Below are 111,210 nucleotides of genomic sequence, written 5' to 3'. Positions count from 1 at the left end.
CGCCAGTGGCAGGCGCGCGCACAGCTCGATCAGTGCGTCGGTCTCTTCGGGTTCCGCCGCCACTCGTTCCTCGCCGATCCTCGCCGCGAGCAGAGCCCGCGCCTCCTCGAGAGTGAGCAGTCCCAAAACCAGCCTCCGTGCCCCCTCCCGTGCGACGAGACCGTCCAGCCGGCTCCGGCTGGTCACGATCACCATGCAGGACGTGCCGCCGGGCAAGAGCGGCCGCACCTGGCCACTGTCGCGGCAGTTGTCCAGCACGACCAGCATTCGCCGTCCGGCCACCAGGCTGCGGTAGAGCGCCGCCTGTGCGTCGAGGTTCGCGGGAATGCGCGAGGGCGGCACCTCGAAGGCGTCCAGAAATCCACGCACCACGACCGCTGGATCCAGCGGTTCGCCCGCGGGGTCGAAACCGAACAGGTTCGCATAGAGCTGACCGTCCGGAAAGCGGTCCCTCGCTCGATGCGCCCAATAGATCGCCAGGGTGGTCTTCCCGATTCCCGCGGAGCCCTCCACGGCCGACACCACCACCATGCCGGTGACGGCCGCCTCGTCCAGCATCGCGGTCAGCGCGTCCAGTTCGGCTTGCCTGCCGATGAAATCCCGCACCGCGACCGGTAGCTGGCGCGGAACGACTGCCTTGCGCTCGGGCACTTTGATAGTGACGTCGCCCTCGATGACCCTCGCTTGCACAAGAACCCCGTCGACGTCGCCGACGACCACGTTCCGCGCACCGTCACGGTCTCCGTCGAGCATGTCTGCTGGTTGATCGGCACTCACCGCTCGTGGTCCTTCTTCCGACTCGGCGGGATATCACGTAGCTGGGGGAAACACGCGAAGCCGCACCTTCTCAGAAGGAAATACCGCCCTGGACGTCACGCGCTTGGACGACCTTGCCGGAGACATCACCCGTCACGGTGTTGACAACGCCACCTGTTTCGGCCTGATGCACGCTGCCGGTCTTCTCCCATTCAGACCGTAAGCGCTGCGCGAAGTCAGGATCATCGGCTTCGGCCGCGGCGAGCCGATCCCGCAGATTTTCGACTTCGGCCGAGTCCTCCGCCGCCCCCTCCGCGGCCTCGAGTACCGCTGTCGCGTCCGGATCCTCCGCGAACTTGCGCTTCACCAGCTCGTACAAGCCGACCATCGTCCGGCCGGCAAGCGCGGCGGCAAGGGAAATGAGAACCGGCTCGGGCATCGACGGCACTCCCGTCCTGTCGGCGTACGCGGCCAGCTCGCCACGCTATCAGCCTGAAGACGGCTTCGACGGGGCCTGCGTTACATCCGGCGCAAGGCGACCCGTCCGGACCAGCGCTCTCCGCTCCTGTTACGTACTCGCCACTGCGAGAGGAAAGCACGTAAGGGTGAAGGAACTTCGGATACTGTGACTTTCCGCTTCTTTCGAATCCCGGCATCTCTTTGTCGAGTTCCGGGTTCACTATTCAGTTCGGCTGATCAAACCCGGATGACCTTGGCCCGGCCCGGCCAGTAGTCTCTAGCGGACCAGGGAACAGGGGGAAGCCAGCGTGTCCAGCCACTTCGGGGCGATCGGGATCGACGTCACGAGCGAGGAAGAGTTCGGGGAACGGGTGGTTTCCCTGATCAGCGCGGGCAGCGCCCGGCGGATCACCAAGAAGATCAGCGAGCATGTCTGGACCGATCCGTCCGGCGCCCGGCTGGTCGCGCAGGTCCACCACGGTGAGATCGAGTTTCTTCTGCCGTGCCTGGCAGGCGCGGCTCCCGCGGTGCCCGTGGGCGACGTTCGCCTCGTCGACGACGAGACCGCGATGCTCGACCTCCTGGACGGGGTCGACGGAGAGCTGATCTGCCCCATCGCGATCGAACTGGAAGACCGAGCGACCCTCTCCCACTCCGGCGGGCGGCTCGCGTCCGGCTCCCTGACGCTGGCGGCTCTGGCCGAAGAAATCACCGTGCACGCCGACGCCGACGCGTACTCGGCCGCACAGGACGGTGAACTGCAATTCGCCGCCGACCACTTCATCCCGTCCGGCACCTTCTCGCCCGAAGAACCCGCGCCCGGCTGGACGCCCTCCGCCCACGCGCTGTTCGCCGGCGAGGTCGTCGACGTCGAAACTCCCGTGAACACCGTCACCGGCACGGCATTCCACCGGATCCGGGTCCGCACCATCGCGGCGATCGAACTCGACGTCGCCGTCGCGGCCACCGAGCTCGAACGGCCACCCGTGCGCGGCAACATCGTGACCGGAACCTTCTTCCTGACCGGAAGTCTGGGACTACAGCCGGAAACCCCGGTGAAACGGCGGCGCTGGTTCCGGCGGTGAGGTTCAGGACCGGTGCCGGCAGGCCGACACTAGGCCGAACGTTCGCGGTGATAGTGACGAGCGGCTTTCGCCCGGTTGCCGCAGGTTTCCATGGAGCACCATCGCCTGGTGCCGTTTCGGGTCGTGTCGTCGAAGTACAGCGTGCACACCGGGTATGCCGAGCATCGCTTGATCCGGTCCGGACGCGTGCGAAGCAGGCTCAGGTAGCCGTACGCCGCGAGCCACGCCGGTCGCCAGGCCGCGTCGTCGACCTCGATCACCTCTTCGGCGCCGCCCTCTCGCAGTTCCGGCCGTAAACGCCCGCGGGCCAGCACCTCGTTCAGCGCACGTTCGGTGAAGGCACCGGGGCTTTCGAGCACTTCGCGCAGGACGGAACGCGTGTGGCGCAAGGGTTCCTCCGCGCCCGGCGTATCCGGCAAGCCTCGCTCGGCCAGCCAGGCGTCGACTCCCCCGGGCTCGTCGAAGACGTCACGGCGCTCACCACGGTCGGGCCACGTGGTGTTCAGCAGGTCCAGAGCGAGGGGTTCACCGGACAGAGGACGTTGCAACACACCGGCCATCCTACCCTCCGTCGACCGCTTGACAGGTTAGGTCGCCTCATGCTTGTCTCTAACCGTTCAAATGTACTTAGACGGTTAGAACAAGGAGCACCTGTCATGTCCGAAGCCACCCGGTCCGCCGGCGAGGTTTTTCACCGCACCGCGACCATCGACGGCCGGAGCGTGTTCTATCGGGAAGCCGGCGACCCCACCGCGCCGACAGTGGTGCTGCTGCACGGTTTCCCCACGTCGTCGCAGATGTTCCGCACGCTCATCCCCGCGCTGGCCGACCGCTATCACGTCATCGCCCCCGACCACGTCGGCTTCGGCCACTCCGACGCCCCGCCCGCCGACCGGTTCGACTACTCGTTCGAGAACCTGACCGCGATCACCCTCGGACTCCTCGACGCGCTCGGCCTGGACCGCTTCGCCCTCTACATCCAGGATTACGGCGCACCCATCGGGCTCCGCATCGCGAGCAGACACCCGGAGCGGGTCAGCGCACTTCTGGTGCAATCCGGCAACGCCTACGTCGACGGCTTCACGCCGTTCTGGGACGTCCTGTTCGCACACGCCAAGGACCGCGAAAGCCACGAGGAAGCCGTGCGCGAACTCCTGGAGCCCGCGGCGACCCGCTGGCAGTACACCCACGGCGTCCCCGCCGACCGGCTGGACCGGCTCTCCCCCGACACCTGGACCCTCGACCAGGCCCTGCTGGACCGCCCAGGGAACAAGGAGGTGCAACTACAGTTGTTCTGGGACTACCAGTTCAACCTCGACGTCTACCCGGCCTTCCAGGAGTACTTCCGCGAGCACCGTCCGCCGACGCTCATCACCTGGGGCGAGCACGACGAGATCTTCGGCGCCGACGGAGCCCGTGCCTTCCTCCGCGACCTGCCCGACGCCGAATTGCACCTCCTCGACGCGGGTCACTTCGCCCTCGAGACGCACGGCCCGGAGATCGCCGCCCTCATCCGGGACTTCCTCGGCCGCGTCCTGCCCTGATCACGGCCGCCGTATCCTCGCAGTGAGGCGGAGGTGCGGAATGACGGACGAACAACTGCTCATCGAATTCGCACTGACCCGCATGGACCACCCCGACCTCGATCTCGAGGAAGTGGCCACACTGACCGTCCGGCGGCTCGGCGAAGACCGGATGCTGGACTTCGCCGGGCTCACCCTCGCCAGCCGGGGCGAACTACGCGGAGCCGTGTTCCCCGCCGCGGTGGAACACGTGCTCCGCGTCGTCCTGACGTTGCGCGGTCCGGACGACTGAGCACCTTCCGGCTCGACAAGCCGCCACTCATCGCCGAACTCGTGATCGTCCACACCGGACTCGGCGACCAGCCGGTAATCGCCGAGACACTCTCCGCTCCGCGCCGGCCGCGCGAAGAGCGCACCACACGCCCCCGGCGGGAACCGAACTCGGCGGCATGAAAAGGATTCACACTGCAGCGACTCCGGCCGACGCGCTTGCCCCGCGCCACCGGTTGAGGTAGCCCATGTGAGTGAGCGTCCGCCCCCGCAACCGCCATTTGCAGGCTCTTTTGCTCCCAACGTCAAACCGTTACCCCAGTTTGCCTAACGCCGTCGTATCTTTCGGACCAGCAACTCTGACGGTTATCACGTAACGGAAGAGGGCAGGACAGGAGCCCCGCACCCTTCCCGCGATCGACGCGGTCGCGGAGTCACCCAAAGGTGCGGGCGAGGCGACTCCGGAGTACCCGGCTTCGCCAAGGCGCGTCATCCGCGGGCCCGGACGTTTTCCGGGAGAGCGTACATCGTGAAAATTCGCTTGCCTGGCAAGGCTGCCGGTCGTCCGTTGTGCGATGTGGACACAGGCGCACGCGACGTCTTCGCGCCCATCGACGGAGATCCCGGCTTGCTTGGCTGCTGACGTCAGTCCGTCGGCCGATCGACTCAGGAGAGGACGTGGCGATGAATGCCGCCGTCAAACGACTATCCACAGTGGACTCCGAGGACACCTTCGGTCCGGGGTTTCTGTGTTTTCCTCCGGCCGGCGCAACGGTTCTCAGCCTGCGCGGGTTCGCCAAGGGCGCGGCGGGAATCGAAATGTGGGGCGTGGAGTATCCCGGCCATGGCGAACGTCTCGCCGAACCGCGCGCGGCGTCGTTCGCGAGCCTTGCCGAGGGGATCGCGAGGGAGACCATCGACCGTTTCGGAGCTGAAAGGTTCTCGCGAATCACGCTGATCGGGTTCAGTATGGGCGCGTTCGCCGCATTCGAAGTGGCCCAGCGCATCCGCGGCCGGGGCCTGCCGGGTCCGGCGGCACTGGTCGTCGTGGGTGCGTGCGCGCCGCAGTCGCGAGTGCCGGGGAGGTTCGCGAAAGCCGACGCCACCGACGCCGGACGGCTGCTCGATCAGAACGCACTGGCTCCAGTGGCGGGTTACGGCGCCTCCCCCGAACTCCGGGAGTACGCACTGGATCTGCTGCTCGGTGATCTGCTGCTGACCGATTCCTATGCCGGCCCCGCGCAACTGCGGCTGGCCTGTCCGATCGTCGCGATCCGGGGTGAGGACGACCCCGTGTTCGCGGCCGATGGCGACACGCTCCGGGCGTGGGGCGCCTGGACGTCCGGGCGGTTCACCGACGCTGTCGTACCCGGCGGTCATTTGGGCATGCTCGCACCTGACCGGGCTCCTGATCTCCGGGAGCTGATCCACCGGTCCACGTTCGACGCCGAGCCCGTGCGATGAGTGGCTCGGCCCCGTCCGTGGTACGCGGCGTGCCACGACGGCTACCCCACGTCACCTGGTGCGACTTGTTCGAGAGCCAGGCCCTGCGGTCACCCGCCCGGATCTGCCTGGTCGCCGACGAGGTCGCTTGGACGTTCCACGACCTCGACCTCTGGGGCAACCGGCTCGCGCGCCTCCTGCGAGACGCGGGCGCGGCACCGGGAACGGTAGTGGCGTGCGCGATGACGAGGTCCGTGCGGGCGGTGCTGGGCATGCTCGCGACGGCGAAGGCGGGCGCGGTCCATCTCCCGATCGATCCGTCCCTGCCCGCCGCACGCCTTGACGCGATTCTCGCCGACGCCCGCCCCTCCTTGGTGCTGACGGACGCCCCGGGCCTCGCGGACCGCGCGGATCTGCTGCTGTCCGATGAGGACTGGACGACGGAACTCGCGAGGCAAGACGGGCGACCTGTGCCGCGGGCCGGCGCGGCCGAGTCGTACGTCATCTACACCTCCGGTTCTACGGGCCTGCCCAAAGGCGTGGTGGTGGGTCACCGGAGCCTGGTCAACCTGTACGGCGAACTGGCGAGCCGGTTCTTCCCGGCGGGCCGTGGTCCGCAGCGGGTGGCGCACGGTTTGCCGCTGGTCTTCGACGCGTCGTGGAATCCGCTGCTGTGGATGGTGGGCGGACACGAACTGCATCTGGTCCCCGACCCGGTACGGGCGGATCCAGGGTCCTATGTGGACTTCGTGCGGGAGCACCGGTTGTCGGTCGTGGAAGCGGTGCCCGCACAGATGACGGCGCTGCTTCAAGCCGGGCTGCTCGACGGCCGGAGCCGTCCGCGGACCCTGCTGATGGGTGGGGAGGCCATCGGCCGGGACCTCTGGTCGCATCTGCGCGGAGCCCCGGAGGTCACCGCGGTGAACCTCTACGGCCCGACCGAGTGCACCGTGTTCACGACGGCCTGCCGGCTCGGTGACCGCGCGACGCCGTCGATCGGGCAGCCCATCGGCAACACCGCGGCCCGGATCGTCGACGAGGACCTGCGGCCCGTCCCGATCGGAGCGCCTGGCGAGCTCCTGATCAGCGGTTCCAGCCTCGCCCTCGGCTATCTCGGCCGGCCGGAGCTGACCGCGGACCGGTTCGTCACCGCGGGCGAACGCCGGTACCGGACCGGCGACCGGTGCCGCCTCCTTCCCGACGGCCACCTGGAATGGCTGGGCAGGCTCGACGACCAGGTCAAGATCCGGGGTCATCGGGTCGAGCCGGGCGAGGTGGAGCAGGCTCTGCTGGCGCTGCCCGGCGTCCGGCAGGCCGTCGTCCGGGCCGAAGGCACCGAGCCGCGGCTGGTCGCCTACGTCGTGCTCGGCGACGACACCGTCGGCCAAGTACGGGAACGGCTGCGGACGGTGCTGCCGTCGTATCTGCTGCCCTCCGCCGTGATCCCGCTCGAGACGATGCCGCTCGGGTCGACCGGGAAGATCGACCGGACCGCTCTCGCGCCGCCGGTCCCGGCGGTGCGGGTGAGCGTGCTGACCCCCACGCAGGAACTCGTCGCGTCCGCGTTCCGTGTCCAGCTGGAGATTCCGGCGGTCGACGCGGACAGCGACTTCTTCGACCTCGGCGGGCACAGCCTGTCCGCCGCGGCGCTCGCCGTCCGGCTGCGGGCGTTGGGCGTGCCGTGTTCGCTACGGGACGTCCTGCTCCGGCGCACGGTCGCACGGCTCGCCGAACTCGTTCCCATCACTGCGAAAGGAGCGGCACGTCATGCATGACTACGACGTGATCGTCGTGGGCGGCGGGCCGGGCGGCGCCACCGTCGCCGGGCTCACCGCCGCGGAAGGCCACCGGGTACTGCTGCTGGACAAGGACCGTTTCCCCCGCTATCAGATCGGGGAGTCCCTGCTGCCGGCAACGATCCACGGGATCTGCGCGATGCTCGGCGTGCGCGACGAGATCGAGCGGGCCGGCTTCGTCCGCAAACGCGGCGGGACCTTCAGATGGGGTACCAAGCCGGAGCCGTGGACGTTCTCCTTCGCCGCGTCCGACCGCATGGCCGGGCCGACGTCGTATGCCTACCAGGTCGAGCGTGCCCGCTTCGACGCGCTCCTGCTCGACGGCGCCCGCCGGCTCGGCGCCGAGGTCCGGCAGGAACATCGGGCGCTCGGCACGATCCGGTCCGGCGAACGGATCGGCGGCGTCCGCTACCTCGACGACAAGGGACGGGAGCGGCGCGCGACCGCCCGGTTCGTCGTGGACGCCTCCGGGCACGGCAGCAGGCTCCACCACGATGTCGGCGGCACCCGCGAGTACTCGCCGCATTTCCGCAACCTGGCGCTGTTCGGCTATTTCGAAGGCGGCCACCGGATGCCCGCGCCCAACGCCGGGAACATCCTGTGCGTCTCGTTCACCGACGGCTGGTTCTGGTACATCCCGCTGTCGGACACGTTGACCAGCGTCGGTGCCGTCGTCAAACACGAATCGGCGAACAAGGTGCAGGGCGACCCCGCGGCGGCCTACGCCTCGCTGATCGAGGAGTGCCCGCTCGTCAGCGAGTTCCTCCACGACGCCCGCCGCGCGACCGAACCACCCTACGACCGGATCCGCGTGCGGAAGGACTATTCGTACGACCGGACGGCCCTGTGGGCCCCGGGGATGGTGCTCGTCGGGGACGCCGCGTGCTTCATCGACCCGGTGTTCTCCTCGGGAGTGCACCTGGCCACCTACAGCGCGCTGCTGGCCGCCCGGTCGATCAACAGCGTCTTGGCCGGTTTCACGGACGAGAAGCGGTGTTTCGCCGAGTTCGAAGCCCGCTACCGCCGGGAGTTCGCGCTGTTCCGGGATTTCCTCATCACCTTCTACGAGCTGGACGCCGACGAGGAGGACTACTTCGCGCACGCGCGACGGCTCACCGATCATCACGGGAGCGCCGGCGAAGCCTTCGTCGATCTCGTCGGCGGAGTGTCCTCACAGGACTTCTCCCGCACGTTGTTCGGCGACGTGCTCTCCGAAGGTGTCCAGCTGCAGTTGCGCGGTCTGCTCGGCGAAGCCGCGGGCGACGAGCCGCCGATGTTCCCCGGCGGGCTCGTCCCCACCGCCGACGGCAGGCGATGGCGGGTGCCCGATGCCTGACCTCGCCCTCCTGCTCGTGGCGCTCGCCGTGCTGTTGCCGCTGGCCCGCTGCTTCGGCTGGGCGTTCACCCGGATCCGGCAGCCGGCCGTCCTCGGGGAGATCACCTGCGGACTCTTTGTCGGCATCGCCCTGCAAGCGGGTCCGGGCCTGCCTGGCAGCGTCGAGACAACGCTGGACGCGCTCGCTCAGCTCGGCCTGATCCTGTTCCTGTTCGGGGTCGGTGCCCGCCTCGCGCCGTCGATCACCACGGCGCGGATCACGACGGCGTTCGTCCCCGCGCTGGGCGCGACCATCGTCCCGGTGGTCCTCGGCGCGCTGCTCGCACTCTGGCTCGCCGCACGCCACGCCCCCGCCGGTGTCACGCCGTTCGTCCTCTTCGCCGCGGCGGCCATGGCGGTCACCGCCTTTCCCGTCCTGGCGAGGATCCTGGCCGAACGACACATGCTGGACGACCCACGCGGACGTTGCGCGCTCACCGCAGCGGCGATCACCGACGCCACCGCGTGGGCGGCGCTCGCCTTCGTCGCCGCGTCCGTCCACAGTGGAACCCAGATCTGGTCGCTACTGGGCGTGGTCCCGTTCCTGCTGGGCCTTTTCGTCCTCGCCCGCCCGTGGTTCGGCAGGGCGATGGATCGGCTGTCCCCCACGGCGGCAGCCGTGGCCATGGTCGTCGTCGCCTGCGCCGGGGCCGCGACGACCGACACCATCGGCCTGCACGCCGCGGTCGGCGCGTTCCTCATCGGCGCCGCCGCCGGCCGCCCCGTGTCCCGTCACGACCCCGCCGCGGTGACCGCGCCCGTCGCGTCCCTGCTCGTCCCGCTGTACTTCGTCCTCATCGGACGGAAGGTCGACCTCGGTGAGCTGGACACCACCCTGGTCGTCGAAGCCGTCGTGATCATCGCGGTCGCCGTCGTCGCCAAGGGCGGCGGCGCGTACCTCGGTGCCCGCCTCGCCGGACAGGAACCCCGTCCCGCCGCGGTCTTCGCGACCCTGATGAACACCCGTGGCGTCACCGAGCTCGTCTTCCTCAGCATCGGGCTCGGCCTCGGCGTCATCGACAGCGCCTTCTACACCGTGATGGTCGCCATGGCCCTCGTCACGACCGCCATGACCGGACCGCTCCTCAACCGCCTCGAACGAGACAAGGTGACCCGAGATGCCTGATCACCCCGCCGAACCGTGGCGGATCAAAATGGTCGAACCGATCCGCACCACCACCCGCGAACACCGTGAACGGGCGCTCCGGGCCGCCGGCTGGAATCCCTGCCTGCTCCGCTCCGAAGACGTCTACATCGACCTGTTCACCGACTCCGGCACCAACGCGATGTCCGACCGGCAGTGGTCGGCCCTCATGCGCGGCGACGAAGCCTACGCCGGCGCTCGCAGCTTCTACCTCTTCGAACAAGCCGTCCGCGCACACTACGGCTACGAACACGTCATCCCCGTCCATCAAGGACGAGGCGGTGAGAACATCCTCTCGCGCTGCCTCATCCGCCCTGGCACCCATGTCCCCGGCAACATGTACTTCCCCAGCACCCGCGCCCACCAGGAACTCAACGGCGCCACCTTCCACGACGTCATCATCGACGAAGCACACGACCCCGCCGGCGAGTATCCGTTCAAAGGCAACGTCGACCTCGCCAAACTGCGGGCCGTCATCGCCGAACACGGCGGCGACATCCCGTACGTCTCGCTCGCCGCGACCGTGAACATGGCGGGCGGGCAGCCCATCAGCGTCGCCAACCTCACCGCCGCCTGCGACCTCGCCCACGCGCACGGCATCCCCGTCTTCCTCGACACCGCGCGCGCCGTGGAAAACGCCTGGTTCGTCAAACAACGCGAACCCGGCTGGGCACACCGCTCGATCGCGGACATCCTGCTCGCCCTCTGCTCCCCCACCGACGGCGCCGTCATGTCGGCCAAGAAGGACTGTCTCGCCAACATCGGCGGCTGGATCGCCCTGCGCGACCCCGATCTCGCCGAACAAGCGCGCGGGCTCGTCCTGCTCTACGAAGGACTTCACACCTACGGCGGCATGGCGGGCCGCGACATGGAGGCCATCGCCCAAGGCATCACCGAATCCGTCGACGAACGGCACATCCGCGCCCGCGTCGCCCAGATCGAGTACCTCGGCCACCGGCTCCACACCGCGGGCGTCCCGATCGTCCGGCCCCTCGGCGGCCACTGCGTCTGTGTCGACGCCACCGCCGTCCTCGGTCATCTCCCCCGCACCGAACTCCCCGGCCAGACCCTCGCCGCCGCCGTCTACCTCGAAGGCGGCGTCCGCGGCGTCGAACGCGGCACCGTCTCAGCCGGACGCGATCCGGCCACCGGCGAAAACCGTTACCCGCCCTTGGAATTCCTCCGGCTCGCCATTCCCCGCCGCGTCTACACCCAGAGCCATATCGACCACGTCGCCGACACGCTCATCCGCGTCCACAAAGACCGGCACCACATCACCCACGGCCTCACCTTCACCCACGAACCGCCCCACCTCCGCTTCTTCCAAGCCCGCTTCGCCCCCACCGCGGGCGCCGGCATCCACGCCACGTGAGCGAGCCGTTCAGACCACGGATGCCGAGCCCCGCCGGGCGTTGCGTTTGCTTCCGTTGACGAAATCGTTGAAGCGATCGACAGCCCAGATGGCGCGCAGCCCCAAGGGACCCATCATCATCGGGCGTGGGAACTCGGGCTCCTCCACCCACAATTCGTCCAGGTCTTCGTGTCGCGCACCGTCGACGATCAGGTCGGCGATGCGGGCCCCGACATAGGGCGCTTGGGCCAGACCGTGGCCGTTGCAGGCGATCGAGTAGTAGGTGGCGTCGTCGATCTGCCCGGCGACCGGCAGCCAGGAAGGAGTGATCGCGATCCAGCCTCCCCAGGCCCGATCGATCGCGACGTCGGACAGGGCCGGAAACCGTCTCGCGAAGGCTTCCGCGAGTTCTTCGACGAGCGCCGGGTCCGGCTTCCTTTGCGGGAGCGGGTAGGTCCGGCCGCGTTCGAGCCGCCGGACGCCGAAAACGATGGTGCCGCGCGACGTGAGGCGGTAGTTCTCCATGATGTTGTGCTGGGTGACGAGCCCCGATCGGCTGGTCCACCCCAGTGCCGCCAACCGGGCGGGATCGATGGGCTCGGTCTCCACCTCGATGACCCAGATGGGCACGGAGAGCCGTGGAGGGGTGATGTCCCACTCTCCCGCGTACGCGTTCGTCGCCAGAACCACCTTGTCCGCCCGCACTTCACCGTGAGCGGTGGTGATGACCACGTGGTCGCGGTCGCGCGCGACGTCGGTGACCTTCGTCCGCTCGAAGACCCGCGCGGGCGTGCGGAGCAGCACACTTCGCAGCCCCAAGGTGAAGCGGCCGGGATTCATGATCCCGCCGACCTTTTCGCGCATCCCGCCGAGGAATCCGGAGGGGATTCCGAGCTCTTCGCTCGTGCCCAGTTCCACCTTGGCGCCGACGCGCCGGAGGATCTTGGCCACCCGGCGCACCCGGCCCATCTGCCCACGGGACACCGCCGCGAAGACGTTGCCCGTCCGTTCGTAGTCGCAGTCGATGTCGTGCTTCTCGATGAGCTCCTCGACGTGGTGCGCGGCATGCTCGGCAAGCCGGATCATGCCGGGCATCTTCTTCCGGTGCAACAGATCGAGAAGCTGGAGGTCCCCGCCCGGAGCACCGGCCAGTTGACCGGCGTTGCGGGAACTGGCGCCGTGTCCGCAGAATTCCGCCTCCAGCAACACCACGTCCTGGCCGCGTTCGGCCAGCCGCAGCGCCGTCGACATGCCCCCGATACCGCCGCCTACGACCGCGACGTCGCAGGTGAGGTCACCGGCCAGGGAAGGCCGCACATCCGAGGGCGGATCGACCCAGCCGCTGAAGCTCGTGTACTCGACGTTGTCGGTCCTCATCGTTCTCTCCCGTCCTGGGTTCGGGGTCGTGAGTGCCGAATAGGGTTCTACTGAGGGGTGAGGCAAATGTGGCGTAGAGGGTCGCCGCGCTCTGCCGGTCGGACGTGTCGCGAAAGTGGCTTTCGCGACACGGGTGCCGACCGCGAGGTGGTCGGCGCGGGTGAGTGGCCGGGGCGAAGGGAGCCTTCACCCCACCACCCGGATATTCAGTCACCGAAGAGTGACCTTTGTGGACAGTCGAGAGAGTGTCAGGCCGCTGGCGACGAGCCCCTCCGCCGCCCACTTGACGAGTGGCTGGACGACATTGCCGGAACCCTGCTCGAAGCCGGTTCGACGCCGGTCGTCACGTTGTGGTCGTGCAGAGCGCGATAGGCGAAGTAGTACACGAACATCTGGAATCCCCAGGTGGCCAGCGCCGCGCTGTAGAAAAGCGTCCGGTGCGCGTCGTCGCCCGGGATCGGGAAGAAGTCGTACGTGATCGCGATGACGGATCCCGCGATGGTGACCAGTGCCGCGCCCATGGCCTGCCTCTTGGCGCCGATGCGCCAGAGCCTCCAGACGAAGTAGGCGAGGAAGACCGTCGTGAGCACGTTGACCACGACGAAGAACGTCGCCGGACCGACATGCAGTTTGTCGGCGCGGAACTGCTGGAGGTACAGCCCGGCGGCCGCAGCGAACGCGAACACGCCGACATCGACCGCGACAGAGGGCTTGTACCGGTGCGTCACGCGCATCAGGCCCAGGACGAGAATGAGCGTGATGCCGACAGAGCGCGAAAAGGCGTCGAAGAAATACGCGATGCTGTACAGCGGGCTGCTTTCGTCTCCGCCCAGAAGTGCCCAGAGGAGAAAGTTCGAGCCCGACGTGGCGACGATCATCCATTCGAGTCCGAGCAGATAATTGTGGTAGCGCCGGATGAACTTCCATCCGAAGCAGAAGCCGGCGAAGATCATCCACAGATCGGCCAGCATGAAGAGCAGATCCTTCATGTCCTTGATTCCTTCGAGTCATGCCTTCGTCTCTGCACCGAAGGCTGTGCGTGGGGATGGCGAGCCGACTTGTGATCCGGCTCATAGACTACGGCAGAGTTAGCCATCCGATCAAGTCGTTTGACCAAGTCGGTCGCGAGCCGGGAGACATGGCCGCCGACCTGCCCTCCGCTGCTAGGCTTGCGTTGACTTAATCAAACGTCCAACTACGTGCACCGGGAGGATTTCGTGCCACGGATCTCCGCCGCCCAACGGCGCAGCGACTTCATCAAGGCCGCGGTGGAGGTCATCGCGAGCTACGGCATCGAGGGCGCGACGACCAGGCGGATCGCCGAGCAGGCGCAGGCGAATCTGGCGATGCTGCACTACTGCTATGACTCCAAAGAGGATCTCTTCGCCGATGTCTACGAGTTCGTGGCGGGCCGCTACCTCGAGGTGATCAAGGACAACGACGCCCAAGGTGACTTGAGGGAGACGGCACGAGCGCTGCTGCGCGGAGTCATGGAGTGCTATCTGGAATCGACCAGTTTCACCGCGGCGACGGTGGAACTCATCAGCTGGGCACGACGTCAGCACGCGGACCGCGGTATCGCGGTGTACGACAAGGCCCTCGAGAGGGTGCGCGCCACACTGCGCGACGCCGGCTCGGACCGGCCGATCGGACCGGAGGTCGTCGACGAGGTCGCGTTCGTCATCGCCGCCTTGGCCGACGGGTTCGCCGCGAACTGGCTGACCTACGGGGATCGGGCCGCGGCGTTGGGACAGATGGAGATCGCCGTTTCGGTACTCGACAGCTGGCTCGCGGCCCGGCTCGGATCCACGCCCGTGTCGTCCTGAACGGAGGACGGCGTCACAACGGCAGCTCGGGTGAATCGACGCCGACGACCCGATCGCCGCAGAAGACGCGCACCGACTCCGCCGGTCCGTGGCCGCCGATACCCGCCGGGCCCCAGAAACTCTGTGCCGAGTCGTCACCGAGATCGGCGACCTTGGCGCCGTTGACGCGGACTTCGCCGGCCAGGATGCGGGAGCCGACGTCGATCGCGCGGTCGGTGTCGCCGCCGAACACGTAGGCATCGAGCCCTGAGGGGTGGGCGTTGGCGACGCGCAGCGCCTGTTCGTCGGAGTCCACGGCGTGCAGGGAGACGACCGGGCCGAACAGCTCGGCGGTGGCCCGGGCGGGGTCCGCGCCGACGGCGACGGTCGGCGACAGGAAGTAGCCGCCGAGCTCGGGCAGCCGAGCGGGTCCGTGCAGGGTCGCCCCGAGGTCTCGCAGCCTTTCGATCCTGCTCCGCAGGGTCTGGAAGTGCGGACCATTGGAGATCGGGCCGATCTGGACGTCCTCGTCGAGCGAGTGGCCGACGACGAGTTTGGAGATCCGCTCGGTCAACGCTTCGAGCAGCGGCTCGACCAGACTGCGGTGGGCGAGGATCTTGCCAGGTCCCTCACACCATTGACCGTTGAGTTTGGTCATGCCGTCGAGGATGCCGTCGGCGGTGACGTCGAGATCGGCGTCGTCCAGCACGAGCACAGGATTGTTCCCGCCGAGTTCCAGCTGCAGGACCTTGAAGTCTTCCGTGGCCGCCCGCGCGATGGCGCGTCCGGCGCCGGGTCCGCCGGTGAACGAGACGATCTTGACGCGGGGGTCGGCGGTCAGCCGGGCGCCGACCTCGCCGTCACCGTGTACCAGTTGCAGCGCGCCGCTGGGCAGACCGGCCTCGACGAAGCACTCGGCGATGATCTGCGCGCTGCCGGGCGCGTGTTCCGAAGGTTTGAGGATGACCGGGCACCCCGCGGCCACCGCGCTGGCGACCTTGGCCGCCGGGATGAAACTCGGGCCGTTCCACGGCGTGAGGATCGCGGCCGGTCCCCACGGCACCTTGTAGAGGCGGACGTCCCGGCCGCCCGCCGCCAGCGGGGTGACGCGCGGGATGTTCACCAGATCCGCCGCCGCGGCCCGGATCCGCATCGGCAGGAAGGCGGCGACCTTGCGCGTGACGCTGATCGGTGTGCCACTGGTCAGCGAATCCGTGCGCGCGATGTCCTCGGCGCGGGCCGCGACGATGTCGGCGACGCGTTCGAGCAGGCCGGCGCGCTCGCGGCGCGCGTCCTCGTCCCAGCGCCCGGCGTCGTACCCGCGTTCCGCGTGCCGCAGCGCGCGTTCGACGTCGTCGGGTGCCGTCGTGACGGAGCGGTGGACGGGTTCGCGTGTGTTGGGGTCGACGTTCCACGCGTCGTGGACCGTCTCGCATTCACTCCAGGCGTCGGCGATGTAGTTCACCGGGCGGGGAATCTCGATCTCGTTGCTCATCTTCAGGTTTCCTTCGCCGGTCAGGACTGGAGATCGACGACGATGCGGGTCACGTCGCCGGACTTCATCGCCTCGAAGCCTTCGTTGATCTCGCCGAACGGGAGCACGCGCGTCACCATCTCGTCGAGCAGCAGACGTCCCTGCTGGTACAGGCGCGCGAACTGGAGGATGTCCTCCCGCGCCTGCCCCGAGCCCATGTAGGAACCGATGAGCCGCTTCTCCTCGAAGAAGAAATCCGACGCCGGGACACTGAGTTCGGTGCCTCCTGGCGCGATCCCGACCAGACAGGCCGTACCCGTCGGCCGCACGAGGGCCAGTGCCGTCGCCGCGGTGCGAGCCGATCCGACCGCTTCGAAGGCGTAGTCCACGCCGCCGCCCAGCTGTCGGTGGAGTTCCGCGACCGGGTCTTCGTCGCCACCCTTGATGACGTGGGTGGCGCCGTAGCCGCGCGCGGCCTTGAGACGGGCGTCGTCCAGGTCGATCGCGACGATGGCCGAGGCTCCGGCGAGCCTGGCGCCTTGGATGATGGCCGATCCGACGCCGCCGCAGCCGACGACCGCGACCGTGCTGCCCGGTCGCACCTTGGCGCCGCGGAAAACGGCACCGACGCCGGTGATGACGCAGCAGGCCAGGAGGCAGCCGACGTGCAGTGGAACGTCGTCGGGCAGCTTCACCAGCGAGTTCTCGCGGATGAGGACGTGCCGGGAGAACGCGCCGATGTCGCCGAGCCGCTCGATCGGCTCGCCGTCCGTGGTCTGGAACGCGGGCCGGGGGCGGCGGCGGATCTCCTCCAGCCGCTGGCACTGCGTCGACCGACCGGCTTCGCAGTTCGTGCAGCGGCCGCAGGACGGGGTCAGCGCGCCGACCACGCGGTCCCCGGGGTGCAGCCCGGACACCTGCGAGCCGACCGCCTCGACCACGCCCGCCACCTCGTGGCCGACCACGACCGGCAGGCCGGTCGGCACCGTTCCGGTCATGTAGTGCAGGTCGCTGTGACACAGCCCCACGTTCGTGACCGCGACCCGCACCTCGTGCGGCTCCGGGTCGTCGACCCGGATGACGGTCAGTTCGAGTGGCGCGCCGACCGCGGTCAGCACCGCGGCCTGGGTGTCGATCATGTCGACGTCTCCTCTTTGGATCCTCTGTCGGTGGACAAAAAGCCCTCGATACCCGCGGTCAGGAGCCCGCTCTCCCACGCCTGGGCGGCGGCGAGGTCTTCGCGGGCGAACGCCGCTTCGACGTCCTCGGTCCGCGGGCGCAGGAGGGCGAGATGCAGGGCCGTCGTGTTGCCTTCGGGGGTCCACTCGATGACGGTGTCGATGGCGCGATCGATCAGGGCGCCGGGTTCGACGATCTCGTCGAGAAGGCCGATCCGCAGGGCTTCGTCGGCCCGGACGCGCGGGGAGCCGAGCACCAGCCGGGTCGCGTGGTTCCCGATGAGCCGTCTCAGCAGCACGCTGGAGGCGTTCGAGATCGTGATGCCCCGCCCGTTCTCCGGCTGGAAGTACTCCGTCGCCGGGGTGCCGATCCGGGCGTCGCAGCACAAGGTGATCTCCGAGGCTCCCCCGACCGCGAGTCCGTTCACGGCCGCGATCACGGGCACCCGGGTCTCCAGAACGGCACGGGTGATGTCGTGGAAACTCGCGAACGCCTCACGCATCCCCTCGTCCGTGGTCGGCGCGCTCCGGAGGTCCTCACCGGCGGAGAACGCTCTTCCCTCGCCGGTGAGCACGATCCCGCGCACGCTCTCGCCGGTGCCGTATTCGCGAAGGGCGGCCGCCAGCCGTCGCCGGGTGGCGACGTCCATGGCGTTGAGCTTCTCCGGCCGACGGAGGGTCAGCACCGCCACGTCCCGGACGACGCCGACGTCGAGGAATCCCCCACGTGTCCGTCGTGCGCCGAGGTCGTAGGTCACGCCGGGGTCGTCCGCGGCACGGGCCTTCAGCGCCGGTTTGGAAACGCGTTCGGAGGGGGTGCGGGGGAAGCCGGTCACGAATTCGACATAGCGCGGCACCTTGAAGCGCGCGAGTTCCTTACCTGCCCGCTCGACGATCCGTTCGGCGGTCGCACGACCGGCGGGCACGCCGGCCGCCAGCTGGACGAAGGCCTTGACCTCTTCGCCGAGGGTCTCGTCGGGTTCGGCGACGACGGCGGCAGAGACCACGAGATCGTCCCGCTCCAGGGCTGCTTCGACCTCGACGCTCGCGACGTTCTCCCCGCCGCGCCGCACCATGTCCTTGATCCGGCCGACGAGCCGGATGCCGGTGTCCGGGTGGCGGACGACGACGTCGCCGGTGTGGAGCCTGCCGTCCCGCATCACCCGGGCGGTGTCCTCCGGGCGGTTCCAATAGCCGTTCATCATCGGTGTACCCGCGATGGTCAGTTCACCGGCTTCGCCGTCGGGTACCTCGACGCCGTCGGGATCGACGACGCGGACCTGTTTCGTCGGTACCGGCTGTCCAAGGCTCCCGCTTCCCACGGCGCCGGTGTCACCGAAGGAGCTGAACAGGTCGATCCCGGACTCCGTCATCCCGTAGACCTCGCGCCACGGCACGCCCCAGCGCTCCTCCAGCCGGGCGTGCAGACCGGCCGGGATTCCCGAGCAGAAGACGAGGCGGAGGTCGTTGTCGCGGTCTTCGGGGGAAGCCGGTTGTTTGAACAGCAGCGTCGGCATGGACCCGAGGACGTAGAAGAAGGTCGCCCGGTGCCGTCGCACGTCCGTCATGAAGGTCGACGCGGAGAATCGGGGCAGGACGACCAGCGGGGCGCCGACGGTCAGTGCCAGTGCGGTGTTCCACTGTGGATCCATGTAGGAGAACGGCTGCGCGGTCAGGAGAACGTCCTCGGGGCCGAGCCCGGTCGCCGACGCGCAGATCCAGCCCAGCCGGACCCAGTAGTCGTGGGTGAGCATGCACGCCTTGGGGAAACCGGTCGTGCCCGAGGTGTACTGCAGGTTCGCCAGTGTCCCGCCCTCGATCGTCACCGTCGGCAGGGTCGCCGGGAACGGCTCCGCACCGTCGTCCGCGACATCGACGACGCGGACATCGGCGAGCTCGTCCTCATCGGCGACGACACCGGCGATCAGGTCCCGGCGAAGGGCGTCGGTGAATACGACGCGTGCCCCCGAGTCCCGAAGAACGAAGGCGAGGTCGGCCCGCTGATAGGAACAGTTGACGGGAACGGCGACCGCGCCCGCTTTCAGCACGGCGAGCCACACCACGGGCCAGTGCACGACGTTCGGGAGCATGATCGCGACCCGGTCGCCCGGCCGCACGCCGTCGGCTTCGATCAGCCGGCGCGCCAGCCGGGAGGTCCAGTCGTCGATCTCGGCGAAGGTCCAGGACCACTCCCCGAAACGCAGGAACTCCCGTTCCGGGGAGTCCCGCACGCGCTGCGCCAGCAGCCCGGTCAGTGTCGGGATGGCGGGATCGTCGCCCGCCTGTCCGGCTTTCACTTTCGCCGTCATCGCGAACTCCTCGGTATCTCTTCGCCGCGGTCCGCCCGCAGCTTCGCCGCGGCTTCGACGATCCACGTCATCGTCGGGTCGGCGCTCTTCATCCATTCCGGATGCCACTGGACCCCGAGCACGGGGGCTCCCGGGAGTTCGACCGACTCGATCACGCCGTCACTCGCCCGCCCGGTCACGACGAGACCGGTGCCGCACCGGTCGACGGCCTGGTGGTGCCAGGAGTTGGTCGTCGCCTGGTCGCCGAACAGCCCGGCGGCGATCGAGCCTTTCTCGAAGGACACGAGGTGGTCCGCGGTGCCGTCGGTGGGCGCGGCCTCCGCCGACAGGTGACGCACTGGACCGGGTGGGAGATCAGGGACGAGTGTTCCGCCCAGGGCGACGTTGAGCACCTGCATGCCGCGGCACACCCCCAGCACGGGGATCCCCCGCTCCAGCGCGGCCCGGGCGAGCCCGAGCTCGTACTCGTCCCGCGCCTTGTCGTGGACCATCGGATCCGTCCGCGGATCGATGTCGCGGACCACCGCCGTGTCGCCACCCCACCAGGCCGGATGAACGTCCTGCCCGCCGGTGATCACGACCCCGGACAGCCATTGGCTGACGGCCGTCGCGTTGGTGTCGTAGGACAGCTGCACCGGAAGTCCGCCCGCCTCCGCGATCCGGCTCGCGAAGTCCGACATGGAGCTGTCGACACAACGGTCGCCGTACCGCTCGTCGGCTCCGGTGAGCAGGCTCAGCCGGAATCTCCGGCCGGTGATACCGATCAAGGGACGGAGCACCACGGCCTCCTCGGGCGCGTTCACGGGAACTCGAAGTAGCGGGTGGACTCCCACTGGGAGAGTTCGGCGAACGGATCTCCGCCCTTGGTGTGGAACTCCATCCACTCCCATCGCCGCGACGCGACCCAGAAATCCACGAATTCGTCACCGAGGTACTCGCGCAGCAGAGGATCGGCGTCCAGGGCCGCACTCGCTTTCGACATCGTGTCGGGAATCCGGGGCATCTCGGGGCTGTCGGGCAGGCACCACGCCATGTCGGTGACCTGCTCCGGTGGCTCGATCGCCCGCTCGATGCCTGCCAGTACGCCGGCCAGTACCCCGGCCACCGCGAGGTAAGGATTGACGTCGGCGCCGGGAAGCCGGTATTCGAGACGCGAGTACCGGGGATGGCCGGCGATGGCGCGCACGGCGGCCGTCTTGTTGTTGACGCCCCAGCTCACGACGGTGGGCGGGCCGGTGAAGTCCACCAGCCGCCGGTAGGACGTGATCTGTGGCAGCGCGAGCGAGGTGTTGCCCTCCATCGTGGCCAGCAGGCCCCCGACCGCGTGCCGCATCAGCGGGGACGGGCCGTCCTCGGCGAAGAACCGGTTCACTCCGTCGCTCTGGAGCGACAGGTTGATGTGGGCACCTTGTCCATAGCCCGCTGTCGGCTTGGCCATGAAGGTCACCGTGTGGTCCTGCTCGAACGCGACTTCACGCATGGCCTGCCGGGTCCGCGCCCAGGAATCGGCCAGCGTGATCGGATCCGCCGGCGCCAGATTCAGCTCCGTCTGCCCGGCGGCGGCCTCGTCGGTCCATGCCTCCCACGCGATGCCGACGCGATCGAGGCGCTCGACGACCGCTTCCATGTAATCGACCCAGTCCTTGGACCTCGCCAAGTGGTACGTGGCTCCCGTGCCACCACCCAACGGCGTCAGCCCCCGATACGCGCTTTTTCGCGCCTCCTGAACGGATTCCTCGAACAGCGTCGCCTCGATCTCCACGGCGATCGTCGCGGTGTACCCGAGGACCGCGAGCCGGGCGACCAGTTTCCGCACGAGGTTCCGCGGGCAGATCGGCACCGGTGTGCCGTCCTTCAGCCAGTAATCGCCGATGACCGAATCCAGGCCCGGCTTCCATTCGACGAGGGTCGACAGGTCGGGAACCATCTGGATGTCGTAGAGGTTGCCGCGCCAGTCCGGAAAAGCGTCACCCAGAACGATCTCGTTGCCGAGGTCGATCGCGAACAGGATGTCGGCGAAGGCGAAGCCGGTGTCCTTGCCCGAGGCGAACTTCGTGATCGACACGTTCTTGCCGAGAAAGCTGCCGTCGTGGTTCGTCGCTTCGAGGCGCACGGCGCACGGAGCGGTCTTCGTGAGGTCAGACATCGAACCGGACCCTCCAGGAAGCGGCCGTCATGACCGACAGTTGCGAAAGCGTGCCCTTGACCCGCAATCCGGCCGCCAGGGCGGCGGCGAGATCGTCCGCCCCGCTGAGGACACCGGCGAGAAGGTCGGGCGGCCCCGCCATCAGGTACTCGGTCGCCCCGTCGCCCGACCGAAGCCGCTCCGAGCCGCCGGGGCCCTCGGCGTCGACGATCAACACCTCGGGGATGCCTGGGATTTCCCTTGTCACCGCCCAGAAATGCCGGGCCGCGTCGCGCCAGTGCGGTAGCGGCGGCGTCAACGCCCGCAAGATGCCGGCGGCCAGGACGACGTCACCGGCGGGCTCTCGCACGGACACGAAACGTGCCTTGAGATCGACGACCACCGTCGCGTCGGGTTCGATCACGACCCCGCTGGTGACCGTGATCGTCCTGGCACCGAAGGAAATCGTCGCGGCCTGCGGTGTGTCGTGGGAGCGGACCGCCACGGTGCCGGCGGACCGGCCCAAGACGTCGTGCGCGTGACCGATCCGCCAGGAGTCACCCAAGGTGCGGCTGATCAGCCGGACGACCGGACTCGCGTCGTCCTCGATCGTGATGGGAAAAGCCGACCCCTCCCTCGCGGGCGCTTCGGGCAACGTCATGCTCTCGGCCATCTGTCGGCCCTTTCGATCTTGGCGGGGATTCACGCCGTAGTTAGTCAAATGACTCGATCAATTGACGAAGATGATGGGCGCCGTATCCCGCCTTGTCAACAGACCCGTTCGGGCGAGCACCCACATCGCCTCTTGACGATCGCGGGAACTTGTCACACACTCGGCCATCCGACTTAATCAGATGACCTACTAGGCCTCCGGACAGGAGCTCTCATGCACGTCATCCACCGGCGTTACGTCGCCTGCTCCGAAGCTCACTACGCCGGCGACCTCGTCGACGGAGCGTTCGGCCTTGCGCCGGTGCGCGGTGGCGACGTCGAGGTCGAGACCGGCGTCGTCCCCGCCCTCCCCCAGGACCGGAACGAAGAAGGAAGTGCAGCATGAAGAACGCAGACGCGACGGAGGCCGCCGACATCGTCGTCATCGGCGCCGGCATCTCCGGTATCGGGGCGGCCCGGCACCTGATGGCCGACTTCCCCGGCAAGAAGGTCCTCCTGCTGGAGTCCCGCGACTCGATCGGCGGCACCTGGGACCTGTTCCGCTATCCGGGTGTCCGGTCCGACTCCGACCTGCACACCTATGCCTATGAATTCAAGCCGTGGCGGCATCGGAGCGCGATCGCCGAAGCGCCGCTGATCCGTGAATACCTCGGCGAGACGGTGAGCGAGTTCGGTCTGGACGACGTCCTCCGGCTCGGGCACAAGGTGACCTCCGCCGACTGGTCGAGCGCCGACGCGCGGTGGACGCTCCGGGTGAGCACGACCGACCGCACCGGCACCGAACACACGAAGACCATCAAGACCCGCTTCGTCTTCAGCGCGACCGGCTACTACCGCTACGACAAGGGATACACACCCCACTTCGAGGGGCGCGACGACTTCCGGGGCGACGTCCTGCATCCCCAGCACTGGCCCGCGGACTACGACCACCGCGGCAAACGCGTCGTGATCATCGGTAGTGGCGCGACGGCGGTGACGATGCTCCCCGCCATGCTGATGGGTGACGGCGCCGCGGCACACGTGACCATGCTCCAGCGCACCCCCAGCTACATCGCCTCCCAGCCGCGGTTCGACAACATCGCCGTCAAGCTCACCAAGCTGCTCGGGGCCAAGCGCGGCTACGCGGCCACACGCCTGAAGAACATCTGGATCGACTTCCTGCTTGTCAGCACCCTGCGCAAATTCCCCGATTTCGGGCGGAAAGCGCTGCGCAAGTGGACGCTCAAGGAACTTCCGCCGGACGTCGACGTGGACACCCATTTCAACCCGCCGTACGCCCCTTGGGACGAGCGCCTCTGCGTCACCCCGGACGGAGAGTTCTTCAAGGCACTCCGCGACGGCGACGCCGACGTGGTCACCGACCGGATCGACCGCTTCACCGAGAACGGCATCCTGCTGGAGTCGGGCAAGACACTGGAAGCCGACCTCATCGTCACCGCGACCGGCCTCGTCATGCAGCTGCTCGGCGGTATCCAGCCCACAGTGGACGGTCACCCGGTGAAGATGTCGGACGCCGTCCTCTATCGCGGCGCACTCATCTCCGGAATGCCGAACTGGGCCATGATGCTCGGCTACACGAAGGCGTCTTGGACTCTCCGCTTGAGCAACGTGTGCCGCCTGGTCGGCGACGTGCTCCGCCGCATGGACGCGAACGGGTACGACATCGCGGTCCCGGTCGTACCGGACGGCCTCGCCACCACGGATCTCCTCGACCTCACCGCGGGCTACATGCAGCGGGCGAAACCCGAACTCCCCCGCCAGGGCACCGAACTGCCGTGGCGGATGCACACGACGTTCGTCAAGGACAACCGGCTCTTCAAGGGGCGGCTGGTCGACCAGAACATCCGTTTCTCCGTCCGGACCCCCGCGGCCGCCGATCTCACCGGTGCGGCGGCGGACTCATGACCGCGGCCCCCCTCACCCTGAGCCGGCGTCTCCAGCGGGCCTTCGTCATCGCACTGGGCCGCACCCCGGCCCCGTTGCTCAGGTCGCTGGTACGCCCGCCGGTCAACAGCGCCGGCGATCGCATGGCCGCCGACGTCGCTCTCCTGATGAAGCTCACCGAAGCCGGTGGAGACTACAGCGACCTGCCAGTGGCGGCCGCCCGGGAGGTGACCGAGCGCGACGCGGCGTTGTTCGCCGACCGGATCGCCCCGTGCGCGGTCGAGCAGGAACTGGATCTCGGCGATGGGCTGCAGGCGACCCGCTACAGCTCCGGGACGCCGTCGCGAGGGTTGATCCTTTTCTTCCACGGCGGCGGTTTCGTACTGGGGAGCCGCGCCATTTATGCCGCGCCGGCGCGAATGCTCGCACAGGGCACCGGCGCCGACGTCCTGTCCGTCGGGTACCGGCTCGCCCCCGAGCACTCGTTCCCGGCGGTGCACGACGACGCGCTCACCGCGTGGCAGTACGCCGTCGAGCACGCGTCCGGCTGGGGCGCCGATCCACACCGGATCGTCGTGGCCGGCGAAAGCGCCGGAGGCAACATCGCCGCCGTGCTCTGCCAGCGGCTTCGTGGTGCTCCCGTCCAGCCGACGTTGCAGGTGCTCGTCCAGCCGGTCACCGACATCTCGCAGCGGCGTCCCTCCCAGCACGAGTTCACCGAGTCCCCCGCGTTGTCGGCCAAGCAGATCGCGTGGTTCATGGGGCATTACCTCCCCGACGGAACAGACCATCGCGACCCACGGGTTTCCCCGTTGCTGGCCGATGACCTGACCGGTCTTCCCCGCGCCATCGTGACGGTCGCCGGATTCGACCCGCTCCGCGACGACGGACTCGCTTACGCGGCCGCGTTGGCGGCACACGGCGTATCCGCCGACGTGATCCACGAACGCGAGCTCGTGCACGGATACATCGCCTTCACGGCGATCAGCCCGAGCAGCAGGACAGCCACGAGACGACTGGTGCGGGCCATCTCCGCGGCGCTGACATCGACACCGGAACGGAGCGCGTCATGACCGAAGCCACCCACGAGCACACGGCGGACGTCGTCGTGATCGGTGCCGGTATCGCCGGGCTGATGGCGGCGACCACGCTGTCCGATCGGGACGTCGTCGTACTCGAGGCCACCGGCCGGGCCGGAGGACGCGTCGAATCGGTCCGGCGCGGCGACTACTGGATCAACCTCGGAACCCAGTTCACCGAGGGCACCGGGACACTGATCGAAGCCCTCGAACGCCACCGGGTCACCATGGGAACGCTGGCGGGCAAGAAGGTGGCCCTCGCACTCCACGGAAAACAGGTCGACACCTCGAATCCGTTCGGCCTGATGTTCCGCTCCCGGATGACCTTCAAGGACCGGGTCGGGCTGGCGGTCGTCGGTGCTCGCATCCTGGCGGCGGCACCGTTCCTGCAGCTGAACCCGGACAACCCCCTCGCGAAGCGGGTCCGGGCGAAGCTCGACAGCCTCTCCGCGTCGTACGTGCTCCGCGGGGTCGGCTCCGAGGTCGCACGGGACATGGTCCGGTCCTGGTCGGGTCAATGGATGGGCTGTGAGCCCGAAGAGACCGCCGCGACCCAGTTCGTCTTCTCGATGGGCATTCTCCTGACCGACCCGGCGAAGGTGCCCAACTTCTCCCTGCCGGAAGGAGGAAACCAGACCCTCACCGACATCCTGGCCGCCGACCTCGGCGATCGGCTGCGGCTGAACTCCCCGGTGAGGTCGGTGGAACGAACCGAGGACGGCGTCGTCGTCGACTACGACGACGAGAACGGACCCGCGCGGATACGCGCCCGCCGTGCGATCGTCGCCGTTCCCAGCGACGTGGCCGTGAAGATCATGCCCGACCTCCCGGCCGCGTACCGGGCGGCGTTCGACGACATCCACTACGGCCGGTACGTGGTGGTCGGCTACTTCACCCGCGAGGAGGGCCCGCAGCGGTGGGACGACCACATCGCCGTGTCGACACCCCAGTTGTCGTTCCAGGCGATGTTCAACCACGCCGCGGCTCTGCGCGTCCCCGGCCCGCGGAAACCGGGCGGCGCACTGGCCTGCTTCGCGGGCGGCGCCGTGGCAGACAGCCTGTTCGAACTCACCGACGAGGAGATCGTTGCCCGATTCACCGCGGACCTCCTCTCGCTCTATCCCGAACTCGAAGGAAAACTCGACGAGGGGATCGTCCGGCGTCACCACCGGGTCGTGCCGTTCTGGGGACCCGGCGGACGAGCCTCGCTGCCGACGCTGCGCCGGCACCTCGGTCCCATCCACCTGGCCGGTGACTACCAGCTCGACATGCCCTCACTCGCCGACGCCGCCTCATCGGGCGAGCGGGCCGCGGAACAGGTTCTGGCGGACCTGTCCCGCTTGGCGCACTGACACCAGGAAACCGGCTGACGGTGGTCCGTGAAGGCCTCCTTGAGGGACGCTGGGTCCCTCAAGGAGGCCTTCACTACCTTCAGGGACGCTGATTCGCGCGACGTCGTTGCCGCGCCTTGTCGAGTTCGACGAGGACGTAGGTGAGAGCGGCCAGCACAGGCACCGGCAGCCAAGCGTGCCAGGGCATCGGCGCGGTGTGGAAGAGCGAGTTCATGAACGGGACGTAGGTCAGCACGAGCTGGAGCAGCACGGTCACCGTGACACCCACGAGCAGCCATCGGTTGCGGAAGAGACCGACCCTCGGGCGAAGATCCACCAGGGACCGGCAGTTGACCAGGTAAGCGATCTCGCCTCCGACGAAGACGTTCATCGCGACCGTCCTGGCGAGCTCGACGGGCGCTCCGGCGCCGAGCTGCCATTGGAAAGCACCGAAGGAACACCCCAGCAGGATGACCGAGACGAACACCGTCCGGCCGGCCAGCGCTCCGGTCAGCAGTGGCAGCGAGGGCGGCAGTGGCGGGCGGCGCATCACGTCGGGCTCGCGCGGTTCGAACGCCAGCGTGAGACCGAGCGCGACCGCCGTGGTCATGTTGATCCAGAGGATCTGCACCGGAAGGATCGGCAACGCGGTACCGGCCAGGATCGCGGCGAGGATCACGAGTCCCTCGGCCATGTTCGTCGGCAAGGTCCAGATGATGAACTTGCGCAGGTTGTCGAAGACCGCGCGGCCTTCTTCGACCGCGGCCGTGATGGACGCGAAGTTGTCGTCGGTGAGCACCATGTCGGCCGCCTGCTTAGCGACTTCGGTTCCTCCCTTTCCCATGGCCACACCGATATCCGCGCGGCGCAACGCGGGAGCGTCGTTCACCCCGTCGCCCGTCATCGCCACGACCTCACCGTTCCGCTGGATTTCGCCGACGAGCCGGAGTTTCTCCTCCGGAGACACCCTCGCGTGCACCGAGGTGATGCCGAACTCACCGGCGATCGAGTGCGCCGTGGCCGGGTGATCGCCGGTGATCATGGTGACTTCGATGCCCGCTTCCCGGCAGGCGCGCACCGCTTCGATCGCTTCAGGACGCGGCGGATCCTGCATGCCGACGAAGCCGAGCAGGACGACATTTCCGCGTAGACCTTCCTCGGTCAGCGCGACGTCGACGGCACGACCGATCGCCAGCACGCGAAGGCCTTCCGCCGCCATCGCTTCGGCCTCCGCGCAACGGGAGACGCCGGCCAGCGACAGCATGCGTTCCACCGCGCCTTTCACATACACGACACCACCGGCATGCGCGGTCGCCATGAACCGGCGTTCGGAGCTGAACGGGAGCACTCCGACACGTTCCGGGACGTCTTCCGAGCCGAGGCCCGCCTTCTTCGCGACGGTCACCAGGGCCGCCTCGGTCGGGTCGCCGACCGGCGTCCAGCGGCCGTCTTCCTCGGCGATCCGCGCGTCGTTGCACGCCAGTCCCGCGAGCAGGCATTCCCGTACCGCGCTCGTGGGTTCCGGCCGTATGTCGCCATCGGGTGTGTAGCCGATACCCGAGACGGCATAGCGCCGATCGCCGACCACCATCGCCCGGACGGTCATCGCGTTCGCGGTGAGGGTCCCGGTCTTGTCGGTGCAGATCACCGTCGTGCTGCCGAGGGTTTCGACGGCGGGCAACCGCCGGATGATCGCGTGACGCCGCGCCATCCGCGCCACCCCGATGGCGAGCGTCACGGTGACGGCGGCGGGGAGCCCTTCGGGGATGGCGCCGACCGCGAGCGCCACCGCCGCGGTCACCATCTCCGCGACTGTTTCCCCGCGGACGAGGCCGACGACGATGCCCAGCGCCGCGAGCCCCAGGATCACGATCGTCAGGACCCGACTGAATCCGGCGAGTTTGCGCGTCAACGGCGTCTGCGTCGAGACGGTCGTGCCGACGAGGCGGTGCACCCGGCCGATCTCCGTGGCGGCACCGGTGGTCACCACGACCCCGCGGCCCGTTCCCGTGGTCACCAGCGTTCCCGAGTAGGCCATGTTCGCGCGATCGGCCAGCGCGGTGTCCGGCGGAAGCACCACCGAGTCCTTCGACGACGGCACGGACTCGCCGGTCAGCGCGGACTCGTCGATCTTGAGTTCGTCGGTGGCCACGAGCCGCAGGTCGGCCCCGACCTGATCGCCCGCCTCGAGCAGCACCACGTCCCCCGGCACGAGCCCGGCCGACGGCACCCGCGCGGCGACACCTCCCCGGACGACGGTCACCTCGGTCCGCACCATCGACACCAAGGCGTCCAGCGCGCGTTCCGCGCGTGCCTCCTGCAGGAACCCGATGACGGCGTTGACGACGACCACTCCGAGTACCACCGAGGCGTCGACGAGTTCGCCGAGTGCCGCGGTGACGGCCGCCGCCGTCAGCAGGACGTAGATGAGCGGATGACGTAGCTGCCCGGCCAGGCGGACCAGCCAGTTCGGACCACGCCGGGCCGGTAGTTCGTTCGGCCCGACGTCCGCCAGCCGCTGCCGCCACACCTCGGGAGAAAGCCCGGTTTCGGCGTCCGTTTCCGCGAGCAGGACGACCTCTGGCACCGGCAGCCCGTGATGGGCGACCTCCTCGGCCACGATCCCCTGCGTCATCCGGCCCGGCCTGCCGCGCGGACGACCATGACCGGGCACTTCGCGTGGTGGATCAGGGCATGGCTCGTCGATCCGAGAGCCAAGCCGGCGAAACCGCCTCGGCCACGGCTGCCCACGACCATCAGCTGGGCCTTCTCGCTCTGTTCGAGCAGACGCTGCCGCGGCTTGTCGTGGGCGACCACCTGCTCGACCGCCACCAGCGGATACTTCTTGCGCCACCCTGCGAGCCGCTGTCCCAGGAGCCGGTTTTCGGTCTCACGTACCGATTCGCCGGGGAACGGCAACGCACCCTCACCGCTGAAGAGCCCCGCGACGTCGCCGTCGTGCCACGCGTGCAAGGCGACCAAAGGGGCCTCCCTGATCGCGGCTTCCTCGAACGCCCAGGCGAGCACCTCCTCGCTCGACGGGCTTCCGTCCACGCCGACCACCACCGGGCCGGACCGGCGAGCTCCTCGGACGACGACGACCGGGCAGACGGCGCCCGAGGACAGGCGGGACGCGGAAACCCCGCCGAACAGGCCGGCGACCTCACCGGCCGGGGCTCCGATCGCCACTAGCCGTGCGGTCGCCGATATCTCGGTCAGGGCGGCGATCGGACCCGAGTCGACGGCCGCGGTCGCCGGTTTCACGTCGGGGACCATCGACTCGCACTCCGCGCGAAACTCGCGAAGCACCTCTTCGGTGATGGCTTCCTTCGCCTTGAACCAGGCGTCGGGAGGGAACGAGCGATTCCCGAAGGGCGCGCCGTCGACTCCGTAGGCCATCAGCAGAAGCAGATCCGCCTTGCGCAGGACCGCTTCGTTCGCGGCCCACAGCGCGGCCGCCATCGAATGCGCCGAACCGTTCACCGCCGCGACGACCGGCGGTGCTCCGAATACCGTCATGAAAACGCGCCTCCAGCTCAGGAAGTGGACCGGGCACCGGCTTCGCCGACGCTAGGCGGTCGCGGGTGGGCACGATGCGGCCGGACGTCTCGGCGCGCAGGGGCTTTCGGCTCTGTGCAGGGTGAAGGCACGGCGACAGGCTCGTACCGGCAAGCCCCCTCATCTCGCGCGGTCAGACGCGAATTACGGCACTGGGAGAACGCATGAAGGCACTGGTTTACGACGGGCCGGGGCGGCGGGCTTGGACCGACCGGCCTCGGCCGGAGCTCGCCGCGGCGACCGACGCGATCGTCCGCGTCGACGCGGTCACCATCTGCGGCACCGATCTGCACATCCTCAACGGCGATGTCCCGGCCGTGGAGCACGGCAGGATCCTCGGCCACGAGGCCGTCGGCACGATCATGGAGGTCGGCCAGGCGGTGACGGCCCTGAAGCCGGGCGAGCGGGTGCTCGTCTCCTGTATCACCGCGTGCGGGCGGTGCGAGTACTGCCGGAAAGCCGTCTACGGGCAGTGTCTCGGCGGTGGCGGCTGGGTACTGGGTCACCGGATCGACGGCGTACAGGCGGAGTTCGTCCGCGTTCCGTTCGCCGAGACCTCCACCTATCCGCTGCCGAAAGGCGTCGCGGACGAGGCCGCACTGATGCTGGCCGACATCATGCCGACCTCCTACGAAGTCGGCGCCCGCAACGGGAAGGTCCAGCCCGGCGACTGTGTCGCGATCGTCGGGGCCGGCCCGATCGGGCTCGCCGCGATCACCACGGCGCAGCTGTTCGGCCCGAGTTCGATCGTGGTGATCGACAAGGAACCGAGCAGGCTCGCCGCCGCGAAGACCTTCGGCGCGGACGTCCTCCTCCATCCGGGCGAGAATCCGGCCGCGGCGATCGCCGAGCTCACCGGCGGCCTCGGGGCGGACGTCGCGATCGAAGCGGTCGGTGTGCCCGAGACGTTCGAACTGTGCACGGAACTGGTCCGTCCCGGCGGACACGTCGCGAACGTCGGAGTCCACGGCGCGCCCGCCACCTTGCACCTGGAGGATCTCTGGATCCGTGACATCACCATCACCACGGGCCTGGTCGACACCTCGAGCACCCCGATGCTGCTGCGGATGCTCGCGGCGGGACGGCTCGACACGTCCCGGTTCATCACCCACCGGTTCGGACTCGACGAGATGGACGAGGCGTACGACGTCTTCGCCCGGCCTCAGGAGAGCGACGCGCTCAAGGTCGCCCTCTTCCGCAGCTGACCGCACACGGCCCGCTTCCATCCACAAAGGACGGAAGCGGGCCACGTTCCGCACATCAATGATGCCTGAACGCCTCGATGACACCGGTGTTGACCGGTTCCTCGATCGGCAGGTGGCCGTCGTCCAGCTCGGCCGTGAGATATTCGCGGACGTCCACCACGCCGTCGAGGCGCCGGATGAGTGCCACGATCACGGGGATCATGCCCGTGCGTTCCACTTGGCCTCTCAGCGTGACGACGCCGTTGTGCACGGCCACCGACAGCGTGTCGGGATCGATCGCCATCGCGCGTTTGAAGACCTCGTCACGGATTTCATCGCGCAACCCCGAGTCCGACCGGAGAAAGCCGCGCAGCAGATCGGATCTTCCGACGATACCCACCAGTTTCGCGTCGTCGTCGAGAACCGGCAGCCGGTGCACCTCGTGGTCCTCCATCAGCCGGATCGCTTCGTCCACACCGGCGTCCTGTGGCACGGTGATCGCGGGTGCGGTCATCAGCTCGTCCGCACGGCTTCCCCGCACCTTGCGCCGCAATCGGGGGCGGAACCGCAGCAAGCGGTGCCGGATCTCGCGTTCCAGCAGATCGCGCTGCGACACGACGCCGACCACCCGGCCGTCGTCGTCCACCACGGGCACCCCGCTCACTCCCCAGGACGTGAGAAGGACCGTGATCCCCTTGAACGGGGTCTCCGGCCGTACCGTCAGCACCTGGCCGCGCATCACCTCGCGCACTCGGCGGCGTTTGCTCATCTCGATCTCCTTTCCGAAGGTGTCAAGCCGCGATGTCCCGGCGCCGGAAGCCCGCCACACCGGCCGCGAGCAAGGCGCAGGCGACCAGGACGAGCCAGGGAATGGACGTCATGCCCTCCGTCGAACCCGGCAGTCCCGGCAGATGGGTGAACGGCGAAAGGTTCAGGATCACTTGCGGAACGCCGAAGAGCACACCGAACTCACCGATCACGACGACCGCCGCCAGCACCGCCCAGACCAGGCCGAGCAGGCGCGGGAGCAACCCGAACAAGGCACACGCCGCTCCGGCGAGCACCCATACCGCGGGCAGTTGCACCAGCGCGGCGGCGGTCAGCCTGCCGATCTCCGTACCGGGGCTCCCGCCCTGCAGACCACTCGCGAGTCCCGCGCCCAGCCCCGCCGCGAGCAACGGGATGGCGCTGCCGGCGGTCGCCAGCACCAGATAGCCGGCCAGCAGCCGGGTACGCGAGACGGACGTCGCGAGCAGAGGCTCGGTCCGGAGCGCTTCTTCCTCGGCGTGCAGGTGGGTCAGCGCGGATATCGCGTAAACCGCCGCGATGACGCCCGCGACGCCGAACTCCAGCGCGAAGAACGCGTCCGACAGGGCCTTCTGCCCGCCGAGGGTGAGAATCAGTTGTTCGGCTCTGGGATTGTCGAGGAACTTGCCGATGCCGTTGGCCAGATTGCCGACGACGAGACCCAGGACCAGGTAGACCACCGTCCAGGCGAGCAGACCGGCCCGGTTGAGCCGCCAGAGCAGCCCGGCGGTGCTCCGCAGGCCACGCCCCGCGTGGGCGGGGCCCGCACGGTCGGCCAGCAGGCCCGCGCCGAGGTCACGCCGATCGCTCAACCTGACCGCGACCAGCACCAGCACGGCCGCGAGCACCACGGGGAGCGCCACGACCCACCAGCGCTCCCCGGCGAACGGCCGGATCTGCTGCGCCCAGCCGATCGGGGACAGCCAGGAGAGCCATTCCGGCCCGGAGTCCCCGATGGCACGCAGAAGATAGGCGAGCCCGAGGACACCGCCGGCGATCCCGGTCGCCAGCCGTGCGGAACGGCACAACTGGGCGGTGACCGCCGCGATGGCGCCGAAGGCCCAGCCCGCCGTCATCCAGCCGGCGCCCAACGCCACCGAGCCCGCCACGGGCAGCCCCGCGGCGGCCAGTCCCCCGGCGGTCAGGATCCCGACGGCCAGCCCGGTGACGACCGTGGTCGCGAGCGCCGCGGCGAGCGGCGCGTGCCTGCCCAGGACGCCGGAGCCGAGCAGATCGAGCCTGCCGGACTCCTCCTCCGCCCTGGTGTGGCGGATCATCGTGGTGATGAGCAGCAACGCGACCAGCGCGGCGCCGAAACCGGTCAGCTTGAGCACCGCCGCGGCACCGAGCGAGGTGGGGTCGTAGATGCGGCCGTAGAAGGCGACCAGCGCGGGAACCGCGTTGACGGCCTCGGCGAACACGGTCAGTTCCCGTTGCGAAGGATAGAGATCCGCGGTGGCGGCGGCCGCTCCGGCGGTGGTCGCCGCGCAGGCGAGTGTCCACAAAGGAACGCGCAGTCGCTCGCGGCGCAGGGCGAGGCGGAACAGGGCGCCGCTCCCGGTCATCGTGCTCATCGGGAGTCCAGGACCGGCTCGCGATAGTGGCGCAGGAAGAGTTCCTCGAGGGTCGGCGCCTGGCTCGTCAGGCCCAGGACCCCGACGCGGCCGAGCGTGGCCAGAACAGCGCTGAGTTCCGCGTTGTCGACGGTCAACCGGACGGTGTCGGAGTCCTGGCTGAAATCGTGGACGCCCGGCAGTGCCGCGAGCCCGTCCGGTGCTCCGGTCAGCCGCGCGGTGAGCGACGTCCGCGTCAAATGCCGGAGTTCGTCGAGGCTGCCGGTGTCGACCACGCGCCCGTTCCGGATGATGCTGACGCGGTCGGACAACGCCTCGGCCTCGGCGAGGATGTGGCTGGACAGCAGCACGGTCCGGCCGCGGTCGCGCTCCTCCCGGACGCAACCGCGGAAGGCGTCTTCCATCAGCGGGTCGAGTCCCGCGGTCGGCTCGTCGAGCAGGAGCAGTTCCGCGTCGGAGGCCAGTGCCGCCACGACGGCCACCTTCTGGCGGTTGCCCTTGGAATACGCGCGTCCTTTGCGGGTCGGGTCGAGGTCGAACAGGTCCAGATAGCGGTCGCGGCGGCGCACGTCGAGGCCGCCGCGGAGCCTGCCGAGCAGGTCGATCACCTCTCCCCCGGTGAGGGTCGGCCAGAGCGACACCTCGCCGGGCACGTAGGCGAGACGCCGGTGAAGCGACACCGCGTCACGCCAGGGATCCCCGCCCAGCACCCGCATCCGCCCGTCGTCGGCGCGCAGCAGTCCCAGCAGAAGCCTCAGGGTCGTCGTCTTGCCCGCGCCGTTCGGGCCCAGGAAGCCGTGGACCTCACCGGTCCGGACGATGAGATCCAGGCCGTCCAGCGCCTTGGTGTGGCCGAAGCTCTTCCGCACGCCGCGGATCTCGATCGCGTTCACCGGGCACCGTCCAGCAGGACCCGGCGTTCCGCCGCCGCGATGGCGCGCCGGGACGCGTCGACCGCGTCGGGGTTGACGGAGATCGACGTGATCCCGAACCGCACGAGATGTTCCGCGAAGCCCGGCTTCACCGAGGGCGCCTGCCCGCACAACGAGGAGGTGATCCCGGCGGCTCGCGCCGCGCCGACGATACGTCCGATGGTGTCGAGCACGGCGGGGTCGGCTTCGTCGAACAGCTCCGCGCAGACCGCCGAGTCCCGGTCCACTCCGAGGACCAGCTGCGTGAGGTCGTTGCTCCCGATGGACACGCCGTCGATGCCCATCCCGGCGTACTCGGGAAGCCAGTGCACCACGGACGGGACCTCCGCCATGATCCACCGGTGCAGCCCGCGCTGCCGTCCGAGCGGGCTCGCGTCGATCAGCTCGAGACAGGCCTCCAGCTCCCACTTCGTGCGGACGAACGGGATCATGACGTGCAGGTTCGGCGTCTGCTCCCGGACACGGGCGAGCGTGCGGAGTTCGAGGTCGAACAGGTCCTTTTCCCGTACGTAGCGGAAACAGCCGCGGTAGCCGATCATCGGATTGCTCTCGACGGGTTCGTAGGCCTCGCCTCCGGTGAGACCGCGGAACTCGTTGCTGCGCAGGTCGGTCGTGCGGTAGACGACCGGGCGGGTGCCGAAGGGACGGGTGATCCGCAGCAGTGACTCGGCCATCGAGTCCACAAAGGATTCCTGTTCGCCCTTGGCGATGAGGTCACGGGGATGCCGCCCGCCGAGCGCCTCGGTCAGCAGGAACTCCGCCCGGAGCAACCCGACCCCGTCGACCTGCCGCGCGGCGACCTCGTCGGCGTGTTCGGGCATGGCGAGGTTGACGTAGAGCCTGGTTCCGGTCGTCTCGGCCGCGGCGGGCGCGGCGATCGGTTCGGTACGCGCCGGGGATCCGGTGTACCCGGCGCGCACTTCGCCGGTGGTCCCGTCGACGGTGACGGGACCACGTCCCGCGAGTACCCGCGTCGCGTCGCCGGTGCCGACGACGCAGGGAACCCGCAGCTCCCGCGCGACGACGGCGGCGTGGCAGGTCATCCCGCCGCCGTCGGTCACCAGCGCGGAAGCCCGCCGGATGGCGGGGACCCAGTCCGGGTTGGTCATCGGCGCGACCAGCACCTCGCCGTCCCGCAACCGCCTGCCTTCGGCCGGGTCGTGTAACACCCGTACGGCCCCGCCGGCGACGCCCGGAGACGCTGGCAGCCCCGTGACAAGGACGTCCTGAGCCTGCTCGCGGTCCTCTGGCAGCGTGGTGACCGGGCGGGACTGGACGACCCAGATCTCCTTGCCCGCCAAGGCGAATTCGATGTCTTGCGGGATACCGTAGTGGTCTTCGATCCTGGTCGCGAGCCGCGCCAGTTCGAGTACGGCCGAGTCGTCGAGGACGCGGCGGCCCGCCGCCTGCGCGGGAAGGGCGACCTTGACGTCTCCCCCGCCGACCTCGGCGATGATCTTGTGGGACTTGCTGCCGACCCTGGCCGAAACCAGCCGCAGGTCTTCTTTCGCGACCAGGTAGGTGTCGGGTTCGACCGCCCCGGAGACGATCGCTTCGCCTTGGCCGAAGACCGCTTCGACGACCAGGCGGTCACGGTCCCCGGAACGCGGGTCCGCGGTGAAGATGACGCCGGAGCGATCGGCGGCGATCATCTTCTGCACCACCACCGCGATGGCGGGCTCCCCGGTGAAGCCACGTCCGGCGCGGTACCCGATCACCCGGGGCGAGAACAACGACGCCCAGCAGTCGACGATCCGCTCCCGGACGGCGTTGTCCCCCCACACGTTGGTGAAACTGGCGTTCATCCCGGCGAACGAGGCCTCCGCGCCGTCCTCTCCCGTCGCCGAGGACCGGACCGCGATCGGTGTCGACTGCCCGATCCCGTGGTAGGCCTCGATCACGTCCGTCAGGACGCCGGCCGTCATCCCCGCCCGGTGCACCAATGCGCGCAGCTCGTCGCACAACCCGGACAGCTGCTCCGGCTCGTCCGCCGACGCGAGCGCTTTTTCGTGCAGCTCCGCGATCTCGCCGCGCACACCCGCTTCTTCGAGCGAGGCCAGGTACGCCTCGCGGAGCACGACGAACCCCGGAGGGACGGAGAATCCCGCGGTGATCAGCTCACCGAGATTCGCGCCTTTGCCACCCGCCGATTCGGCGTCGGCGAGGCTGACCGTCGACAAGTCGCGTACGTAGCTCATCGCTTTCCCTCCGGACGTTGGCCTTTACGGGGTCCATGCTCACCGGAGGCGCGAGTGCCGCTCTGCTGCCCAAGGTCCCGGCACGCCGGGACTTCGTCCCTCCGTGTCCGCGCTACCGGCTTCCCAGGCTCAACTACCGAGATGGACCGGTTTCTCGGTGACGCCTTCGATATCCGCCGCGGCCGCGTCGAGCAACCGGTGCGCGAGGTCGCTCAACGCCCGGGACGCGGCCAGTTCGTCGCCGATCTCGGGCACGTTCGCGTCGGCCGGGTTGAGTCGCGCGATCCCCACCCCCGTCAGGCCGGTGTCGTCACGATTCACCAACCGCGCGGTCGCCCGCGTCCGCGCCTCGTGCTCGTCGATGAAGATCTCCACGGTCCAGTGTTTTTCCTGCATCCGGGCCTCCTTGAGCCGATGTCCTTTCGAGGGATCCACCGTGTTCCGGCCGCGGTACCACTCGAAAGTGCCGAAGGTCCCGGCTCGGCGGACGGCCCGGCGATCGAGGCTGTTCGGCCCTAGTCGCCCGTCCGCGTCCCGGGAACCGTTGAGCGGGTCCGTTCCGCGAGACACCGGTCAGCGACGCCCGGGGAAGGGAACCCGATGTTCCGCACTGCCATCCCGCTCGGCCGGTGGGCCGGTGTCGTCGTCCGAGCCCACTGGTCGGTACTCGTCGTGCTCCTGCTGATCACCGACCTCCTCGCCGCGTCCGTCCTGCCTCAAGCGGTGCCCGGCGCGAACACCACGTGGTACTGGATCACCGGCGGGCTCACCGCGGCGGGCTTCCTCGCTTCGCTTCTCATCCACGAGCTTTCGCACGCCGTCGTCGCCCGGCATCACGGCGTGGGGGTCAAGCGGATCACGCTGTGGATGCTCGGCGGCGCGGCCGAGCTCGAGGGCGAACCGCCGACGCCGAAGGCCGATCTCCGGATCGCGGTGGCGGGCCCGCTCGCCAGTCTGCTGATCGGGGCCACCGCACTCGGCGGCGCCGTCTTGGCCGCGGGAGCCCTGCCGGCGCTGGCGGTCGGTGGCCTGGCTTGGCTAGGGGTCAGCAATCTCCTGCTCGCGGTGCTCAACCTGCTGCCGGGCGCGCCGCTGGACGGCGGCAGGATCCTGAGGGCGGCCATCTGGTGGCGGCGGGGAGACCGCGCCAGGGCGGGCGCCATCGCCGACAGATCCGGTCAGGTACTGGGCGCCGCTCTGGCCATGGCGGGGTTCGCGCAGCTGCTCTTCCTTCGGCAGTTCACCGGGCTTTGGCTCGTCCTGCTCGGCTGGTTCCTGATCTTCGCGGCACAGGCCGAGTTCACCGCGGGCCCGTTGCGCGAACGGCTCGGCGAGCTCCGGGTGGGCGACATCATGAACCCGTCACCGGTGATCGCCCCCGGCTGGTGGACGGTGGACGCCTTCGCCGAGTACGCCGCGGGCGCGGGTCACGATCGCGTCTTCCCGGTGCTGTCGTTCGACGGCGTCCCGCTCGGCATCGTCAGCCTCGGCGATCTGGTCAAGGTGCCCGCCGACGCCCGGCGCGCCACCAGGGTCACCGACGTCGCGCGGAAGGATCGGGCGGTCACTGTCGTCGGCGCCGACACGGAAGTGACCGCACTGATGGAACGCGGCTTCCCTCGGGCCGGCCGCGACCTCGTCTTGGTCACCCGGGCCGGCGGTCTGGCCGGAGTGGTCGGAGCCGACGACCTGGCGAGAGCCTTCGAGCTGACCGCGCTGGACCATCGTCCCCGGCTCGCCGGTGGTCAAGTGTCGAAGTCGACCACCGATCATTGACCTGGCGCTCCGTGCTCCCTCCCGAGCGGCGGAACTGCGGCCGAGGCTGATCGCGGGTCAGGTCCGTGAAGGCCTCCTTGCCTACCCTGAAGGTAGTGAAGGAGGCCTTCACGGATTACCGGCTCGCCACGTTTGCCCCAGGTACGCCAGCAGCCACAGCAGACACATGTGCCGCGTGTGAAGGCCCCCTTCCCTCGGCTGAGCCGAGGGAAGGGGGCCATCACGTCCTTGCAGTGCCTCGCGAGTGCGGGTCGGATCCTCCCCAACCACGACGGCAGCAGAGTCCTCAAAGCGTGAAGTAGGCCTCTTCCTCTTGCGCGAAGTGCAGCGTCAGAATCGCGTCGAGGCCATAGAGAGTCGCCCTGAGGTCGTCGACCTGGTCCGCTCGGATACCGTCCGGCGCTTCGTCGAGGTGCCTGCGCAGCCGGCGGACCAGCCGCTCGATCTCGGCGTGCTCCCGGCTCATCGTGACCGTGCTGTCAGGACCACCCAGCACTTCGGCCAGTGCCGGATACAGCTGTTTCTCCTCGGCCCGTTCATGCGGCAGAAGCCGCTCCGTGAGCAACTGGATGACGTGCCGGAGCGCCATGTCCGCGTCGTGTCCCGCGCCCTCGGCCAGTGCGTCCGCGGCCAGGCGTACCGCGGAACGGACCGGCAGCAGGGATTCGTGCTCGACGGCGAATCGCCGGACCAGCCCTTCCGGCGCGCGCCGTCGGGATGATCGCGGAGCGAGGAGCGCCCGCAGCGAATTCCCGATGACGGCGATGTCGATCCCCTCCTGCACCAGCGCTCCCAGCACCGGGACCAGCCAGCCGCCCGCGGCCGCGAGCATCGCGAGCACGGACAAGCCGGTGCCGATACCGGCGCTTTCCACCGCGAGCCGCCTCGCCCGGCGCGCGATGTCCACCGCGTCGGCGAGGCGGTCGATACGGTCGTCCAAGATCACCGCGTCGGCGGCCTGGACCGCGGCCGTCGAACCGCGCGAACCCAGCGCGATGCCGACACCCGCGGCCGCCAGCGCGGGAGCGTCGTTGATCCCGTCCCCGGCCATGGCGGTGACCGCGCGCTCGTTTTCGCCACGCACGAACGAGATCTTGTCCGCCGGGGAGCATTCGGCGTGCAGGTCGTCGAGACCGAGCAACGCCGCCACCTCCTCCGCGTTGCCGACGCGATCACCGGTGAGCAGGACGATCCTCGTCAGCCCCGCGGACCGAAGACGGCGGAGCGTCCGGGCCGCGTCCGGCCTGAGCCGGTCCCGCACCAGCAGCGCGGCGACCGGCTTCCCGTCTTCCTCGACCCAGATCACGGAGGCCAGGTCGAGTCTCCCCCGCCGTTCGACTCCCCGTGCCCAGCCGGGAAGCACGCTCCCGGACCGTCTGCCGACCCGGACCTTCTTGCCGTTCACCGTCCCCTCGACCCCGCGCCCCGGCGTCTCGGACACGACCTCCGCGGGCGGGACCGCGACCCCGGCGGACCTCGCCGCTCTCAGGACGCAGCCGGCGAGCACATGTGGCGAGAACTCCTCCACCGCCGCGGCGAGCCCGAGGACACGGTCGGCGGAGTCGTCCGGCGCGCAGACCACGGCGGTGATCTCCGGGCGGCCCGCGGTCACCGTGCCGGTCTTGTCCATCGCGAGGGTGCGGACGCGGCCGAGCAGCTCCAGCGCGGCGCCGTCCTTGACGACCACCCCCGACCGCGCCATCCGGGACATCCCGCCGGTCACCGCGACCGGTACGGCGAGCAGCAGCGGGCAGGGCGTGGCGGTGACGAGCACCGCCACCGCGCGCGCCGGATCGGCGCTGAGCACCCAGGCGATAGCGGCGATGGCGAGCGCCGTCGGCAGGAACCAGACCGCCACCCGGTCCGCCAGCCGCGCGATCGGCGCGGTGGCCTCGGCGGCCTGCTCCGCGAGCCGGACGACTCCGGCGTAGGTGCTGGCGTCGGCGGTCGCGGTGGCCAGCACCTCGGCGACGGCGCCGGCGTTGACGACACCACTTCGGACCTCTTCGCCCGAGCGCTCGGCGGGCTCGGCTTCTCCGGTCAGGGCGGACTCGTCGAAGATCCCTTCACCACGGACCAGCCCGTCCACCGGAACGACCTCGCCGGGCAGAACGACGACCACGTCGCCGGGGAGCACGGAAGTGACCGGAACGACCTCGACGAGATCGCCCCGGCGCATATGGGCCGTGGTCGGCGCCCGTGCCAGCAACGCGGAGAGGTCGCGTCCGGCGCGGCGGCGCGCCGCCGCTTCGAGCACGCGGCCGGTCGCGACCATCGCCGCGATGATCGCGCCGGCGAGGTACTCCCCGACCGCGACGGTGCCGCCCAGCGCGAGCACCGCGAGCACGTCCGCTCCCCACCTGCCCGCCCGCAGGTCGGCAAGGACCCAGAGCGTCGCGGGTACGAACATCACCGCGGTGGCGCCCGCCCACAGCACCGAAGCCGTCACCGGGCTCGCGATGCGGGCGATCCCGCCCGCGGCGAGCATCGTCAGCACCCCGGCCAGGAGCAGCGTTTCGCGCGACGGAGACCTCTCGGTCATCCGGTCGGCCTGTTCGCCTCGTCGTCCCATCCGAACCGGACGCGGTCGACGACCTCGATCACGCCCGGGATCCGGCGCACCAGTGCCACCAGCAGGACCGCCTGGCTCCGCCGTTCGACCTCGCCTCCCAGGGTCACGATCCCGTTCTCCACCTCCGCCCGCACCTCACCCCGCGACGGGCGACGGACCAGCTCCGAGATGTCCCGCAGGACCTCCTCCCGGATCTCCGCATCCGTCCGGACGAAGGCGTGCACGAGGTCGGCCCGGCTGACGATCCCGGTCAGCTTGCCGTAGCGGTCGACCACCGGCAGCCGTTTGACCCGATTGCCCACCATCAACCGAGCCGCCTCCGCGACCGGGAGGTCGGCTTCGACGGTGACCGCGGGACTGCTCATCACGTCCGCCGCCGTACGTCCGTCCGCTTTGGACCGGATACCCGGCACCCTCGGCCGCGAGGCGGTGATCGACTCGATCTGCCTGAGCAGCAGATCGGCTTCCGAGACGACGCCGACGACATCGCGGTCGTCGTCCACGACGGGTACGGCGCTGATCCCCCGGCCCGAGAGGATCTCCGCGATATCCGCGATCGGGGTGCCCTTCCGCACCGAGTAGACCTCCCGGGTCATGACGTCGCGGACGGCCGTTCCGGTCATGACGAACGCTCTTCGTCCTCTTCGGACAGTTCCTCGCTCTTCTTCGCGCGATAGGTTTCCGCGGCGAAGTACTTCCGCATCGCCGCCTCCGCCAGCTCTCCCGAAGAGCGGGACGGGCCGGCTCCGGCGGCGATCGCGTCCCGTGCTTCCTTGGCCGCGCGCGCGTTCTCGATGTCGTTCATGTTCTGCTTCCTTTCGTTGGAGTGCGGCCGGGGAATCCCGGTATCCGCACGGACGACGGCGATCGGGCACGGCGCCCGGGCGGCCAGTCCCTGGCTCACCGAACCGAGAAGCATTCCGGCGAAGCCGCTCCGGCCACGGGTTCCGACGACGATCAGCCCCGCTCGCTCGCCGTATTCCCGGAGGGCTTTGCCCGGTCGGCCGCGGACGACAAGGCAGCCGAAAGGAACGTCGGGATACTCGCGCGCCACCGACGACACTTCGACGGCCAACGCACGTCGCTCCGAGTCGTGAACGACTCTCGAACCGCCGAGACGCCGTACCCCTGGCTGAACCGGCCCCAGTTCGCTCCACGTCCTGAGCGCGGTCACCGAGGTTCCCAGTTCCGACGCCTCCTGGAAGGCGAACCGCACGGCGGCCGCGGACGCGGGCCAGCCGTCGACACCGACGAGCACCGGTCCGGGGCGGCTGTCGCCGTCCTGGACGATCACGAGCGGGCACTGCCCGTGTGCTGCCACCGCGAGTCCGCAAGAGCCGAGCAGGAACCTCCCGACGCTTCCGAGCCCGCGAGAACCCAGTACCACCAGTGTGGCCTGGCGCGACTCCTTGACGAGCACCGCTTTCGGGTCTCCCTCCACGACCTCCGTCGTGATGTCCAGCCCGGGGGCGATCTCCGCGGCGGTCTTCCCGGCGACGCTCAAGCGCCGGACGCCGGTCTCCCGCATGGCTTCACGGACTTCCGCCGCGGTGACCTCCAGGGTGGGATAGTCACGTCCGGACGATTCGTACGCGTACACGAGCCGCAGCGGGACTCCGCGCCTGCGGGCGTCCGCGGCGGCCCATCTCGCCGCCTCTACCGCGGACCGCGAACCGTCGATCCCGGCCACCACCGGATTCGACCGGCTGACGCCGCACCCTTCCGCCATCTCTCGACCGCCTTCCACGGAGCGCTAGGCCAAGCCTGCCTCCGTCGCGGCGGACAGGTCAGTGCCCGGCGCCCCGACCTGCCGGGCCGTTGGCCTGCCCGGTGCGGGACGTTCGGCCCTGACGACGGGCACCGATTCGGGAGAACCCTTTGTCTTTCCGGAGAGGAGACCTCGCGATGCCCATCAGCGGAACGCATTCGTCATCGACTGCCACCGCGGAACTGCTGGCCGACCGGTTCGCGCCGGACCCCGCCTTTTCCGTGCTCCGGCACCGGGTGGTCGACGCCGACCCGGCCACGACCTACGCCGCGGTGCGCGGATTCGACTTCATGAAGGTGGGTGGCCCGCTCGTTCGCGCCGCGGGCTGGGTCCGCGGCCTGCCCGAGCGATTCCGGCGCGGGCACGGCCCGTCGGTACCCACCCGGCTCACGTTCGACGACATGGCGACGGATTCCGACTGGGTCATCCTCGGTGAACTGCCCGGTATCGAATTGGTGGCGGGCGTCGCGGGCAAGTTCTGGCAACCGGTGATCGAGTGGCGGCGGCTGGAGCCCGGCGAGTTCGCCGGCTTCCTAGAACCGGGTTACGGCAAGATCGTCCTGTCGTTGTCCGTCCGCCGATACGGCGAACAGCGCTCGCTGTTGTCCTATGACATCCGGGTGACCCTCACGGACTCCGCGAGCCTCTCCCGATTCCGGCTGTACTGGGCCGTGGCCTCGCCGTTCATCAAGGCCATTCACGCCGCGACGTTGCGGACGATCGCCCGGGACGCCGAGACCGCGAAACCCGCGGCGCGGTGAGTACCGCCCTGCTCGACGCTTTCGCACCGCGTCCGGACTTCGTGCTCGTGGAGACCTCCGTGGTGGACGTGCCGCCCGACGCGCTGTACCGGGCGGTCGGTGAACTCCGGGCAGCGGACGTCCGTTCGCCGTTGGTCCGGGCGCTCGTCCATGCTCGAAGCCTGCCCGAAACGCTCCGCGGGCACCGACACATCCCCGACCTCGGCGAGACCATGCTCGGCGAACGATGCGCTTTTCTCGGCGAGCGGCCCGGACAGGAGATGGTCCTGGGCGCGGCGGGCCGGTTCTGGGCCGCCATTCCCGAATGGTACGACGTCACGGCGGACTCCTTCCGCGATTTCGCCCATCCCGGCAGCGGCACCATCGCCGTGGGATTCTCCGTGACACCAGGGGAGAAAACCGGGTGCCGGTTGACCATCGAGACCAGGATCACCGTCGCCGACCCGGCGGCCCGGCACGCGATAGCGCTCTACTGGCACGCGATCCGGCCCGCCGCCTGGATCGTCACCCGGGTGCTGCTCGGCACCATCGCCACGCGCGCCGCCGCGCTCACTCGTTCGTGAGCGTGGCGGCGTCGTTCACCGCGTCGTCCAGCGCGGCGACCAGCCGTCCCGGGTCGGGTACGAGCGACCGATCGGTCCCGAAGCCGAACCGGACGGATCCCGCGTAGCTGAACACGCATACCGTGACGGCCTGTTTCCCGCTGCACGGTGCCCAACCCACGACCCCTTCGACCCGGGCGCCGACGAGTTCGCCCGGACTGCGCGGCCCTGGGACATTGGTCAGCACCCCGATCGCCTTGGCCGCGAAGAACCGTGTCACGGGTTCCGAAATCACCTCCGGCGCCTTGCCTGCCAGCCACTGCACGCCGAAGGTGAGGACCGGCTCCAGCGACTCACGAATACCGGACACACGGCGATGCACGTTGTCCAACCGCTCTCGGAAGTTCCGTTGCCGCAAGGGGAAACCCGCCAGGATCAGCGCGAAGTCGTTGCCCAGGTCCTCGGGGAGCGAATCATCGAAGCTCGAACGGCTCACCGGGATGAGCCACTTCAGCTCCACCCCGTCCGTTCCCGGAGCGACCTCCCGGGCATATCGCTCGAAGGCAGCCATGATCAGGGCGACGCACACGTCGTTCACGCTCGTTCCGGTGCTATGCCCCACAGCGGCGAGGAGTTCCAACGGCACCGCGTCTCCCCAGGCCGCGGTCTTCTCCTGGCCGGGGTCACCCGGCCAGAACGCGCCGGACGCGGCGGGCGCCAGGAGCCCGAGTACACCGTCGACGGTGTTGCGGGCGGTGAACCCCTGGGCCATCAGCCACCTCACCACGGAGTCCGGACGCGACGGCAAGGCATCGGTCACGACCTCGGCCACCGCGCCGGAAAGGCCCGCGGCCGTGCTCAAGCCGAGCAACGGCCAGCCCAGGACCGCCCGGGCGATCGGTCCCTCCAGCCGCTCACCGAACTCGTTGAGCGCCTTCACCACCTTCGCCGCGGCTCTCGATGGCGCACGGGAAGAATCCGGCCCACGTGGCCCCACCCCACCGACCTTCACGGGTCTCTTGTCCTCTTCGGCCGGGTCGAACAGTCCGAAAAGGACCTGGGCCAAGCGGATACCGTCCGCCATGGCATGGTGCGAACACAGGACCACCGCGCTGCCGGGACCGTAACCACGATAGAGCTCCATTGTCCACAAAGGATGCTCCGGATCGAGGGGCCGCCCCCTCCGCGCCGCGACCAGATCCTGCAGGACCTCTTTGGTCCCCGGCGCGGGCAGGTCGGCCACGGTCAGATGCCGGTCGAGACTGAACTCCAGGTCGTCCTCCCAGAACCAGGTACCGCCGTCGCGGACCGGCCGCCGGGTGAACACCGGATAGCGGCCGACCAGCCGGTCGGCCACCACTCGTTTCAGCCGCTCCGGATCCACCTCGCTCGCTGTCCACAGCACCGCCGTGACGAGCATCCGGTTGGCGGGCTCGTCCAGCTTCAGCCACAACCTGTCCTGCGCGCTGATCGGGTGTCGTGGCCGACGGTCACCGGTCACGACCAGTGCCGGGTGAAAATGGCCTCCTGAACGGCCTCGAGCCGGGCGCGCTCCGCCTCTTCCGCCGCGCTCTGCTCCGCCTCGGTGACGATCACGGCGTCGGGCCCGGGAAAGACCGTGGACACATGGTCGTCCTGAGGCCACCGCACGACGTACGGCGGCGCCCCGTCCGGATCACGGACTTCGATGATCAGGCCACGCTGATCCGGCTTTCCGACGACCGGCCCTTTGATGACGAGCCAATCCCCTGTTTGTGCACGCATGGGTTCCGCCTTTCCGCCACGCCGCGCCGCGTGGCCACTCATGAGCCCTTGGCCGCACGTCGTTCACCGTCCTCTTCGCGCCGCCCGCGGTGGAGGGCCGAAGGTCCTCACGTCTCGCGCCACGAGTCCGTCTTCCGCCGAAGAGCACCAGGAACGGAAGCGTGCACGCCAACGAACCGAGCACGGCGATCGGCCGTTGCAGCCACCAGATCAGATCAGGCGGCCGGTCATCGGAAACGCCGTCCCCGAAGACGAAATAGACGCAGGCCTTCGCCAGCGCCATCCCGGTGGTGTGGAACAGGAACAGCGGCAGCGCGTAGCGGTCGAGCAGACCGATGAACCGGCGCCAGCGTGGTCTCGCGAGCCGTCGTTCGAAGAACGGCCGGGTCACCTCGGCGAATCCGATCTGGAACGTCAGCAGCGCGACGATCACGAACGTCGGCGGCCCCATATTCGACAACCTGTCCCCGGGGACGCCGACCATGGAACCCGGGTACAGGCCGGAGAACACCAAGCCCGCGAGAGCGAACAGGCCCGTCCAGAGCAACGCGTGCCCCCACCGCCGCGGTGCGTCGACGAGCCGCCGGTGGAAGAAACCGGCCTGATGGGCGAGGCCCCAGACCGCGATCATGTTCACCCAGCCCGCTTCGTCGACACCGTAGCGGAAGCGCACCACGTCGGCGCCGAGTGCGACGCCACCCAGCCAGACCAAGACCACGACGTCGAACTTCCGGTGCAGCCACAGGCTCACCGGCAGCACGGCCAGAAGAACGACGTACACCGCGAGAAACCACAACGGGCTGATGATCAACAGCACCGCACCGCGAATCCAGCGTAGATTGGACAGCGACGCCGCTGTCACGCCGAACGCGGTCCAGATCAGCACCAAGGCTCCGGCCGGCACGACGAGACGCCTGATCTGGTGCCGGACGTATCGCGCGAGTGACTCCCCGCGTGCCCGCGCCCTCCGCCAGGACACCAGGTGCACGTATCCCCCGACATAGAAGAACATCGGCATCACCTGCAGAAGCCAGGTGAAGATCCACAAACCGGAGAAGAACCCGAGCGGGCTCGTGGGCATCGGCCCGTCCGGTGACCACCGCAGGATGGTGAACGCCCAGTGCCAGAGCACCACGACGATCAAGCTGACCGAACGCAACCAATCGATATACGGCTCTCTCGCCGGATTCCGGCCGTCATCGTCTCGGTGCTGCTGCTCGCCGCCGCCACCCTGCTCGCGAACCGGGTGCTGCCCGGGTGGGCGTATCCCGTCTGCGGTGTCGTGACGGCGGCCGTGCTGATCGCCGTCGCCAGGTTCTCCGGCCTCCGGCTCGCGTCCATCGGCCTCGGCAGGCATACGCTCGGTCGCGCCGCCGTCGTCGGCCTCGCGGGCGCCGGGCTGGTCGGCCTCGTGTTCGCGGTGGCGCTGGCCGTTCCCGCGCTCCGGTCGTTCTTCGAGGACGGCCGGGTCGGGACACCGGGGATCGGCCAGCTCTTGTGGCTCGCCCTTCTCCGTATTCCGCTCGGCACCGTCCTCATCGAGGAAGTGGCCTTCCGCGGCGTTCTCCCCGCGCTGCTCGGGGCCGGCGAGCGCTGGCGCTGGGCACCGGTTCTCGGTGCCGCCGCCCTGTTCGGTCTGTGGCATTTGCTGCCCTCGCTCGCCTTGGTCCGCAACGCCGCGGTCGACGCCACCGTCGGCGGTCTCCCGCTTCCGTTGATCTCCGTGCTGGCGATGGTGGCCGCGGCCGGTGCCGGGGTCTTCCTGTACTGGTGGCGTCATTGGGGAAAGGGAGTACTGGCGCCCGCGCTCCTGCACTGCGCGACCAATTCGGGTGGCCTGCTCGTCGCCTGGTGGGTGCTTTCGCACCCGTGACTCCCGCCGGTGTCCTGAGCCAGAAGTTCGGCGGTGATGCGTGTCTGAGGGGACGACACGCGTGATTGGATGGACGACACGCGAGTCGGCCGCCTGGACACGCGTGTCGTCCGTCTGATCACGCGTGTCGTCCGTCTGATCACGCGACACCGTCACCCTCGCATCAGCAGTAGACCTAAGACACTTCAGCCGGCCGCGGTCTCCAGAAGCCGCGAGGCGAGCGTGGCGCCCCATGCCTCGGCGCGTTCCTGCTCGCCGTCGCACAGGATCGTGGCGTTCTTGCCGACGTCCACGAAGAAGCTCTCCGGTGGCGCCAACGGAACGCCGCGGCGCTTCAGCAGCAGCTTCCGCGCGCCGACCGCGGCGGAACCGGTGAGCCACCGAGCCCGGGGAAGTCTCGTGTCGAAAACCGCGACGGGGACCCGGCGCGACGCCGGCGGCAAGGCGCCCAGCCACTCCCGTAGGCCGGTCGCCGAGCGGACTCCTCCCTCGACCTCCTCGCGTGCGCTCTTGCGGGTGCCGGGTCGGGTCATGCCGTGGGCATGGGTGGGGCCGCCGACGACGAGCAGGCCGAGTCCGTCCCACTGGGCCGGGGCGTCGTCGACGTTGACGACGTCGACCTCGCAGGAGGCGGCCAGACCCTTGCCGATCGCCCTGGCGATGATCTCGGTGTTGCCGAACATCGATTCGAACACCACGAGTACCTGCATCATGATTCTCCTTACCGGGTCGGCGAAAGCTCGTTCGAGACGCGGGTGACGGCGACCGCGGCCAGTGCCACCCCGGCGGCGAGCAGCAACGCGCCCGAGAGGAGCAGGACCCAGGACAACCAGCCGAGTATCGGCAGGGTCGCGCCCGCCTCCGCCCGGACGTCCACACCGGCCGAGGCGTCGGCGTTCATCACCACGAGGGTCCAGTCGCCCGCCTGGTCGGGCCAAGTGATCGTCTGGGTGCCGGGACCGATCGCGGAAACCGTCCAGATCCCCGCCTCCCACGGGAGCACCGGCGACTCCGGGGAACGGTGCACGATCAGCTCGCCCGAGCCGAGGTCGGTGACCGTCGCGTGGTCGGTCCCGCTCAGATAGCGATCCGCCACCGACGATGGCGCGACACCCACGAAAACGTCCTTCGCGCCGAGCGGGGTCACGCGTACCCGGATGTCACCGAGCGCCCGGGTGACGGGAACCTCGCCGGCGGCGGTGGAGACGAAGGTGATCCGTTCGCTCGCCAGGGCGGCGGTATCGGTGCTGTAGGTCCCCGTGACCGTCAAGTATCCGTCGGCGTCGCGATCGGCCCTGTCCAGCCACAGCGAGGCCGCGCCTCCGCTGAGCAGACCGGTCGACACGACGGCGAGCAGTACACCGATCACGAGTGATACGACGCGGCCGGTCGTCCAGCCCGCCGGACGCGGAGGATGCCGCACCGGTTCCGCGGAACCGGCGGCAGGCGGGCCGGGTTCGCTACCGCCCGGGTCCAGCCGGAACGGCGGATAGTCGTCGGTCATCAGGGCGGCGTACGCGCCCACCCGGATGACCCACCGGTCCAGCCCGAGCACGAAATCGAAGATCGGCTTGGGATATTCCCCCCGCACCAGCAGGATGACACCGGCGATGAGCACCAGGATCCCGATCAGCCCGCCCGCTCCCCACTGGAAACCCTCGTCCGAGGTGTTCCACAGCCACAGCCCGCCCCCGGCGAAGAGAGCGACGACGAGGTAGTGCGGGATCGCGAGCAGCCACCATTTCACCAGCACGAGACCGCGGGAAAGCCGCTCCGGGTAGTCGATTTCGAGCCGGGCGGGGTAACCGGGATCGTCGGCAAGGGTGAACGGCGGATAGCGATCCGTGCCCAGCGCGGCGTAGGCGTAGTAGTGCACCCGCCACGCCCAGCGGAGAACTCCGACGTTGAACTCGAAGATCGCCCGCGGATACCGCCCGGTGAACAGGATGGCGAAGAACGCCACCGCCGTCAGCGGGACGAACGCGAGCCACAGCACCGCGAGCACGAGGTAGTGCGGGATCGCGAGCAACCATTTCACCAGCCACAGCCAGCGGGACAGGTCGGTGTCGAGCGAGGCCTCGACGCGGACTGCCGAACTCATGGGACGCCTCCTTGCGGGGAGCGGACCCTTCGACGATCCAGCGGGGCCGTGCGAGGGAACAGGATCGAACGGCCCGGCGAACCGGGCCCTCTGACCCTCCACGGCCCACGGCGTCCGGAGAACCATGAGACGCACCCCCTTCACCCGTAGAGCAGAGGCAGGTTTCCGATGGACCACGGCCTTCCCGACGAGTTCACCGTCGAATCCGCGGTGGCCCTGGCCTGCCGCGCTCCTTCCGTGCACAACTCCCAGCCGTGGCAATGGCGCGTCGGGGATCGCACCGTCCACCTCTACGCCGACCGGACCCGGCTGCTGGCCGGGACCGATCCCGACGGCCGCGACCTGATGCTCAGCTGCGGCGCGGCCCTGCACCACATCCGGGTCGGCTTCGCGGCCTTGGGCTGGCGGACCGGCGTGCACCGCTTGCCCAATCCCGCGGAGCCGGACCACCTCGCCTCTCTGGAGCTGCACCGGCACGAGCCGACCCAGGAGGAGATCGCGCTCGCCGCCGCCATCCCCCGCCGCCGGACCGACCGGCGCAGGCACAGCTCCTGGACCGTGCCCGCCGGGCACCTCGAAAACCTCGCCCGCCACGCGGGAGACGAAGGCGCGATCCTGCGCCCCGCACTCGAGGCCGCCCGGTATCACCTCGCCCTCGCCATCTCCGAAGCCGCCGAGATCCACGCGGCCGACCCGGCCTACCGGACCGAACTCGCCGCCTGGAGCGGCAGGCATACCGCTCCCGACGGCGTCCCGTCGGCGAACGCACCCGCACAGGACGACACCCCCGGCGCCCTGCCCGCGCGTGCGTTCGCCGACCCCCGGCTCGGCCAGCCCGAAGGCTCGACCGGTGAGGCGGACGAGACCGTGCTCCTCGTGCTCAGCACGGCTTCGGACGACACGATGTCCCGGCTCCGCGCGGGCGAGGCGACCAGCGCGGTCCTGCTCGCCGCGACCAGCCTCGGCCTGGCCACCTCTCCGCTGACCGAACCGCTGGAGATCGCGGACACCAGGGCGAAGGTGCGCGAACTGGTCACCGGCGGCACCTTCCCGCAGATGGTGCTGCGCACCGGCTGGGCGCCCGTCAACGCCGACCCGCTCACCGCGACCCCGCGCCGGAACCTCGACGAGGTTCTCGCGCCGCTCGGGACGCCGGTGGCGGGCGAAGTGCGCTACCAGAGCCACTGAAACGAAAGGGAAAGACCATGCCGTACTGGCACTACTCCGACGGCGGCTGGGTCGGCATGCTGCTCATGATGATCACCGTGGTCATCCTGATCGGCGGCCTCGTCACCGTCGCGGTGATCCTGTTGCGCCGCACCACCAAGACCTCGACCGGCCACGACGACGCGATCAAGATCCTGAACGAACGCTTCGCCCGCGGGGAGATCGACAAGGACGAGTACGAGACCCGGCGCGCCGTGCTGCGCGGGTGACCGAACCCGCGCACGAAGGGACGAAGTGATGTCACGGACGGCCAAACCCGGTCCGCCCTCCGATCCGATCCCGCCTTCGGGCCCGCCCGAGCCCTCACGTTGGCGTCGCTGGACGGTGCCCGCGGTCTTCCTGGTGATGCTGCTTCTGTTCTTCCTGCCTCAGCTGCTGACCGCCGAGACCCCCTCCTTCGGCTACACGGAGCTTCTGTCCAAAGTAGACGCGGGGCAGGTGCAGAAGGTCACCGTCGACGACGAAGGGGCGATCAAGGGGAACCTCCGTGACGGGACGGCTTTCACGACACAACTTCCCGTCGCCCTCACCGACGACCAGTTGCTGCCGAAACTGAAGGAGAAGGGTATCCAGGTCACCGGCGAGCAGGGAGGCTCCTCGGCCCTGCTGTCCCTGGTCGGCAGTCTGGTTCCGTTGCTCCTGCTGGTGGGATTCCTGATCTGGATGGGCAAAGGCGCCCAGCGTTCCCTCGCCGGAGCCGGTGGTTTCGGCCGGTCGAAGGCGAAGATCATCGAAGCGCAGCGGCCCACCACCCGGTTCGCGGATGTCGCGGGATACGAAGGGGTCAAGCAGGACGTCAGTGAGATCGTCGACTTCCTCCGCGATCCGGATCGCTACGCGGCGGCGGGCGCGAAAGGGCCGCGCGGCGTCATCATGGTCGGACCGCCGGGCACCGGGAAGACACTGCTGGCCCGCGCGGTGGCGGGCGAGGCCAGTGTGCCGTTCCTGTCCGTCACCGGTTCCGAGTTCGTGGAGATGTTCGTCGGTGTCGGCGCGTCGCGGGTCCGAGACCTGTTCACCGAGGCCAGGAACCGGGCGCCGTCCATCATCTTCATCGACGAGATCGACGCCGTCGGGAGCCGCCGGGGCATCGGCGGTACGGGCGGGCACGACGAACGCGAACAGACCCTGAACCAGCTTCTGGCCGAGATGGACGGTTTCGATCAGAGCAGCGGGATCGTCGTGCTCGCCGCGACCAACCGGCCGGAGTCCCTCGACCGCGCGCTGCTGCGGCCCGGCCGGTTCGACCGGCAGGTCACCGTGCCGCTGCCGAACCAGGACGAACGCGCGGCGATCCTCGTCGTCCACGTGAACGGCAAGCACCTCGGCCCCGACGTCGATCTCCGGCGCGTCGCCCGGGGCACCCCGGGCTTCTCCGGCGCGGATCTCGCGAACCTCGTCAACGAGGGAGCGATCAACGCCGTCCGCGACGGGCGGACGACCATCACGGCGGCCGATCTCGACTCCGCCCGTGACCGGGTCCTGCTCGGCCGCCGCGAAACCTCCAACGCCCTGCTGCCCGAAGAACGGCACGCCGTGGCCGTCCACGAATCCGGTCACGCGCTGATCGCCGCACTGTGCGAACACGCCGATCCGGTCGCGAAGGTCACCATCCTGCCGGCGGGGATGGCACTGGGCGCCACCGAGCAGCTTCCCGAGGCCGAACGGCACCTCTACAGCGAGGCCTACCTCACCGACCTGCTGACCGTCCGGCTAGGCGGGCGCGCCGCGGAACTCGTGGTGTTCCGCCAGGGTTCCACCGGCGCGGCCGACGACCTCGCCAGCGCCACCGCGCTGGCGGTGAAGATGGTGACGGAGTTCGGCTTGTCCACCGCGCTCGGCCCGGTCGCCTATCCGGCCGCGCACGCGCGGTTCCTCGCCGAGGACCCGTCCGAGAACAGGCACGGCGGCTTCTCGGAGCGAACACAGCAGGTTATCGACCGCGAGGTCGCGCGCCTGCTGCGCGCGGCCGAAGACCGGGCCGTCGGCGCCCTGCGCCGGCACCGGAAGGCGCTGGATCTACTGGCCGCCGAATTGATGACCAGGGAGACCGTGGACGGAAGCGTCGTCCTCGAAGTTCTCCGGCAGGAAACCGAGGAAGGCGATCTCGCGTCCTGAACGAACCAGGGAGACACCGATGGACCATCTGAGCCCGCTCGACGCGGCGTTCCTGGAACTGGAGGACGGGGATGCCAACGCCTCCCTGTCCATCGCGTCGGTGGCGGTGCTCGAAGGTCCGCCGCCGTCGCACGCGGACTTCGTCCGGTCGATCACCGGCCGGTTGCCGCTGATCCCGCGCTACCGGCAGAAGATCCACCGGGTGCCGCTCGATCTGGGGCCGCCGGTGTGGGTCGACGACGATCGGTTCGACGCGGCCCGGCACTTCCACCGAGTCGCCGTCCCGCCCCCTGGCGGGGAGAAGGAGCTGTGCGAACTGGTCGCCCTGCTGATGGGGGAACGCCTCGACCGGGACCATCCGCTGTGGGAATTCTGGGTCCTGGAAGGACTTTCCGGCGGCCGCTGGGCGGTGCTGTCGAAACTGCACCACTGCGTCGCGGACGGCGTCACCGGTAACGAACTGCTGAAAGTGCTCTTCACGGACGCGTCTGGAGACACCGCGCCTGCCGAACCGGTCCCCGACCTCGGCACGCTGGACCTGCTCAAGGACGCCGCACGCAGGCTCATGCTGATTCCCGCCAGACAGCTTCGCGCGGTGGTACGGCTGGCGCTGTCTCCGTCCCGGGCGGTGCGCGAGATCGCGGATGCCGTTTCCGGGCTGACGGCCTTCGCTTCCGCGCTCATCCCCGCCGCACGGTCGTCGCTCTCCGGCCCCATCGGCCCGGACCGGCGTTACGAGGTGGCACATTCCTCCCTCGACGAAGTGCGCGCCATCAGCCGGGCCTTCGACGTCTCGGTCAACGACGTGGCACTGGCGGCCGTCACAGGCGCGTTCCGTGCGCTGTTGCGGCGGCGAGGTGAGCGGCCGGTCCCGGACGCGATCCGTGCCCTCGTACCGGTCTCCGTCCGCGGGAGTCGCGATACCGTCGACAACGAGGTCTCGCTGATGCTGCCCCTGCTTCCCGTCGACGTCCCGGATCCCGCGGGACGGCTGGCCGCCGTTCACCGGCGCTCGGCCGCGCTGAAGGCGAGCAAAGAGGCGGAAGCGGGCGCCACGCTGACCGGTGTCGCGGCGGGCGCGCCGTTCGCGCCGATCGCGTGGGCCGTCCGGCTCGCCGCCGGTCTCCCGCAGCACAACGTCGTTTCGGTGGTCACGAACGTCCCCGGACCGCGGACAGCGCTTCGGTCTCTCGGACGCGAGGTGCTGGAGCTCTACCCCTACGTCCCGGTCGCGTTGAACCTGCGGACCGGGGTGGCCGTGCTCTCCTATCGCGACAAGCTCACCTTCGGGATCACGCTGGACTTCGCGAGCGCTCCGGACACCGGGTTCCTCGCCAAGGCCATCGAGACCGAGGTCTCGGCCTTGGCGAGGATCGCGCGCCGGTCAGCGCCGGGCGCGAACGGCCTTGTGGACCGTGTCCGCGAGCAGCACGACCGGGACGGTGACGAACGCCAGCACCCAGCCGAGCGGGCTCGGCACGGTACCGCCGAGCAGGCCGGGCAGTGGCGGCAGGAGAAGGAACGCGGCCAGCATCGCGAGCTCGAAGACGATCGCGAACCACAGCAAGGGATTTCCGCGCAAGCCGATCCTGCCGACCCAGCGTGACTCGCTCCGGCAGGCGAAGGCATTCGCGAGCTGGCCGAGCACGATCGCGGTGAACGCGGTGCCGGACGCGGTCGCGAGCAGCGCCGCACCGGGCGTCTCGCCGAACCACCATCCGCCGCCCAGCAGCACCACCAGGAACGCCGCCATGGCCATGAGCGCCTCGGCCGGGCCGAGCACACCGAAGGCACGGCGTACCAGCCTGCGGTCGATCAGGGAACCGCCCTTCGCCGGTCCCTCCATCGTGCGCCGGTTCGGCGGCTCCGCGCCGAGCGCGACGGCCGGGAGGAGGTCGGTGCCGATGTCGAGCGCCAGTACCTGGAGAACGGTGATGGCCAGCGGGATCTGCCCGCCCGCGAGCGCCCACACGACGAACGGCGTGAGCTCGGCGACGTTGTCGGTCAGGTGATAGGTGAGGAAGCGCCGGATGTTCACGAACGTCGCGCGCCCGAGCTCCACGGCGGCCACGATGGTGCCGAAATGATCGTCGAGCAGGACCAGGTCGGCCGCCTCCCTGGCGACGTCACTGCCCGAGGCGCCCATCGCGACACCGATGTCGGCCGTGCGCAGGGCCGGCCCGTCGTTGACGCCGTCTCCGGTCATCGCCACGACATGCCCCCGGGCCTGGAGGACCTTCGCGATCCGGAGCTTCTCCTCCGGGGCCACCCTGGCGACCACCACACCGTCGACGTCGAGCAGCCTGCCGAGTTCCTCGTCATCGGCGGGCAGATCCTTGCCTTCCAGCACGAGCCGGTCCGGCCCGAGCAGTCCGACCTCCTCGGCGATGGCCGCGGCCGTCCCCGGATGGTCGCCGGTCACCATCGCCAGCCGGATCCCGGCGCGGCGGCAGGACGCGATCGCCGCACCGACGTCGGGCCGGGGCGGATCTTCCAGCCCGACGAGGCCGAGCAGCGTCAGCCCGCCTTGATCCTCCTTCGTGGACGGGTTCGCGTGGTGCGCCACGGCGAGCACCCGCAGGCCCGCCCGGCTGAACGCGGCGATGGCTTCCTCCGCGCCGGGCGCCTTCCCGCACAGCGGCAGAACGGTGTCCGGCGCGCCCGAGACGTGGAGGCCGTCGACGTCCGAGACCGACGACCGCCGCCGATGCGGATCGAACGGCCTGCGGTCACGCGGCCGCGGAGGAGCGGCGACTCCGGCTCGGGCGGCGAGGACGTGCAGCGCCACCTCCATCGGGTCGCCCACCGGACGCCATCCGTTCGCCTCCTCGACGGCGTGCGCGTCCGGGGAGCACCGGGCCGCGGAATCCGCGAGCGCGGCCACCGCCCGCACCGCCGAGGGCGAGCCGGTCAGCTCACCGACCGGCCGATAGCCGGCACCGTCGACCTCGACCGTGCCGGCCGGGGTCCACACCCGGACGACGGACATCTCGTTACGGGTCAGGGTGCCGGTCTTGTCGGTGCAGATGAACGTGGTCGCCCCCAGCGTCTCCACGGATTCGAGCCTGCGCACCAAGGCCTTGCGGCCGGCCATCTTCTGCGCCGCCCGCGCCAGCGACAGCGTCACGGTGGGCAGCAGCCCCTCCGGCACAAGCGCGACCGTCACCCCGATCGCCAACAGGAAGCTTTCCGTTCCCGCCCGGCCGAGACCGAGGGCGGCGGCGAAGAACACGCAACCGACCGCGACCGCGATCAGCGCCACGATCCGCACCACGCGGTGCAGCTGCGCGGCCAACGGACTCTTCGGCCGCACGGCGTTCGCGGTCACCGCGGAAATCCCGGCGAGGCGGGAGCGGGCGCCGGTGGCCGTCACGATCGCGACCCCGTGACCTTCGGTGACATACGTCCCGGCGAAGACGGATCCGCCCGTGTCCGGCCGCACGGGTCTGCTCTCGCCGGTGAGCATCGACTCGTCGACCGAGAGCATGCCGCACTCGGCGAGTTCCCCGTCGGCGCACACCCGGTCCCCCGCTTCGAACAGGACCACGTCGCCCACGACCAGATCCGCGGCGTCCACGACGACCGCACGCCCGTCCCGGCGCACCGTCGCGCGCACCGGCAGCAGATCCCGCAGCCGTTCCGCGGCCCGGTCCGCGCGGTACTCCTGCGCGAACGAGAAAGCCCCGTTGAGCACCACGACCACGGCGATCGCGATCGACAGCGCCGGCATCCCGGCGACCAGAGCCAGCCCCGCGGCCGCCCACAGCATCAGCGCGAAGAAGTGGACCATCTGCCCGGCCAGGGTCAGCAGCGGATTCCGCCGTTTCGCGGCGGGCAGGGTGTTCGGTCCGTCACGGCGAAGGGCGGTCGCCGCTTCGGCCGTGGTGAGGCCCGTCGTTGCCCGGGCCACGGCGGAACCCGTCACCGGTCCCCTGCTTCGCGGGCCACGATCACCGGGCACAGGGCGTAGGACATCACCGCTTGGCTGGTCGAGCCGAGCAGCATCCCGGCGATCCCGCCGCGGCCGCGGCTGCCCACGACCAGCAGCTGCGCCCGGTCGGCGCGTTTGAGCAGCTCGTCCGCCGGGCGGCCCCGCACGACCTCCCGGTGGACACGCACGTCCGGATACTTCTCCCGCCAGCCCGCGAGCCGTTCGGCCAGCACCTCGTTCGCGCTCTCCTCGAACTCGGAGCGCTCCAGGCTCCAGTGCGTCTCCTCGAACACCGCCGAGAGGAAGGTGTCGTCCCAGCAGTGCAGGGCGACCAGCTCCGTCTGCCGCCAGGAAGCTTCTTCGAAGGCGAGCGCGAGAGCGGCTTCGCTGGTCCGGGTTCCGTCGATCCCGACGACGACCGGGCCGTCGTGCGGCGTGTCCTCCTCCGCGACATGCGGCCGGATCAGCGCGACCGGGCACGCCGCCTTGGCGGCCAGCGCGACGGACACCGACCCGACCAGCACCCGGCCGAGCGGGCGCAGTCCTTCCGTCCCCAGCACCAGCAGGTCCGCGTTCTCGGCCGCGTCCTTCAGCGCCTGCACCGGACGTTCGTGCTGCAACACCAGCGAGACGTGGACGTCCGGAGCGACCTCCCTGGCGGCGTCCCGCGCCTGCCGCAGGAGACGATGCCCCCGCATCCTGATCATCTTCCCGAGGTCCTCGCGCGTCGGCATCGGCCTCGGATGGCTCAGCGATTCGTCGTCGATCGCGTGCACCAGCGTGAGTTCCGCGTGGCGCCGCCGCGCCTGATCCACCGCCCAGCGGACGGCCCTGATCGCGGACTCCGAGCCGTCGACACCGACGACCACCCCGTGCCCCGGATTCTCCGGCATGGCAGCTCACCCCATCCGATTTCGGCAACTGTCACGGACGTTAGGAGCAGGAGAGCGCCACCGGCAGCGGCGTTCGTAACCAGACGACGGGACCTTCGGCCCAGTCTGTCCACAATGGATCCATCCGGCGGGCCGCGGGCCGTTCGAAGGACGAGCGGGGGACGTTCTGCCCTATCCGGCACTCCGGAGCCTCGCCGATTCTTGGAGCCTGTTCGGCGGATTCCGGAGTGGCCGGCGTGTCGCGAAAGCCACTTTCGGGACGTCAGGTGTCGCGAAAGTGGCTTTCGCGACACGCCACCACCGTTGAGGAGAGGGCCGCCCGAATCCGCCACAGGCTTTACGAAAGTCGACCATGGAGGCCTGATGCCCGGAGGGGACGTCACACAACGGTGGGAAGTGCACGGCGCCGTCCAAGGTGTCGGTTTCCGGCCCTACGTCCACCGTGTCGCGACAGCACTGGGCGTCGGCGGGGAGGTGCGCAACATCGGAGGTCATGTGGTGATCACCGCCTCCGCGCACCCCGACGTCCTCGCGCGGTTCCACCGGACCATCCTGGACCGGACGCCGCCTCCCGCAATGGTCGAGCGAATCGACGTGACGACGCTGAAGTCACCGCGGAAGTCGCGGCGATTCTCGGTGCGGGACAGCGTGTCCCGGGCCGGACCTCGAATCGTGCCCGTCGATCTCACCACCTGCGCACCGTGTCTCGAGGAGCTGTTCGATCCGGCCGACCGGCGCTACCGGTACCCGTTCCTCAACTGTTCGAGGTGTGGCCCCCGAGCCACGATCGTCGAACAGCTCCCGTACGACCGCGTCCGGACGGCCATGAACCGGTTCCCGATGTGCGACCGGTGCGCCGGCGAGTACCACGACCCCACCGACCGGCGGTTCCACGCCGAACCGATCGCCTGTCCTCGCTGCGGACCGCGTCTTTCCTGGGCGGGCCGGACCGGGGAGGAGGCGCTCGCGGCCGCTGTCACGACGATCGGCGACGGTGGCGTCGTCGCGATCAAGGGGATCGGGGGCTATCAGCTGGTCTGCGACGCGACGAACGATCAAGCGGTCGGCCGGCTGCGGGCGGTGAAACACCGGCGGGGTAAGCCCTTCGCCGTCATGGTCGCGGATCTTCGTGAGGCGGCCGGGCAGGCGGTCGTCGACGGCCCGGCGGCCCGGCGGCTGGAGTCGGTGGCGCGCCCCATCGTGCTTCTCCCGAAGCGGCCGGGCACCGCGGTGTCCGGCGCGGTGGCGCCCCGGCTGCCCGAGATCGGGCTGTTCCTGCCGAACAGCCCGCTGCATCACCTCCTGCTGCACGACCTCGGGCGTCCGCTGGTCGTCACCAGCGGGAATCTGGCGGATGAACCGATCACGGTGTCCGACGAGCATGCCCGCGCGTCGCTCGGCCCGGTGACCGACGGAATTCTCGGGCACGACAGACCCATCCTCACCCGGAACGACGACTCGGTGATGCGGGCCGGACGGCTGATCCGGCGTGCCCGCGGCTACGCACCGGACCCGCTCGCACTTCCCGTCCCTTCTCCCCGGAGCGTGCTGGCCTTGGGAGCCCACCTGAAGAACACCGTCACCCTGGCGGTCGGCGACCGCGCCGTGATCAGCCCGCATATCGGTGATCTCGCCAAGGCGGGATCGGTCGACGCCTTCGAACGAACGACCCGCCGGCTGTGCCATTGGCTGGACGTCACCCCGGAGTTCTGCGCGCACGACCTCCATCCGCGCTACCACTCGACCTCCCACGCGGCGAACTGGCCGAGTGAGCGGCGGATCGCGGTGCAGCATCACCACGCGCACGTCGCGGCCGTGGCCGCCGAGCATGGCGTCGACGAGCCGTTCATCGGAGTCGCTTACGACGGCCTTGGCCTCGGCGACGACAACACGCTGTGGGGTGGCGAGGTTCTGCTGGCCACCTACACCGGCTATCGGCGGCTGGGCCGCTTCGGCAGGGTCGCGCTGCCTGGTGGTGATGTCGCGGTGCGACGGCCGGACCGCATGGCACTGGGCTACCGATTCGGCGCGGAGGACTTCGGCGCGGATCGTCTTCCCCAGCCACCGGAGACCCGGGAGTCCGCCCTCGTCCGGCGCATGATCGAACGCCGGGTCAACAGCCCGCTCACCTCCAGCGCGGGGAGGCTTTTCGATGCCGTCGCGGCCATGCTCGGGCTTTGCGACGAGAACAGCTACGAAGGAGAGGCCGCGATCCTGCTCGAAGCGGCCGCGTCCGGCGAGCCCACGGGAGACCCGTTCACCTGGAACCTGCATCGGCGTGACGGTCTCTGGGTCTACGACCCGGTACCCACCCTGCGCGAGCTACTCGGTTCCGGCGACTCCCCCGTCCCGCGGCTCGCGGCCCGTTTCCACGCGACGATCGCGGAGGTCACCGTCGCCCTCGTGAGCGAAGCCTCGGCCACGGGCGGGAGCAGAACGGTGTGCCTCGGTGGCGGCGTCTTCCAGAACGACCGGCTCACCACTTCGGTGACGGATTCGCTGACCGGACTGGGTTTCCGGGTGCTCACCGGCGAGCGGGTGCCGGTGAACGACGGAGGAATCAGCTTCGGGCAGGCGGCCGTCGCCGCCGCGCTGTTGACGGGACGGTCGACGTCATGTGCCTAGGTATCCCCGGCCGCATCGTGCGCGTCGACGAGGAGTTCCCGCGCACCGGGATCGTCGACTTCGACGGGTTGCGGAGACCGGTCTGCCTCGCTTACACGCCGGAAGCCGAGGTCGGCGACCACGTGATCGTCCACGTCGGTTTCGCGATCAGTGTGGTGGACGAGACCGAGGCGGCACGGACGCTCGCCGTCCTGCGCGCGATGCCGGACGTGTTCGAAACGGAGCTGGGACTGTGAAGTATCTCGACGAATACCGCGATCCCGTCCTGGCCGGACGGCTGCTCGGCGAACTGAGAGCGACCGCGACCCGGCCGTGGACGATCATGGAGGTCTGCGGCGGCCAGACCAACACGATCGTCCGGCAGGGCATCGACGAGCTCCTGCCGTCGGGAATGCGCATGATCCACGGACCGGGTTGCCCGGTCTGCGTGACCCCGCTCGAAGTCATCGACAAAGCACTCGCGATGGCCGCGCGGCCGGAAGTGATCCTGACCAGCTACGGGGACATGCTCCGCGTTCCGGGAACCGGCGGAGACCTTCTCGGGCTCAAAGCGCGTGGAGCGGATGTGCGGGTGGTGTACTCGCCACTCGACGCGGTGCGGATCGCGAGGGAACACCCGGACCGCGAAGTGGTCTTCTTGGCTGTCGGCTTCGAAACGACGGCTCCCGCCAACGCGATGGCGGTGCTCCGTGCGGCGACGGCCGGAATCGGCAACTTCAGCGTTCTGGTGAGCCACGTGCTCGTACCTCCCGCGATCACGGCACTGCTGGACGCCCCGGACAACCAAGTCCGCGCCTTCCTCGCCGCCGGACATGTCTGCGCGGTGATGGGCTGGACCGAGTACGAACCCATCGCCGCCCAGTACGGCGTTCCGATCGTGGTCACCGGGTTCGAACCGCTCGACCTGCTGGAAGGCATTCTGATGGCCGTGCGGCAGCTCGAAAGCGGGCGTGCGGAGGTGGAGAACCAGTACGTGCGAGCGGTCCGCCGGACGGGTAATGCCACCGCCCGCGACACCGTCGACCGCGTCTTCCAGGTGACCGGCCGGAAATGGCGCGGCATCGGGGAGATCCCCGCGAGCGGACTCGAGCTTTCGCCCGAATTCGCCGCCTTCGACGCCGATCGGCGCTTCGCCACGACCGGCGTGGTCACTCGCGAGTCCCCGGTCTGCATCGCGGGCGAAATCCTCCGTGGGACCAGGATTCCGACCGACTGTCCCGCCTACGGGAAAGCATGCACCCCTCGGACGCCACTCGGCGCACCGATGGTTTCGAACGAAGGAACCTGCGCGGCGTTCCACAACGCCGGCCGTCGATCGGAGTACCGATGACCGGATTCGCCTGCCCCGTACCGGATACCGATACCGACCGGATCCTGCTCGGTCACGGCTCCGGCGGGCAGCTCATGACCGAGTTGCTCAATGAGGTGATCATCGCCGAACTCGGTGGTGACGAACCGCTCGAAGACGCGGCCGTGGTGGGCGTCGGTGGCGTCGACACGGTCTTCACCACCGACGGGTTCGTCGTGACACCACGGTTCTTCCCCGGCGGCGACATCGGCTCCCTCGCGGTCCACGGGACGGTCAACGACCTGGCGATGCGCGGCGCCGTACCGGTCGCGCTGAGCCTCGCGTACATCATCGAAGAGGGCTTTCCGATCGCGGACCTGCGCCGGATCACCCGCTCGGCCGCGGCCGCCGCGGCGGCGGCCGGGGTCAGGATCGTCACCGGCGACACCAAGGTGGTCGGCCGGGGCGCCGCCGACGGACTTTATGTCACGACAACAGGAATCGGCTTTCGAACCGGTGAGGCCCGCCCGTGTGCCACGGGAGGCCGCGCCGGCGACGTCGTGCTCCTGTCCGGTCCGATCGGCTTGCACGGCACCGCGATCCTGAGCGCGCGGGAGGAGCTCGGCTTCGAACCGGAGATCTCGTCGGACAGCAGGCCACTGCATCGCCTCGTGGCCGCGATGATCGAGGCGGGCGGCGACGCCGTGCACGCCCTGCGCGACCCCACCCGCGGCGGACTCGCGAGCGCGCTCAACGAACTGGCTCACTCGTCCGGCGTTCTCGTCGAGATCGACGAAGCGACCGTTCCGGTCCCCGAACATGTCGCCGCCGCGTGCGCGCTGCTCGGGCTCGACCCGATGCACGTCGCGAACGAAGGGTGCCTCGTCGCGTTCGTGGCGCCGGCGTCCGCGCCGGCGGTGCTCCGGGCCATGCGCTCGGTTCCCGAAGGCGCGAGCGCCGCCGTGATCGGCGAGGTGACCGGCGGAACACCTGGTCGCGTGATCGCGCGCACCCTGGTCGGTTCCAGCCGTGTCGTCGACGTTCTCGTCGGTGAACAGCTTCCCCGCATCTGCTGAAAGGTGAAGTCGGTGAACGCCGTCCTGGATCTGGCCGGGCTCGACGCCTTGATCGGCGTGCTGAGAACGAGTGGAAGAACGGTGATCGGCCCCGTGCTGCGGGACGGGGCGATTTCGCTCGCGGAACTGACTTCGGCCGCCGATCTCCCCTCCGGCTGGGGAGTGGACACCGGCCCCGGGCACTACCGGGTGCGACGGCGGGAGGACGCCGCGGTTTTCGGTCACTCCGCCGGACCACAGTCATGGAAGCGGTTCCTTCATCCTCCTCGCCGTGCCCTGGTCGCCAGTGGTCCCGACGGTTTCCGGCCGGTACGTGAGGAGCCGGTCGACCACGCCTTCCTCGGTGTCAGGCCATGCGACCTGGCCGCGATCGGCAAACTACGCCAGATCGTCGGCGGCCCGATGCCGTTCGTGGTCGCCGTGGAGTGCACCGAACCCGGCGATGTCTGCTTCTGCGCGTCCATGGGGTGCGGGCCCTCGGCCTCGGGTGGCTACGATCTCGCCCTCACCGAACGGATCGACACCACCGGTCATCGGTTCCTCGCCGTCGCGGGAAGCCCGGCGGGTTCGGAAATCCTCGGCCGCCTCCCCTCCAGACCCGCGAGCGAACGCGACCTGGCCCAGGCGAGGGCCGATGTCGAAGGAGCGGCGACGCGCATGGGCAGGGCGATGCCGGACACCGATCTTCGTGCCCTCCTCGCCGCCAACCGCGAGCACCCGCGGTGGGCGGACGTGGCCGGACGTTGTCTCACCTGCGGCAACTGCACCATGGTCTGCCCCACCTGTTTCTGTGTGTCCACAGAGGACACGAACGACCTCGACGGCGGAGCCCTGCGGTCACAACGGTGGGCGTCGTGTTTCGAGATCGACTTCTCCGTGCTCCACGGCGGTGCGGTACGCACGTCCGGCGCGGCTCGTTACCGGCAGTGGATGAGTCACAAACTCGGCACCTGGCACGACCAGTTCGGCACCTCCGGTTGTGTGGGCTGCGGGCGCTGCATCGCCTGGTGCCCGGCGGGGATCGACATCACGGAGGAAGCCGCCGCGCTCGCCGACGTGATCGAGCGATGACCTCGCCGCTCCTCGACGGCCTGTCGGACGCCCAGCGCGCTTCGGTGATCGCCATCGGCAGGATCGAGGACTACGCGGCCGGAACACGGCTGTTCGACGAGGACGGCGACGCGGATCGATGCTGGCTGCTCATCTCCGGACACGTCGTCGTGGACGTTCATCTCGGGACTCGCGGATCCGTGCCGCTGCAGAGTGTCGGGCCGGGCGAACCGCTCGGGTGGTCCTGGCTCATACCGCCGTACCGCTGGCACTTCGGTGCGGAGACGGCCGCTCCGACCAGGGCACTGGTACTCGACGCCGAACGTCTTCGCGCCTTGCTGGAGTCCGACGAAGCCCTCGGCTTCCGGTTCTCCCAAGGTCTCCTCGGAGCACTGGCGAATCGGTTGCTGGCCACCAGGCTCCGGCTGCTCGATCTGTACCGGGATCCGGCATGACGCCCGGCGATCTGCTTCCCCGGCCCTACCGGGTGTCCCACCGCGTCCGGGAGACGGCCGACGTGGTGACGCTGACCTTGGTCCCGGACGGCAGGCCGTTGCCCGCCTTCCTGCCCGGCCAGTTCGCGATGCTGTACGCGCCGGGGGTGGGAGAAGTCCCCATCTCCGTCAGCGCGATCCCCGGCGACGGCACGCTGGTGCACACCATCCGGGCGGTCGGCGCGGTGAGCGGCGCGCTGCACGACGCCGGTGTTGGCACCGTGCTGGGCGTGCGTGGTCCGTTCGGCACCCCATGGCGTGCCGACGGCCCCGGGGATCTCCTGCTCGTCGCGGGCGGTATCGGGCTCGCTCCGCTACGGCCGGTGGTCAGGCACGCGGTGGCCCGGCGGCCCGACCACCGCCTGATCCTGATCGCGGGGGCGCGGACACCGGCGGATCTGTTGTATCGAAGTGAACTCGATGATCTGTCCACAAGAGACGGTGTCGAGGTGGTGCTGACCGTGGACCGGTCGATCGGGGATTGGACCGGTCGCGTCGGTTTCGTCACCGAACCGCTCGCCGTGCATCCTTTCGATCCCGATCGCACCACCGCGCTGCTGTGCGGTCCCGAACCGATGATGCGGTTCTGCGCCCGCACGCTGCTCGCCCGCGGGGTGCCCGCCGAACGGATCGAGGTCTCCCTAGAGCGGAACATGCAGTGCGGCATCGGGTCTTGCGGCCACTGTCAGCTGGGTCCGCTGCTGCTGTGCCGGACCGGGCCGGTCGTCGGCTATCACGTCGCCGGGCCCTTGCTCACGGTGAAGGAGTTGTGATGCTCTCCATCGCGGTGTGGAAGTTCACGTCGTGCGACGGCTGCCAGTTGTCTCTCCTCGACTGCGAAGACGAGCTGCTGCCGCTCTCCCGCCAAGTGCGCTTCGCCCATTTCGCCGAGATGACCAGCGTTTCCGAACCTGGCCCGTTCGACGTCTCGTTCGTCGAGGGATCGGTGACCACACCCGCCGAAGCCGAGCGGATCCGGTGGATCCGAGAACGATCCGCCGTTCTCGTCGTCATCGGCGCCTGCGCGACTTCCGGTGGTATCCAGGCACTGCGCAATTTCGGGGACGTCGAAGAATTCCGTTCGGTGGTCTACGCGCGCCCCGACTACATCGAGACACTCGCGACGTCGACGGCGATCGCCGACCACGTCGAGGTCGACCACGAGCTCCGCGGCTGCCCCATCGACAAAGGCCAGCTGCTCGAGGTCATCACCGCGCTGGCCGCGGGCCGCGAACCCGACCTGCCGGACACGAGTGTCTGCACCGACTGCAAGCGCCGCGGGTTGACCTGCGTGATGGTCGCGCACGGGACCCCCTGCCTCGGGCCCGTCACGCACGCGGGTTGCGGAGCGCTGTGTCCCGCCGTGAATCGCGGGTGCTACGGCTGTTTCGGACCGATGAAGCAGCCCAACGTGCCCGCGCTGCTCCCGCTGTTGCGCCGAAGCGGAATGGGCGACGACGAACTCCAGCTGGTGTTCGCGACCTTCAACGCCGCCGCGGAGTGGTCATGACACATCGAGCGAACCGAATGCTCCGGGTGGCGGGACTTGCCCGCGTGGAGGGCGAAGGTGCCCTACGCGTGCGAAGCACCGGCGGACGGGTCGAGAGCGTCGAGCTGGTCATCTACGAGCCTCCGAGGTTCTTCGAAGCCTTCCTTCGCGGCCGTGATTTCCGTGAACCACCGGATATCACCGCCAGGGTGTGCGGGATCTGCCCGGTCGCCTATCAGCTCAGTTCGTGCCGGGCCGTCGAAGACGCCTGCGGCGTGGACGTCGGGGGCGGGCTTCGCGCGCTGCGGCGGCTGCTCTACTGCGGGGAATGGATCTCCAGCCACGCGTTGCACATCTATCTTCTGCACGCCCCGGACTTCCTCGGTTTCCCCGATGCCATCGCGATGGCGGGCGAACATCGTGGACTGCTCGAACGCGGACTCGCCCTGAAGAAGGCGGGCAACCTGATCATGGAGGCGGTCGGCGGGCGCGCGATCCACCCCGTCAACGTGCGGGTGGGTGGTTTCTACCGGGTGCCAGAGCCCGCTGAACTACGGGCGCTCACGGACCCGTTGAAGCGCGCGCTGGACGATGCGCTCGCGACGGTGCGATGGGTGGCGGAATTCGATTCCCCCGGTATCGAGGTGCCCTACGACCTCCTCGCCCTGCGTGATGACGACGGGTATCCGCTGGATCGGGGTGAACCGGTGGCCGACACGGGCCTCCGGTTCACCGCGCGCGAGTTCCAGGACCACGTCACCGAACAGCAGGTCCCGTATTCGACGGCGTTGCACGCCCGGCTGGACGGGCGCAGGTATCTGACCGGCCCGCTCGCGCGCTACAGCCTGAACTCCGACCGGCTTTCCGCGCTCGCCGCGAGCGCCGCCGCGGAAGCCGGCCTCGGCCCGCGGTGCCGTGATCCGTTCCGCAGTATCGTGGTCCGCGCCGTCGAGATCGTTTACGCGGTCGAGGAGGCTCTTCGCCTGATCGCGGACTACGAGCGACCGGGCACCCCGTTCATCGACGTGGAACCTCGGGCCGCGACCGGGCACGGAATCACCGAAGCACCGCGCGGCCTGTTGTACCACCGCTATGAACTCGGCGCGGACGGCCGGATCGTGACCGCGAACATCGTGCCGCCCACGTCGCAGAATCAGTCGGCGATCGAGCACGACGTGGCGAGGCTGGTCGAACAGCACGCCGATCTCGACGACCATGCCCTGGTTTCACTCTGCGAGCGCGCGATCCGCAATCACGATCCGTGCATTTCGTGTTCCTCGCACTTTCTCGATTTCACCCGGGACGACCGATGAACGCGCTGGTGATCGGAGTCGGCAACGAGTTCCGGCGTGACGACGGTGTCGGCCCGGCCGTGGCCCGCGAGGTCGCCAGGCACGGTGTCGAGGCCACGATCAGCGATGGGGACACCGTACGGCTCATGGAGGCCTGGGAAGGCGCGGAACTCGTGGTCATCGTCGACGCCGTGCGACGTGTCTCCGGCGTGGACGGCCAGTGGCACAGGACGACCTTGCCGCAGCACGGCCCGATCGCGAGCTCCCACGGTTTCGGGATTCCCGAAGCCGTGGAACTCGCCGAGGTACTGGGGCGGCTTCCCGGCCGGTTGGTGATCTTCGCCGTCGATGTGACCGACGTCGGTTTCGGTCCTGGCCTGAGCCCCGCCGTGACCGCCGCCGTCCCGGCGGTCACGAAAGCGGTTCTCGCGGAGATCAGCCAGGCACGAGTCCCCCCGATACCGTGTAGCCGACAGCGGAACCGAACGAGTGACCAGGAGCGGGTATGACCGACGATGCGGCCGGCCAAGTGATCAAGGCCGAGCAGGACCGGATCCGCTGTCTCCTCGACGTGGATCGCGACACCTACGACCGCTTGCACGCCGCGGAGTACCGGTTGTGCAACCCGACCGGCACCGTGTGGACGAAGGCCGAATACCTGGATCTCCTCACCACCGGGCGGGTCGCCTACCGCGAACTGAGACTGACCGGCGACGTGGACGCCATCGTCGGCACCGACGTCGTCGTCCTCCGCTACCGGTGCGTCATCGAACTCACCGTCGACGGCACGGACATCCCGCGGCACGATGCTTGGCACACCGACGTCTACACCAATGCCGACGGCACATGGCGTTGTGTCTGGTCGCAAGCCACCGGCATCATGGACCTTCCGCCGGCCGCACCCTGATCCGCCTCACCGCGTGAGACATCCCCAAGGACCCGAACGGCCGGCTCAGCCTTCGGACAAGTCGGCTTCCGGCGGGTACACCCAAGTGATGCCCAGCGACCCCAGGCCGCGAGCGATCAGATCCTGCCGGACTTCGTGTGTGGTGCATCCGCCGTAGACCAGATGCGTCAGCCGCGTCCTCTTCGAGCCGCGGATGGGCTCGGCCATCAAGCTGAGCACGCCCTCACCGCACAGGTGATGTTCGACGTGCTCGTGCGGCCCCGCGTACTCGGCTTCGATCATGGCCTCGTATTCGCCGCGGCCGTTCGCGGTCAGCGTCGCGTACAGCTCATCGACCAATACCTTCACCTGGGGCAAATGATCCCGGTGATGGGTGATCAGGGTGGACCGCCGCCAGCTGCCGTCGTCATGCGATCTCCGGGACACGGACTTTCTCCCTCGTCTCGCGATACACGCAGACCTTCCCGACCACCGTGGCACGGGACTCTGCGTCTCGGAAAGGGACCTTCGCGAGGAAGCGGCGTACCGAAGGTCCTCTTCCCGGCGACGGCCATGAGCGGCCAGGGCAGTGGTCGCGGGCGGACCTGTGGTGGGGTGAAGGCTCCCTTCGCGGCATTAGACGCCACGAAGGGAGCCTTCGCCCCGGCCGCTCACCCGCGCCGACCACCTCACCGCCGGCGCCCGTGTCGTGAAAGCCACTTTCGCGACGCCTGATGTCCCGAAAGTGGCTTTCGCGACACGCTCGACAGGCGGAAGCGCGCGGTGACCCTCTATGTCACGTTTGCCTTACCCCTCAATAACCCTCATCAGCACTCACGACCCCCTCGGCAAATCGAACATGTCACGGTCCCGGTAGCCGTCAGGCCGACGGGTACTTCGCCAGGATGTCCCGGAGCGCCGCGACGAACCGCAGCGATTCGTCGTGCTCCCGCTGCCAGACATTCCGTCCGAAGATCAGCCCGGTCGCCCCGGCTTCCATCGATTCCCGCGCCTTCTCCAGCATCGCCTCGTCCCCCGCCCTCGTCCCGCCCGAGACGAGCACCAGCGTCCGGTTCGCCGAGCGCACCACGGCGTCGATGGCCTGCTGCGAGGTGAACTCCTCTTCATACGCCGCAGGGACTCCGGCGCGTTTCTCCGGATGCGGGAAGTTCACCTTGACCACGTCCGCGCCGAGTTCCGAAGCGGTCCGCGCGGCATAGTCGACCGCGTAGAAGGAATCCTTGCCGCCCTTGGCTTCGATCGCCTCACCGCGCGGATAGGCCCAGACGATCAAGGGCATGCCGAGCCGATGGGCGTCGTCCCGCACACGCCTGTACTGCTCGAAATCCGCTTCTTGCGCGGGAGTACCGACGTACAGGGTGTATCCGACGGCGTCGGCACCGAGCCGGACAGCGTCTTCGACGGAGGCGTTGACCGGCGACAAGGCCCTCGCGTCGGACGGGATGTCCGTCTTCCCGTTCAGCTTGAGCACGAGGGGCACCTCGCCCGCGTAGTCCCAGTAGAACTTCTCGGCGAGACCGATCTGCACGACGATCCCGTTGAAACCGCCTTCGACGGCGAGTTTCACTATGTAGCGAGGGTCGCTCGCCACGGGGTTCGCGGCGAAGTCCCGCGGGCCGTGTTCGAGGCCCTGGTCGTACGGCAGGAAGAAGGCCGTTCCGTTACCCAGGCCGTACTGCCTCAGAATTCGGTGCAGCCTGGTCTTCTTGCCCGTGTTCACTCCGAGTTCCGCCAGGTTCGGGCGAGTCGCCATGTGCGTTCTCCCTTTCTTCCGGTTCAGGACTGAGGCGAAGCAGGGCGTCCGCGAGCCCGGCCGCGATCTGACGCCGCGCGCCTGCCAGGTCAAGCAAGTCCGACACGGGCCGGTTGTCGGCCAGATAAGTCGCGGTGAATCTGTCGAACCCGTGCTCCACAGCGGCTTTCGCGAGCTCGAGCACCAAGGCGGTGGCCAATCCGACGCGCCGCCAACCGGGTTCGACCGCCACCGCGATCTCGGCGACGCCTGGCTCTTTCGTCGCTTCGTACCGGGCGATCGCCACACCATGGCCGGATTCGTCACGAGCGACGAGCGCGTACCTGCGATCGAAGTCGAGCTCGGTCAGATAGGCCAGCAGCCGGGGTGTCACCCGCGGCGGCGGGCCGCAGAACCGGCGGTACAACGTTTCCCGGTCCGCATGGGAGATGGCCTCGCCGAGTTCCCCGGCGTCGCCGGGTACCAGCCTGGCGACGTCGACCACCCGCCCATCGGCCAGTTTCACCCGCGTGGCAGCGGACTCTTCACCCATACCAGGAGAGTAGGCAGCCAAACCCCGTCGACGCTGAGGTCGAACAGTCCGCTTCGCAGGGACCAACGACCCTCGCCGCCGCCCGGGCCGTTGGCCCACCCTCGAACGAACCCGGAGCCGAGGGAGCACGTCATGCGGAAAACGTCCAGCGCCGGTCACAAACCCAATCCGGGGATACTCGGATTTCTCATCGGGGTACAGGTCACTCTCGCCGCCATCGCGTGGACCGACCTGGCACTCCGGCCGTCGACCGAGGTCCGGGGCCCCAAACGACGATGGGCCTTGATCATCGCGATCAATTTCGCCGGGCCGCTCGCCTACCTCACCTGGGGCAGGCGGCCGGTCGATCCGGCGACCCATGTCGTCGAGCAGCCGCGCCAGGCCTCGTGATGCCGGCCGGGAGGCAGTCGTGAAATGGACGCCCATCACCCAGGCGACCACCCGATCGAACCTGGGGAACTACGAATGCGCCCGAGGGGACTTCACTTGGGAAGGCGCGAGCAAGTCCCTCGACGGGCTGCCGGACGGGCGAGGGCTCAACATCGCCCACGAGGCCTTGGACCGCCATGTGACCGGGCGGACCGCGCTGCGCTGGCTTGATCGCCGGGATCGGGTCCGTGAGTTCTCCTACGCCGACCTCACAGCGCTCACGAACAGGTTCGCCAATCTGCTCGCCGGGCTCGGAGTAGGCCGGGGTGAGCGGGTTTTCACCCTTCTCGGCAGGGTTCCAGAGCTCTATGTCGCGACGCTGGGCGCGCTCAAGGCGGGCTGTGTCCTGTCGCCGTTGTTCTCCGCGTTCGGCCCCGAACCCGTTTCGCAGCGGATCCGGCTGGGTGAATGTGCCGTCCTGGTGACCTCTCCGGAGTTGTATCGGCGGAAGGTGCGCCCGCTCCGAACGCGGCTCCCTTCGCTGCGGCACGTGCTGCTCACCGGAAGTGAGGCCGAGCCCGGCACCATCGCGCTGGACGAGGCGATGGCGGCGACGGGAACCGATTTCGAGATCGCCCCGACCGCTCCGGAGGATCCGGCTCTGCTGCATTTCACCAGTGGAACCACTGGGGCCCCGAAGGGAGCGCTGCACGCGCACGCCGCGGTCCTCGCTCACCTCGTCACCGCCCGCTATGCCCTCGACCTGCGCCAGGACGACACGTTCTGGTGCACCGCCGATCCGGGCTGGGTCACCGGCATGTCCTATGGCGTGATAGCCCCGCTCTGCCTCGGTGCGACACTCGTCAGCGACGAGGGCGAGTTCGACGCGCGACGCTGGTATCGCGTCCTTTCTTCGCAGCGCGTCACGAACTGGTACACCGCTCCGACCGCGCTGCGCATGCTGATGCGCGAAGGAGACGGCCTCGCCAAGGACTTCGACCTGTCGGCGCTGCGGTTCATCGCGAGCGTCGGAGAACCGCTGAACCCCGAGGTCGTGCTCTGGGGCCGGGACACGCTGGGCCTGCCCGTCCACGACAACTGGTGGCAGACGGAGACGGGCGCGATCATGATCGCCAACTTCGCGGGCGAGGAGATCCGGCCCGGATCGATGGGGCGGCCACTTCCGGGCATCGAGGCGGGCCTGCTCCGGCGCGGCGACAACGGCCGGGCGGAGGTCACCGCGGGGCGGGTCCAGGAGATCACCGAGCCGGGCGTCGAAGGCGAACTCGCGCTCCGGCCCGGCTGGCCGTCGCAGTTCCGCGCCTACTGGAACGAACCCGCCCGGTACGAAAAGGCCTTCGCCGACGGGTGGTATCTCACCGGAGACGTCGCGCGGCGGGATGCCGACGGCTACTACTGGTTCGTCGGCCGGGCCGACGACGTCATCGAATCTGCGGGGCATCTCGTCGGGCCTTTCGAAGTGGAGAGCGCGCTGCTGGCCCATCCGGCGGTGGCCGAGGCGGGCGTGATCGGGAAACCCGATCCGGTCGCCGGCGAGCTGGTCAAGGCCTACGTCTCGCTCAAACCGGGCTACCTGCCCACCGAAGAGCTGCGCCTCGAACTCCTCGTGTTCTCCCGCAAGGCCCTCGGCGCGGTGGCTCCCAAGGAGATCGTCTTCGATCCTCGTCTCCCGCATACGCGCAGCGGCAAGGTCATGCGCCGCCTGCTCAAAGCCCGCGAACTCGGCCTTCCCGAGGGCGACGTGTCCACTTTGGAGGGATCCGGATGAGCAGGCGGCGTACGGCGAGCGCCTCGCGCGCGGGAAAGAGGTACGAGCTTCTCCGCCAGATGATCCGGATCAGGCGGTTCGAAGAACGCTGCGTCGAGCTGTACAGCGCGGGCGCCATCCGCGGGTTCATGCACCTGTACATCGGTGAAGAGGCCGTGGCCGCGGGCATCCTGCAGGCCGTCGCCGCCGAAGACCAGGTCGTGTCCACCTATCGCGAACACGGGCACGCGCTGGCACGGGGGCTGCCCATGGCGGCCGTGCTCGCCGAGATGTACGGGCGCACCACAGGATGCAGCGGTGGCCGCGGCGGCTCGATGCATCTGTTCGACGCCGGGCGCAGGTTCTACGGTGGCAACGCCATCGTCGCCGGCGGACTGCCGGTGGCCGTGGGCCTGGCCCTCGCGGACCGGCTGCGCTCCAGGCAGCAGGCCACGGTCTGCCTGTTCGGAGACGGCGCGGTCGCGGAGGGCGAGTTCCACGAATGCCTGAATCTCGCCGCCCTGTGGCGGTTGCCGGTCCTGTTCTGTTGCGAGAACAACCTGTACGCGATGGGAACCGCGATCGAGCAGGCCCAGGCGGAAACCGATCTCGCGGTCAGGGCCGCCTCGTACGGGATGCCTTCCTGGCCGGTGGACGGCATGGACGTGGTCGCGGTCGCCGAAGCCGCCGAACAAGCGCTGGCGAGCGTCCGGAACGGTGCCGGGCCGAGCTTCCTCGAACTGCGCACTTATCGTTTCCGCGCCCACTCCATGTACGACCCGGACCGCTATCGGGACAAATCCGAGGTCGAGCAGTGGAAACAACGGGATCCGATCGACCGGATGACCACACTGATGCGTGCGGACCACGAACTGACCGACCGCGCACTGGCCTCGCTCGAGTCCGAAGTGGCCGAAGAGATCCAAGAAGCGATCGATGCCGCGGAAGCGGGGCCTCTCGAAGCCGTCGAAAACCTCACGCGGTTCGTTTATTCGGAGCGACCATGACGAAGACGACCTATCGCGAAGCCCTGCGGGAAGGCATCCGCGAAGCGCTCAAGGAAGACGAGCGGGTCTTCCTCATGGGAGAAGACGTCGGCCGGTACGGTGGCTGCTTCGGCGTGAGCCTCGGTCTGTTGGAGGAATTCGGGCCCGAACGGATTCGTGACACACCTTTGTCCGAGTCGGCCTTCGTCGGGGCCGGGATCGGGGCCGCGCTCGGCGGCCTGCGTCCGATCGTCGAGATCATGACCGTCAATTTCAGCCTGCTCGCCCTCGATCAGATCATGAACAACGCGGCCACCCTGCTGCACATGTCCGGCGGGGCGCTCAACGTCCCGCTCGTGATCCGGATGACCACCGGCGCCGGCCGTCAGCTCGCCGCCCAGCATTCTCACAGCCTGGAAGGGTGGTATTCGCACATACCCGGGCTCAAGGTGATCACTCCGGCGACGGTGGAGGACGCCCGGGGAATGCTGCTGACCGCGTTACGCGATCCCGATCCAGTCCTGCTTTTCGAACACGGTTCGCTGTACAACGTGTCGGACGACCTCGCCGAAGGTGCCGGAGCCGTCGACATCGATCACGCGGCCATCCGGCGAAGCGGCGGCGACCTCACGATCACCGCGTACGGAGGCACGCTCCGGACGGCTCTGGCCGCGGCGGACGAGCTCGCAGCACAGGGGGTCGCCGCCGAGGTGATCGACCTCCGGGTTCTCCGGCCGCTCGACGAGTCCGCCATCCTTTCCTCGGTCGCCCGGACCCACCGGCTGGTCGTCGTCGACGAAGGCTGGCGCAGCGGAAGCCTGTCGGCGGAGATCGCGGCCCGGGTCGCGGAAAAGGCGCTCTACGAGCTGGACGCGCCGATCGAGCGGGTGTGCACCGCCGAGGTGCCGATTCCCTACGCGAAGCAACTCGAAGACGCCGCACTCCCCCAGGCGGCCGACGTCGTGGCGGCGGCGAAACGGGTGATGTGCTGACATGGCGGACTTCCTGATGCCCTCGTTGGGCGCGGACATGGACACCGGCACCGTCATCGAATGGCTGGTGGCACCGGGTGACGCCGTACAACGCGGTGACATCGTCGCGGTCGTCGACACCGCCAAGGCGGCGATCGAGGTCGAATGCTTCACCTCGGGGACCGTCGAAGAGATCCTTGTACCGCCGGGGAAGACCGTTCCGGTGGGCACACCGCTGGCGCGTATTTCCGCCACCGGACCGTCCACCACACCACGGAAGCCCGTGCCGCCGCCCGCACCGCGGAAGAAGGCACCGGCCGAGCTGGCGAGTCCTCCGGCCCGCGTCTTCGCGTCGCAGATCGGTGTCGACCTGAGCGCGGTACACGGCACAGGCCGTGACGGCCGGATCACCCGGGCCGATGTCGAACGCGCCAGGCCACCCCGCCGGCGGACGACGACAAGTGCCCGCCGGGTCGCGATCTCGCCCTATGCCCGGAGGCTCGCGGAAGAACGACGGATCGTCTGGGGATCGCTGGTCCCCAGCACGCGCGATGGTGTCCTTCACGCTCGTGACATCCCCGCGGCGGGCGAGTCCGGCCACACGTCCGATCCGGTGGCACTGCGTCAGGCGATCGCCGGTCTCATGGCCCGCTCCAAACGGGAGATCCCGCATTACTACCTCTCGACGACGATCGACTTGGAACCGGCCACAGATTGGTTGCGCGAGCACAATCTCGGCGTCCCCGTGCCCGAGCGGATCGTGCCGGCCGCTCTGCTGCTCAAGGCGGTCGCCGTCGCCGCCGCACGGGTGCCCGAGCTCAACGGCCACTGGATCGACGACGCGTTCCGGCCCGCTGAAAAGGTTCATCTCGGGGTCGCCGTCGCCCTGCGCGGAGGCGGCCTCGTCGCCCCCGCGATCGCCGAGGCCGACCGGCTCCCGCTGCCGGACCTGATGCGACGGCTGCGCGACCTGGTGGCCAGGGCTCGTTCAGGTTCGCTCCGCGCGGCCGAAGTGACGACCGCGACGATCACGGTCACCGATCTCGGGGACAACGGCGTGGAATCCGTCCACGGTGTCATCCATCCTCCGCAGGTGGCGCTCGCCGGCTTCGGCGCGATCGGACGGCGGCCCTGGGTGCACGGCGACCACGTCGCCGTGCGCACGCTCGTCACCGCGACGCTCTCCGCCGATCATCGGGCGACCGACGGAGCCACCGGCGCCAAGTTCCTCAAGACGATCACCACGTTGCTGCAGAAACCGGAGGACCTATGACCAGGCCACTCACCGAAGAGCGGGTGCGCATGGCGATCCGCTCCGCGTTGAAGGGATTCGCCACCGAATCCGATCTGGCGTCCCTCGATCCCGGAGAGAATCTTCGAGCGGCGCTCGAACTCGACTCCCTGGACTTCTTGACCTTCGTCGAGCGCCTCTCCCTCGATCTCGCGACGAGGATCGAAGAGAGCGACTACGGCGAACTGGCCACAATGGACTCGGCGACCGAGTTCCTGCTGTCGCGGAGCTGACCATGCTCCAGACGGTGGATGTGGGAGAACTGTCGATCGAGTCGTACCGGTCCGTCGTACCCGACCAGATCCTGGACCCTTTGCTGGAGACCGCACGTGACCTGCGTGGCGCACGGGTCCTGCATCTGAGCGCCACACCGTATGGCGGCGGGGTTTCCGAACTCCTGCGCTCCGCCGTACCGCTGTACAACGATCTCGGCATCACGACCACTTGGAAGATCATCGGCGGGAACCCGCCGTTCTTCGCGGTCACCAAGAAGCTGCACAACGCGCTCCAGGGCGAGTCCAGGCGGCCCATCACCCAAGACGATCGGAACCTCTACGAGCGAACCGCCGAGACGAACGCGGACGAGCTGCGCGCCGATCCCCAATTCGCCGGATACGACTTCGTCTTCGTGCACGATCCCCAGCCGTCCGCCGTCCTGTCCTACACCGGCAAAGGGGGCGCGTCCTGGATTTGGCGCTGCCATATCGACACTTCGGCGCCTTCACCCGACGCGTGGGAATACCTCAGGTCCTTCGTCTCCGGTTACGACGCGACCGTCTTCACCATGTCCCAGTTCGTCCCGCCGGATCTCGCCCCCGAACGGGTCGACATCATCCCACCGGCGATAGACCCCTTGAGCCCCAAGAACATGTCGCTCGACGATCGCACGGCGCACGCGGTTCTCAACTGGATCGGCATCGAACCCGATCGCCCGCTCATCACCCAGGTCTCCAGATTCGATCCGTGGAAGGACCCGCTCGGCGTCATCGAAGCGTTCCGGATCGCGAGGAGACGGACGCCGGGCCTGCAGCTGGCACTCGTCGGTTCGATGGCATTGGACGATCCCGAGGCGTGGGAGGTGTACCGCGCCATCAGCGCGGAAAGCGAACACGATCCGGCCATTCATCTCTTCACCAATCTCACCGGGGTCGGCAACATCGAGGTGAACGCCTTTCAGCGTGTTTCGACGGTGATGGTCCAGAAGTCCATCCGTGAAGGCTTCGGTCTCGTGGTCTCCGAAGCGCTCTGGAAAGGCACCCCGGTCGTGGCGGGCGCGACCGGCGGAATCCCACTGCAGATGGCGGACGACGCGGGTGGTCTGCTCGTCGATTCGATCGCGGGCTGCGCGGACGCGATCGGCGCCCTGCTCGCCGATCCGGCGGGTGCGGCGGCGCTGGGCGCGGCGGGCAAGGAGCGGGTGCGACGTCATTTCCTCCTCCCCCGGTTGCTCCTGGACGAACTGACCCTGGTCAGAGGCATCGGCCGCGGCGTCGCCCCGGCCGATCTCACCACCGTCGGCGACCACCGGGACCCGGTCTGCGGAATGGCGACCTACACCGCCGACCGTGCCCTCACCACCGAAGCCGGCGGGCAGACGTTCCGCTTCTGTTCGCGGCGCTGCCAGGAGATCTTCGCCCGGACCAGGAAGGAGCCCGCCGATGACGACACAGCGGTGGCACGCCGGTGAGCTACGCCAGGATCCGCTCACCGGCGACTGGACGGTGCTCGCACCCGGACGCGCGGACCGCCCGCACGGCGCGGAAGGGCCCTGTCCGTTCTGCCCCGGCCCGGGTGAAGACACACCGCCGGAGACCTGGCGGCTGCACGATCCGGAGCTCGACGAGTGGCGAGTGCGGTCGGTGCCCAACCGCCATCCGCTGTCCGACCGGCACGAGGTGATCATCGAGTCACCACGCCACGACTGGGATTTTCCTACCGCGACCGACACGGAGGTCGAAGCCGTACTACGGGCATGGCAATGGCGGCATCTGGCACTGCGCAAGAACTCCGCGCAGGTGGTCGTCTTCCGCAACCACGGCGTCCAGGCCGGTTGTTCGCGCCCGCACCCGCATTCCCAGCTCGTCGGTCTGCCGGTGCTCTCGTCGGCGGCGCGACGGGGTCTCGAACTGTCGCGCGAGCACCACCGCCGTGGCGGACGCCGGTACTCGGACGACCAGCTCGACATCGCCCTGGAAATGGGCACCCGCGTCGTGCTCATCAACCCGCTTTGCGTCGCACTGACCCCCTTCGCGCCCGTCACGGCCTTCGAAACGCGGATCGTCCCGCGCGTTTCCCGCGCCGACTTCGCCGTGGTTCCGGACACAGAGCTCGCCGGCGTGGCTCAGGCCTTGCGGCAGGTGCTTCGCGCGCTGCACGAGGCGCTCGGCGATCCGGCGTACAACCTCGTCGTGGAAACCGCGCCGACCGGGTGGGAACAGGCCGCGTTCCTGTCCTGGTCCATCCGTGTCCTGCCTCGGCTGGAGATCGCCGCGGGCCTGGAACTGGCCACCGGGATCCCGGTGGTCACCACTACTCCCGAACACGCGGCGTCGGTCTTGCGGGACAGGATCAGCGTCCACCACCGGGTGTGATCACCGCGGCGACCGGCCCGCCGCGGGGATGACCGCGACCGGGCACCGCGCGCGCTCCAGTACCTCGTGACTGGTGATGCCCAGAATCGGGCGGCTGCCGAGGCGCCTGCCGTGCGAACCGATCACGATCAGGCCGGCGTCGCCCCCTTCTCCGAGCAGCCCGGCCGCCCGGTCACGGTTCCGGACGAGCTGAGGCCGGATTTCGATCTTCGGCCAGACGTCCGCGGTCACCCGCACACGGGCGTCGAGCAGCTTCGCCGCGGCACTCTCGGCCTCGTGGTCGTACCAGACCAAGACCGGCGTCAACGGACGGTCGCGCCGGGCGGCGCATTCCGCCGCGAACGCCAACGCCGCGTCGCCCGAGGGGGAATCGTCTACACCCACCACGATGTCGCCGGGTGGGAAGGGGGCCGGATGGACGACGACCACGGGGGCACCCGATCTCGCGGCGACGGCCCGGACCACACCGCCGAGGAAGGCCTGCCCCCGGCCGCCGGCCCCCACCACGACCAGCGCGCTCGCCGCCGAACGCTCGATCAGCTTCTCGGCCGGGTCACCGGGTTCGGCGGTACAGCACCGGGGCGGCTCGGACGACACCCGCGCGGCGGCCGCCGACGCGTCGTGGAGACAACGCTCGCCGAACGCCATCGCCCGTGCCGAACCGGGTCCGTACACCCAGAGGATCTCCAAGCCGATTCGACGCAGCGCCGCCTCCTCGGCGGCCCATCTCACCGCCGCGATCGCCGCCACGGAGCCGTCCACCCCGACGAGCACGGGCTTCGCCTTCGCTGGGTAAATGTCCGTCCCGTCCATCAGATCAGCACCCGCTCCCGGTCACGGGGGACGACGGCCTGCCAGTCGTGTTCGGTACGGAGCCGTTCGGCGACCGCCTCGGCGCCTTCAGGCTCGCCGTGCACGAGGTAAGTGGTCTTCGGCGGGGTTCCCGTGGTGGCCCATCGCAGCAGTTCGTCGGCGTCGGCGTGGGCGCTGAAGGCGTCGAGCTGGACGACATCGGCACGGACGGTCGTGTACCGGCCGTGGATCTTGATCTGCCGGGCTCCGTTCGCTAGACCGCGGGCACGGGTGCCGGCGGCGGCGTAACCGACGATGAGCACCGTATGCCGATGGTCGGGCAGCATATGTTCCAGATGGTGCAGGACCCGGCCTCCGCTTGCCATCCCGGAAGCGGAGATGATGATCGAAGGCATCCTCGGCGCGTTGACCCGCATGGATTCCTCGACGGTCCGCAGTTCCGTCAGGGAACGCGGTGCCAACGGATCATGACCGGCGAGTTCGGGCCGGATCTCCGGCCAGCGATCACGGAACGCTTCGCGATAGACCCGCAACGCGGCCAAAGCCATCGGGCTGTCCACGTACACCGGCAGGTCGGGGATGGTGTGCGAGCGCATGAGTTTCGCGAGCGCGGTCAGTACCACTTCGGTCCGGTCGACGGCGAACGCCGGGATGAGAACGCTCCCACCACGCTTGGCCGTTCGCTTGATGACTTCACCGAGCCGGTCCATGGCGCCGGTGTCGTGGTGGACACGGGAGCCGTAGGTGGATTCGAGCACCAGCGCGTCGCACGACGGCCTCGGCGACGGTGGCCGCAGCAGACTGTGGGCCGGGCGGCCGAGATCGCCGCTGAACACGACATCGCGGCCATCGGACCGCAGGTGCGCCCACGCCGATCCGAGGATGTGACCGGCCTGGCCGAAGCGCAGTGTCATGTCCTTGGCCACCATCGTCTCGGCACCGTATTCCAGCTCCTGGAGGAGGCCGATGGCTTTCCGCGCGTCCTTCGCGTCGTAGAGGGGCAAGGCGGGCCGGTGTTTCGACCAGCCGTATTTGTTGGCGTGCGCTGCTTCTTCGGTCATGAGGTGGGCGCTGTCCTCGAGAACGATGGGAACGAGGGCCGCGGTGCCCGGCGTCGCGTACACCGGCCCGCGCCAGCCGGAGCGCACCAGAACCGGCAGGTACCCGCAGTGATCCAGATGAGCGTGGGTGATCACCACCGCGTCGAGTTCGGTCAGCGAGCGCGGCAACGGCACCCAGTTCCGGCGGCGCAGGTCGGCGAGGCCCTGGAACAGCCCGCAGTCGACCAGTACCCGGGACCCGGGGCTCTCCACCAGGTATTTGCTGCCGGTCACGGTGCCGGCTCCGCCATGGAAGGTCAGCGCGACGGCCACGATGACACCTTTCTCGTGGAGGCTCAGAATCCGTTGCCGAGGACTTCGTCGACCGCTCGGCGGGGGCTCGGCGGCACCAGTCCGGTGGGGTAACCGAACCGCATCAGCGCCTGCGGGAACCCGGGAAGCTCCAGGTCTTCCGTCAGCCCGCTGCGTACTTCCGGCAGGTGCAACGGCTGGGTCAGCACCGAACCGGCGAGTCCGTCGTCGACCGCGTCGAGCCACGTGTCCTGCAGCGCGTGTCCCGCGTGCAGATGGTCGTACTTCCCGTCGTCGGTGGTGAGGAACACGAGCAGGGTCTCCCCCGCGAGCCGTCGCTGGAGCACGCGATGGTCGGGAATGGCCGTGACCGGGCGCACGAGGCCCGCCCAGGGAAGCGAGCCGGCCGGAAGGGTGCTCGCGGCCAGCCCCACACCGTGACGGTGGTAGCGCTCGTCCCGGATCGTCCACAACGCCAGCTCCCGCTGGTAGGCCTGATCGTGCTGATACGCCTCGGCGGCGAATTCGAGCAGATCCGCGACGTGGGCGAGTTCGAGTTCGTCATGGATCAGCCGGGCCTCGACCCCGCTTTCGGCCGCGGCGGCGATCAGGTCCCCGATCTTCTCCCGGGAGACCCGGCGGCCGGAGAACGGGTGGCGGTAGCTGCCTCTCCGGGCGATCGCCGAGTACCGGTGCAAATCCACATCCGACGGCGCCGAGCGCCCGGTGGTCTGGATCGCGGCGACCACGTCGGGCTCGTCCGCCTCCGGGAACATGCGCGTGACCGAGTCGTAGCCGAGCACTCTGACCCCCAGCTCCACGGTGGCGAGCGCGGCGCCGCACGAGATCAGCCGGTCACGCCCCCGGGTGTCGTGCTCGGGCAGTTCCAGGTCACGGCGCTCACGCAGGAGAAGCCGCTCTCTGTCCAACTCGAGCCGCCACGGCTGGGTGTTGTGCACGGAGGGCGCCCGCAGCAACGTCCTCGCCAGTACCTCGGTCTCAGCCCTCGTCCACCCGTTCTCCATGTGCCCCGTCCTCGGTTGTCCTTCGATCGAGTTCCACGATGCACCGGTCGCGTAGGGAGGCAGCAGGTACCGATGGCTCCGGTCCGAGGGACCAAGTGCCCGGCATGGGCCTGGCCAGTGGCCTGCGCCGGAAGTTCGCGGAGTGGTCGGGAAGCGGCGTTTCGGGCCAGGTCCGTGAAGGCCTCCTTGCCTACCCTGAAGGTAGGGAAGGCCCCCTTCCCTCGGCTCAGCCGAGGGAACTCGACCTTGCCAAGTACATGAAGGCCCCCTTCCTTGCGCCTACGTACAGGAAGGAGGCCTTCATGTACTTCAGCTGCCAACGCGGGTCCCCGAGGCCAGAGGAGGTCACGCGACACTAGGGCCCAAGGTCCCTGGTCGTTAGGACGTCTAGGCGGATGTGCCCGCCGAAGTACGCGGGTACCGTCGATCGAGCGGTCGGGACCCCGCAGCGCACCAGGAGGGAAGAGATGGCGACCAAGGTGTTCCTCGTGGACGACCACGAGATCGTCCGGCGAGGCTTGGCGGACCTGCTCGGGAGTGAACCCGACATCGAGATCGCCGGTGAAGCCGCGTCGGTCTCCGAGGCGCTCGCCCGCATCCCGAAGAGCGACGCGGACATCGCCGTGCTCGACGTCCGCCTTCCCGACGGAACCGGCATCGAACTCTGCCGGGACCTGCTCTCCACCGAGCCGGATCTACGGTGCCTGATGCTCACCTCGTACGCCGATGACGAGGCGCTCCTCACCGCCATCATGGCCGGGGCGTCGGGGTTCGTCCTCAAACAGGTACTCGGCAACGACCTGGTGTCGGCGATCCGCACCATCGCGAGCGGCGGTTCGCTGCTCGACAGCCGGACCACCGCCGCGCTGATGAACCGCATCCGGCGTGAACGCGACCAGAACGACGCGACCGCCGCCTTGTCCGAGCAGGAACGCACCGTCTTCGAGCTGATCGGCGAGGGCCTGACCAACCGCGAGATCGGCGAGCGGATGTTCCTCGCCGAAAAGACCGTGAAGAACTACGTCTCCCGGATCCTGGCGAAGCTCGGTATGCAGCGCCGGACGCAGGCCGCCGTACTCGCGTCCGAACTCAAACGCACCGCGGCGCCCCCGTTGTTCGGCGATCACTGACCCAGCGGGACCCGCCAGAGCACTCGTGCGCCACCGCCCTCACGGTCGCCGAACTCCGCTTCCCCACCGCAGCGCTTGGCCCGGTCGGCGAGGTTCGCCAACCCGCTGCGACGGCCTGTTTTCGGGATGCCGATGCCGTTGTCGGCCACTTCGATGACCAGCTCGCGGTCGGCCTCGACGGTGATGGTGATCTCGTCCGCCCCGGAATGCCGGACCGCGTTGCTCAGCGCTTCGCGGACCACCGCTTCGGCGTGTTCGTGCAAGGCCTGCGCCACGAGCGTGTCGACGGCGCCGGCGATCCGGACGGAGGGGGTGACCGTGCTTTCGGTCGTCAGTTCCGTGATCGCGTCCAGGAGACGGCGGCGCAGGCTCCTCGACGCGTCCGAGCCCGAGGTGTGCAGGTCGAAGATCGACGTCCTGATCTCGCGGACCGTGCGATCCAGCTGTTCCACCGCCTGCGTGACCCGGTCGCGCGCGAACGCGTCGGGTACGCGGGGAACGATGCTCTGCAGGCTCATCCCGGTGGCGAACATCCGCTGGATGACGTGATCGTGCAGGTCTTGAGCGATCCGGTCCCGGTCCGCGAGAACGTCCAGGAGCCGCTGGTTGCGCTGTTTCTCCCCGAACTCCAGCGCCACCGCTGTCTGGTCGGCGAACGACGAGAGCATCGGGATCTGATCGGGTTTGTACTGCGCGGAGCCTTTGTCCCTTCCGGCGATGAGAACCCCGCCGACACCGGAAGCGCTGTTCAGCGGGATCACGGCGGCGGGCCCGAGACCGTCGAAGGCGGGTTCGGGCTGTCCAGGGGAGACCGCGCTCAGGTCCGGGACGAGCGTGGGCCTGCCGGAATCGAGCACTTCGTCGATGGCCGGATGCCCGCCCACCAGCGCCGTACCCGCGACCGCGGCCGCCCTCTCCCCCGCGACGACGCTCACGGTCAGCGGTTGCCCGATATCCGTGTTGACGAGCATCAGGACCTGATCGGCCACGGAGAGTTCACGAACCCTGGCCGCGATCAGATTCAACGTAGCGTCGACCGAGGCACCCCCGAGGAGTTCGGCATTGACCTCCGCGACCGCTTCGAGCCACCGCTCCCTCGTCCGTGATCGTTCGAACAACCGGGCGTTGTCGATGGCCACCCCGGCGGCCGCGGCCAACGCCTGCAGGACCACCTCGTCGTCGGCGGTGAATTCGGCGGCGCCCTGTTTCTCCGTCAGGTAGAGGTTGCCGAAAACCTCGTCCCGGACACGAACCGGGACCCCCAGGAAGCTGTGCATGGGCGGATGATTCGCCGGAAACCCGACCGAGGCCGGGTGCATGCTCAGATCCGAGACCCGGACGGGGTGCGGCTCGGCGATGAGCAGGCCGAGCAGGCCTCTCCCCTCGGGCAGATGGCCCATCTGAGCCCTGGTTTCCGCGTCGATGCCCTCGTAGACGAACTGCGAGAGCCCGTCCTCGTCACCGAGCACACCGAGCGCGCCGTATCGGGCGTCGACCAGCTCGACGGCCGCCTGCACGATCCTCTGCAGGGTCGAGTCGAGCTCGAGCCCGGTGGCCACGGCCAGCACCGCGTCGAGCAGGCCCTGGAGCCGGTCCCGTGTCTTGATGATCTCCGACAGCCGTTCCTGGACCTCGTGCAGCAGCTCGTCGAGACGCAATCCGGTCAGCACGGCCGCACTCGGCGGCGCTTCGTCGGCCTTGCTCGGCTCCGACGGCATTCTGCTGCTCCTCCCGGATCGGCACAGGGGCTTGTCACATTTCGCCCCTGACCGTTCCAGCGTTACATCACCGGCCTCGTCTGCCAAGTTACGCGGCCGTCATCGGGGGTGATCATCGTCCGTACGCCGCACCGCCTCACCTGGTCGGCGGCGCGCGGCGCGCCGAACCGGCCCGTCCGGATAGCCGAGCCGCATGAGGAACAGCGGCCGTCCCGGCAGCGTCAAGTCCTCGGTCATCCGTTCCCGGACCGATTCCTCGCGCAGGAGCTGCGTCAGCACCGACGCCACCAGCCCTCCGTCGACCGCGGCGAGCCACGATCGTTGCATCGCCATGCCGGCCCGGACATGGCGGGTCCGGTCGTCGTCTTCCGTGCAGAAGACGAGGGTGGTCTCCGCGGCCAGCCTGCGAGCGAGGGTACGCACGTCAGGGATCACACTGCTTCGCCGAACCAGCCCTGCCCACGGGATCCCCGCCTTGTCATAGCCAGGGCGGACCAGGCCGTCACCGACGCTGTCGGCCTTCCAACCGCCTGTCCATTCCTCAAGTTCTCGTTGCAGACCGTCGTGATTCTGAATCGTTTGGGAAGCCTGTTCGAGCAGGACCGCGAGGACGTTCTTGTCCCCGATGTCCAGGACCCGGCAGCCGACTCCGTGCGGCAGCCGCCCGATGACCGGTTCGAGTACCGACGAGACGACCGGGATCGCGGCGAACGGACGTCGGTGACTCCGTCTTCGTGAAATGGCCGCGTACGCGTGCAACTCGCGATCCGACGGTGGTTCACGACCGGCGGTCGTCACGACGGCGACCAGTGGCGCATGTCCCGGGAGGATGGCGACGTCGGTGGCCCAGCCGAGTACCCGCACGGCCAGCACGAGGTTCTCCAGGGCAGCTCCGCAGGAGATGAGGCGGTCGCGACCGGTCGGGTCGTGCTCCGGCAGGGAAAGATCGGTCCGTTCGCTCAGTTCCGCGCGCATACCGGGCAAGGCCAGCGACCACGGCTGGCTGTTGTGTACCGACGGCGCCCGGATGACCGCCCGCGCCAGCACCTCCACCTCGCTACCGGACCAGCTTCGCTCATCCCGGTTCGGCATGTACCTGCCTCCTCTGGCGAAACGCGTCGACCACGCTGGGCAGCGTCGGATACAGCGAGCCGGAACCGATGAGCCGGAGGAGACCGGCGGCCTCGAGGTCTTCGCGTAGCTCTTGTTTCACTCGCGCGAGCGCGAACGTGATCCCTCGGCGGCGCAGCTCCTCGCAGATCCCGCGCAACGCGTCGGCCGCCGTGATGTCGAGCTCGACGTTGGCTTCCGCGTTGAGGACGAACCACTCGACTCGTCCCCCGCCGTCCAGGGCGGCGAGGGCGCGCCGCCGGAAGTCGTCGGCGTTGGCGAAGCACAACGGCGCGTCGTACCGGTAGATCACCAGACCCGGTTCGGTCGTCGCGTCGGGGTAGTCGCCGACGTCGTGCATACCGGGTACGCCGGGCACGAAACCGAGCACCGCGCCATGCGGCCGCGCCAGCCGGCGCAGCAGGTCCAAAATGGACAAGCCGACGGCGGCCAGCACGCCGTACAGGACACCGAGTCCGACGACGGCGAGCGAGGCCGACACCGCCAGGACGAATTCACTGCGCCGGAACCGGGCGATGCGCCGGAATTCCCGGAGATCGATCAGCTTCAACGCCGCGTAGACGACGATCGCCGCCAGGGCCGCCTTGGGAAAGCCGGCCAGCAACGGTCCGGCGAAGAGGACCGTCAGCACGACCGTCACGAGCGCGGTGAGCGAATACAGCTGGGTCCGGGCCCCCATCGCCGACGCCAGCGCGGTCCGGCTGCCGCTCGAACTGACCGGGAACCCGTGCAGGAGTCCCGACGAGAGATTCGACGCGGCCAGCGCGCGCAGTTCGCGGTTGGAATCGACCTGCTCGCCGTGCCTGCCCGCGAAGGCCCGGGCCGTCAGGACGTTGTCGGAGAAGCCGACGAGCGCGATCCCCACCGCGGGCAGCAGCAGGCTCGCCAGATCGGCACCGCTCACGTCTGGGACACCTGGCACCGGCAGTGATTCCGGGACCGGCCCGATCACCCGGATCCCCCGCTCGGTGAGCGAGAAGCCGGTGACGACGGCGGCCGCCACAAGTATCGCGGCCAACGGTCCGGGGAAGCGCGGAAGCCACCGCTGAAACGCGAGCAGGCTCGCCAGGACGAAGCCGCCGAGAAGCAGGGTCGGCCAGTGCAGGTGCGTGACGTTCGCGAGGAACGAGCCGAATTCCGCGACCATCCCGTCCCCCGTGACGGGAACACCGGTCAGCTTGCCCAGCTGGCTCACGATCATCAGCACCGCGATCCCGGCCATGTAGCCGGTCAGTACCGGTTTCGACAGCAGATCCGCCAGTACACCGAGCCGGGCCAGAGCACCCAGCAGGCACAATCCCCCGACCAAGAGCGCGAGCAAGGCCGCGAGCGCTCCGTAGCGGACAGGATCTCCCGCGGCGAGCGGGCCGAGCGCGACGGCCGTCATCAAGGCGGTCGTCGACTCCGGTCCGACCGAAAGCAGCTTCGACGATCCCAGTACCGCGTAAACCGCCAAGGGCCCGATCACCGCCCACAAGCCGGCTTCCGCGGGCAGGCCCGCGACTTCCGCGTATGCCATCACCTGCGGCACCAGATACGCGGCGACCGTCACCCCCGCCAGCAGGTCACCTCGCAGCCAGGAACGCCGATAGCGCGTGAAAGAGAACTTCATCGATGCCTCCGCCTCACCGCCGAGTACAACGAAGGCGGCAAACGCGCGAACAGCTTTCCCTCCTGCGGAAGGGAACTGTCCTCGTCGAGGAAGCGCAGTACCGGCTCGGCCGAAGACCGGTCGAACAGCGCCGCGAAGACCCGTTCGAGCTGAGCCGGGTCTCCGGCCACGACGTCGAGGAGGGTGGCGTCGAACAACAGATGCCGCGGCTTGGGCTTCGGCAGGTCGAAAGGATGACCGTGGGCCGCCAAGGACCGCGCGATCGCCGCGCTGTCGGCCTGGATGCGCCGAAAGGCGTATCCGGTCGACGCCTTGACGAGCCCGGCCTTGGATCCGATCGCGAGGATCGAGCCGCGCCTGCGGTCGACGGCCGAAGCGGAGAGCGGCAGGGAAGCCGATTCCTCACGGGTGACCGAGTACTCCCGCACGCCGAGAGTACTCGCGAGGTATTCGCGCAAAGCGCTTCGCTGCTCCTTGGGACGCGCCACACCCCGTGAGTGCGGCGGCGCGAAGGACGTGTGCTCGACCAAGGCTTCTTGCGGGCCACGCGGCAAGACGTAGACGAAGCTGGCGGCGCGCTCCTGGGACGTCCGGAAGTCGAAGAAGGTGGGCACGGCGGAGTCGAACGCCGGTTCGGCCGTGCGCACATGCCAGCCGCGGAAGATCAGCCAGCCGTCCACTCGGGATGGGCCGGGACGGAAGACGCTGTCGAACACCCAGTCGGCACGCAGGGATTCGCCGTCCACCACGACTTCCGCACCCTGGCCCGCCTGCCGGATCTCGGTGACCCGCCCACTGCGGAAGCGGACCCCACCGCGTCTTTCCGCGGCCTTGCCGACCGCCGCCGCCAGGTCGTCTCCGCGGACGAAGCGGTACCTGTACCGGCCGAGCCCGACGATCCGGCTGCGCCCGGCCGCGTGCACGTGGAACCGATCGAAGGTGCGCGACACCGCCTCGTCGAGAAGTCCCGGCTCGGCGGACCAGAACGCCCAGCCCGCCGTCGCCAGTGGCCGGCGGCCGTCATCGACGACGACGATCGGCCCCCGGGGCTCGGGTCGTGCCACCAGGTGCGCCACCAGGCTGAGGCCGCTGAGTCCTCCGCCGGCGATGAGGATCGTCATCGATCGAGTGAACGGCTTCGCGTGTCCGCGTACCAGTGACCAGAGGCGCATCCGAGGTCCCGGGTATCCGGGACCAACGGCACCGGACCACCCGCGTACTCCGGCTTAGTTTTGGCCGCGTAGGGCCGTACGCGAACGGAAAGAGCCGATGATGAAGCAGTCCCTCCGGCTGACGGGGCCGATCGTGGTCGGCGCCGACGGATCCGCCGGTGCCCGTGCCGCCGCCTCCTGGGGCGTACAGGCGGCCGACCGGCACGAGACCTCCCTCGAACTGTGGCACGCGCTGGGGCTGCCGGACTACTACTTCGGCAGCGTTCCCCCGTCCGACGAGCTCCTGCGCAAGGTCAAGAACCGCGGGGAAGCGATCCTTCGTGAAGCGGCGGACACCGTGGAATACCCGCACGGCCCGGTCGTCCGGACCCATCTCGCCGACGACTCCGTGGCCCCCGCGTTGATCAAGGCTTCCGGTACCGCGCGGCTGATCGTCCTCGGTTCCACCGAGCACACCCGCTTCACCGCACTGTTCGGTGGATCGGTGACGACCTCGCTCGCCGGGCATTCGCACTGTCCCGTCGTGTCGGTACGAGGCCGCGGCTGGGACCTGCCCTCCGCCGCGAAACTCCCCGTCGTGGTCGGCGTCGACGGAAGCCCCGCGGCCAGGCTCGCGATCGCCGCGGCATTCGACGAGGCCTGTGTCCGGGGAGCGGACCTGGTCGCGGTACACGCCTGGGAAGATGTCTCGGCTTCCCGTTCCTTCGGTGACCCCGCGGGCAACTACGGCTGGGGAGCCTTCACCGAGTCGGCTCGGCGGATGGTCGCCCAGCAGGTGTCCACGTTCCGGGAAAGCTATCCCGACGTCGAGGTGCACCAGGTCGTCGTGCACGACGAACCCCGCCAGGAACTGCTGCGCTGGAGCGTCAAGGCGCAACTGATCGTGGTCGGCAGCCGGGGCCGCGGCGGGTTCCGCGGTCTCCTGCTCGGCTCGACCGGGCAGAGCCTGATCCATCACGCCGCCTGCCCGGTGCTGATCTCCCGCACCGCGGGTTCCTGACAACGAAGGAGCGATCCATGTGCACCACCGTTTCCGAAGTCATGACCACCGATCCGATCGCGGTCACGCCGGGCACCGGGTACAAGCAGATCGCCGCTTTGATGGCGACGCGGCGGATCAGTGCGGTGCCCGTCGTCGACGGCGCCGGGGCGCCCATCGGGGTGGTCTCCGAGGCCGATCTTCTGGCTCGGCTTCGCGGGACCCGGCATACCTTGCTCGCCGGTCACCACGCCAGGGACGAGTCGCGCAAAGCGAAGGCGTTGCTCGCCAAGGACCTGATGACCGCGCCCGTCGTGACGATCGAAGCAGGCGCCTCACTGGCCGCCGCGGCCATCAGGCTGGCCAAGGAGGACGTGCGACGGCTGTTCGTCGTCGAGGACGCGAAACTCGTCGGTGTCGTGTCACGCCGCGATCTGCTGTCCACGTTCCGGCGCCCCGACGAGGACATCCGTGACGAGATCGAAAACGACATCCTCGCCGGCGCCCTTCGGGTGACACCCGGGCAGGCGTCCGTCACCGTCGCCGACGGTGTGGTGACGCTTCTCGGCAGGCTCGACAACCGCGGCGCCGTCGAACGCGCGGGCGCCCTCGCGGGTGAAGTCGCCGGCGTGGTCGACGTCCGGAACCGGCTCGACTTCGTCTGGGACGACGACGTCATCCGGCCCGCCTCCCTCGGCATCTGAGCCGCGGGACTTTCGCGGAGGCGCTCGGGCCGAAGGGCCGCTCAGCCCGGGGCGTCCGCCTCTCTTGAATCTCCGGCGAGCCGCGCACCATGGGAACACAGGTCAGCGATCCGCGGATCGAAAGCGAGGTCCCTCCCATGTCGGCCACGAATCACCAGCGGCTGGAAATCCTCGCTCGTTACGCGGATCTGAAGGATCGGCGGCTCGCGCTCACCCTGTCGCAAGAGGATCGCGACGAGGAGGACGACCGCGATCCCCTGGAGCGGATCACCTGCCGGACTCACCGTCGCTGGCTGCACCAATGCGTGTCGTCACCGCTGCACGTCATCGTCGTGACCGGGCACCGCTGGTGCCGCTCCTGCTCGCTCGCGCTCTCCGTCGCGATCGACGAACTGGCCGGAGACGTCACCTTCTCCTGCCCTGGCTGTGGGCGGGCGGCGCCGACCCGCGCGACCCGGCAGTTGATTCGCGCATGCCGCGCGAGTCTCGCCGCGGCGCATGACGATGGCCTCGTCTACCCGGGCCTTTCGACCCCAGAGCCACGTGCCGCGTCGTAACAGAATCGACTCGACCCGAAAGCCGTAACGAGGAGGATTTCATGGCCACCACCGAAAGCGGGCACCGGCACAGCGTTCCCGTCGAGTATCAGGAAGTCCACGATGGACGGTCGGCGGGCGCCAAGAGCCTCGCCGTACTCCGTGTCGCCACCGGCCTGCTGTTCCTGTGGGCGTTCGCCGACAAGACCTTCGGTCTCGGTTATGCCACCGCTTCCGGTAACGCCTGGATCAACGGCGGCTCGCCGACGAAGGGCTTCCTGAGCCGCGTCGACGTCGGCCCGTTCGCCGAAACAATGCGTTCCTGGGGTGGCACCTGGTGGGCGGACTGGTTGTTCATGGTGGGCCTGCTCGGAATCGGTCTCGCCGTGACCCTTGGTGTGGGAATGCGGCTATCCGCCATCACCGGCTCCGTGATGATGCTGCTGATGTGGGTGGCCGAATGGCCGCCCGCCAGGACGAACGGCGCGGGCGAACCGACCATGTCGACCAACCCGATCATCGACTATCACCTGATCTACGCCCTCGTGCTCATCGCGCTCGCCGCGGCCGCCGCCGGAAACACGTGGGGGCTCGGAGAGCGCTGGACGCGACTGTCCTTCGTGGACCGGAACCCCTGGCTCCGGTGAGCGAACCCGCATGCCCCATGCCAAGTACATGAAGGCCCCCTTCCTTGCGCCTGGCGCAAGGAAGGGGGCCTTCATGTACCTCAAGCTTCAGGCGCCCAACCCTCGGTGACTCACAGCCGTCGAAGGTAGTGATCGGTCCACGGCCGTTGCCGGACGAGCACCCGGACAGCGCCCGCGTCGGCTCCTTCGGCCGACACGAGGACCGGGTCGAGTTCGATGTCGACGACCTCCGGCACCAGCTCCATGATCCGGTCCGTTCGCAGAAGCAGCTCCGAAAGCGCGGATCGGTCGAGCGGGCTCTTCCCGCCGAACAACGCCTTGCCGGCGCGCAGGCCGTCGATGAGCGCATCGGCGCCCCTGGTGCCGAGCGGTCCCAGGCCGGTGGACCTGTCGTCGAGCAAGGCACCGTCGATACCGCCGAGTCCCAGCACCACCACCGGACCGAACACTTCGTCGGACTGGCCACGCACCAGCAACTCGCGATCGCCGAATCGGCGCCGGGTCACCCGGATCCCGAAACAGGCGAGCAGGTCCTCGCCGTCCTTGCGAGCCAGCCATCCGCCGCCCGGATGCGCCGAGAGGTAGTCCCCCACCAGACGAGTCGCCGCCGCGAGGTCGATACCGGGGAGATCCGGTCTCACTCCGTCCTCGGCTTTGAGCCACTTGGCTCGTTCAGCGGATTTCGCCATGACGGCCGCCGCCTGCTCGACATCGGCATAGCAGGGAATCCCGCCGTGCGGGCTGACGGACTCCAGCTGCCCGAGGCGTACGGCGAGCACGGTCTTGTCTCCTGGTCGCCCGGCCAGGCCGGCCAGCGGGTCGCCGACACCAGTGGGCACGCCGACGGCGATCACCGCGTCCACGCCTTCGTCGGCCAGGACCGCATCGACGCACGAGGCGAACGTTCCGGCCGTGACCGCGGCACTGGTGTCGAGCGGATTGCCCACGCTCGCATGCTCCGGCAACAGCCGCCGAAGCGCGGCCTGGGTCTCGTCGCCCAGTTCGGGCAGGGTCAAGCCGTTGCGAACGCAGGCCTCCGCCCCCAGAACCGCGGCACCGCCGGCGTTGCTCACGACGGCCACCCGGGAGCCCGAGGGCAGTGGTTGCCACGACAGCGCGGCGAGCAGGCCGAGGACCTCGGTCACCGTGTCGACGACGAGGACACCCGCTTGCCCGAACAACGCGAGTTTGGTCGCCGGCGGGACCGCTCGAGCGGCCGTATGCGCGGCAGCGGCGCGCTGTGCCGCCGCGGCGGAGGCCCCGCGAATGGCGACGACCGGCTTTCTCCTGGCGAGCGCCCTCGCGAGCCTGCTGAACTTCCGCGGATTGCCGAAGGACTCCAGATACAGCACGGCGATGTCGGTTTCGCCGTCGTCACGCCACCACCTCAGGAGATCGTTGCCGCTCACGTCGTACTTGTCCCCCGCGGACACCAAAGTGGACAGACCGAGCTCCAGTTCGGACAGCGCGTCCATCAGGGCGATCCCGAAACCGCCGGACTGGGTCACGACCCCGATCCGGCCCCGCCGGGCGACACGGTGCGCGAACGTCGTGTCGAGCCGGATCGCGGGCGAGGTGTTGACCACGCCGAAACAATTGGGGCCGACCAGCCGCATCCCATACCTGGCGGCGAGTTCGCGGACAGGGTACTCCAGCGGCGTGCCGGTCAGCCCCGCCGTGACGAGCACGATCGATCGCACACCCGCCCGTCCGCACTCTTCGACGACGCCGGGAACGGACTCCGCGGGAACACAGATCACCGCCAGCTCGACCGCGTCGTCCAAAGAGGACACCGACGCCGCACAAGGGACGCCGAGGATCTCCGTGGCGTTCGGGTTCACCGCCCGCGCGACACCGGTGAAGCCGGCGGCGAGGAGGTTCCGCAAGATCGCCCTGCCCACCGAGTCTTCGCGCCTGCCCGCTCCCACGACGGCCACCGAGGCCGGGGCCAGCACCGTGCGGAGACTCGCCACGTCGGCGAGCCGTTCCCGTTCCTCGATCCGTTCGAGATACCTGTCCGGCTCGCCGAGTTCGATCTCGACGTTGAGCTCCGGCCCGCCTTTTTCGATGGCGTAAGGAAGCCCGAGGTCGGAGAACACCTTGATCATCCGGGTGTTCTCCGCGAGCACCAGTGCGACGAAGCGGTGGATCCCCTGAGCCAAGGCCAAGGACACGAGATGTTCGAGCAGCAGAGTGCCGACTCCGTGTGCCTGGACGGCGCGGTCGACGACCAGGGCGACTTCGGCCGCGTCGTCCTCGGCCCATGGGCGGTAGTGCGCGACGCCGATGAGTGCTTCCCCCCGGAAGGCTCCGATCCCCGGGCCGTCGATCGCCATCCGGCTCAGCAGGTCCAGCCTCCCCGGATGCGCGGTGAAGAAGCGCAGGTAGCGGGCACGCTCGTCAAGCCGCTGATGCAGGTTCAGGACGGAGTCGAAGTCCTCCGCACGCAAGCGGCGGACGGTGATCATGTCGCCGTCCGCCAGCAAGGCACTCGTCCCGGCCGTCATGTCGCCGCCGGATTCCGGGTGGCCAGTACGACCGCGATCACGCCCGGAACCGTCCGGGCGAGCGCGTCGAGCACCCTCCGTTCGGCTTCGTCCCGGAACTCGCCGGCGATGTTCACATAGCCGCCATCGACCTCGACGGTCCACTTCGGACGGTGTCCGGCGTAGTCGCTGATCAGGCTGTGCACCTGCGCGGCGATCGCGTCGTCGGGCCGGACGAGCGGGCGCAGCAGATCACGCCTGCTGACCACACCGACCAGGACCCCCTCCTCGACGACCGGCAGGCAGCGCAGCCGGTCGGCCAGCATCCGCCTGCCGATCTCCGCGACCTTGGTGGACGGCGAGATCACCTCGACCGGCGTGGACATCAGCGCGCCGACCGTGATCCCGTCACCGCCCGCCCGGATTCCCCGCAACGCGTCGAATTCGGTGAACGTCCCCAGCACCCTGCCTTCGTGGTCGACGACCGGAAGGCCGGCGAATCCCTTCTCGGTCAACACGGCCACCGCCTCTCGAAGGGGTGTCGCGGGTGTGGTCGCCACCGCCGGACTGGTCATGATCTCCGAAGCACGCATCGGATCCTCCTTGTGTCGTTCTCGGTCAAGCGCGTGTGCGCAGGAAACCCCTGCACGCCTCGAAGAGGTCTTTCGGCGGACAGGCCGTGACACGGTGTTCGAGACCGGGTGGAACGACGGGACCATCCGTGTCCTCCGTCGTGGTCATCACGACCGGGACCCTCGCCCGGAGTGCGCACACCACACCGAATTCGCGCGCGGTCAGCCCAGGCTCGGCGCCCCGGACGTCGACGGCGAGATCCGGGGCGTCCGCCTCGTCCAGCGGACAGGTCCCGCCAGGTGAGAGAGCCCGGCACAGTCCCGCCCGGACATGGCACGGACTGACCCGGCACCCCAGGTTCCGCAACGTGGCGGCGACCTCGCGGGATTCGTCGAAGGTGGCCTCTGTCAGCAGGATCCTCATCGCTCCTCCTCAGGCCGCCGGCCGGTCCTGGGCCACCCGCCGCCATTCCCGCGCCCACTCGGCGGCGCGGCAGCGGCCGAGCGCTGCCCGGCAGGCCAGAAAGATCGCTGTGACCAGGGTGATCCAGCCCAGCCACAACCCCGCGCCGACGCCGATGCCTTGGCTCAGGGCGTCGTCGGCGGTGACCGGTGCCTCGGTGGGATGCCCGCTCGCGTCGAGCCAGATCCGCACCTCGTTCCCGGTCACCATCCCGGCGTCGACGGTCACCCTGCCTTCCCGGATCACTCCGCCGGGCGCCGTCCAGCGGGCGACGACGTCGACCTTCTCGTCCAGTGGCACACCGTCCAGGCGCACGTGTGCGGGCGGCGCGTCGGCGAGCAGCACGGCGGTCGTCTCCTGACGGCTCGCCGCCTGTTCCGCCGCACGCCCCCGACCTTCGGCGTAAGCCCCGGAACCCGCGGCGGCGGCGAACGGGACGGCCAGCAGGGCCAGCAGGACGGCGACGAGCACCAGCGCGGCTTCGAGCCGGTCCGACCACCGGATGAGCGGATTCCGCTGGAAACAAAGGAGCCGCGTGCTCGCGGTGACGATTCCGGTCCGCGCGTTCATGGCTTTCTCCTGTGTCCGGTTTCGCTCAGAGGATCGGACCGGGCTCGTACGCCACGGAGTTCAGCAGCCGGCCGAGCCTGCCCTCCGGAGCCGAAGCGGGCGGCGGGATCACCACCACCGGGCAGGTCGCGTGCCGCAGCGCCGTCTTGCACACCGAGCCGACCAGCAGTTCACGGATCTTGCCGGTGCCGTGGCTGCCCAGCACGAGCAGCGCGGCGCCCTTCGAACGCTCGACCAGCGTTTCGCCGGGATCCCCCTGGGGGACGTCGTAGGTGATGTCGAGCCCTTCGTGGGCGTCGAGGATCTTGGCGGTCGCGGCTTCCAGCGCCTTCAGGTGGACGTCCCTCGCTTCCGCCACGGTCCGGTCGGCTGACACGTCGTCGAGCATCGAGTCGTGGACCCATACGGTGACCACCTGCAAGGCGGCGCCTTGCCTGAGCGCCTGGTCGGCCGCCCAGCGCACCGCCGCGGCGGAACCCGCCGAACCGTCCATGCCGACAACGATCCGGTTCTCCGTCGCACTGTCCGTCATGGCGTTCTTCCCTTCTGTGCCGGTGTTCTCCTGGGTTGTTCGACCACGACCACCGCCTGCGGGAACCCGCGCGCGCCGTCGGTGCCGGCGAGCGTCCCGCGGACCACCGGGGTGTCGAATGGTTCGGTGAACGCGGTACCCGTCAAGCCGTGTTCGGTGGACGCGAGCAGCAAGCGCTGTGCGATCACTCCCGCGTGGACGAGCAGTCCGCGCGTTTCCGCCGCGGTGGAGACCAGGAACGCGATCCAAGAGTCGTCCCGGCCCACGTTCCTGGCGATCCGGCCACCTACCTTGGGCAGGTCACGGACGTGCGACGGCGTGAGCACCCGGATCCCGATGCCGTCGCCCTCGTTCGCCCCGGCGACCTCTCGCCCCCAAGTCGTCACCGAGGCCGGGACCGGCTTGGTCCGCCGGCCGGACAGGGCGGCGAAACGCGCGAAGTCGACCGCGACCGGGCGGATCCGACGCCGGGCTTCGAGCCTGGCGACCCGGTCCATGGCGAGGACGTCGCAAGTCAGATCAGGCAGCGGCGCCCAGCCCAGCATCCGCATCGCGCATTCGAGATTCGCCAGTACCGCGCCGCAGACGATCAGCCGCGCCCGCCCGCCCCGGTCCCGCGCCCCATGCTTGTTCGCGAGACGTTCGTACAAGTCGAGCGAGTCCGCGCGGACCGACAGCGTCCAGACATCGTCGATCCATCGCTTCGGTGCCTGCCGCGCCGCCGCCACGAGGATCCGTTTCTCCTCGGTCGACCAGACATGCGCGGTTCCGGTAAGGGAAGTCGTCATGACCGCTCGGTCTCCTGTCTGTCGCGGGCGACCGCTTCGATCGGGCGGCGTGGCGTCGTCACGCCCGGACTGCCGTAACCGAGCCTGAAGACGGTCTGGGGATGCCCGGCGTCGCCGAGCAGGGCACGCAGTTCGGCGCGTACGGCGGCGATCTCGACCGGCTGGGAGTAGAACGAAGCGCTCAATCCGGCGTCCGTCGCGGTGAGCAGGACCCGCTGCATCGCGCAGCCCGCGCGCACCTGGGAGACCGCCGCGTCGTTCGGCGTGGTCAGCACCGCGACCAGCGGGTCCTGCTCGAAGACGCGGGGAGCACCACTCTCGTTGACGTACCTACCCGGAAGCAGCCCACCTGCCGAACGAGGCCCGCCCGAGGAGGCGGGAACTCCGTCGTCCTCGGCGGTGTGCCGGGTCCATGCCCGGAGTTCCCGTTGGAAAGCCGCGTCGAGGCCCTGGAGATGGTCAGCGCGACGGACGAGCCCGGCGGTCGCCTCGAGCAGACCGGCTTCGTCGAGCAGGACCAGACGAGCTCCCTCCTCGCGGGCCGCCTCACGTACCGCGGTCCGCACCCGGAGTGGCACCGGGTCGTCCGTGAACGGGCGGCGGTTGCTGTAGCGCCGGGGAATCGCGGCGGCGAGACGGCGTTCGGTGGCGGTGGGACGGTGCCGGGGGCCGAGCGTCACCCGCGCCAGCAAGGCCGGCTTGTCCCGTTCGGGCGCGAACTCGACTTCGCTGATCCGGCCGGCCGCGGCGATGGCGAGCCGCAGATTCAGAATCGCCGCGCCACAGGCAAGCCGCGCCTCACGCGCTTCGGCGTCACAGGCACCGAGCACACGGCTCTCGTCGAGAAGGACGTCGATCGTGTCCGGTGTCAGTTCGAAGAGCCACGGCTGAGTGTTGTGCGGCGACGGCGCGCGGACCGCGGCGCGCAGCGCGTCGGCGAAGACCGGAGAACGAGTGAGGACCATCGGGCCGTACCTGCCTTTCGACGACTTCAGCGTCTCGCGCGACGGGACGGCACGGCAGTGGCCGTGGGCCCGGCGTGACGGGACCTTCGGCACCGCTATCGGGGCGCGAACTCCCGCCATTCCTCCTGCCACCGCGCCCAGCGAACCCTGTCGAGCAGGATCCGGCCGCAGCGATAACCGGCGAGCACGACCACGATGAAAGCCAGCCAGAGGCCCGCTCCCGTCCCGATACCGAGGATCCGGGCGTCGGCAACGGTGAACGGCGCGGCGACCGGGCTCCCGGACTCGTCGAGCCACACCGGCACCTTCGCGCCGGCCCGGATCCCCCGCGTCGCCTCGACCTCGCCGACCCGGCGGTCTCCTTCCCGGGTGACCCAGGTGGCCTCGGCAGGCGCGGTGTCGTGGACGACACCCGACCGGCCCGCGATGGCGATGGGCGCGCCGTCTTCGAGAAGGGTCGCCTCCGTGCGATATCTGGTGGCCTGCTCGGCAACGGCCTGTTCCGCGCGGGCCGCGAAGACACCGGAAGCCACCGCCGCGGCGACCGGAAGCGCGAGAACCACCAGGACGATCGCCACGATCACCACGAACGCCTCGATGCGATCCTCGCGGCGAGCGAGCGGGTTCCGCCCGGGATGGACCGTGTGCCAGGCTCGCGACCAGCGAGACGACGTGTTCATGACCTGGACCTCCGCTGCGGCTCGCCGGGAACTTGTCGTCGCCAGCGTCACGCGGCGACGCCACCCGGGAAGAGAGGCGACGGTCCCGGCCCGGCGGGACCTCCAGCCGTATTCCGGGCCGCTCGCCGGATCGACACTGGCTTCATGCGAGTACGTGATGTCATGACCACCCCGGTCGTCGCGGTGACCCCCGCGGCCACCATCGGCGAGGCGATCGCCGTGCTGACCGGCAAGGGAATCACCTCGCTGCCGGTCGTCGGCGACACCGGCGAACTACTCGGCCTGCTGGTCGAGGAAGACCTTCTCCGAGCGCGTTTTCTCGCCGACAGCGACCCGGACGGCGGGGTCATGCTCAGCGGTCACACCAAAGTGAGCGCGCTGATGCGGCGACCGGTGGCCGGCGCCCATCCCGACAGCGACCTGACCGACCTGACGGCGAAGATGCTGGATCGCGGGCTCCGGTCCGTCCCGGTCCTCGAACACGGTCGCGTGATCGGCGTCATCACCTGGCAGGACCTTCTCCGTGCCGGGCCTTCCGCGCAAAGGAAACGACCATGAACAGCAATCCCGGCAACACCCGCCATCTTCTCGTCGGCGCCGACGGCTCGGCCGAGAGCGAGCACGCGATCCGATGGGCCATCACCGAAGCCGCCGTGACCGGCGACGACGTCGAGGTCCTCATGGTCCTGCCGCGGGAAGAGCTTCTTCCCGGTACGTCGTTCGCACTCCAGCCGCACGGCAGGGTTCCGGTACGGAAGAACTATTCGCTCGAAGACGCGGTCGCCCGGATCCAGGATGAGCTTGCCGCGGGAGTCGAGGTGAAAACCTCGCTACGACAAGGAAATCCGACGTCGGAACTGCTCGCGGCGGCGAGCGGCGCGGACATGCTCGTGCTGGGTACCGGAACGAAGAGCGCGGCCGGCAGGCTTGTCTTCGGCAGCGTCGCGATGGCCTGTGTCAGGCACGCGACGTGTCCTGTCGTCCTGGTGTCGACGCAGGCGGTTCACCGTTTCAGCCCGACGGCTTCGTGACCCACGGTTCCACCCCGACCGTGCGCGAGCACGGCCCGGGGTGTACGTGGGGGTCAGGCGAACTCGGCCGACAGGGTGATGGTGGTCCCGGCGAGTGCCTGGCTGACCGGGCAGTTCTTCTTGGCGTCCTCGGCCGCGGCGGTGAAGCCCGCCTCGTCCAGGCCGGGCACCTCGCCGCGCACCCACAGGTGGATGCCGGTGATGCCTTCGCCGGGCTGGAAGGTCACGTCGGCTTTGGTCTCCAGCCGGGTGGGCGGCGTGCCCGCGCCGGTGAGGCCGTGCGAGAGAGCCATGGAGAAGCAGCTGGAGTGCGCCGCCGCGATGAGCTCCTCGGGGCTGGTCTTGCCGTTGGCCTGCTCGGCGCGGGACGGCCAGGACACAGGTTGGCTGCCGATGCCCGAGGAGTCGAAGGTGACGGTCCCCGATCCGGTGCTCAGGTCGCCTTCCCAGACGGTGTGCGCGGTGCGGGTGGTGGCCATGTGCTGCCTCTTCCCTTCATCGATTTCGCCGCTGCTGATCACGTCCCATCCAACCGGCGGCTACCGCAGGCGACAAGATCGCGACCGTGTGACATCGGGGCGCGACGGCCGGCCTGGCGCGATGATCCCGCGTCCGTCGAGGTGGTGGTCGAAGACTTCGACGAGGCGCGCGTGTGCGGGCAAGGTCGCTGGTACCCCGCAGGTCAGGATGGGCCTACGGGGCATGCGACAGCCTGTCTGTCCGGGTGGGACGTTCCGTCTGTGGCTAGAAGTCGATGTCGAGGTTGAAGTCGAGGTCCCGCAGGGCGTTGAGATCGAGGTTGGGATCGATCTCGTCGCCGAGGCCGAGCGCGTTGACCAGGCTGGTGTTGACCTTGTTCCCGAGCGCCAGGTCGACATCCGCGTCGAGGTCGGCATCGACGTCGACGTCCTCGTCGATATCCAGGGGCGTGCCAAGAGCGGTGCCGATGGCGGACAGGACGTCGGCACCGAGCCGGATTCCCCGCTCGGCGAGTTTGAGCGTGAGGATGGTGGTGCCCTCCAACTTGATGGCCTCGGCGTGGCGCGGCTCGTTCACCGTGCCGAGGCGGACGCCTGCCTTGGCACCGACCTTGGCGGTGACGACGCCGGTGGTGATGCCGACAACCACGTTGGAGATCACGATCTTCTTGCCGCCCTTGGACAGCTGGATACCGCCCACGAGCAACACTTTCCCGCCGGTGACCTTGCGGGGGTAGACGATCTTGCTGCCCTTGCCGACCTTCAATGCGATGCCGTCCTCGTCCTTGACCGCGCCGCCGACACCGCTGACAGCGATGCCTTTGCCCTCGAGGTCGAGTGCCGCGTTGAGATCAACGGTCAGCCCCGCGCCGATGAGCGGGGACTCACCCTGGACCGCGGCGTCGACACGTGCCGGGGCGGCGTCGGCGGCGGGTAACGGACCGGCGAGCGCGGCGAGGACGACACCCGCCGCGGCCAGCGCGACAGCGCGGACACGACCGCGCATTCCTTGCCCGATCCCGTGAAAGGTCTCCGGTTTCGCCGTCGTGGTGACGGTCGGCTTGCCCCTCTGAAGCATGTGGATCCTCTCCCTGTGCTGGGTGGCCGGTAGCCGGCGCTACGTGCGGTTCCACCCTGCTGCAGCACCGGGCCCGAGAGGATCACCCGAACGCGGAAGAGATCATCACGTTCGAGTGGTCACCCGCCGCGCACCAGCCAGGCGAATCCCCGGGGCGCCGGCCGGACAAGCCGGCCCTGATCTCGCCATCGGGTCCACCGGATCCTCGGGCACCGCCTCGGTCGATCTTCGACCTCGCCGAAGATCACCGACAGCGTCACACTCAATTCGGCATGTGCGGATATTCCGTCTCGGGCGGGCTCCGGACTGGCCTCGTCTTGGAGTCCGGGTCAGGTTTCGCGGAGCAGAGTTCGGTAGGGCGGGTCACCGTAGGCGATGCGGTAGTGGTGGGCGAAGCGACCGGGGTGGAAGAAGCCCCAGCGGGCGGCGATCTCGGTGACCGTGGCCCCGGAGCCGGAGTCTGCTGCCAGCAGGTCTTGGTGTGCGTGCTGAAGGCGGGCTTGGCGGAGGTAGCCCATGGGGGTGGTGGCGAGGTGGCGGCGGAAGGCGTACTGGACGGCGCGGATGGTGGTGCGCGCGGCGGCGGCGATGTCGGCGACCGAGATGTCCTCATGGACGTGGTCGTCGATGTACGCGACGGCCCGGCGGAGGGTGGCGGGGTGGGAGTCGTGGCGGTCTTCGATGGTGGGGTCGGTGCACGCGGTGTTCGGGAAGGTGGCCAGCACGGTGGCCCCGAGTAGTTGGGGTGCGGTGGAGGCGATCAACGGGGCGTTCCGGATCGCCGGGGTGGTGAGGACGTGGTCGCGCAGGAAGGTGATGGTGTGCAGCAGGTGCTGTCCGGCGGCCGGGGAGATCGGCCGGTGACCGGTCAGCTGGACTGGCTTGTCGTCGGTGTGGCTGGGTGCGGTCGCGGCTACCCGGGACAGCAAGGACGGCTCCAACATCGTGGCGCTGAAGCGCGCCCGGCCGCACCGGCCGGTGACGGGTCGGTCGGGCAGCGTGGCCAGGAAGACTTCGCCCGGGCCGAGGCTGTGGTGCACGCCGGCGATGTCCCAACGTGGGAACGTGCCGGACTCCATCACGAACACGCAGAAGCGACCCACTGGGTTGACGGTGTAGTCCATCTCGAAGCCGAAATCCGTGCGGTCCAGGCTGACCGGCCCCAACGGATCCTGGGTGATCCGGAACCGATGCGGTTCTACCTGGCGGGGACTGAACCGCGACGCCGCATAGCTGGTGCAGCAGAACTCCACGATCTTGTCCAGGTCACGGCTTTCGAAGATAACTGTCATGGTCTCCCCACATGACCGTGACCGGCGGCGGAGGCCACCTCTCGGTGACGGGGTTGAGGCGGCGGCGAGGTGGCGATCACCCAAGGGCTCCCTAGGTACGGCAAAGCACGGGCGGCGCCGTGCCGACAGACCAGCCTTCCCTCGCCGGCGCGCAGACGACAGACCCGACCGAGTGACCACCCGGTTGGAGCACACAGATCCCAGCGACGTGGCCCCGTCAAAGCGACACGGGGTGCCACCGCGCGCGGCAAGCCGGAGTCATCCTTGTACAGCCCCACATCGGCAAGAGAGTGCGTTGCCGGGCTAGCAGTGACGGTTCCAGGGACGTCCGATGCCTGTTCGTGTCGCGCTGCCGCCGGCCGGCAGGTCGAGTGTGTCGATCAGGGTTTGGTCTTCGTCGATGGCGTGGTGCAGGTGTCCGATCTTGCCGGTGGCGCTGTCAGCGTCGGAAGCGCCGATGAGCTGCCACATGCCGTCATCGGCGTCGTGCTGGACAAGCAGAATCGGCTCGCTGCGCTCGAAGATCTCACGGGTCTGGATACAGGTGGTGCGCAGAAGCCAGTGCCGCATCCACCAAGCCCGCCGATCACGCTGCATGACCTGGTCGGCGACCCACCAGATGAACGGCAAGTCCTCATGGGCTCGTGCCTCGTCCGCGGTCAGGTCCGGGCCGCCCTCCGGCACCCGCTCGAACGGGTCATCGGTCAGCGAGAACGCATGACCGTCCTCGTGTTCGAAGACGACGGCATGGAAGGTTCCGCCGCCGGGGTTGCCCGCGCCGATCCCGACCGACAAGCGAGCGACGTGCGGGTCCGACCCGGTCGTCCAACCGAACGCGTACGACGCCAGCTCACCCTGCGGTCCGACGAACTCTCCGAACGCCCGCCGGTCCACTCCCGTCACTGTGCCTGTCGGCACCTCGACCAGCGCACCCTGCAGCACCTTGGTATCCACCACCGCAAGGTAGCCGATCAAGAATCCACACTCGCACGGACGCGCTCATCGCGGGGGCAGGAGCGCTTCGCGATCTGGCAGTCGAAACCGGACCGACAAGCCGGTCGAATCAGCCGTCATGTTGCTCCCCTAGTGCCACCGCGCCTTGACCGACCGCTCACCCTGCGATACGAGAGTGGCTTTTCCCCGTAGCATGCGTCACCGTGGCCAACTCGACGACCGTGCTCTCCCACAGTTTCGACGGGACGTTCTACCGCATCCGTACGACGTCGTTCGATGTCCACTACATCATCGGTGACCGTGAAGATCCCGAGCAGGCAGAGAACATCGATGTCGAGGTGCGCTTGCCCGACGGCTCACGGTGGAGCGCGACGATGTTCACCGTCGCCGAAGTGGAACGACTCATGGAACAGTGGGCGCAGACCGGAGAGTGCGGGGGCGGCAGCTATTTCGGGTGCTCCGACGGCGTCATCGTCCGCGAACCGGGCGTCAGCTTCATGACCGAGGTACTCATCGGACTCCACGATGACGAAGACAACCTCACAGGTCTCCTCAAACCACTCGGCAACGAGTAGTTGTCGGCACGAGGACCGCGCGGCACCGTTCGACCAGCGGCATGAGCGGACTGTCACGTCCGAAGGAACGTGTCCGTCAAGGAAAGCGTCGGTCGAGTCCGCACGAATGTCCGGCCGTGGCAGCCTTCGGCGGCAACCACGAATTCCACGTGGGCAGGCTACGGTGAGCGGATGCGCGTGATCGCGCTATCCGGTAATTCCGGTTGTCGTCTCGGTGGCTGAAACGCCATGATGCGGCCATGATCCAGGCACGGATTGGTTCCGACCACGACTTTCTGCGGCTGACAGCCGATGCCGCAGAGGGTGGCCCGCCACGGTTCTTGCTTGCCGAGCTGCAGCTCCACGGCTTGTCCGCATCGGTTCGGGTCGTGCAGCACTATGCGTCGGGGTTCGCCGATCTCGCGGAGTTCTTCCAGCGCCACGTGGATGACTGGCGTGGCTGGGACGGAGTCCGGACTTGGGAGTCCCTCGAATGTGATCTGAAGATCGATGCGTCGCACCAGCACGGCCACGTGCAGCTGCGGGTCACCATCCAGAGGTTTCAACCCGACTGGGGAAACGAGGGCTGGACCGCGACCGGTGATTTGACGATCGAGCCTGGTGAGCAACTGTCGCAAGTCGCCCAAGAGATCAAGGCGCTCGCGACCGGCACGTAGCACTTCCCTTGGCACGATCGGCGGTTTGACAACTACCGGGCGGGGCGGTGCATGGTGGGTGGACACTGTGGGCATGGAGTTCTTCTGCTACCACCGCGATCGGCCCGGCTCCGTGGCGCTGCGCGAAGAGCTGTTGGAAGAGCACTGGTCCTACATGGACCGATACGCGACGGAGATGATCGCCCGCGGGCCGACCCTCGCCGTCGACGGCGACACGCCCACCGGCAGCGTGCACATCGTCGACCTGCCGGATCCCGCTGCCGCCCGCGCGTTCGCCTTCGAGGAGCCCAACTACCAGGCCGGCGTCTACCGAGACGTGCTGCTGCGCCGGTGGCGCAACACGCTGGGGCGCACCATGTGGGATTTCCCCGGTGGCCGCACCGGTGGCAACCGGTACCTGGTGCTCGGCCTCGGCACGGGACGGGCAGCCGACCTCGCCATGCCGCCCGATCGAGACGAGCTGATCGCGTATGGGCCACTGATATCCGACGACGACACAAGGTGGGTAGGCACAGCCGCGTTGGTCCGGGCACCGGACCCGGACACGGCACGCGCCGTCCTGACCCTGGACCGGTACGCCGACATCGAGGTCCACAACTGGCAGTTCGGCGGGCGGGCGTCATGAACCGAGGTTGGCGACGCCTTCCGATGGCGTTCGTGATCGAGTGATCTGCGGAGGTGGGGAGGATCGGCGGCCTAAGGTGTCGAAGGTGAGCACTCCTCCGGCACAACCTCCACTGACGCGCGATTCCGACGTCCCGATGTACGTGGTCGAGACGTACGGCGACCCGGCCACGCCGGACTCTCGCGACACCATCGGTGGGTGGCCGATTCTCCCCGCCGGGGAGCCTTGGCCACGGTGTTTCTGCGGCGAAAGGATGATCCTGTTCTTTCAATTCGACATCCCCGCGGACATCGCCGTGTTCGGCGGAGATCATCTCCTGGTCTTTCAGTGCCCCGCGCACAACGACGCGGTCGTCGCCCAAGGTGCGTCGGAACAGCTGCCGCCGAGATTCTGGGACACGCCACCACCGCTGTACACGGCACCCGGCGCGTTCTGGAGAATCCTGATCCACCGAGATGACACGAGCCCGGCCGCGGACCCGGACGAGTACCTGCGACCACGACGGCTGGACTTCCGTCCCGCGACCGAGCAGGTCACGATCTGGTGGCCCGGTGACGTGCTCTCGGACGGTCAGGACCTGGACTCGGCGTTCACCGCCCACGGCATCGGTCTCCGCGAGTTCAAAATCGGCGGGGTGCCGAGCTGGATCCAGGGCCGCGAGTCCTATACCTGCCCCTGCGGCAACAACCTCGTCTACGTATGCCAGCTCCCCACGGACACCGGGTTCGACAAACATCCCGACCGACCCGAACAGCTCGACACTTTCCGCTTCGGCCAGTACGGCCTCTTTCTCGGCAACGAGACCTACATACTGGCTTGCCCGGCACACTGCCACCCCGCCGCAGCCTGGCCGGTCAATCAAAACTGACCACCCGGCCGCGGCCGAGAGCAGGCCGCAGCCCTACCGAGTTCAGCCCCCGACTCGGCCGGTGTCGTAGGCCCACATCGCGATCTCGACCCGGTTTCGGGCGCCGATTTTGGTCAGGAGGCTGGCGACGTGGGTCTTGGCGGTCGTCAAGCCGATGAACAGCTCGGCGGCGATCTCCGCGTTCGTGCGGCCGCGGGCGACCAACGTCAGCACCTCCTCCTCGCGTTCGGTGAGCGGCTCGATCGGTTGGGTCCGTCGGCTCGACGGTTCCCTTGCGGCGAGTGTGGCCAGCAGCCGCCGGGTGATGTTCGGCGCGATCAGGGCATCGCCGACGGCGGCGGCATGGACGGCTTGGACGAGCAGCTGCGTCCCGGCGTCCTTGAGCAGAAAGCCGCGGGCGCCTGCCCGGAGCGCGCCATGGACGTACTCGTCGAGGTCGAATGTCGTGATCACGACTACTGCGATCGGTTCCGGGACGCCCCGCCCCGCGAGGAGCTTGGTCACCTCGATGCCGTCGAGCCCGGGCATCTGGATGTCGACCAGACACACGTCGGGGCGGAGCCGATGCGCCAGCTCGACGGCGGCGTGGCCGTCGGCGGCCTGGCCGACGACCTCGATGTCGGGCTGCGCGTCAAGGATCATCGACAGGCCGGTGCGGACCAGATCCTGGTCGTCGGCCACCAGCACGCGCACCGTCATCGGCGTACTTTAGTCGGCAGTTCGGCGTCGACCGTCCACCCGCCCTCGGGCGCCGGCCCGGCACGCAGCGTGCCGCCGAGCAGCTGCACACGCTCGGTCATCCCCAGCAGCCCGAAGCCGTGGTTCACCGACCGTGCCGGGTCGATCTGTCCGTCGTCGGTCACGCGTAGTCGCAGCGTTCCCGCGCCGTCCACGACCCGGATCTCCACACGCGAGGCGTCGCGGGCGTGCCGCAGGGCGTTGGTCAGCGCCTCCTGCGCCAGCCGGTAGACCGCCGCGTCGATCTGAGGCGGAAGTTCGTCCAGGCCATCCGGCAACTCCACGTCGACGACCGGGACCGGGGCGCGTCTGGCGAGGGACACCAGGTCGGCAACGCCGGGCTGGGTGGCGTACCCCGCCGGCGCACCGGCGCGCAGCACGCCGACCATCGCCCGCATCTCCGCGAGCGTCCGCGACGCTTCCCCTTCGATCGCCGCCAGCACCTCGAGTGCCGCCTCAGGCCGCCGGCCGGCCATCGCCTGGCCCGCCTGCGCCTGCACAGCGATCGCCGAGACATGGTGGGCGACGATGTCGTGCAACTCGCGCGCGAGACCGACCCGCTCCTGGCCGCGGATTTGGTCCAGCTCCCGGCGCCGGCTCTCGGCGCGGTAGCGGAACGCCGCTCCGCCCGCGGCCGCCGCCGCGAGGATGGCGAACCCGCCGAAGATCTCGGTCGGCCCGATGTGGTCGGGGACCATACCGATTCCCGCGGCGACCGCCACCACCGCCAGCCCGATCACGATCTCGCGCCCTGAGCCCCAGCGGACCAGCGCGTAGAGGAGCACCAGAACGTAGATCATCGTGTCGAGGCCCACGCTCGGGGCCCCGCCCAGCAGGCTCGCCAGTCCCAACGCCATCGCGGTGCCGAAGGCCACCACGACACAGGCCAGCGGGTGGGTACGCCGCCACAGCAGCACCGGCGCGAGTCCGACCGCCACGATCGTCGCGAACGGCCGCCAGGCGACGTCGTCCCGGAGGACTCCCTCGAGCAGCGCCGTCACCATCAACGCCCCGACCAGCACCCAGTCGCGCGAAAGCCGTTCAGGAGCGTCCGTGGCGCGCGGCTCGGCCCACAGCGAGCGCAGGGCGTTGGTGGTCACGCACCCAGCCTAGGGACCGCCGAGGCGTAAGGGACCGACCGAAAGAACGAGACGCCGCTCCTCCCCACGGCCGGGGCGGGTCCGGCCTCGACGACGATGTGCCCCGCCGCCGGGCTCGGCGATCGTTGGCCCACCGGTCCTCACCACGACAACGGAGCCCACGATGAGAACACGTCAACCCACCACGACCGCACTGGAAGAGCAGCGGATCCCGGTGAGAGCCAAGCTCGCCGCAGCGTGGACGAGCCTCGTGCTCCTGTACGCCTACGTGGACATTCTCGCCTTCTTCAAACCCGGCGTCATCAAAGACATCGAGGCCGGCGTCGTCTTCGAGTTCGACATCAGCCAGCCGTTGTTCATCGTCTTCCTCACGCTCATGGCGATCCCGATCCTCATGGTCGTGCTGTCGATGACCCTGCCCGCCCGGGCGAACCGCACCACGAACCTCATCGTGGCCTCGATACAGGTCCCCTTCGCGGCGTTCAACGCGGTGGGCGAGTCCTGGAGGTACTTCTACGGCCTCGGCGTCGCACTGGAATTGATCGTTCTCGCCCTCATCCTGCGGTACGCCTGGACCTGGCCCCGCATCGCACAGTCAGCGACCACGGCCACCAGCCCGGACGGTGAAACCGTTCGCGCCCAGTAGCAAGCGTGCACCAGCCACCTCGCCCACTTCCGAATCACCTGGCCACACAACAGGATCGCTCAGTCGGGCACCGGGGAGCCGCTCCAATGCGGGCGGCTCCCCGGCCTCCCTGTCCGAACCGCGACCTCGACACCGGTCTGCCCCGATCGGAGTCAGCCGCCCGGCGTGATCCCGCTGCCCGCCTTGGGGCGGATGCCGTCGAGGTATGCGTTAACCCGGATGCGGAGACCGCGCACGTCCGCCAGCGCGATCGTGAAGGCGCGGGTCGGCCGGTAGCCGACGGTGGCATCGACAGATTCGCACGGGCCGGTGATGAAGACGAACTCCTCATCGGGGTCCAGCCACGGGAAAGACCACAGTTCCGCACTGTCATGTCCCGGGGTGCGGGCCTGCCAGTAGGCCGGCCGTTGCATCACCTCGGCGAGAGCCGCGCGAAACGCCTCCACGGCGGCGGCCGGAATCGCGAGACCCCGCCCCGGCCATACCCGCGGCAGGTGGTAACTGGTGTTCGGGACCGCGTCGTCCGGCGTGTAGCCGAAGGTGACCGTTCCGGCCGAGACGTCGGCGTGCCAGCGCCCCATTCCCCGGGTGGTGATCGTGAACATGGCAGGCAGCAACCTCGATCCACAAAGGAATGTCAGGGACGGCGTGCTCGACAACCCAGCGTGCCAGAATCGGCGTAGCGGCCCAACGTACTCGCAGTACTCGATTATTGCCTTCTCTCGCGATCGCGTGGTACTTACTCCGCAGTACCGAGCCCGCGTGCATGAACACTAAACGTGTTCCACCGTGAGAACGGCTTCGGCGTCCCGTGCCAGCTCGATGTCCTCCCCCGTTCCCATCGCGAAAACGGTCACCGGCGCGCCGTCCGGGCTGAGCACCCGGTCGCCGTCCCCGAGGCACCGAGCCGGATCGACCGAGATCCCGAAGACTCCCAGCTCCCCGGCCAGTCGCGCGACCAGCTCCGGCTGATGCTCGGTGACGCCGCCGGTGAACACCACGGCGTCGATCCGGTCGAGACTCGCCGCCATCGCCCCGATCTCGCGGCGGATCCGGTGCAGGTAGACGGCGACGGCCGCCACCGCGTCAGGATCCCCGGCCGCTTCCCTGGCCAGTACGGAACGAAGATCACCGTCGGTCCCGCTCATCCCGGCGAGTCCGGAACGGTGGTACAACGCGTGTTCCATCTCCTCGACCGACATCGGCGCCGATCGCATGACGTGCAGCACCAGACCCGGATCCACCGAACCGGACCTGGTCGCCATCGCCGGTCCTTCCAGCGGAGTGAAGCCCATACTCGTGTCCACGCTCCGGCCGGCCCGGATCGCGGTCACCGAGACACCGGCGCCGAGGTGGCAGCACAGGATCCGTGGCGCGGGGGTGTCGAGCAGTTCCGCCATGCGACGTACCGCGTGACGGCACGAAAGGCCATGGAACCCATAGCGCCGCAGGCGTCCTTGGCTCGTCCATTCCCTTGGTAGCGCGTACCTCGATGCCTCTTCCGGAAGGTGGGCGTGGAACCCCGTGTCGAACGACGCGATCACCGGCGAACCGGGCCGCGATCGGAACACCTCCCGGGCGAGGCGGACCGCTTGAGGCTGGTGAAGCGGCGCGAACGGGGTGAGCCTTTCGAGCGCGTCCACGACGTCCGCCGTGAGCCGGACCGGACCGGTCCTGGACCCGCCGTGCACGAACCTGATGGCCACGGCGTCCACTGTGGACCATCGGTCGAGAGCCTGTTCCGCGTTGTCGAGATCCGTCACGGCCCACCCGACCGGCGAACCGTCGACGACCAAGGACGATTTCAGGCTCGAAGAGCCGGGATTCAACGTCAGGACACGCATGAAGACTCCTTCGGGCGCGGGAGTGTCCGGGCGGGCGTGCCCTGGGGGTCGGCCCACCCGCCCGGACCGGAACGGTCAGCCCTTGCCGACCTGGATCTTGACCTGCTTCTCGTGCGGCTTGTCGTCGACCGGCATGGAGATTTCCAGGATTCCGTCCTTGTAGCCCGCTGTGATCTTCGCCGTCTGCGCACCGGAGGGCAGGGAGACGGTCCGGCTGAACTTGCCGTAGTAGAACTCACTGCGACCGTGCTCCGAGGTCTTGGCCTCGCGCTCGGCGGTGATCGTCAGCAGCCCTTCGTGCGCGGTGACCGAGATGTTCTTCTCCGGGTCGAATCCGGGAAGCTCGGCCCGGACGAGGTACTTGCCGTCCTCGACGGACTCTTCGATGCGCACCGGGTTGTGCTCGGCGAACGGCCACGGGTTCTCCAGCCAAGCCGCGATACTCGGCAGGGTCATCCGGGAGCCGGGTACCAGAGTTGTCATATCCGTACTTCCTTTCCTTGTCGATCCGTCATGCTTCCCAGGTCCACTCGCGGACTTCGGGGAGATCTTCGCCGTGCTCGACGATCCACCTGCGGTGCCGCTCACGCGCGTCCGTCATCCGCTGCCGGACGGCACCGGCACGGGCGAGCAGTCCGGGCACCCGGTCGATCACATCGGTCACGAGCTGGAAGCGGTCCATGTTGTTGCGCACCAGCATGTCGAACGGTGTCGTGGTGGTGCCGTGCTCGATATAGCCGCGCACGTGCAGGTTGTCGTGGTTCGTGCGACGGTAGGCCAGCCGGTGGATCAGCCAGGGGTAGCCGTGATAGGCGAAGATCACCGGCCGCTCGGTGGTGAACAGGGCGTCGAACTCGCGATCGGTCATCCCGTGGGGGTGCTCCGCGGCTGGTTGCAGGCACATGAGGTCGACCACGTTCACCACCCGGACCGCGAGTTCGGGCAGGTACTC

General features: G+C 69.1%; 108 protein-coding genes and 1 pseudogene (2 of these 109 cut by a window edge). 53 read left to right on the top strand and 56 right to left on the bottom strand.

Going from position 1 to position 111,210, the window contains the following annotated elements; genetic code table 11:
* Both ACIBTM_RS13130 and ACIBTM_RS13125 read right to left on the bottom strand, forming a co-directional pair.
* Window positions 1-777: the start of a tetratricopeptide repeat protein gene (locus ACIBTM_RS13130; protein WP_395876704.1), read on the bottom strand. The gene continues 1,389 nt to the left of window position 1, outside the view; 777 of the gene's 2,166 nt are visible here — the first part of the coding sequence; the start codon lies at window positions 775-777; its stop codon lies beyond the left edge, outside the window.
* 70 nt (window positions 778-847) lie between these two features.
* The gene (locus ACIBTM_RS13125; RefSeq protein WP_395876703.1) at window positions 848-1,195 is read right to left on the bottom strand and encodes a hypothetical protein; all 348 of its coding nucleotides are present in this window, start codon (window positions 1,193-1,195) and stop codon (window positions 848-850) included.
* A 328-nt stretch (window positions 1,196-1,523) separates the two neighbouring features.
* Between ACIBTM_RS13125 and ACIBTM_RS13120 the strand changes: the two genes are divergently transcribed.
* Window positions 1,524-2,300, top strand: a complete 777-nt coding sequence (locus tag ACIBTM_RS13120; protein ID WP_395876702.1) for a hypothetical protein — start codon at window positions 1,524-1,526, stop codon at window positions 2,298-2,300.
* Between the two features lie 29 nt (window positions 2,301-2,329).
* Here ACIBTM_RS13120 and ACIBTM_RS13115 read toward each other — a convergent pair whose 3' ends face one another.
* On the bottom strand, window positions 2,330-2,860 hold the full coding sequence (locus tag ACIBTM_RS13115) for a CGNR zinc finger domain-containing protein (RefSeq protein ID WP_395876701.1): 531 nt from the start codon (window positions 2,858-2,860) through the stop codon (window positions 2,330-2,332).
* A 96-nt stretch (window positions 2,861-2,956) separates the two neighbouring features.
* Between ACIBTM_RS13115 and ACIBTM_RS13110 the strand changes: the two genes are divergently transcribed.
* From ACIBTM_RS13110 to ACIBTM_RS13080, 7 genes are all read left to right on the top strand, one after another.
* Window positions 2,957-3,844 carry an alpha/beta fold hydrolase gene (locus ACIBTM_RS13110; RefSeq protein WP_395876700.1) on the top strand — a complete coding sequence of 296 codons (888 nt, stop codon included), beginning with the start codon at window positions 2,957-2,959 and terminating at the stop codon, window positions 3,842-3,844.
* A 40-nt stretch (window positions 3,845-3,884) separates the two neighbouring features.
* The gene (locus tag ACIBTM_RS13105) at window positions 3,885-4,115 is read left to right on the top strand and encodes a hypothetical protein (RefSeq protein WP_016335039.1); all 231 of its coding nucleotides are present in this window, start codon (window positions 3,885-3,887) and stop codon (window positions 4,113-4,115) included.
* Window positions 4,116-4,777: 662 nt separating this feature from the next.
* The gene (locus tag ACIBTM_RS13100; RefSeq protein ID WP_395876797.1) at window positions 4,778-5,557 is read left to right on the top strand and encodes a thioesterase II family protein; all 780 of its coding nucleotides are present in this window, start codon (window positions 4,778-4,780) and stop codon (window positions 5,555-5,557) included.
* On the top strand, window positions 5,554-7,311 hold the full coding sequence (locus ACIBTM_RS13095) for an amino acid adenylation domain-containing protein (protein ID WP_395876699.1): 1,758 nt from the start codon (window positions 5,554-5,556) through the stop codon (window positions 7,309-7,311). Before ACIBTM_RS13100 ends, ACIBTM_RS13095 begins: the two co-directional genes overlap by 4 nt.
* A complete protein-coding gene (locus ACIBTM_RS13090; protein WP_395876698.1) occupies window positions 7,304-8,668 on the top strand; it encodes a tryptophan 7-halogenase in 1,365 nt (454 codons plus the stop codon). The genes ACIBTM_RS13095 and ACIBTM_RS13090 overlap by 8 nt, the downstream gene beginning before the upstream one ends.
* On the top strand, window positions 8,661-9,833 hold the full coding sequence (locus tag ACIBTM_RS13085) for a cation:proton antiporter (RefSeq protein WP_395876697.1): 1,173 nt from the start codon (window positions 8,661-8,663) through the stop codon (window positions 9,831-9,833). Before ACIBTM_RS13090 ends, ACIBTM_RS13085 begins: the two co-directional genes overlap by 8 nt.
* Complete coding sequence (locus tag ACIBTM_RS13080) at window positions 9,826-11,223, top strand: tryptophanase (protein ID WP_395876696.1); 1,398 nt, start codon at window positions 9,826-9,828, stop codon at window positions 11,221-11,223. The genes ACIBTM_RS13085 and ACIBTM_RS13080 overlap by 8 nt, the downstream gene beginning before the upstream one ends.
* 9 nt (window positions 11,224-11,232) lie before the next feature.
* Here ACIBTM_RS13080 and ACIBTM_RS13075 read toward each other — a convergent pair whose 3' ends face one another.
* Window positions 11,233-12,579 (bottom strand): NAD(P)/FAD-dependent oxidoreductase, encoded by a 1,347-nt coding sequence (locus tag ACIBTM_RS13075; protein ID WP_395876695.1) that lies wholly within the window; start codon window positions 12,577-12,579, stop codon window positions 11,233-11,235.
* Between the two features lie 248 nt (window positions 12,580-12,827).
* Entirely contained in the window at window positions 12,828-13,568 is a 741-nt protein-coding gene (locus ACIBTM_RS13070) for a transporter (protein ID WP_395876694.1), read from the bottom strand.
* A 228-nt stretch (window positions 13,569-13,796) separates the two neighbouring features.
* On the opposite strand from ACIBTM_RS13070, the gene ACIBTM_RS13065 reads away from it, so the two are divergent.
* Complete coding sequence (locus ACIBTM_RS13065; protein WP_395876693.1) at window positions 13,797-14,405, top strand: TetR/AcrR family transcriptional regulator; 609 nt, start codon at window positions 13,797-13,799, stop codon at window positions 14,403-14,405.
* Window positions 14,406-14,418: 13 nt separating this feature from the next.
* Here the strand turns inward: ACIBTM_RS13065 and ACIBTM_RS13060 are convergent, their stop codons facing one another.
* Genes ACIBTM_RS13060 through ACIBTM_RS13035 form a run of 6 tightly spaced genes read right to left on the bottom strand, consistent with a single transcriptional unit; the run spans window position 14,419 to window position 22,143 of the window.
* Window positions 14,419-15,879: an aldehyde dehydrogenase family protein gene (locus ACIBTM_RS13060; RefSeq protein WP_395876692.1), complete on the bottom strand. Its 1,461-nt coding sequence runs from the start codon at window positions 15,877-15,879 to the stop codon at window positions 14,419-14,421.
* Between the two features lie 20 nt (window positions 15,880-15,899).
* On the bottom strand, window positions 15,900-16,997 hold the full coding sequence (locus ACIBTM_RS13055; RefSeq protein WP_395876691.1) for a Zn-dependent alcohol dehydrogenase: 1,098 nt from the start codon (window positions 16,995-16,997) through the stop codon (window positions 15,900-15,902).
* The gene (locus tag ACIBTM_RS13050) at window positions 16,994-19,345 is read right to left on the bottom strand and encodes an AMP-binding protein (RefSeq protein WP_395876690.1); all 2,352 of its coding nucleotides are present in this window, start codon (window positions 19,343-19,345) and stop codon (window positions 16,994-16,996) included. The genes ACIBTM_RS13055 and ACIBTM_RS13050 overlap by 4 nt, the downstream gene beginning before the upstream one ends.
* Window positions 19,342-20,124, bottom strand: coding sequence for a gamma-glutamyl-gamma-aminobutyrate hydrolase family protein (locus ACIBTM_RS13045; protein WP_395876689.1), 783 nt, complete (start codon window positions 20,122-20,124; stop codon window positions 19,342-19,344). The genes ACIBTM_RS13050 and ACIBTM_RS13045 overlap by 4 nt, the downstream gene beginning before the upstream one ends.
* A gap of 20 nt (window positions 20,125-20,144) precedes the next feature.
* Window positions 20,145-21,491 (bottom strand): glutamine synthetase family protein, encoded by a 1,347-nt coding sequence (locus tag ACIBTM_RS13040; protein ID WP_395876688.1) that lies wholly within the window; start codon window positions 21,489-21,491, stop codon window positions 20,145-20,147.
* Complete coding sequence (locus tag ACIBTM_RS13035; protein WP_395876687.1) at window positions 21,484-22,143, bottom strand: hypothetical protein; 660 nt, start codon at window positions 22,141-22,143, stop codon at window positions 21,484-21,486. The genes ACIBTM_RS13040 and ACIBTM_RS13035 overlap by 8 nt, the downstream gene beginning before the upstream one ends.
* A gap of 213 nt (window positions 22,144-22,356) precedes the next feature.
* On the opposite strand from ACIBTM_RS13035, the gene ACIBTM_RS13030 reads away from it, so the two are divergent.
* Genes ACIBTM_RS13030 through ACIBTM_RS13015 form a run of 4 tightly spaced genes read left to right on the top strand, consistent with a single transcriptional unit; the run spans window position 22,357 to window position 26,457 of the window.
* On the top strand, window positions 22,357-22,527 hold the full coding sequence (locus ACIBTM_RS13030; protein ID WP_395876686.1) for a hypothetical protein: 171 nt from the start codon (window positions 22,357-22,359) through the stop codon (window positions 22,525-22,527).
* A complete protein-coding gene (locus tag ACIBTM_RS13025; RefSeq protein WP_395876685.1) occupies window positions 22,524-24,047 on the top strand; it encodes a flavin-containing monooxygenase in 1,524 nt (507 codons plus the stop codon). Before ACIBTM_RS13030 ends, ACIBTM_RS13025 begins: the two co-directional genes overlap by 4 nt.
* Window positions 24,044-25,099 carry an alpha/beta hydrolase gene (locus tag ACIBTM_RS13020; protein ID WP_395876684.1) on the top strand — a complete coding sequence of 352 codons (1,056 nt, stop codon included), beginning with the start codon at window positions 24,044-24,046 and terminating at the stop codon, window positions 25,097-25,099. The genes ACIBTM_RS13025 and ACIBTM_RS13020 overlap by 4 nt, the downstream gene beginning before the upstream one ends.
* Window positions 25,096-26,457: a flavin monoamine oxidase family protein gene (locus ACIBTM_RS13015; RefSeq protein WP_395876683.1), complete on the top strand. Its 1,362-nt coding sequence runs from the start codon at window positions 25,096-25,098 to the stop codon at window positions 26,455-26,457. The genes ACIBTM_RS13020 and ACIBTM_RS13015 overlap by 4 nt, the downstream gene beginning before the upstream one ends.
* Window positions 26,458-26,536: 79 nt before the next feature.
* Here the strand turns inward: ACIBTM_RS13015 and ACIBTM_RS13010 are convergent, their stop codons facing one another.
* A complete protein-coding gene (locus ACIBTM_RS13010) occupies window positions 26,537-29,071 on the bottom strand; it encodes an HAD-IC family P-type ATPase (RefSeq protein ID WP_395876682.1) in 2,535 nt (844 codons plus the stop codon).
* Window positions 29,068-29,955, bottom strand: a complete 888-nt coding sequence (locus tag ACIBTM_RS13005; protein WP_395876681.1) for a universal stress protein — start codon at window positions 29,953-29,955, stop codon at window positions 29,068-29,070. The genes ACIBTM_RS13010 and ACIBTM_RS13005 overlap by 4 nt, the downstream gene beginning before the upstream one ends.
* Window positions 29,956-30,158: 203 nt before the next feature.
* Between ACIBTM_RS13005 and ACIBTM_RS13000 the strand changes: the two genes are divergently transcribed.
* Window positions 30,159-31,199: a zinc-dependent alcohol dehydrogenase family protein gene (locus ACIBTM_RS13000; RefSeq protein WP_395876680.1), complete on the top strand. Its 1,041-nt coding sequence runs from the start codon at window positions 30,159-30,161 to the stop codon at window positions 31,197-31,199.
* Between the two features lie 55 nt (window positions 31,200-31,254).
* On the opposite strand, the gene ACIBTM_RS12995 is transcribed toward ACIBTM_RS13000, so the two are convergent.
* From ACIBTM_RS12995 to ACIBTM_RS12975, 5 genes are all read right to left on the bottom strand, one after another.
* Entirely contained in the window at window positions 31,255-31,947 is a 693-nt protein-coding gene (locus tag ACIBTM_RS12995) for a CBS domain-containing protein (RefSeq protein WP_395876679.1), read from the bottom strand.
* Between the two features lie 22 nt (window positions 31,948-31,969).
* On the bottom strand, window positions 31,970-33,559 hold the full coding sequence (locus ACIBTM_RS12990) for an ABC transporter permease (protein ID WP_395876678.1): 1,590 nt from the start codon (window positions 33,557-33,559) through the stop codon (window positions 31,970-31,972).
* Entirely contained in the window at window positions 33,556-34,452 is an 897-nt protein-coding gene (locus ACIBTM_RS12985) for an ATP-binding cassette domain-containing protein (RefSeq protein WP_395876677.1), read from the bottom strand. The genes ACIBTM_RS12990 and ACIBTM_RS12985 overlap by 4 nt, the downstream gene beginning before the upstream one ends.
* Window positions 34,449-36,689: a phosphoenolpyruvate synthase gene (ppsA, locus tag ACIBTM_RS12980; protein WP_395876676.1), complete on the bottom strand. Its 2,241-nt coding sequence runs from the start codon at window positions 36,687-36,689 to the stop codon at window positions 34,449-34,451. The genes ACIBTM_RS12985 and ppsA overlap by 4 nt, the downstream gene beginning before the upstream one ends.
* Window positions 36,690-36,818: 129 nt before the next feature.
* Window positions 36,819-37,085, bottom strand: coding sequence for a DUF1876 domain-containing protein (locus ACIBTM_RS12975; protein WP_395876675.1), 267 nt, complete (start codon window positions 37,083-37,085; stop codon window positions 36,819-36,821).
* Window positions 37,086-37,289: 204 nt separating this feature from the next.
* On the opposite strand from ACIBTM_RS12975, the gene ACIBTM_RS12970 reads away from it, so the two are divergent.
* Complete coding sequence (locus ACIBTM_RS12970) at window positions 37,290-38,465, top strand: site-2 protease family protein (protein WP_395876674.1); 1,176 nt, start codon at window positions 37,290-37,292, stop codon at window positions 38,463-38,465.
* A 286-nt stretch (window positions 38,466-38,751) separates the two neighbouring features.
* On the opposite strand, the gene ACIBTM_RS12965 is transcribed toward ACIBTM_RS12970, so the two are convergent.
* From ACIBTM_RS12965 to ACIBTM_RS12955, 3 genes are read right to left on the bottom strand one after another with little or no spacing between them, the layout of a single operon-like run.
* Window positions 38,752-41,007, bottom strand: a complete 2,256-nt coding sequence (locus tag ACIBTM_RS12965; RefSeq protein WP_395876673.1) for a heavy metal translocating P-type ATPase — start codon at window positions 41,005-41,007, stop codon at window positions 38,752-38,754.
* On the bottom strand, window positions 41,004-41,660 hold the full coding sequence (locus ACIBTM_RS12960; protein WP_395876672.1) for a CBS domain-containing protein: 657 nt from the start codon (window positions 41,658-41,660) through the stop codon (window positions 41,004-41,006). The genes ACIBTM_RS12965 and ACIBTM_RS12960 overlap by 4 nt, the downstream gene beginning before the upstream one ends.
* Window positions 41,657-42,766 carry a universal stress protein gene (locus tag ACIBTM_RS12955; RefSeq protein ID WP_395876671.1) on the bottom strand — a complete coding sequence of 370 codons (1,110 nt, stop codon included), beginning with the start codon at window positions 42,764-42,766 and terminating at the stop codon, window positions 41,657-41,659. Before ACIBTM_RS12955 ends, ACIBTM_RS12960 begins: the two co-directional genes overlap by 4 nt.
* A 176-nt stretch (window positions 42,767-42,942) precedes the next feature.
* Between ACIBTM_RS12955 and ACIBTM_RS12950 the strand changes: the two genes are divergently transcribed.
* Together ACIBTM_RS12950 and ACIBTM_RS12945 are read left to right on the top strand one after the other, a co-directional pair.
* Window positions 42,943-43,566, top strand: a complete 624-nt coding sequence (locus ACIBTM_RS12950) for a hypothetical protein (protein WP_395876670.1) — start codon at window positions 42,943-42,945, stop codon at window positions 43,564-43,566.
* Window positions 43,563-44,129 (top strand): hypothetical protein, encoded by a 567-nt coding sequence (locus ACIBTM_RS12945; RefSeq protein ID WP_395876669.1) that lies wholly within the window; start codon window positions 43,563-43,565, stop codon window positions 44,127-44,129. Before ACIBTM_RS12950 ends, ACIBTM_RS12945 begins: the two co-directional genes overlap by 4 nt.
* Here the strand turns inward: ACIBTM_RS12945 and ACIBTM_RS12940 are convergent.
* From ACIBTM_RS12940 to ACIBTM_RS12930, 3 genes are read right to left on the bottom strand one after another with little or no spacing between them, the layout of a single operon-like run.
* Window positions 44,116-45,609, bottom strand: a complete 1,494-nt coding sequence (locus tag ACIBTM_RS12940; protein ID WP_395876668.1) for a WS/DGAT domain-containing protein — start codon at window positions 45,607-45,609, stop codon at window positions 44,116-44,118. The genes ACIBTM_RS12945 and ACIBTM_RS12940 overlap by 14 nt on opposite strands.
* Window positions 45,606-45,872, bottom strand: coding sequence for a DUF1918 domain-containing protein (locus tag ACIBTM_RS12935; RefSeq protein WP_395876666.1), 267 nt, complete (start codon window positions 45,870-45,872; stop codon window positions 45,606-45,608). The genes ACIBTM_RS12940 and ACIBTM_RS12935 overlap by 4 nt, the downstream gene beginning before the upstream one ends.
* On the bottom strand, window positions 45,784-47,031 hold the full coding sequence (locus ACIBTM_RS12930; RefSeq protein WP_395876665.1) for an acyltransferase: 1,248 nt from the start codon (window positions 47,029-47,031) through the stop codon (window positions 45,784-45,786). Before ACIBTM_RS12930 ends, ACIBTM_RS12935 begins: the two co-directional genes overlap by 89 nt.
* Before the next feature lie 48 nt (window positions 47,032-47,079).
* Between ACIBTM_RS12930 and ACIBTM_RS12925 the strand changes: the two genes are divergently transcribed.
* Window positions 47,080-47,745, top strand: coding sequence for a type II CAAX prenyl endopeptidase Rce1 family protein (locus ACIBTM_RS12925; protein ID WP_395876664.1), 666 nt, complete (start codon window positions 47,080-47,082; stop codon window positions 47,743-47,745).
* A 185-nt stretch (window positions 47,746-47,930) separates the two neighbouring features.
* Here ACIBTM_RS12925 and ACIBTM_RS12920 read toward each other — a convergent pair whose 3' ends face one another.
* Window positions 47,931-48,458, bottom strand: a complete 528-nt coding sequence (locus ACIBTM_RS12920; protein WP_395876663.1) for a flavodoxin family protein — start codon at window positions 48,456-48,458, stop codon at window positions 47,931-47,933.
* Between the two features lie 8 nt (window positions 48,459-48,466).
* Window positions 48,467-49,846, bottom strand: a complete 1,380-nt coding sequence (locus tag ACIBTM_RS12915) for a DUF4389 domain-containing protein (RefSeq protein ID WP_395876662.1) — start codon at window positions 49,844-49,846, stop codon at window positions 48,467-48,469.
* A 168-nt stretch (window positions 49,847-50,014) separates the two neighbouring features.
* Here ACIBTM_RS12915 and ACIBTM_RS12910 point away from each other — a divergent pair, with 168 nt between their 5' ends.
* From ACIBTM_RS12910 to ACIBTM_RS12895, 4 genes and pseudogenes are all read left to right on the top strand, one after another.
* On the top strand, window positions 50,015-51,034 hold the full coding sequence (locus ACIBTM_RS12910; RefSeq protein WP_395876661.1) for an Acg family FMN-binding oxidoreductase: 1,020 nt from the start codon (window positions 50,015-50,017) through the stop codon (window positions 51,032-51,034).
* A gap of 17 nt (window positions 51,035-51,051) precedes the next feature.
* Window positions 51,052-51,282, top strand: coding sequence for an SHOCT domain-containing protein (locus ACIBTM_RS12905; protein WP_395876660.1), 231 nt, complete (start codon window positions 51,052-51,054; stop codon window positions 51,280-51,282).
* A 28-nt stretch (window positions 51,283-51,310) separates the two neighbouring features.
* Window positions 51,311-53,191 carry an ATP-dependent zinc metalloprotease FtsH gene (gene ftsH / locus ACIBTM_RS12900; protein WP_395876659.1) on the top strand — a complete coding sequence of 627 codons (1,881 nt, stop codon included), beginning with the start codon at window positions 51,311-51,313 and terminating at the stop codon, window positions 53,189-53,191.
* A gap of 19 nt (window positions 53,192-53,210) precedes the next feature.
* A pseudogene (locus ACIBTM_RS12895) lies at window positions 53,211-54,554 on the top strand (wax ester/triacylglycerol synthase family O-acyltransferase); the annotation flags it as partial.
* Between the two features lie 21 nt (window positions 54,555-54,575).
* On the opposite strand, the gene ACIBTM_RS12890 reads toward ACIBTM_RS12895, so the two are convergent.
* Together ACIBTM_RS12890 and ACIBTM_RS12885 are read right to left on the bottom strand one after the other, a co-directional pair.
* Entirely contained in the window at window positions 54,576-57,116 is a 2,541-nt protein-coding gene (locus ACIBTM_RS12890) for a cation-translocating P-type ATPase (protein WP_395876658.1), read from the bottom strand.
* Complete coding sequence (locus ACIBTM_RS12885) at window positions 57,113-58,015, bottom strand: universal stress protein (protein WP_395876657.1); 903 nt, start codon at window positions 58,013-58,015, stop codon at window positions 57,113-57,115. Before ACIBTM_RS12885 ends, ACIBTM_RS12890 begins: the two co-directional genes overlap by 4 nt.
* A gap of 363 nt (window positions 58,016-58,378) precedes the next feature.
* On the opposite strand from ACIBTM_RS12885, the gene hypF reads away from it, so the two are divergent.
* From hypF to ACIBTM_RS12830, 11 genes are all read left to right on the top strand, one after another.
* Entirely contained in the window at window positions 58,379-60,640 is a 2,262-nt protein-coding gene (hypF, locus tag ACIBTM_RS12880; protein ID WP_395876656.1) for a carbamoyltransferase HypF, read from the top strand.
* Window positions 60,631-60,876 (top strand): HypC/HybG/HupF family hydrogenase formation chaperone, encoded by a 246-nt coding sequence (locus ACIBTM_RS12875; RefSeq protein WP_395876655.1) that lies wholly within the window; start codon window positions 60,631-60,633, stop codon window positions 60,874-60,876. The genes hypF and ACIBTM_RS12875 overlap by 10 nt, the downstream gene beginning before the upstream one ends.
* The gene (hypD, locus tag ACIBTM_RS12870) at window positions 60,873-61,970 is read left to right on the top strand and encodes a hydrogenase formation protein HypD (RefSeq protein ID WP_395876654.1); all 1,098 of its coding nucleotides are present in this window, start codon (window positions 60,873-60,875) and stop codon (window positions 61,968-61,970) included. Before ACIBTM_RS12875 ends, hypD begins: the two co-directional genes overlap by 4 nt.
* A complete protein-coding gene (gene hypE / locus ACIBTM_RS12865; protein ID WP_395876653.1) occupies window positions 61,967-63,004 on the top strand; it encodes a hydrogenase expression/formation protein HypE in 1,038 nt (345 codons plus the stop codon). The genes hypD and hypE overlap by 4 nt, the downstream gene beginning before the upstream one ends.
* Window positions 63,005-63,016: 12 nt before the next feature.
* Window positions 63,017-64,075, top strand: coding sequence for a 4Fe-4S dicluster domain-containing protein (locus tag ACIBTM_RS12860; protein WP_395876652.1), 1,059 nt, complete (start codon window positions 63,017-63,019; stop codon window positions 64,073-64,075).
* Window positions 64,072-64,509 carry a cyclic nucleotide-binding domain-containing protein gene (locus tag ACIBTM_RS12855; protein WP_395876651.1) on the top strand — a complete coding sequence of 146 codons (438 nt, stop codon included), beginning with the start codon at window positions 64,072-64,074 and terminating at the stop codon, window positions 64,507-64,509. The genes ACIBTM_RS12860 and ACIBTM_RS12855 overlap by 4 nt, the downstream gene beginning before the upstream one ends.
* Window positions 64,506-65,321 carry an FAD/NAD(P)-binding protein gene (locus ACIBTM_RS12850; protein WP_395876650.1) on the top strand — a complete coding sequence of 272 codons (816 nt, stop codon included), beginning with the start codon at window positions 64,506-64,508 and terminating at the stop codon, window positions 65,319-65,321. Before ACIBTM_RS12855 ends, ACIBTM_RS12850 begins: the two co-directional genes overlap by 4 nt.
* Window positions 65,321-66,058: an oxidoreductase gene (locus ACIBTM_RS12845; protein WP_395876649.1), complete on the top strand. Its 738-nt coding sequence runs from the start codon at window positions 65,321-65,323 to the stop codon at window positions 66,056-66,058. Before ACIBTM_RS12850 ends, ACIBTM_RS12845 begins: the two co-directional genes overlap by 1 nt.
* 68 nt (window positions 66,059-66,126) lie before the next feature.
* On the top strand, window positions 66,127-67,350 hold the full coding sequence (locus ACIBTM_RS12840) for a Ni/Fe hydrogenase subunit alpha (RefSeq protein WP_395876648.1): 1,224 nt from the start codon (window positions 66,127-66,129) through the stop codon (window positions 67,348-67,350).
* Complete coding sequence (locus ACIBTM_RS12835; RefSeq protein WP_395876647.1) at window positions 67,347-67,838, top strand: hydrogenase maturation protease; 492 nt, start codon at window positions 67,347-67,349, stop codon at window positions 67,836-67,838. Before ACIBTM_RS12840 ends, ACIBTM_RS12835 begins: the two co-directional genes overlap by 4 nt.
* On the top strand, window positions 67,835-68,236 hold the full coding sequence (locus tag ACIBTM_RS12830; protein ID WP_395876646.1) for a nuclear transport factor 2 family protein: 402 nt from the start codon (window positions 67,835-67,837) through the stop codon (window positions 68,234-68,236). Before ACIBTM_RS12835 ends, ACIBTM_RS12830 begins: the two co-directional genes overlap by 4 nt.
* Before the next feature lie 45 nt (window positions 68,237-68,281).
* Here the strand turns inward: ACIBTM_RS12830 and ACIBTM_RS12825 are convergent, their stop codons facing one another.
* The 3 genes from ACIBTM_RS12825 to ACIBTM_RS12815 all read right to left on the bottom strand — a co-directional run bounded on the left by ACIBTM_RS12825 (window position 68,282) and on the right by ACIBTM_RS12815 (window position 70,521).
* Window positions 68,282-68,662, bottom strand: coding sequence for a hypothetical protein (locus ACIBTM_RS12825; protein WP_395876644.1), 381 nt, complete (start codon window positions 68,660-68,662; stop codon window positions 68,282-68,284).
* A 433-nt stretch (window positions 68,663-69,095) separates the two neighbouring features.
* On the bottom strand, window positions 69,096-69,989 hold the full coding sequence (locus ACIBTM_RS12820; RefSeq protein WP_395876643.1) for a class I fructose-bisphosphate aldolase: 894 nt from the start codon (window positions 69,987-69,989) through the stop codon (window positions 69,096-69,098).
* Complete coding sequence (locus tag ACIBTM_RS12815) at window positions 69,898-70,521, bottom strand: GNAT family N-acetyltransferase (protein ID WP_395876642.1); 624 nt, start codon at window positions 70,519-70,521, stop codon at window positions 69,898-69,900. Before ACIBTM_RS12815 ends, ACIBTM_RS12820 begins: the two co-directional genes overlap by 92 nt.
* A 132-nt stretch (window positions 70,522-70,653) precedes the next feature.
* Between ACIBTM_RS12815 and ACIBTM_RS12810 the strand changes: the two genes are divergently transcribed.
* The 8 genes from ACIBTM_RS12810 to ACIBTM_RS12775 are packed head-to-tail and all read left to right on the top strand — an operon-like array spanning window position 70,654 to window position 78,497.
* Window positions 70,654-70,911, top strand: a complete 258-nt coding sequence (locus tag ACIBTM_RS12810) for a PLD nuclease N-terminal domain-containing protein (protein WP_395876641.1) — start codon at window positions 70,654-70,656, stop codon at window positions 70,909-70,911.
* A 19-nt stretch (window positions 70,912-70,930) separates the two neighbouring features.
* Window positions 70,931-72,679, top strand: coding sequence for an acetate--CoA ligase (gene acsA / locus ACIBTM_RS12805; protein WP_395876640.1), 1,749 nt, complete (start codon window positions 70,931-70,933; stop codon window positions 72,677-72,679).
* The gene (pdhA, locus tag ACIBTM_RS12800; protein ID WP_395876639.1) at window positions 72,676-73,665 is read left to right on the top strand and encodes a pyruvate dehydrogenase (acetyl-transferring) E1 component subunit alpha; all 990 of its coding nucleotides are present in this window, start codon (window positions 72,676-72,678) and stop codon (window positions 73,663-73,665) included. Before acsA ends, pdhA begins: the two co-directional genes overlap by 4 nt.
* Complete coding sequence (locus ACIBTM_RS12795; RefSeq protein WP_395876638.1) at window positions 73,662-74,636, top strand: alpha-ketoacid dehydrogenase subunit beta; 975 nt, start codon at window positions 73,662-73,664, stop codon at window positions 74,634-74,636. The genes pdhA and ACIBTM_RS12795 overlap by 4 nt, the downstream gene beginning before the upstream one ends.
* Window position 74,637: 1 nt before the next feature.
* Window positions 74,638-75,888 (top strand): dihydrolipoamide acetyltransferase family protein, encoded by a 1,251-nt coding sequence (locus ACIBTM_RS12790; protein ID WP_395876637.1) that lies wholly within the window; start codon window positions 74,638-74,640, stop codon window positions 75,886-75,888.
* Window positions 75,885-76,139 carry a phosphopantetheine-binding protein gene (locus ACIBTM_RS12785; RefSeq protein WP_395876636.1) on the top strand — a complete coding sequence of 85 codons (255 nt, stop codon included), beginning with the start codon at window positions 75,885-75,887 and terminating at the stop codon, window positions 76,137-76,139. The genes ACIBTM_RS12790 and ACIBTM_RS12785 overlap by 4 nt, the downstream gene beginning before the upstream one ends.
* Window positions 76,140-76,141: 2 nt before the next feature.
* A complete protein-coding gene (locus tag ACIBTM_RS12780) occupies window positions 76,142-77,593 on the top strand; it encodes a glycosyltransferase (RefSeq protein ID WP_395876635.1) in 1,452 nt (483 codons plus the stop codon).
* Entirely contained in the window at window positions 77,565-78,497 is a 933-nt protein-coding gene (locus tag ACIBTM_RS12775; RefSeq protein ID WP_395876634.1) for a DUF4931 domain-containing protein, read from the top strand. Before ACIBTM_RS12780 ends, ACIBTM_RS12775 begins: the two co-directional genes overlap by 29 nt.
* On the opposite strand, the gene ACIBTM_RS12770 is transcribed toward ACIBTM_RS12775, so the two are convergent.
* Genes ACIBTM_RS12770 through ACIBTM_RS12760 form a run of 3 tightly spaced genes read right to left on the bottom strand, consistent with a single transcriptional unit; the run spans window position 78,498 to window position 81,687 of the window.
* On the bottom strand, window positions 78,498-79,310 hold the full coding sequence (locus ACIBTM_RS12770; RefSeq protein ID WP_395876633.1) for a universal stress protein: 813 nt from the start codon (window positions 79,308-79,310) through the stop codon (window positions 78,498-78,500). It lies immediately after the preceding gene.
* The gene (locus ACIBTM_RS12765) at window positions 79,310-80,683 is read right to left on the bottom strand and encodes an MBL fold metallo-hydrolase RNA specificity domain-containing protein (RefSeq protein WP_395876632.1); all 1,374 of its coding nucleotides are present in this window, start codon (window positions 80,681-80,683) and stop codon (window positions 79,310-79,312) included. The genes ACIBTM_RS12770 and ACIBTM_RS12765 overlap by 1 nt, the downstream gene beginning before the upstream one ends.
* A gap of 23 nt (window positions 80,684-80,706) precedes the next feature.
* Window positions 80,707-81,687: an Acg family FMN-binding oxidoreductase gene (locus ACIBTM_RS12760; RefSeq protein ID WP_395876631.1), complete on the bottom strand. Its 981-nt coding sequence runs from the start codon at window positions 81,685-81,687 to the stop codon at window positions 80,707-80,709.
* 467 nt (window positions 81,688-82,154) lie between these two features.
* On the opposite strand from ACIBTM_RS12760, the gene ACIBTM_RS12755 reads away from it, so the two are divergent.
* On the top strand, window positions 82,155-82,817 hold the full coding sequence (locus ACIBTM_RS12755) for a response regulator (protein ID WP_395876630.1): 663 nt from the start codon (window positions 82,155-82,157) through the stop codon (window positions 82,815-82,817).
* Here ACIBTM_RS12755 and ACIBTM_RS12750 read toward each other — a convergent pair.
* The 4 genes from ACIBTM_RS12750 to ACIBTM_RS12735 form a co-directional block, all read right to left on the bottom strand.
* Window positions 82,811-84,535, bottom strand: coding sequence for a GAF domain-containing protein (locus tag ACIBTM_RS12750; protein ID WP_395876629.1), 1,725 nt, complete (start codon window positions 84,533-84,535; stop codon window positions 82,811-82,813). The genes ACIBTM_RS12755 and ACIBTM_RS12750 overlap by 7 nt on opposite strands.
* 99 nt (window positions 84,536-84,634) lie before the next feature.
* Window positions 84,635-85,627: an Acg family FMN-binding oxidoreductase gene (locus ACIBTM_RS12745; protein WP_395876628.1), complete on the bottom strand. Its 993-nt coding sequence runs from the start codon at window positions 85,625-85,627 to the stop codon at window positions 84,635-84,637.
* Window positions 85,611-87,278: a SulP family inorganic anion transporter gene (locus ACIBTM_RS12740; protein WP_395876627.1), complete on the bottom strand. Its 1,668-nt coding sequence runs from the start codon at window positions 87,276-87,278 to the stop codon at window positions 85,611-85,613. Before ACIBTM_RS12740 ends, ACIBTM_RS12745 begins: the two co-directional genes overlap by 17 nt.
* A complete protein-coding gene (locus ACIBTM_RS12735; protein WP_395876626.1) occupies window positions 87,275-88,399 on the bottom strand; it encodes a lycopene cyclase family protein in 1,125 nt (374 codons plus the stop codon). The genes ACIBTM_RS12740 and ACIBTM_RS12735 overlap by 4 nt, the downstream gene beginning before the upstream one ends.
* Window positions 88,400-88,550: 151 nt before the next feature.
* On the opposite strand from ACIBTM_RS12735, the gene ACIBTM_RS12730 reads away from it, so the two are divergent.
* From ACIBTM_RS12730 to ACIBTM_RS12715, 4 genes are all read left to right on the top strand, one after another.
* Window positions 88,551-89,450 carry a universal stress protein gene (locus ACIBTM_RS12730; RefSeq protein ID WP_395876625.1) on the top strand — a complete coding sequence of 300 codons (900 nt, stop codon included), beginning with the start codon at window positions 88,551-88,553 and terminating at the stop codon, window positions 89,448-89,450.
* A 17-nt stretch (window positions 89,451-89,467) separates the two neighbouring features.
* Window positions 89,468-90,133 carry a CBS domain-containing protein gene (locus ACIBTM_RS12725; protein WP_395876624.1) on the top strand — a complete coding sequence of 222 codons (666 nt, stop codon included), beginning with the start codon at window positions 89,468-89,470 and terminating at the stop codon, window positions 90,131-90,133.
* A 137-nt stretch (window positions 90,134-90,270) separates the two neighbouring features.
* A complete protein-coding gene (locus tag ACIBTM_RS12720) occupies window positions 90,271-90,690 on the top strand; it encodes a hypothetical protein (RefSeq protein WP_395876623.1) in 420 nt (139 codons plus the stop codon).
* A 41-nt stretch (window positions 90,691-90,731) separates the two neighbouring features.
* Window positions 90,732-91,316, top strand: coding sequence for a hypothetical protein (locus ACIBTM_RS12715; protein ID WP_395876622.1), 585 nt, complete (start codon window positions 90,732-90,734; stop codon window positions 91,314-91,316).
* Window positions 91,317-91,426: 110 nt separating this feature from the next.
* Here ACIBTM_RS12715 and ACIBTM_RS12710 read toward each other — a convergent pair whose 3' ends face one another.
* The 8 genes from ACIBTM_RS12710 to ACIBTM_RS12675 form a co-directional block, all read right to left on the bottom strand.
* Window positions 91,427-93,823 (bottom strand): GNAT family N-acetyltransferase, encoded by a 2,397-nt coding sequence (locus ACIBTM_RS12710; protein ID WP_395876621.1) that lies wholly within the window; start codon window positions 93,821-93,823, stop codon window positions 91,427-91,429.
* Window positions 93,820-94,395: a CBS domain-containing protein gene (locus tag ACIBTM_RS12705; protein ID WP_395876620.1), complete on the bottom strand. Its 576-nt coding sequence runs from the start codon at window positions 94,393-94,395 to the stop codon at window positions 93,820-93,822. The genes ACIBTM_RS12710 and ACIBTM_RS12705 overlap by 4 nt, the downstream gene beginning before the upstream one ends.
* A gap of 25 nt (window positions 94,396-94,420) precedes the next feature.
* Complete coding sequence (locus ACIBTM_RS12700) at window positions 94,421-94,798, bottom strand: hypothetical protein (protein WP_395876619.1); 378 nt, start codon at window positions 94,796-94,798, stop codon at window positions 94,421-94,423.
* Between the two features lie 9 nt (window positions 94,799-94,807).
* Window positions 94,808-95,407 (bottom strand): hypothetical protein, encoded by a 600-nt coding sequence (locus tag ACIBTM_RS12695; protein WP_395876618.1) that lies wholly within the window; start codon window positions 95,405-95,407, stop codon window positions 94,808-94,810.
* 25 nt (window positions 95,408-95,432) lie between these two features.
* Window positions 95,433-95,939 (bottom strand): universal stress protein, encoded by a 507-nt coding sequence (locus ACIBTM_RS12690; protein ID WP_395876617.1) that lies wholly within the window; start codon window positions 95,937-95,939, stop codon window positions 95,433-95,435.
* Entirely contained in the window at window positions 95,936-96,727 is a 792-nt protein-coding gene (locus ACIBTM_RS12685) for a hypothetical protein (protein WP_395876616.1), read from the bottom strand. Before ACIBTM_RS12685 ends, ACIBTM_RS12690 begins: the two co-directional genes overlap by 4 nt.
* Entirely contained in the window at window positions 96,724-97,692 is a 969-nt protein-coding gene (locus tag ACIBTM_RS12680; RefSeq protein ID WP_395876796.1) for an Acg family FMN-binding oxidoreductase, read from the bottom strand. The genes ACIBTM_RS12685 and ACIBTM_RS12680 overlap by 4 nt, the downstream gene beginning before the upstream one ends.
* Before the next feature lie 95 nt (window positions 97,693-97,787).
* Window positions 97,788-98,372 (bottom strand): hypothetical protein, encoded by a 585-nt coding sequence (locus ACIBTM_RS12675; RefSeq protein ID WP_395876615.1) that lies wholly within the window; start codon window positions 98,370-98,372, stop codon window positions 97,788-97,790.
* 144 nt (window positions 98,373-98,516) lie between these two features.
* Here ACIBTM_RS12675 and ACIBTM_RS12670 point away from each other — a divergent pair, with 144 nt between their 5' ends.
* Window positions 98,517-98,930 carry an HPP family protein gene (locus tag ACIBTM_RS12670; RefSeq protein ID WP_395876613.1) on the top strand — a complete coding sequence of 138 codons (414 nt, stop codon included), beginning with the start codon at window positions 98,517-98,519 and terminating at the stop codon, window positions 98,928-98,930.
* The gene (locus ACIBTM_RS12665) at window positions 98,927-99,403 is read left to right on the top strand and encodes a universal stress protein (protein ID WP_395876612.1); all 477 of its coding nucleotides are present in this window, start codon (window positions 98,927-98,929) and stop codon (window positions 99,401-99,403) included. The genes ACIBTM_RS12670 and ACIBTM_RS12665 overlap by 4 nt, the downstream gene beginning before the upstream one ends.
* A gap of 53 nt (window positions 99,404-99,456) precedes the next feature.
* On the opposite strand, the gene ACIBTM_RS12660 is transcribed toward ACIBTM_RS12665, so the two are convergent.
* From ACIBTM_RS12660 to ACIBTM_RS12645, 4 genes are all read right to left on the bottom strand, one after another.
* A complete protein-coding gene (locus ACIBTM_RS12660; RefSeq protein ID WP_395876611.1) occupies window positions 99,457-99,882 on the bottom strand; it encodes an OsmC family protein in 426 nt (141 codons plus the stop codon).
* A 265-nt stretch (window positions 99,883-100,147) separates the two neighbouring features.
* A complete protein-coding gene (locus tag ACIBTM_RS12655; protein WP_395876610.1) occupies window positions 100,148-100,960 on the bottom strand; it encodes a hypothetical protein in 813 nt (270 codons plus the stop codon).
* A 329-nt stretch (window positions 100,961-101,289) separates the two neighbouring features.
* Window positions 101,290-102,252, bottom strand: a complete 963-nt coding sequence (locus ACIBTM_RS12650) for a helix-turn-helix domain-containing protein (RefSeq protein WP_395876609.1) — start codon at window positions 102,250-102,252, stop codon at window positions 101,290-101,292.
* A 303-nt stretch (window positions 102,253-102,555) separates the two neighbouring features.
* Window positions 102,556-103,206 carry a hypothetical protein gene (locus ACIBTM_RS12645; protein ID WP_395876608.1) on the bottom strand — a complete coding sequence of 217 codons (651 nt, stop codon included), beginning with the start codon at window positions 103,204-103,206 and terminating at the stop codon, window positions 102,556-102,558.
* 203 nt (window positions 103,207-103,409) lie between these two features.
* Between ACIBTM_RS12645 and ACIBTM_RS12640 the strand changes: the two genes are divergently transcribed.
* The 4 genes from ACIBTM_RS12640 to ACIBTM_RS12625 all read left to right on the top strand — a co-directional run bounded on the left by ACIBTM_RS12640 (window position 103,410) and on the right by ACIBTM_RS12625 (window position 105,930).
* On the top strand, window positions 103,410-103,781 hold the full coding sequence (locus ACIBTM_RS12640; protein ID WP_395876607.1) for a hypothetical protein: 372 nt from the start codon (window positions 103,410-103,412) through the stop codon (window positions 103,779-103,781).
* 239 nt (window positions 103,782-104,020) lie between these two features.
* Window positions 104,021-104,437 carry a DUF6228 family protein gene (locus tag ACIBTM_RS12635; RefSeq protein WP_395876606.1) on the top strand — a complete coding sequence of 139 codons (417 nt, stop codon included), beginning with the start codon at window positions 104,021-104,023 and terminating at the stop codon, window positions 104,435-104,437.
* 73 nt (window positions 104,438-104,510) lie between these two features.
* On the top strand, window positions 104,511-105,062 hold the full coding sequence (locus ACIBTM_RS12630; RefSeq protein WP_395876795.1) for a YciI family protein: 552 nt from the start codon (window positions 104,511-104,513) through the stop codon (window positions 105,060-105,062).
* Between the two features lie 85 nt (window positions 105,063-105,147).
* Entirely contained in the window at window positions 105,148-105,930 is a 783-nt protein-coding gene (locus tag ACIBTM_RS12625; RefSeq protein WP_395876605.1) for a hypothetical protein, read from the top strand.
* A gap of 42 nt (window positions 105,931-105,972) precedes the next feature.
* On the opposite strand, the gene ACIBTM_RS12620 is transcribed toward ACIBTM_RS12625, so the two are convergent.
* Together ACIBTM_RS12620 and ACIBTM_RS12615 are read right to left on the bottom strand one after the other, a co-directional pair.
* On the bottom strand, window positions 105,973-106,629 hold the full coding sequence (locus tag ACIBTM_RS12620) for a response regulator (protein ID WP_395876604.1): 657 nt from the start codon (window positions 106,627-106,629) through the stop codon (window positions 105,973-105,975).
* Window positions 106,626-107,768: a sensor histidine kinase gene (locus tag ACIBTM_RS12615; protein WP_395876603.1), complete on the bottom strand. Its 1,143-nt coding sequence runs from the start codon at window positions 107,766-107,768 to the stop codon at window positions 106,626-106,628. The genes ACIBTM_RS12620 and ACIBTM_RS12615 overlap by 4 nt, the downstream gene beginning before the upstream one ends.
* A gap of 163 nt (window positions 107,769-107,931) precedes the next feature.
* Here ACIBTM_RS12615 and ACIBTM_RS12610 point away from each other — a divergent pair, with 163 nt between their 5' ends.
* Window positions 107,932-108,414: a DUF6326 family protein gene (locus tag ACIBTM_RS12610; RefSeq protein ID WP_395876602.1), complete on the top strand. Its 483-nt coding sequence runs from the start codon at window positions 107,932-107,934 to the stop codon at window positions 108,412-108,414.
* A 152-nt stretch (window positions 108,415-108,566) separates the two neighbouring features.
* On the opposite strand, the gene ACIBTM_RS12605 is transcribed toward ACIBTM_RS12610, so the two are convergent.
* From ACIBTM_RS12605 to ACIBTM_RS12590, 4 genes are all read right to left on the bottom strand, one after another.
* A complete protein-coding gene (locus ACIBTM_RS12605; protein ID WP_395876600.1) occupies window positions 108,567-109,019 on the bottom strand; it encodes a hypothetical protein in 453 nt (150 codons plus the stop codon).
* A 168-nt stretch (window positions 109,020-109,187) separates the two neighbouring features.
* Entirely contained in the window at window positions 109,188-110,258 is a 1,071-nt protein-coding gene (locus ACIBTM_RS12600; protein ID WP_395876599.1) for an acetate/propionate family kinase, read from the bottom strand.
* Between the two features lie 75 nt (window positions 110,259-110,333).
* On the bottom strand, window positions 110,334-110,741 hold the full coding sequence (locus ACIBTM_RS12595; RefSeq protein WP_395876598.1) for an Hsp20/alpha crystallin family protein: 408 nt from the start codon (window positions 110,739-110,741) through the stop codon (window positions 110,334-110,336).
* Window positions 110,742-110,769: 28 nt separating this feature from the next.
* On the bottom strand, window positions 110,770-111,210 hold the final stretch of the coding sequence (locus ACIBTM_RS12590) for a phosphoketolase (protein WP_395876597.1). The gene runs 1,947 nt beyond the window's last position; the window shows 441 of its 2,388 coding nt (coding positions 1,948-2,388); its start codon lies beyond the right edge, outside the window; it ends in the stop codon at window positions 110,770-110,772.

This window comes from Amycolatopsis sp. NPDC049868 (assembly GCF_044461365.1).
Taxonomy (GTDB): domain Bacteria; phylum Actinomycetota; class Actinomycetes; order Mycobacteriales; family Pseudonocardiaceae; genus Amycolatopsis.
The sequence above is the reverse complement of the archived record's forward strand: the minus strand, read 5'-3'. Positions and strand labels throughout refer to the sequence as shown.

What these genes read in the sequence shown, in the direction of transcription:
- ACIBTM_RS13125 (WP_395876703.1), bottom strand. Translation starts at nt 1,195, where the DNA reads ATGCCCGAGCCGGTTCTCATTTCCCTTGCCGCCGCGCTTGCCGGCCGG.
- ACIBTM_RS13115 (WP_395876701.1), bottom strand. Translation starts at nt 2,860, where the DNA reads ATGGCCGGTGTGTTGCAACGTCCTCTGTCCGGTGAACCCCTCGCTCTG.
- ACIBTM_RS13110 (WP_395876700.1), top strand. Translation starts at nt 2,957, where the DNA reads ATGTCCGAAGCCACCCGGTCCGCCGGCGAGGTTTTTCACCGCACCGCG.
- ACIBTM_RS13105 (WP_016335039.1), top strand. Translation starts at nt 3,885, where the DNA reads ATGACGGACGAACAACTGCTCATCGAATTCGCACTGACCCGCATGGAC.
- ACIBTM_RS13100 (WP_395876797.1), top strand. Translation starts at nt 4,778, where the DNA reads ATGAATGCCGCCGTCAAACGACTATCCACAGTGGACTCCGAGGACACC.
- ACIBTM_RS13095 (WP_395876699.1), top strand. Translation starts at nt 5,554, where the DNA reads ATGAGTGGCTCGGCCCCGTCCGTGGTACGCGGCGTGCCACGACGGCTA.
- ACIBTM_RS13090 (WP_395876698.1), top strand. Translation starts at nt 7,304, where the DNA reads ATGCATGACTACGACGTGATCGTCGTGGGCGGCGGGCCGGGCGGCGCC.
- ACIBTM_RS13085 (WP_395876697.1), top strand. Translation starts at nt 8,661, where the DNA reads ATGCCTGACCTCGCCCTCCTGCTCGTGGCGCTCGCCGTGCTGTTGCCG.
- ACIBTM_RS13080 (WP_395876696.1), top strand. Translation starts at nt 9,826, where the DNA reads ATGCCTGATCACCCCGCCGAACCGTGGCGGATCAAAATGGTCGAACCG.
- ACIBTM_RS13075 (WP_395876695.1), bottom strand. Translation starts at nt 12,579, where the DNA reads ATGAGGACCGACAACGTCGAGTACACGAGCTTCAGCGGCTGGGTCGAT.
- ACIBTM_RS13070 (WP_395876694.1), bottom strand. Translation starts at nt 13,568, where the DNA reads ATGAAGGATCTGCTCTTCATGCTGGCCGATCTGTGGATGATCTTCGCC.
- ACIBTM_RS13060 (WP_395876692.1), bottom strand. Translation starts at nt 15,879, where the DNA reads ATGAGCAACGAGATCGAGATTCCCCGCCCGGTGAACTACATCGCCGAC.
- ACIBTM_RS13055 (WP_395876691.1), bottom strand. Translation starts at nt 16,997, where the DNA reads ATGATCGACACCCAGGCCGCGGTGCTGACCGCGGTCGGCGCGCCACTC.
- ACIBTM_RS13050 (WP_395876690.1), bottom strand. Translation starts at nt 19,345, where the DNA reads ATGACGGCGAAAGTGAAAGCCGGACAGGCGGGCGACGATCCCGCCATC.
- ACIBTM_RS13040 (WP_395876688.1), bottom strand. Translation starts at nt 21,491, where the DNA reads ATGTCTGACCTCACGAAGACCGCTCCGTGCGCCGTGCGCCTCGAAGCG.
- ACIBTM_RS13035 (WP_395876687.1), bottom strand. Translation starts at nt 22,143, where the DNA reads ATGGCCGAGAGCATGACGTTGCCCGAAGCGCCCGCGAGGGAGGGGTCG.
- ACIBTM_RS13030 (WP_395876686.1), top strand. Translation starts at nt 22,357, where the DNA reads ATGCACGTCATCCACCGGCGTTACGTCGCCTGCTCCGAAGCTCACTAC.
- ACIBTM_RS13025 (WP_395876685.1), top strand. Translation starts at nt 22,524, where the DNA reads ATGAAGAACGCAGACGCGACGGAGGCCGCCGACATCGTCGTCATCGGC.
- ACIBTM_RS13020 (WP_395876684.1), top strand. Translation starts at nt 24,044, where the DNA reads ATGACCGCGGCCCCCCTCACCCTGAGCCGGCGTCTCCAGCGGGCCTTC.
- ACIBTM_RS13015 (WP_395876683.1), top strand. Translation starts at nt 25,096, where the DNA reads ATGACCGAAGCCACCCACGAGCACACGGCGGACGTCGTCGTGATCGGT.
- ACIBTM_RS13010 (WP_395876682.1), bottom strand. Translation starts at nt 29,071, where the DNA reads ATGACGCAGGGGATCGTGGCCGAGGAGGTCGCCCATCACGGGCTGCCG.
- ACIBTM_RS13005 (WP_395876681.1), bottom strand. Translation starts at nt 29,955, where the DNA reads ATGACGGTATTCGGAGCACCGCCGGTCGTCGCGGCGGTGAACGGTTCG.
- ACIBTM_RS13000 (WP_395876680.1), top strand. Translation starts at nt 30,159, where the DNA reads ATGAAGGCACTGGTTTACGACGGGCCGGGGCGGCGGGCTTGGACCGAC.
- ACIBTM_RS12995 (WP_395876679.1), bottom strand. Translation starts at nt 31,947, where the DNA reads ATGAGCAAACGCCGCCGAGTGCGCGAGGTGATGCGCGGCCAGGTGCTG.
- ACIBTM_RS12990 (WP_395876678.1), bottom strand. Translation starts at nt 33,559, where the DNA reads ATGAGCACGATGACCGGGAGCGGCGCCCTGTTCCGCCTCGCCCTGCGC.
- ppsA (WP_395876676.1), bottom strand. Translation starts at nt 36,689, where the DNA reads ATGAGCTACGTACGCGACTTGTCGACGGTCAGCCTCGCCGACGCCGAA.
- ACIBTM_RS12975 (WP_395876675.1), bottom strand. Translation starts at nt 37,085, where the DNA reads ATGCAGGAAAAACACTGGACCGTGGAGATCTTCATCGACGAGCACGAG.
- ACIBTM_RS12970 (WP_395876674.1), top strand. Translation starts at nt 37,290, where the DNA reads ATGTTCCGCACTGCCATCCCGCTCGGCCGGTGGGCCGGTGTCGTCGTC.
- ACIBTM_RS12965 (WP_395876673.1), bottom strand. Translation starts at nt 41,007, where the DNA reads ATGACCGAGAGGTCTCCGTCGCGCGAAACGCTGCTCCTGGCCGGGGTG.
- ACIBTM_RS12960 (WP_395876672.1), bottom strand. Translation starts at nt 41,660, where the DNA reads ATGACCGGAACGGCCGTCCGCGACGTCATGACCCGGGAGGTCTACTCG.
- ACIBTM_RS12955 (WP_395876671.1), bottom strand. Translation starts at nt 42,766, where the DNA reads ATGGCGGAAGGGTGCGGCGTCAGCCGGTCGAATCCGGTGGTGGCCGGG.
- ACIBTM_RS12950 (WP_395876670.1), top strand. Translation starts at nt 42,943, where the DNA reads ATGCCCATCAGCGGAACGCATTCGTCATCGACTGCCACCGCGGAACTG.
- ACIBTM_RS12935 (WP_395876666.1), bottom strand. Translation starts at nt 45,872, where the DNA reads ATGCGTGCACAAACAGGGGATTGGCTCGTCATCAAAGGGCCGGTCGTC.
- ACIBTM_RS12920 (WP_395876663.1), bottom strand. Translation starts at nt 48,458, where the DNA reads ATGATGCAGGTACTCGTGGTGTTCGAATCGATGTTCGGCAACACCGAG.
- ACIBTM_RS12915 (WP_395876662.1), bottom strand. Translation starts at nt 49,846, where the DNA reads ATGAGTTCGGCAGTCCGCGTCGAGGCCTCGCTCGACACCGACCTGTCC.
- ACIBTM_RS12910 (WP_395876661.1), top strand. Translation starts at nt 50,015, where the DNA reads ATGGACCACGGCCTTCCCGACGAGTTCACCGTCGAATCCGCGGTGGCC.
- ACIBTM_RS12905 (WP_395876660.1), top strand. Translation starts at nt 51,052, where the DNA reads ATGCCGTACTGGCACTACTCCGACGGCGGCTGGGTCGGCATGCTGCTC.
- ftsH (WP_395876659.1), top strand. Translation starts at nt 51,311, where the DNA reads ATGTCACGGACGGCCAAACCCGGTCCGCCCTCCGATCCGATCCCGCCT.
- ACIBTM_RS12885 (WP_395876657.1), bottom strand. Translation starts at nt 58,015, where the DNA reads ATGCCGGAGAATCCGGGGCACGGGGTGGTCGTCGGTGTCGACGGCTCG.
- hypF (WP_395876656.1), top strand. Translation starts at nt 58,379, where the DNA reads ATGCCCGGAGGGGACGTCACACAACGGTGGGAAGTGCACGGCGCCGTC.
- ACIBTM_RS12875 (WP_395876655.1), top strand. Translation starts at nt 60,631, where the DNA reads ATGTGCCTAGGTATCCCCGGCCGCATCGTGCGCGTCGACGAGGAGTTC.
- hypE (WP_395876653.1), top strand. Translation starts at nt 61,967, where the DNA reads ATGACCGGATTCGCCTGCCCCGTACCGGATACCGATACCGACCGGATC.
- ACIBTM_RS12855 (WP_395876651.1), top strand. Translation starts at nt 64,072, where the DNA reads ATGACCTCGCCGCTCCTCGACGGCCTGTCGGACGCCCAGCGCGCTTCG.
- ACIBTM_RS12850 (WP_395876650.1), top strand. Translation starts at nt 64,506, where the DNA reads ATGACGCCCGGCGATCTGCTTCCCCGGCCCTACCGGGTGTCCCACCGC.
- ACIBTM_RS12845 (WP_395876649.1), top strand. Translation starts at nt 65,321, where the DNA reads ATGCTCTCCATCGCGGTGTGGAAGTTCACGTCGTGCGACGGCTGCCAG.
- ACIBTM_RS12835 (WP_395876647.1), top strand. Translation starts at nt 67,347, where the DNA reads ATGAACGCGCTGGTGATCGGAGTCGGCAACGAGTTCCGGCGTGACGAC.
- ACIBTM_RS12830 (WP_395876646.1), top strand. Translation starts at nt 67,835, where the DNA reads ATGACCGACGATGCGGCCGGCCAAGTGATCAAGGCCGAGCAGGACCGG.
- ACIBTM_RS12820 (WP_395876643.1), bottom strand. Translation starts at nt 69,989, where the DNA reads ATGGCGACTCGCCCGAACCTGGCGGAACTCGGAGTGAACACGGGCAAG.
- ACIBTM_RS12815 (WP_395876642.1), bottom strand. Translation starts at nt 70,521, where the DNA reads ATGGGTGAAGAGTCCGCTGCCACGCGGGTGAAACTGGCCGATGGGCGG.
- ACIBTM_RS12810 (WP_395876641.1), top strand. Translation starts at nt 70,654, where the DNA reads ATGCGGAAAACGTCCAGCGCCGGTCACAAACCCAATCCGGGGATACTC.
- pdhA (WP_395876639.1), top strand. Translation starts at nt 72,676, where the DNA reads ATGAGCAGGCGGCGTACGGCGAGCGCCTCGCGCGCGGGAAAGAGGTAC.
- ACIBTM_RS12795 (WP_395876638.1), top strand. Translation starts at nt 73,662, where the DNA reads ATGACGAAGACGACCTATCGCGAAGCCCTGCGGGAAGGCATCCGCGAA.
- ACIBTM_RS12790 (WP_395876637.1), top strand. Translation starts at nt 74,638, where the DNA reads ATGGCGGACTTCCTGATGCCCTCGTTGGGCGCGGACATGGACACCGGC.
- ACIBTM_RS12785 (WP_395876636.1), top strand. Translation starts at nt 75,885, where the DNA reads ATGACCAGGCCACTCACCGAAGAGCGGGTGCGCATGGCGATCCGCTCC.
- ACIBTM_RS12780 (WP_395876635.1), top strand. Translation starts at nt 76,142, where the DNA reads ATGCTCCAGACGGTGGATGTGGGAGAACTGTCGATCGAGTCGTACCGG.
- ACIBTM_RS12775 (WP_395876634.1), top strand. Translation starts at nt 77,565, where the DNA reads ATGACGACACAGCGGTGGCACGCCGGTGAGCTACGCCAGGATCCGCTC.
- ACIBTM_RS12770 (WP_395876633.1), bottom strand. Translation starts at nt 79,310, where the DNA reads ATGGACGGGACGGACATTTACCCAGCGAAGGCGAAGCCCGTGCTCGTC.
- ACIBTM_RS12760 (WP_395876631.1), bottom strand. Translation starts at nt 81,687, where the DNA reads ATGGAGAACGGGTGGACGAGGGCTGAGACCGAGGTACTGGCGAGGACG.
- ACIBTM_RS12755 (WP_395876630.1), top strand. Translation starts at nt 82,155, where the DNA reads ATGGCGACCAAGGTGTTCCTCGTGGACGACCACGAGATCGTCCGGCGA.
- ACIBTM_RS12750 (WP_395876629.1), bottom strand. Translation starts at nt 84,535, where the DNA reads ATGCCGTCGGAGCCGAGCAAGGCCGACGAAGCGCCGCCGAGTGCGGCC.
- ACIBTM_RS12745 (WP_395876628.1), bottom strand. Translation starts at nt 85,627, where the DNA reads ATGCCGAACCGGGATGAGCGAAGCTGGTCCGGTAGCGAGGTGGAGGTG.
- ACIBTM_RS12740 (WP_395876627.1), bottom strand. Translation starts at nt 87,278, where the DNA reads ATGAAGTTCTCTTTCACGCGCTATCGGCGTTCCTGGCTGCGAGGTGAC.
- ACIBTM_RS12735 (WP_395876626.1), bottom strand. Translation starts at nt 88,399, where the DNA reads ATGACGATCCTCATCGCCGGCGGAGGACTCAGCGGCCTCAGCCTGGTG.
- ACIBTM_RS12730 (WP_395876625.1), top strand. Translation starts at nt 88,551, where the DNA reads ATGAAGCAGTCCCTCCGGCTGACGGGGCCGATCGTGGTCGGCGCCGAC.
- ACIBTM_RS12725 (WP_395876624.1), top strand. Translation starts at nt 89,468, where the DNA reads ATGTGCACCACCGTTTCCGAAGTCATGACCACCGATCCGATCGCGGTC.
- ACIBTM_RS12720 (WP_395876623.1), top strand. Translation starts at nt 90,271, where the DNA reads ATGTCGGCCACGAATCACCAGCGGCTGGAAATCCTCGCTCGTTACGCG.
- ACIBTM_RS12715 (WP_395876622.1), top strand. Translation starts at nt 90,732, where the DNA reads ATGGCCACCACCGAAAGCGGGCACCGGCACAGCGTTCCCGTCGAGTAT.
- ACIBTM_RS12710 (WP_395876621.1), bottom strand. Translation starts at nt 93,823, where the DNA reads ATGACGGCCGGGACGAGTGCCTTGCTGGCGGACGGCGACATGATCACC.
- ACIBTM_RS12705 (WP_395876620.1), bottom strand. Translation starts at nt 94,395, where the DNA reads ATGCGTGCTTCGGAGATCATGACCAGTCCGGCGGTGGCGACCACACCC.
- ACIBTM_RS12700 (WP_395876619.1), bottom strand. Translation starts at nt 94,798, where the DNA reads ATGAGGATCCTGCTGACAGAGGCCACCTTCGACGAATCCCGCGAGGTC.
- ACIBTM_RS12695 (WP_395876618.1), bottom strand. Translation starts at nt 95,407, where the DNA reads ATGAACGCGCGGACCGGAATCGTCACCGCGAGCACGCGGCTCCTTTGT.
- ACIBTM_RS12690 (WP_395876617.1), bottom strand. Translation starts at nt 95,939, where the DNA reads ATGACGGACAGTGCGACGGAGAACCGGATCGTTGTCGGCATGGACGGT.
- ACIBTM_RS12685 (WP_395876616.1), bottom strand. Translation starts at nt 96,727, where the DNA reads ATGACGACTTCCCTTACCGGAACCGCGCATGTCTGGTCGACCGAGGAG.
- ACIBTM_RS12680 (WP_395876796.1), bottom strand. Translation starts at nt 97,692, where the DNA reads ATGGTCCTCACTCGTTCTCCGGTCTTCGCCGACGCGCTGCGCGCCGCG.
- ACIBTM_RS12675 (WP_395876615.1), bottom strand. Translation starts at nt 98,372, where the DNA reads ATGAACACGTCGTCTCGCTGGTCGCGAGCCTGGCACACGGTCCATCCC.
- ACIBTM_RS12670 (WP_395876613.1), top strand. Translation starts at nt 98,517, where the DNA reads ATGCGAGTACGTGATGTCATGACCACCCCGGTCGTCGCGGTGACCCCC.
- ACIBTM_RS12665 (WP_395876612.1), top strand. Translation starts at nt 98,927, where the DNA reads ATGAACAGCAATCCCGGCAACACCCGCCATCTTCTCGTCGGCGCCGAC.
- ACIBTM_RS12660 (WP_395876611.1), bottom strand. Translation starts at nt 99,882, where the DNA reads ATGGCCACCACCCGCACCGCGCACACCGTCTGGGAAGGCGACCTGAGC.
- ACIBTM_RS12655 (WP_395876610.1), bottom strand. Translation starts at nt 100,960, where the DNA reads ATGCTTCAGAGGGGCAAGCCGACCGTCACCACGACGGCGAAACCGGAG.
- ACIBTM_RS12650 (WP_395876609.1), bottom strand. Translation starts at nt 102,252, where the DNA reads ATGACAGTTATCTTCGAAAGCCGTGACCTGGACAAGATCGTGGAGTTC.
- ACIBTM_RS12635 (WP_395876606.1), top strand. Translation starts at nt 104,021, where the DNA reads ATGATCCAGGCACGGATTGGTTCCGACCACGACTTTCTGCGGCTGACA.
- ACIBTM_RS12630 (WP_395876795.1), top strand. Translation starts at nt 104,511, where the DNA reads ATGGAGTTCTTCTGCTACCACCGCGATCGGCCCGGCTCCGTGGCGCTG.
- ACIBTM_RS12620 (WP_395876604.1), bottom strand. Translation starts at nt 106,629, where the DNA reads ATGACGGTGCGCGTGCTGGTGGCCGACGACCAGGATCTGGTCCGCACC.
- ACIBTM_RS12610 (WP_395876602.1), top strand. Translation starts at nt 107,932, where the DNA reads ATGAGAACACGTCAACCCACCACGACCGCACTGGAAGAGCAGCGGATC.
- ACIBTM_RS12605 (WP_395876600.1), bottom strand. Translation starts at nt 109,019, where the DNA reads ATGTTCACGATCACCACCCGGGGAATGGGGCGCTGGCACGCCGACGTC.
- ACIBTM_RS12600 (WP_395876599.1), bottom strand. Translation starts at nt 110,258, where the DNA reads ATGCGTGTCCTGACGTTGAATCCCGGCTCTTCGAGCCTGAAATCGTCC.
- ACIBTM_RS12595 (WP_395876598.1), bottom strand. Translation starts at nt 110,741, where the DNA reads ATGACAACTCTGGTACCCGGCTCCCGGATGACCCTGCCGAGTATCGCG.